Origin of the sequence: Emcibacter nanhaiensis (assembly GCF_006385175.1) — a bacterium.
In the GTDB taxonomy this organism is placed as follows: domain Bacteria; phylum Pseudomonadota; class Alphaproteobacteria; order Sphingomonadales; family Emcibacteraceae; genus Emcibacter; species Emcibacter nanhaiensis.
This window is the reverse complement of sequence record NZ_VFIY01000015.1, coordinates 60,172-175,514: the sequence shown is the minus strand read 5'-3', so window position 1 is coordinate 175,514 and position 115,343 is coordinate 60,172. Positions and strand designations below refer to the sequence as shown.

100 protein-coding genes (2 of these 100 only partly in view) are annotated in these 115,343 nt (G+C 57.8%); 34 read left to right on the top strand and 66 right to left on the bottom strand.

The genetic code is table 11. The annotated features are described in order from the left end of the window. Positions 1-462: the 5' portion of a MarR family winged helix-turn-helix transcriptional regulator gene (locus FIV46_RS12745; RefSeq protein ID WP_139941313.1), read on the bottom strand. It extends 6 nt beyond the left edge of the window; only the first 462 of its 468 coding nucleotides appear in the window; the start codon lies at positions 460-462; its stop codon lies off the left edge, out of view. A 253-nt stretch (positions 463-715) separates the two neighbouring features. On the opposite strand from FIV46_RS12745, the gene FIV46_RS12740 reads away from it, so the two are divergent. Continuing rightward, positions 716-1,504, top strand: a complete 789-nt coding sequence (locus FIV46_RS12740; RefSeq protein WP_181163231.1) for a cyclase family protein — start codon at positions 716-718, stop codon at positions 1,502-1,504. A gap of 74 nt (positions 1,505-1,578) precedes the next feature. Here FIV46_RS12740 and FIV46_RS12735 read toward each other — a convergent pair whose 3' ends face one another. From FIV46_RS12735 to FIV46_RS12700, 8 genes are all read right to left on the bottom strand, one after another. Next, positions 1,579-3,453, bottom strand: a complete 1,875-nt coding sequence (locus tag FIV46_RS12735; protein WP_219846113.1) for a methyl-accepting chemotaxis protein — start codon at positions 3,451-3,453, stop codon at positions 1,579-1,581. A gap of 161 nt (positions 3,454-3,614) precedes the next feature. Then, positions 3,615-4,346 carry a ZIP family metal transporter gene (locus FIV46_RS12730; protein WP_139941312.1) on the bottom strand — a complete coding sequence of 244 codons (732 nt, stop codon included), beginning with the start codon at positions 4,344-4,346 and terminating at the stop codon, positions 3,615-3,617. Then, a complete protein-coding gene (locus FIV46_RS12725) occupies positions 4,346-4,915 on the bottom strand; it encodes a hypothetical protein (protein WP_139941311.1) in 570 nt (189 codons plus the stop codon). Before FIV46_RS12725 ends, FIV46_RS12730 begins: the two co-directional genes overlap by 1 nt. 28 nt (positions 4,916-4,943) lie before the next feature. Further along, entirely contained in the window at positions 4,944-5,327 is a 384-nt protein-coding gene (locus tag FIV46_RS12720; protein ID WP_139941310.1) for a hypothetical protein, read from the bottom strand. Between the two features lie 133 nt (positions 5,328-5,460). Beyond that, complete coding sequence (asnB, locus tag FIV46_RS12715) at positions 5,461-7,473, bottom strand: asparagine synthase (glutamine-hydrolyzing) (RefSeq protein ID WP_139941309.1); 2,013 nt, start codon at positions 7,471-7,473, stop codon at positions 5,461-5,463. Between the two features lie 62 nt (positions 7,474-7,535). Beyond that, positions 7,536-8,627, bottom strand: a complete 1,092-nt coding sequence (locus FIV46_RS12710; protein ID WP_139941308.1) for an aspartate/ornithine carbamoyltransferase family protein — start codon at positions 8,625-8,627, stop codon at positions 7,536-7,538. Between the two features lie 109 nt (positions 8,628-8,736). After that, positions 8,737-10,182, bottom strand: coding sequence for a sodium:solute symporter family protein (locus FIV46_RS12705; protein WP_219846112.1), 1,446 nt, complete (start codon positions 10,180-10,182; stop codon positions 8,737-8,739). After that, positions 10,182-10,412, bottom strand: a complete 231-nt coding sequence (locus tag FIV46_RS12700) for a hypothetical protein (protein ID WP_139941307.1) — start codon at positions 10,410-10,412, stop codon at positions 10,182-10,184. The genes FIV46_RS12705 and FIV46_RS12700 overlap by 1 nt, the downstream gene beginning before the upstream one ends. Before the next feature lie 409 nt (positions 10,413-10,821). On the opposite strand from FIV46_RS12700, the gene FIV46_RS12695 reads away from it, so the two are divergent. Continuing rightward, a complete protein-coding gene (locus FIV46_RS12695) occupies positions 10,822-12,054 on the top strand; it encodes a Zn-dependent hydrolase (RefSeq protein WP_139941306.1) in 1,233 nt (410 codons plus the stop codon). A 65-nt stretch (positions 12,055-12,119) separates the two neighbouring features. Continuing rightward, positions 12,120-12,596 carry a MarR family winged helix-turn-helix transcriptional regulator gene (locus tag FIV46_RS12690; RefSeq protein ID WP_139941305.1) on the top strand — a complete coding sequence of 159 codons (477 nt, stop codon included), beginning with the start codon at positions 12,120-12,122 and terminating at the stop codon, positions 12,594-12,596. Here the strand turns inward: FIV46_RS12690 and FIV46_RS12685 are convergent. Next, on the bottom strand, positions 12,593-15,298 hold the full coding sequence (locus FIV46_RS12685; RefSeq protein ID WP_139941304.1) for a bifunctional acetate--CoA ligase family protein/GNAT family N-acetyltransferase: 2,706 nt from the start codon (positions 15,296-15,298) through the stop codon (positions 12,593-12,595). The two genes, FIV46_RS12690 and FIV46_RS12685, sit on opposite strands and share 4 nt — an antisense overlap. A gap of 307 nt (positions 15,299-15,605) precedes the next feature. Here FIV46_RS12685 and FIV46_RS12680 point away from each other — a divergent pair, with 307 nt between their 5' ends. Beyond that, on the top strand, positions 15,606-17,438 hold the full coding sequence (locus tag FIV46_RS12680) for a PHA/PHB synthase family protein (RefSeq protein ID WP_139941303.1): 1,833 nt from the start codon (positions 15,606-15,608) through the stop codon (positions 17,436-17,438). Between the two features lie 60 nt (positions 17,439-17,498). On the opposite strand, the gene FIV46_RS12675 is transcribed toward FIV46_RS12680, so the two are convergent. The 3 genes from FIV46_RS12675 to FIV46_RS12665 all read right to left on the bottom strand — a co-directional run bounded on the left by FIV46_RS12675 (position 17,499) and on the right by FIV46_RS12665 (position 21,257). After that, positions 17,499-18,815, bottom strand: coding sequence for an MFS transporter (locus tag FIV46_RS12675; RefSeq protein WP_139941302.1), 1,317 nt, complete (start codon positions 18,813-18,815; stop codon positions 17,499-17,501). Between the two features lie 118 nt (positions 18,816-18,933). After that, entirely contained in the window at positions 18,934-20,421 is a 1,488-nt protein-coding gene (locus FIV46_RS12670) for an AMP-binding protein (protein ID WP_139941301.1), read from the bottom strand. Between the two features lie 11 nt (positions 20,422-20,432). Continuing rightward, positions 20,433-21,257 (bottom strand): p-hydroxycinnamoyl CoA hydratase/lyase, encoded by an 825-nt coding sequence (locus FIV46_RS12665; protein ID WP_379954911.1) that lies wholly within the window; start codon positions 21,255-21,257, stop codon positions 20,433-20,435. Between the two features lie 288 nt (positions 21,258-21,545). On the opposite strand from FIV46_RS12665, the gene FIV46_RS12660 reads away from it, so the two are divergent. The 4 genes from FIV46_RS12660 to FIV46_RS12645 all read left to right on the top strand — a co-directional run bounded on the left by FIV46_RS12660 (position 21,546) and on the right by FIV46_RS12645 (position 27,405). Further along, the gene (locus tag FIV46_RS12660; protein WP_181163229.1) at positions 21,546-21,962 is read left to right on the top strand and encodes a MarR family winged helix-turn-helix transcriptional regulator; all 417 of its coding nucleotides are present in this window, start codon (positions 21,546-21,548) and stop codon (positions 21,960-21,962) included. 249 nt (positions 21,963-22,211) lie between these two features. Then, positions 22,212-23,660 (top strand): aldehyde dehydrogenase, encoded by a 1,449-nt coding sequence (locus FIV46_RS12655; RefSeq protein WP_139941298.1) that lies wholly within the window; start codon positions 22,212-22,214, stop codon positions 23,658-23,660. Positions 23,661-24,107: 447 nt separating this feature from the next. Continuing rightward, complete coding sequence (locus tag FIV46_RS12650) at positions 24,108-26,417, top strand: TonB-dependent receptor (RefSeq protein ID WP_139941297.1); 2,310 nt, start codon at positions 24,108-24,110, stop codon at positions 26,415-26,417. Between the two features lie 145 nt (positions 26,418-26,562). After that, positions 26,563-27,405, top strand: coding sequence for a PhzF family phenazine biosynthesis protein (locus tag FIV46_RS12645; protein ID WP_139941296.1), 843 nt, complete (start codon positions 26,563-26,565; stop codon positions 27,403-27,405). 7 nt (positions 27,406-27,412) lie between these two features. Here FIV46_RS12645 and FIV46_RS12640 read toward each other — a convergent pair whose 3' ends face one another. The 4 genes from FIV46_RS12640 to FIV46_RS12625 all read right to left on the bottom strand — a co-directional run bounded on the left by FIV46_RS12640 (position 27,413) and on the right by FIV46_RS12625 (position 32,966). Next, positions 27,413-28,639 (bottom strand): efflux RND transporter periplasmic adaptor subunit, encoded by a 1,227-nt coding sequence (locus FIV46_RS12640; RefSeq protein ID WP_139941295.1) that lies wholly within the window; start codon positions 28,637-28,639, stop codon positions 27,413-27,415. Next, positions 28,639-31,005: an ABC transporter permease gene (locus FIV46_RS12635; protein ID WP_139941294.1), complete on the bottom strand. Its 2,367-nt coding sequence runs from the start codon at positions 31,003-31,005 to the stop codon at positions 28,639-28,641. The genes FIV46_RS12640 and FIV46_RS12635 overlap by 1 nt, the downstream gene beginning before the upstream one ends. Then, positions 31,005-31,733, bottom strand: coding sequence for an ABC transporter ATP-binding protein (locus FIV46_RS12630; protein ID WP_139941293.1), 729 nt, complete (start codon positions 31,731-31,733; stop codon positions 31,005-31,007). The genes FIV46_RS12635 and FIV46_RS12630 overlap by 1 nt, the downstream gene beginning before the upstream one ends. Before the next feature lie 123 nt (positions 31,734-31,856). Next, positions 31,857-32,966: an LLM class flavin-dependent oxidoreductase gene (locus FIV46_RS12625; RefSeq protein WP_139941292.1), complete on the bottom strand. Its 1,110-nt coding sequence runs from the start codon at positions 32,964-32,966 to the stop codon at positions 31,857-31,859. Positions 32,967-33,222: 256 nt separating this feature from the next. On the opposite strand from FIV46_RS12625, the gene FIV46_RS12620 reads away from it, so the two are divergent. From FIV46_RS12620 to FIV46_RS12610, 3 genes are all read left to right on the top strand, one after another. Further along, a complete protein-coding gene (locus FIV46_RS12620; protein ID WP_181163228.1) occupies positions 33,223-33,816 on the top strand; it encodes a winged helix DNA-binding protein in 594 nt (197 codons plus the stop codon). A 65-nt stretch (positions 33,817-33,881) separates the two neighbouring features. Then, entirely contained in the window at positions 33,882-34,448 is a 567-nt protein-coding gene (locus tag FIV46_RS12615; RefSeq protein WP_139941290.1) for a gluconate 2-dehydrogenase subunit 3 family protein, read from the top strand. Next, a complete protein-coding gene (locus FIV46_RS12610) occupies positions 34,445-36,028 on the top strand; it encodes a GMC family oxidoreductase (protein WP_139941289.1) in 1,584 nt (527 codons plus the stop codon). Before FIV46_RS12615 ends, FIV46_RS12610 begins: the two co-directional genes overlap by 4 nt. 74 nt (positions 36,029-36,102) lie before the next feature. Here the strand turns inward: FIV46_RS12610 and FIV46_RS12605 are convergent, their stop codons facing one another. The 10 genes from FIV46_RS12605 to FIV46_RS12560 all read right to left on the bottom strand — a co-directional run bounded on the left by FIV46_RS12605 (position 36,103) and on the right by FIV46_RS12560 (position 46,630). Further along, positions 36,103-38,475 carry a TonB-dependent receptor gene (locus FIV46_RS12605; protein ID WP_139941288.1) on the bottom strand — a complete coding sequence of 791 codons (2,373 nt, stop codon included), beginning with the start codon at positions 38,473-38,475 and terminating at the stop codon, positions 36,103-36,105. Positions 38,476-38,775: 300 nt separating this feature from the next. Beyond that, entirely contained in the window at positions 38,776-39,768 is a 993-nt protein-coding gene (locus FIV46_RS12600) for an aldo/keto reductase (protein WP_139941287.1), read from the bottom strand. A gap of 9 nt (positions 39,769-39,777) precedes the next feature. After that, complete coding sequence (locus FIV46_RS12595) at positions 39,778-40,728, bottom strand: Gfo/Idh/MocA family oxidoreductase (RefSeq protein WP_139941286.1); 951 nt, start codon at positions 40,726-40,728, stop codon at positions 39,778-39,780. 51 nt (positions 40,729-40,779) lie between these two features. Next, positions 40,780-41,625 (bottom strand): class III extradiol dioxygenase subunit beta, encoded by an 846-nt coding sequence (locus tag FIV46_RS12590; RefSeq protein ID WP_139941285.1) that lies wholly within the window; start codon positions 41,623-41,625, stop codon positions 40,780-40,782. Beyond that, positions 41,625-42,014: a protocatechuate 4,5-dioxygenase subunit alpha gene (ligA, locus tag FIV46_RS12585; protein ID WP_139941284.1), complete on the bottom strand. Its 390-nt coding sequence runs from the start codon at positions 42,012-42,014 to the stop codon at positions 41,625-41,627. Before ligA (FIV46_RS12585) ends, FIV46_RS12590 begins: the two co-directional genes overlap by 1 nt. Positions 42,015-42,016: 2 nt before the next feature. Then, on the bottom strand, positions 42,017-42,913 hold the full coding sequence (locus FIV46_RS12580; RefSeq protein WP_139941283.1) for an amidohydrolase family protein: 897 nt from the start codon (positions 42,911-42,913) through the stop codon (positions 42,017-42,019). Beyond that, on the bottom strand, positions 42,910-43,932 hold the full coding sequence (locus FIV46_RS12575) for an amidohydrolase family protein (RefSeq protein WP_181163242.1): 1,023 nt from the start codon (positions 43,930-43,932) through the stop codon (positions 42,910-42,912). The genes FIV46_RS12580 and FIV46_RS12575 overlap by 4 nt, the downstream gene beginning before the upstream one ends. Positions 43,933-43,947: 15 nt before the next feature. Continuing rightward, positions 43,948-44,826 carry a DUF1932 domain-containing protein gene (locus FIV46_RS12570; protein WP_139941281.1) on the bottom strand — a complete coding sequence of 293 codons (879 nt, stop codon included), beginning with the start codon at positions 44,824-44,826 and terminating at the stop codon, positions 43,948-43,950. Then, entirely contained in the window at positions 44,823-45,917 is a 1,095-nt protein-coding gene (locus FIV46_RS12565; protein WP_139941280.1) for a 4-oxalomesaconate tautomerase, read from the bottom strand. The genes FIV46_RS12570 and FIV46_RS12565 overlap by 4 nt, the downstream gene beginning before the upstream one ends. 5 nt (positions 45,918-45,922) lie before the next feature. Further along, entirely contained in the window at positions 45,923-46,630 is a 708-nt protein-coding gene (locus tag FIV46_RS12560; protein ID WP_139941279.1) for a 4-carboxy-4-hydroxy-2-oxoadipate aldolase/oxaloacetate decarboxylase, read from the bottom strand. Positions 46,631-46,777: 147 nt separating this feature from the next. Here FIV46_RS12560 and FIV46_RS12555 point away from each other — a divergent pair, with 147 nt between their 5' ends. Continuing rightward, positions 46,778-48,058, top strand: a complete 1,281-nt coding sequence (locus tag FIV46_RS12555; protein ID WP_139941278.1) for a LysR family transcriptional regulator — start codon at positions 46,778-46,780, stop codon at positions 48,056-48,058. A gap of 43 nt (positions 48,059-48,101) precedes the next feature. On the opposite strand, the gene pobA is transcribed toward FIV46_RS12555, so the two are convergent. Further along, entirely contained in the window at positions 48,102-49,277 is a 1,176-nt protein-coding gene (gene pobA / locus FIV46_RS12550) for a 4-hydroxybenzoate 3-monooxygenase (RefSeq protein WP_139941277.1), read from the bottom strand. A gap of 124 nt (positions 49,278-49,401) precedes the next feature. On the opposite strand from pobA, the gene FIV46_RS12545 reads away from it, so the two are divergent. Further along, a complete protein-coding gene (locus tag FIV46_RS12545; protein WP_139941276.1) occupies positions 49,402-50,319 on the top strand; it encodes a helix-turn-helix domain-containing protein in 918 nt (305 codons plus the stop codon). 7 nt (positions 50,320-50,326) lie between these two features. Here FIV46_RS12545 and FIV46_RS12540 read toward each other — a convergent pair whose 3' ends face one another. Both FIV46_RS12540 and FIV46_RS12535 read right to left on the bottom strand, forming a co-directional pair. Beyond that, a complete protein-coding gene (locus FIV46_RS12540; protein WP_139941275.1) occupies positions 50,327-50,824 on the bottom strand; it encodes a cupin domain-containing protein in 498 nt (165 codons plus the stop codon). Continuing rightward, on the bottom strand, positions 50,821-51,795 hold the full coding sequence (locus tag FIV46_RS12535) for a fumarylacetoacetate hydrolase family protein (protein ID WP_139941274.1): 975 nt from the start codon (positions 51,793-51,795) through the stop codon (positions 50,821-50,823). The genes FIV46_RS12540 and FIV46_RS12535 overlap by 4 nt, the downstream gene beginning before the upstream one ends. Positions 51,796-52,022: 227 nt before the next feature. Here FIV46_RS12535 and hisD point away from each other — a divergent pair, with 227 nt between their 5' ends. The 5 genes from hisD to FIV46_RS12510 are packed head-to-tail and all read left to right on the top strand — an operon-like array spanning position 52,023 to position 56,306. Beyond that, positions 52,023-53,336, top strand: coding sequence for a histidinol dehydrogenase (gene hisD, locus FIV46_RS12530; protein ID WP_139941273.1), 1,314 nt, complete (start codon positions 52,023-52,025; stop codon positions 53,334-53,336). After that, positions 53,336-54,103, top strand: coding sequence for an SDR family NAD(P)-dependent oxidoreductase (locus tag FIV46_RS12525; RefSeq protein ID WP_139941272.1), 768 nt, complete (start codon positions 53,336-53,338; stop codon positions 54,101-54,103). The genes hisD and FIV46_RS12525 overlap by 1 nt, the downstream gene beginning before the upstream one ends. 16 nt (positions 54,104-54,119) lie before the next feature. After that, complete coding sequence (locus FIV46_RS12520) at positions 54,120-55,271, top strand: alpha/beta hydrolase family protein (RefSeq protein ID WP_139941271.1); 1,152 nt, start codon at positions 54,120-54,122, stop codon at positions 55,269-55,271. Beyond that, entirely contained in the window at positions 55,271-55,678 is a 408-nt protein-coding gene (locus FIV46_RS12515; RefSeq protein ID WP_139941270.1) for a VOC family protein, read from the top strand. Before FIV46_RS12520 ends, FIV46_RS12515 begins: the two co-directional genes overlap by 1 nt. Before the next feature lie 4 nt (positions 55,679-55,682). Continuing rightward, positions 55,683-56,306, top strand: coding sequence for an O-methyltransferase (locus FIV46_RS12510; RefSeq protein WP_139941269.1), 624 nt, complete (start codon positions 55,683-55,685; stop codon positions 56,304-56,306). A 9-nt stretch (positions 56,307-56,315) separates the two neighbouring features. Here the strand turns inward: FIV46_RS12510 and FIV46_RS12505 are convergent, their stop codons facing one another. The 8 genes from FIV46_RS12505 to FIV46_RS12470 all read right to left on the bottom strand — a co-directional run bounded on the left by FIV46_RS12505 (position 56,316) and on the right by FIV46_RS12470 (position 64,073). Next, a complete protein-coding gene (locus FIV46_RS12505) occupies positions 56,316-57,080 on the bottom strand; it encodes an SDR family NAD(P)-dependent oxidoreductase (RefSeq protein WP_139941268.1) in 765 nt (254 codons plus the stop codon). A 21-nt stretch (positions 57,081-57,101) separates the two neighbouring features. Then, positions 57,102-58,226: an FAD-dependent oxidoreductase gene (locus tag FIV46_RS12500; RefSeq protein WP_139941267.1), complete on the bottom strand. Its 1,125-nt coding sequence runs from the start codon at positions 58,224-58,226 to the stop codon at positions 57,102-57,104. Between the two features lie 25 nt (positions 58,227-58,251). Continuing rightward, a complete protein-coding gene (locus FIV46_RS12495; protein WP_139941266.1) occupies positions 58,252-59,307 on the bottom strand; it encodes a VOC family protein in 1,056 nt (351 codons plus the stop codon). A 97-nt stretch (positions 59,308-59,404) separates the two neighbouring features. Next, positions 59,405-59,644 (bottom strand): hypothetical protein, encoded by a 240-nt coding sequence (locus FIV46_RS12490; protein WP_139941265.1) that lies wholly within the window; start codon positions 59,642-59,644, stop codon positions 59,405-59,407. After that, the gene (locus FIV46_RS12485) at positions 59,641-61,230 is read right to left on the bottom strand and encodes a phytoene desaturase family protein (protein WP_139941264.1); all 1,590 of its coding nucleotides are present in this window, start codon (positions 61,228-61,230) and stop codon (positions 59,641-59,643) included. The genes FIV46_RS12490 and FIV46_RS12485 overlap by 4 nt, the downstream gene beginning before the upstream one ends. 21 nt (positions 61,231-61,251) lie before the next feature. Further along, the gene (locus FIV46_RS12480) at positions 61,252-62,055 is read right to left on the bottom strand and encodes an SDR family NAD(P)-dependent oxidoreductase (RefSeq protein ID WP_139941263.1); all 804 of its coding nucleotides are present in this window, start codon (positions 62,053-62,055) and stop codon (positions 61,252-61,254) included. A gap of 41 nt (positions 62,056-62,096) precedes the next feature. After that, positions 62,097-63,095 (bottom strand): LysR family transcriptional regulator, encoded by a 999-nt coding sequence (locus FIV46_RS12475; protein WP_139941262.1) that lies wholly within the window; start codon positions 63,093-63,095, stop codon positions 62,097-62,099. A gap of 42 nt (positions 63,096-63,137) precedes the next feature. Beyond that, complete coding sequence (locus FIV46_RS12470; protein ID WP_139941261.1) at positions 63,138-64,073, bottom strand: NAD-dependent epimerase/dehydratase family protein; 936 nt, start codon at positions 64,071-64,073, stop codon at positions 63,138-63,140. Between the two features lie 67 nt (positions 64,074-64,140). Here FIV46_RS12470 and FIV46_RS12465 point away from each other — a divergent pair, with 67 nt between their 5' ends. Continuing rightward, positions 64,141-64,440 carry an antibiotic biosynthesis monooxygenase family protein gene (locus FIV46_RS12465; RefSeq protein ID WP_139941260.1) on the top strand — a complete coding sequence of 100 codons (300 nt, stop codon included), beginning with the start codon at positions 64,141-64,143 and terminating at the stop codon, positions 64,438-64,440. Positions 64,441-64,459: 19 nt separating this feature from the next. Then, the gene (locus FIV46_RS12460) at positions 64,460-65,470 is read left to right on the top strand and encodes a LacI family DNA-binding transcriptional regulator (RefSeq protein ID WP_139941259.1); all 1,011 of its coding nucleotides are present in this window, start codon (positions 64,460-64,462) and stop codon (positions 65,468-65,470) included. Between the two features lie 11 nt (positions 65,471-65,481). Here FIV46_RS12460 and FIV46_RS12455 read toward each other — a convergent pair whose 3' ends face one another. The 10 genes from FIV46_RS12455 to FIV46_RS12410 all read right to left on the bottom strand — a co-directional run bounded on the left by FIV46_RS12455 (position 65,482) and on the right by FIV46_RS12410 (position 78,522). After that, a complete protein-coding gene (locus tag FIV46_RS12455; RefSeq protein WP_139941258.1) occupies positions 65,482-66,873 on the bottom strand; it encodes a sulfatase family protein in 1,392 nt (463 codons plus the stop codon). A gap of 21 nt (positions 66,874-66,894) precedes the next feature. After that, positions 66,895-69,336, bottom strand: coding sequence for a TonB-dependent receptor (locus FIV46_RS12450; protein ID WP_219846111.1), 2,442 nt, complete (start codon positions 69,334-69,336; stop codon positions 66,895-66,897). 174 nt (positions 69,337-69,510) lie between these two features. Further along, entirely contained in the window at positions 69,511-70,290 is a 780-nt protein-coding gene (locus tag FIV46_RS12445) for an SDR family NAD(P)-dependent oxidoreductase (protein ID WP_139941257.1), read from the bottom strand. Continuing rightward, positions 70,287-71,504, bottom strand: coding sequence for an MFS transporter (locus tag FIV46_RS12440; protein WP_139941256.1), 1,218 nt, complete (start codon positions 71,502-71,504; stop codon positions 70,287-70,289). The genes FIV46_RS12445 and FIV46_RS12440 overlap by 4 nt, the downstream gene beginning before the upstream one ends. A gap of 235 nt (positions 71,505-71,739) precedes the next feature. Further along, positions 71,740-72,222, bottom strand: a complete 483-nt coding sequence (locus FIV46_RS12435; protein WP_181163227.1) for a flavin reductase family protein — start codon at positions 72,220-72,222, stop codon at positions 71,740-71,742. A gap of 25 nt (positions 72,223-72,247) precedes the next feature. After that, entirely contained in the window at positions 72,248-73,480 is a 1,233-nt protein-coding gene (locus tag FIV46_RS12430; RefSeq protein ID WP_139941254.1) for a styrene monooxygenase/indole monooxygenase family protein, read from the bottom strand. 38 nt (positions 73,481-73,518) lie between these two features. Next, a complete protein-coding gene (locus FIV46_RS12425; RefSeq protein WP_139941253.1) occupies positions 73,519-74,304 on the bottom strand; it encodes an SDR family oxidoreductase in 786 nt (261 codons plus the stop codon). A 123-nt stretch (positions 74,305-74,427) separates the two neighbouring features. Then, a complete protein-coding gene (locus FIV46_RS12420; RefSeq protein ID WP_181163226.1) occupies positions 74,428-75,396 on the bottom strand; it encodes an AraC family transcriptional regulator in 969 nt (322 codons plus the stop codon). A 96-nt stretch (positions 75,397-75,492) separates the two neighbouring features. Then, positions 75,493-76,113, bottom strand: coding sequence for a carboxymuconolactone decarboxylase family protein (locus FIV46_RS12415; protein ID WP_139941251.1), 621 nt, complete (start codon positions 76,111-76,113; stop codon positions 75,493-75,495). 24 nt (positions 76,114-76,137) lie between these two features. Then, on the bottom strand, positions 76,138-78,522 hold the full coding sequence (locus FIV46_RS12410; protein WP_219846110.1) for a TonB-dependent receptor: 2,385 nt from the start codon (positions 78,520-78,522) through the stop codon (positions 76,138-76,140). 275 nt (positions 78,523-78,797) lie between these two features. On the opposite strand from FIV46_RS12410, the gene FIV46_RS12405 reads away from it, so the two are divergent. Continuing rightward, the gene (locus FIV46_RS12405; RefSeq protein WP_219846109.1) at positions 78,798-80,369 is read left to right on the top strand and encodes a phytoene desaturase family protein; all 1,572 of its coding nucleotides are present in this window, start codon (positions 78,798-78,800) and stop codon (positions 80,367-80,369) included. A 36-nt stretch (positions 80,370-80,405) separates the two neighbouring features. Here FIV46_RS12405 and FIV46_RS12400 read toward each other — a convergent pair whose 3' ends face one another. From FIV46_RS12400 to FIV46_RS12385, 4 genes are all read right to left on the bottom strand, one after another. Then, positions 80,406-81,434: a LacI family DNA-binding transcriptional regulator gene (locus tag FIV46_RS12400; protein ID WP_139941249.1), complete on the bottom strand. Its 1,029-nt coding sequence runs from the start codon at positions 81,432-81,434 to the stop codon at positions 80,406-80,408. A 113-nt stretch (positions 81,435-81,547) separates the two neighbouring features. Then, positions 81,548-82,063, bottom strand: coding sequence for a MarR family winged helix-turn-helix transcriptional regulator (locus FIV46_RS12395; RefSeq protein ID WP_139941248.1), 516 nt, complete (start codon positions 82,061-82,063; stop codon positions 81,548-81,550). After that, a complete protein-coding gene (locus FIV46_RS12390) occupies positions 82,060-83,310 on the bottom strand; it encodes a cytochrome P450 (protein WP_139941247.1) in 1,251 nt (416 codons plus the stop codon). The genes FIV46_RS12395 and FIV46_RS12390 overlap by 4 nt, the downstream gene beginning before the upstream one ends. 203 nt (positions 83,311-83,513) lie before the next feature. Further along, positions 83,514-84,602, bottom strand: coding sequence for a class I SAM-dependent methyltransferase (locus FIV46_RS12385; protein WP_219846108.1), 1,089 nt, complete (start codon positions 84,600-84,602; stop codon positions 83,514-83,516). A gap of 103 nt (positions 84,603-84,705) precedes the next feature. Here FIV46_RS12385 and FIV46_RS12380 point away from each other — a divergent pair, with 103 nt between their 5' ends. Then, positions 84,706-85,746, top strand: a complete 1,041-nt coding sequence (locus FIV46_RS12380; RefSeq protein ID WP_139941246.1) for a GlxA family transcriptional regulator — start codon at positions 84,706-84,708, stop codon at positions 85,744-85,746. Here FIV46_RS12380 and FIV46_RS12375 read toward each other — a convergent pair. From FIV46_RS12375 to FIV46_RS12365, 3 genes are all read right to left on the bottom strand, one after another. After that, positions 85,743-86,840, bottom strand: coding sequence for a CaiB/BaiF CoA transferase family protein (locus tag FIV46_RS12375; protein WP_139941245.1), 1,098 nt, complete (start codon positions 86,838-86,840; stop codon positions 85,743-85,745). The genes FIV46_RS12380 and FIV46_RS12375 overlap by 4 nt on opposite strands. 14 nt (positions 86,841-86,854) lie before the next feature. Then, positions 86,855-88,252 (bottom strand): indoleacetamide hydrolase, encoded by a 1,398-nt coding sequence (gene iaaH / locus FIV46_RS12370; RefSeq protein ID WP_139941244.1) that lies wholly within the window; start codon positions 88,250-88,252, stop codon positions 86,855-86,857. 89 nt (positions 88,253-88,341) lie between these two features. Beyond that, the gene (locus tag FIV46_RS12365) at positions 88,342-90,585 is read right to left on the bottom strand and encodes a TonB-dependent receptor (protein WP_139941243.1); all 2,244 of its coding nucleotides are present in this window, start codon (positions 90,583-90,585) and stop codon (positions 88,342-88,344) included. Positions 90,586-91,114: 529 nt separating this feature from the next. Between FIV46_RS12365 and FIV46_RS12360 the strand changes: the two genes are divergently transcribed. Then, on the top strand, positions 91,115-91,702 hold the full coding sequence (locus FIV46_RS12360) for a SixA phosphatase family protein (RefSeq protein WP_139941242.1): 588 nt from the start codon (positions 91,115-91,117) through the stop codon (positions 91,700-91,702). A 45-nt stretch (positions 91,703-91,747) separates the two neighbouring features. On the opposite strand, the gene FIV46_RS12355 is transcribed toward FIV46_RS12360, so the two are convergent. The 4 genes from FIV46_RS12355 to FIV46_RS12340 form a co-directional block, all read right to left on the bottom strand. Then, a complete protein-coding gene (locus FIV46_RS12355) occupies positions 91,748-92,644 on the bottom strand; it encodes a phytanoyl-CoA dioxygenase family protein (RefSeq protein ID WP_139941241.1) in 897 nt (298 codons plus the stop codon). Further along, positions 92,628-92,828, bottom strand: coding sequence for a hypothetical protein (locus FIV46_RS12350; protein WP_139941240.1), 201 nt, complete (start codon positions 92,826-92,828; stop codon positions 92,628-92,630). Before FIV46_RS12350 ends, FIV46_RS12355 begins: the two co-directional genes overlap by 17 nt. Next, positions 92,828-93,466: an acyl-homoserine-lactone synthase gene (locus tag FIV46_RS12345; protein ID WP_139941239.1), complete on the bottom strand. Its 639-nt coding sequence runs from the start codon at positions 93,464-93,466 to the stop codon at positions 92,828-92,830. Before FIV46_RS12345 ends, FIV46_RS12350 begins: the two co-directional genes overlap by 1 nt. A 162-nt stretch (positions 93,467-93,628) precedes the next feature. Further along, positions 93,629-94,348 (bottom strand): helix-turn-helix transcriptional regulator, encoded by a 720-nt coding sequence (locus tag FIV46_RS12340; protein ID WP_139941238.1) that lies wholly within the window; start codon positions 94,346-94,348, stop codon positions 93,629-93,631. A gap of 256 nt (positions 94,349-94,604) precedes the next feature. Between FIV46_RS12340 and FIV46_RS12335 the strand changes: the two genes are divergently transcribed. Both FIV46_RS12335 and bktB read left to right on the top strand, forming a co-directional pair. Next, entirely contained in the window at positions 94,605-94,955 is a 351-nt protein-coding gene (locus tag FIV46_RS12335) for a VOC family protein (RefSeq protein WP_139941237.1), read from the top strand. A 172-nt stretch (positions 94,956-95,127) separates the two neighbouring features. Further along, positions 95,128-96,315: a beta-ketothiolase BktB gene (gene bktB / locus FIV46_RS12330; RefSeq protein ID WP_139941236.1), complete on the top strand. Its 1,188-nt coding sequence runs from the start codon at positions 95,128-95,130 to the stop codon at positions 96,313-96,315. 74 nt (positions 96,316-96,389) lie between these two features. On the opposite strand, the gene FIV46_RS12325 is transcribed toward bktB, so the two are convergent. The 3 genes from FIV46_RS12325 to desA are packed head-to-tail and all read right to left on the bottom strand — an operon-like array spanning position 96,390 to position 99,084. Then, positions 96,390-97,232: a class III extradiol dioxygenase subunit beta gene (locus FIV46_RS12325; protein ID WP_139941235.1), complete on the bottom strand. Its 843-nt coding sequence runs from the start codon at positions 97,230-97,232 to the stop codon at positions 96,390-96,392. After that, positions 97,232-97,621 carry a protocatechuate 4,5-dioxygenase subunit alpha gene (gene ligA / locus FIV46_RS12320; RefSeq protein WP_139941234.1) on the bottom strand — a complete coding sequence of 130 codons (390 nt, stop codon included), beginning with the start codon at positions 97,619-97,621 and terminating at the stop codon, positions 97,232-97,234. The genes FIV46_RS12325 and ligA (FIV46_RS12320) overlap by 1 nt, the downstream gene beginning before the upstream one ends. Before the next feature lie 59 nt (positions 97,622-97,680). Next, complete coding sequence (gene desA, locus FIV46_RS12315) at positions 97,681-99,084, bottom strand: syringate O-demethylase (protein ID WP_139941233.1); 1,404 nt, start codon at positions 99,082-99,084, stop codon at positions 97,681-97,683. A 354-nt stretch (positions 99,085-99,438) separates the two neighbouring features. On the opposite strand from desA, the gene FIV46_RS12310 reads away from it, so the two are divergent. From FIV46_RS12310 to FIV46_RS12280, 7 genes are all read left to right on the top strand, one after another. Next, on the top strand, positions 99,439-100,143 hold the full coding sequence (locus FIV46_RS12310; protein ID WP_139941232.1) for a GntR family transcriptional regulator: 705 nt from the start codon (positions 99,439-99,441) through the stop codon (positions 100,141-100,143). Positions 100,144-100,298: 155 nt separating this feature from the next. After that, positions 100,299-102,170, top strand: a complete 1,872-nt coding sequence (locus FIV46_RS12305; protein WP_139941231.1) for a feruloyl-CoA synthase — start codon at positions 100,299-100,301, stop codon at positions 102,168-102,170. Beyond that, positions 102,167-102,619: a nuclear transport factor 2 family protein gene (locus FIV46_RS12300; protein WP_139941230.1), complete on the top strand. Its 453-nt coding sequence runs from the start codon at positions 102,167-102,169 to the stop codon at positions 102,617-102,619. Before FIV46_RS12305 ends, FIV46_RS12300 begins: the two co-directional genes overlap by 4 nt. Before the next feature lie 21 nt (positions 102,620-102,640). After that, positions 102,641-103,345: an alpha/beta fold hydrolase gene (locus tag FIV46_RS12295; protein WP_139941229.1), complete on the top strand. Its 705-nt coding sequence runs from the start codon at positions 102,641-102,643 to the stop codon at positions 103,343-103,345. Positions 103,346-103,423: 78 nt separating this feature from the next. Beyond that, positions 103,424-104,737 (top strand): MFS transporter, encoded by a 1,314-nt coding sequence (locus FIV46_RS12290; RefSeq protein ID WP_139941228.1) that lies wholly within the window; start codon positions 103,424-103,426, stop codon positions 104,735-104,737. A 36-nt stretch (positions 104,738-104,773) separates the two neighbouring features. Beyond that, on the top strand, positions 104,774-105,691 hold the full coding sequence (locus FIV46_RS12285; RefSeq protein ID WP_139941227.1) for an SDR family NAD(P)-dependent oxidoreductase: 918 nt from the start codon (positions 104,774-104,776) through the stop codon (positions 105,689-105,691). A 157-nt stretch (positions 105,692-105,848) separates the two neighbouring features. Beyond that, the gene (locus tag FIV46_RS12280) at positions 105,849-107,288 is read left to right on the top strand and encodes an amidohydrolase family protein (protein WP_139941226.1); all 1,440 of its coding nucleotides are present in this window, start codon (positions 105,849-105,851) and stop codon (positions 107,286-107,288) included. A gap of 112 nt (positions 107,289-107,400) precedes the next feature. Here FIV46_RS12280 and FIV46_RS12275 read toward each other — a convergent pair whose 3' ends face one another. After that, complete coding sequence (locus FIV46_RS12275; protein WP_139941225.1) at positions 107,401-108,603, bottom strand: calcium-binding protein; 1,203 nt, start codon at positions 108,601-108,603, stop codon at positions 107,401-107,403. Between the two features lie 536 nt (positions 108,604-109,139). Here FIV46_RS12275 and FIV46_RS12270 point away from each other — a divergent pair. Then, positions 109,140-110,873, top strand: coding sequence for a SulP family inorganic anion transporter (locus FIV46_RS12270; protein ID WP_139941224.1), 1,734 nt, complete (start codon positions 109,140-109,142; stop codon positions 110,871-110,873). 64 nt (positions 110,874-110,937) lie between these two features. Here the strand turns inward: FIV46_RS12270 and FIV46_RS12265 are convergent, their stop codons facing one another. Further along, positions 110,938-111,657, bottom strand: coding sequence for a helix-turn-helix transcriptional regulator (locus FIV46_RS12265; protein WP_139941223.1), 720 nt, complete (start codon positions 111,655-111,657; stop codon positions 110,938-110,940). Positions 111,658-111,744: 87 nt separating this feature from the next. Between FIV46_RS12265 and FIV46_RS12260 the strand changes: the two genes are divergently transcribed. Then, on the top strand, positions 111,745-112,689 hold the full coding sequence (locus FIV46_RS12260; protein WP_139941222.1) for an alpha/beta fold hydrolase: 945 nt from the start codon (positions 111,745-111,747) through the stop codon (positions 112,687-112,689). A gap of 454 nt (positions 112,690-113,143) precedes the next feature. Here the strand turns inward: FIV46_RS12260 and FIV46_RS12255 are convergent, their stop codons facing one another. Continuing rightward, positions 113,144-114,334: a M20 aminoacylase family protein gene (locus FIV46_RS12255; RefSeq protein ID WP_139941221.1), complete on the bottom strand. Its 1,191-nt coding sequence runs from the start codon at positions 114,332-114,334 to the stop codon at positions 113,144-113,146. Positions 114,335-114,363: 29 nt separating this feature from the next. Beyond that, positions 114,364-115,343 carry the 3' portion of a cytosine permease gene (locus FIV46_RS12250; RefSeq protein ID WP_139941220.1) on the bottom strand. Its footprint extends 316 nt past the window's final position, so 980 of the gene's 1,296 nt are visible here — the last part of the coding sequence; its start codon lies beyond the right edge, outside the window; it ends in the stop codon at positions 114,364-114,366.

Here is a 115,343-nt window from a genome sequence, read left to right as displayed (position 1 = left end):
CACATCCTTTTCCTTGTTTGATGCAAACGGCGGCAGCTGGCTCAGCAGATCCTGCAGGGCCGTGAGGTCTGCTTCCGATAATTCCTTGAACGTCTCCCCGATCCATTTCCGGTGCTCGGCCGCCATTTTCCGGAACAGGGCCTCGCCTTCATCGGACAGGGAATAGATCACCACCCGGGCGTCATTGGCATCATTGCGCTTGAGTACCAGGCCTTCCTGGATCAGCTTGCCGATCACCTGCGTGGTGTTGCCTTCACTGACAAACAGCTGACGGGACAGCTCCCCGGCGCGCAGCCCGTTGCGGTTGCCGCGCTGAAGGGCGGACAGGATATCAAAACGCGAAATGGAGATGCCAAACTGCGTGCGCAGTTTCGAATCAATATCCTTCTTGATGGTGTTGGACGCCCTGAGCAGTGCGAGCCAGGTGCGCAGGGTTTTCATATCCCTATCCAGTTCAGTCATACCGGGGTATCCCAAAGTTAGCAGGTGTGTTACAGATAAAAGGCCACTTGATAATTATCCAGCCAACCCGTACAATCATGACATATATTTTAGTGTTAAAATAAAAATTGTCAAATCCAATTATTGGCGATATTATTGCTATATAACGAAGCTATATGATTTTGACGCTGATTACTTTATAAATAAAATAAATGGCAAATTAAATTTCCTGCCGCCCCGGGCGGCGCATACAAACCTAGGATGGGAATGAAACATGACTGACAGCAATGTAAATGCTCTTCTGATGGACGCCCTGGCCTCCGGCTCAGTTGAAGTGGTTGACCTCACCGAAACCCTGCGCCCTGAATATCCGACAATCCAGCTGCCGGAAGAATTCGGCCAGGCCTGGGGGTTCAAAAAGGAAGTGATCTCCCGCTATGATGAGAACGGCCCGGCCTGGTACTGGCACAACCTGTCCTTCAGCGAACATACCGGCACCCATTTCGACGCGCCGATTCACTGGGTCACCGGCAAGGACCTGCCCAACAATAGTGTCGACACCATGCCGCTCAAGGATTTCATCGCCCCGGTATGTGTGATTGACTGTTCAAAGGAAGTGGCCGCCGATCCGGGCTTTATCCTGACCAAGGAGTTCCTGCTCAAGTGGGAGGAAGAGAATGGCAAGATCGAAGCCGGCAGCTGGGTGTTCCTGCGCTCCGACTGGCGCAAAGTGGCCCCGGCCGGCAACTATACCAACATGCAGGAAGACGGCGCCCATTCGCCGGGACCGGACACCGAAGCCACCCTGTTCATGGTCAATGACCGCGACGTGCTTGGTTTCGGCACCGAATGCGTCGGCACCGACGCCGGCCAGGCCTTTGCCTTCGAGCCCCAGTATCCCTGTCACCATTATATGCACGGCGCCGGCAAATACGGCCTGCAGTGCATGACCAACCTGGACCTGCTGCCGGCCAAGGGCGCCCTCATCATCGCCGCCCCGCTGAAAGTGGAGGACGGTTCCGGCAGCCCGCTGCGCGTCATCGCCCTGGTGCCGAAGAAATAAAGAAACACACGCCCGATCCACAAAAAAACGCCCCGATCCGTCGGGGCGTTTTGCTTTTCCAGTCCGGTCTGTCGTCAGGCCTGCAGGCTGCGATAGAGATCGATGCCTTCCTGGGCATAACGGTTGGACACATCGATATCGCCGGACAGGTCCGTCAGGTTCTTGTTCACATCGGCAACCGCCGTCGCCGCCGTCTGCATGTTGGAGGAAATATCCCGGGTTGCCGCACCCTGTTCCTCAATAGCGTCGGCAATGCCGTTCACATTGCCCTGCAGTTCGCCGATTGCCGAACTGATGGAACCCAGCCGGTTGACCACTTCACCGGACACATTCTGCATTCGGTTGATTTCTCCGGAAATCTGCCCGATGGCATCCGTCACCTGATTGGCCAGGTTTTTCACTTCACCGGCCACCACGGCGAAGCCCTTGCCGGCCTCGCCCGCCCGGGCGGACTCAATGGTCGCATTGAGTGCCAGCAGGTTGATCTGGGAGGCAATATCCTCGATCAGCACCACGATCCGATTCATGGCTTCGGCCGCATCGCTCAGTTCCATGGTGGAACTGTTGATGGACTCTGTTTCGGTAAAAGTCTGGTCCGCCGCCTTGCGGGCATGGGCCACGCTGTCGGTAATTTCGTGAATTGAGGCATTCAACTCCTCGGCCGCCGCGGCAACCACCTGGAGCATTTGGTCCGTCTGGGTGGAGGCACTGGCCGCCGACCCGGCCTTGGCATTGGCCTCGCTGACCGTTTTCAGGATCTTGTCCAGATTTTCATCAACGATAGCGCCGACCCGCTCCCGCTCCTGCCGGGCTTTGACCATCTCGGTCACATCCGAGGCAAATTTGACAACCTTGAAAGGACGACCCTCGGGATCAAGAACTGGATTATAGGTCGCCTGCAGCCAGATGTCCCGATTACCTTTGCCGATACGTTTATATTCATCGGCCTGAAATATCCCGTTGCCAAGGTTTTCCCAGAATTTCCTGTAATCCGCACTGGTTTTGAATTCTTCGTCTACAAACATGCTGTGATGCTTGCCCTGGATTTCGTCCAAGCGATACCCAGCGGCCTTCAGGAAATTCTCGTTGGCCGTCAGAATAGTGCCATCCAGCTCAAATTCAATGACAGCCTGCGCCTTGTTGAGGGCGTCGATCTTGCCCGCGTAATCGGCATTGCGCATTTTTTGTTCTGTAATGTCATTGGCAAATTTCACCACCCGGACAGGAACGCCGTCGTCATCCATTATGGGATTATAGGTGGCCTGCAGCCAGATTTCCCGGCCCCCGTTGCCGACCCGCTTGTATTCAGCATTCTTATATTGGCCGGCCCTGAGGTCATTCCAAAGCTGCTGATAGTCAGTGCTGTTTTGTTCCTTTTCGTCAACAAACATGCTGTGCTTTTTACCGCGGATTTCCTCCAGGCTGTAGCCAATAGTATTCAGGAAATTCTCGTTGGCAGTAATAATCGTACCGTCCAGTTCAAACTCGATAATGGCCTGGGCCCGGTCAAGCGCCTTGAGCTTGCCGGCCGCATCGATATTGCCGTTCTGCAGTTCGGTAATATCCGTGGCATATTTTACCACTTTGGTCACCCGTCCGGCGGAATTCTCTACCGGCACATAGGTTGCCCGCAGCCAAAGCTCTTTTCCATGCTTGCCGACACGCCTGAAGATAGCGGACTGATGTTCTCCCTGACGCAGTTCCTGCCAGAACTGCTTGTAGTCTACGCTGTCCCGGTAAGCTGGTTGTACAAACATGCTGTGGTGCTGCCCGGTGATTTCGGAAAGACTGTACCCCGCCGAGTTCAGGAACAGTTCGTTGGCGTCCAGGATAGTCCCGTCCGGTTCAAATTCGATGATGGCCTGTGATTTTGATAACGCTTTCAGCGTATCCCCTGCCTGCTCGTCACGCACGGCGTTGCGTGCGCTCTTCACGATTTTACTAAGCACAACCGACTCCCGCTTTTTTACAAATTACTATTCATTGCGTCTTGATTATTATTTGCAGCGGATTGTCGAGCAAAAGGGTAAAATTATTATTAATTAATTGATATATAAGAATATTCATGTAGCCTATGCACGGTGGCATATAATGAAAAACAAGATTGTTGTTATCCTGCGCTCAATACTATGACAATCGCCACCAGTATGCCGGCCGCCATTGTGATAAAGCTGTACCGACCGGGCTGGGCCTCCACCCGCGGCAACAAATGGCTTGCGCCCACATAAATCAGCGCCCCGGCGGATAATGCCAGGCAATTCCCCAGCAGGACATCATCAATGCGGCTGATAAAGGGATAGGACGCCAGCATCCCCAACGGTGTCGTAATGGCCGCGGCAACAAAAGCCCAGGCGAACGCACGCCGGGGCTCAAACTCACTCTTGCGCAGCAATACATAAGTGACAATCCCCTCCGGAAATTCATGCAGGATCATGCCGATGGCGGCCAGTGTTCCGGTGAAGACACTGACTGTGAAGGTCACGCTGTAGACCATCCCGTCAATAAAGGAATGCAGGCCGATCCCCAGCATCGGGATCAGGCCAATGCCGTAGCGGGCCCGCTCCGGCCGGTCGCAGACATAGGCGGTAATAAAGCGGTTGCAGAGATGCAGGAACAGGAAACCCGCCAGCAGATAGACTGGCGCCATTTCGGTCATGCTGACTGCCCGCGGAATCAGATGCAGAAAGGACACCGAAATCAGTACGCCGGCAGCAAAGGAGGAGAAATAGATGCTGTTGCGGTTGGCCCAGTCCTCAAAACGCCGGATAACCAGCAAACCGGTCGTCGTCACACCGGCCGCCAGCATGGCAGCGATAAAAGGGTGCCAGAAAGAAACGTTCATTATCCGGCGAGGGGGATCTTGTGCATATGTACGTCATGGGCGGAATGCCGCCCCATAATTTCCCGGGCTTTTTCCGCCAGTTCCGGCGTCCTCAGGTTCACCCACAACAAAAAACCGCCATGATCGAGATGCTCCTGGATCTCGTCGGCATAATTTTTTGCCACCAGCCCGGCCAGTATCGAGCCGATGGCCGCCCCGACTGCGCCCGCTGCCGCCGCGGCAAAGATCGCCGCCAGGATGGTTCCACCGGACGCCACGGTGATCGCCGTTGCCGAGGTTGCCGCAATATAGAGCGGCGTGCCCAGCAGCGCGCCCTCGGCATCGCCAATATTTTCCAGAGGCACAAATACCTTCCGCGGCGCTTCCGGGTCATCTTCGGCTTCCTCCACCCGCTGGTAAATATGCCCCAGCTTTTCCTCGATGGCCTTGTCCCCCGCCAGAACACTCAGCTCCTGCTGCATGAACCCATGCTCCTGCAGATCGTCTATGGCGGCCTGCAGGCTCCTGACATCATTAAAAACGCCGACGGCTTCGAGGATGGTTTTACCTTGTTGTTCAGACCCGGTCATTTTGCGATCCTTTCCGGTGAAGAGATTACTATTCAGCTTTTTGTTTGAGGTGGGAGAGTGTCTTCATGACGTCTTCAAGCTTGCCTGCGGTCTCATACAGTTTTTGCGGTTCCGGTTCACCGGCAGGCGCGGTTGTCGGGCTTTCGTCTTCCAGATCCATATATTCCCTGCCGGCCAGTTCGACCCAGTTCTTCATATGCTCCACCAGTTCCGGCCCCTTGCCCTCCAGCAGCCGTTCGGCGCTGGCACTGCCGGCATAGGCGCTTTCCGCCCAGGACAGCAGCCTGACAAGTTCCGACCTGACAGACGCCTGTTCAAGCTGGGGCCTGTTCTCCGACAAAATGCCATAGAGCTCCGCCAGGAGCTGCTCGAGTTCCTGCATCATTTCTTGATTGAATCTGGTAGTCGCCATATGCCGCACCCCCTGAGCCAATGTACATGACAAACAAAACAGGATTAATTTAACAGATCATCCCTGTGGTTGTCCATGCGCATAGTTCGGAAGCTGGTCCTCACCGGCGCAACAACCCGGCGTCCTCAGCAGGTCACACCACCCAGCCCAGGTCCTGCGCCCGTTTAGCGGCCAGGGCGGGGATATCGGCGGCAATCATATTCCGGTGCAGGATCTGCACCCCCAGCATATGGTTGATCATGGCGTCCAGCTGCACCAGGCGGGCCCGCGGCGTCGTGTCTTCCTGGGCTTCGGTGATCAGGCGCTGCACCCCGGACGGGTCCAGCACACCGGCCTCCAGCACCGCCTTCTCGCTCAGGAAGTCGGCGGCGAGCTCCATCATGGCCGACCATTTATCCTTGTTGACGGTGGCGGGCGGCGCCATGAAAGCGAACTTTTCCCGCTCATAGAGAGTCTTGGGCAGCAGGCCCTTCATGGCTTCTTTAAGGACGTATTTCTCGCGCCGGCCTTTGATCCGGTGCAGCGGTGGAATCCGGGTAGCCGATTCGGCCAGGTGATGATCCAGGAAGGCCGGACGCGCTTCCATGCTGTTGGCCATGTCGACGCGGTCGCCGCCCCAGGTCAGGATCTGGCCTTCCAGCATGGTTTTGGACCAGACATATTGCGCCCGGTCCAGCGGATGGCGGCCGTCCAGCATGTTGCGGTCCAGCCGTTCGGCAATGGCCTGGCCCGGTTTATAGCCGGCCAGGTTCTCGCGCCGGTCGGCGTTGAGCACGGTCCGGGCGGTCTCCTCACAACTGAGCCACGGCTGCAGGCAGGCCGGTGTAAACCCGACCCGATCAGTCAGGTAAAGATCATTGTGCTCCTCGGCGGCCAGCATGGCGCCCTTGAACAGGGCGTTGCTCTCGCCGAGCATGGCTTCCCATTTTTTCCGTTCTGACTCATTAAGGTCATCAAGGCCGTGCATAAACAGGTCCTGGCGGAAGGAGGGATAACCGGCAAACAGTTCGTCGGAGCCCTCGCCGGTCACCACCACCTTGTAGCCCACATCGCGCACATGCCGGCTCATCAGATACTTGGCCACCGCCAGCGTGTTGTAAATGGTCCGTTCCGTATGCCAGATGGTCTTTTCAAAATGACCGTAAAGATGGCTGCCGTCGAGCCGCAGGATGTCCTGGTCGGCGCCGGTGGCCCGGGCCATTTCCCGGGCGATCGGCGTCTCGTCATAATCCGTATCGGTAAAGCCGATGGTGAAGGCCTTGACCGGATCCTGGCGCATGGCGGCAGACAGGCCAATAATGGAACAGCTGTCCACCCCGCCGGACAGGTAACAGCCCACCGGCACGTCCGCCTCGAGACGCAGGCGCACTGCTTCGGTCAGGCCCTCGCGGACGGTCTCGATGCTTTGTTCCTCACTCTTGTCACCGGCATGATAACCGGCTTCCGGAAATTCGAAGTCCCAATAGGGGCGATCCTCCACGACACAGCTGCTGCCCTGCCGCCGGAAGGTAACCACATGGCCGGGCTTGACCTGGTGAATGCCGTCATAGGCCGTCGTCCCCGGCACCATCACCTGCATCAATTGGTGCAGAACGCCTTCGTTATTGAAACTGCGCGACACCTCGGGATGGGCCATCACCACCTTGACCTCCGAGCCGAACACAACCCCGTCATCGCTGGCATGGTAGTAAAGCGGCTTGATGCCGAACCGGTCCCGCACCAGATGCAGGGCGTCTTCCCGGACATCATACAGGGCGAAGGCGAATTCGCCGCGCAGCCGCCGCAAGGTTTCCTCCAGCCCGAAACGCGGATAAAGATGCAGGATGATTTCGCTGTCGCTCTTGGTGGCGAACCGCGCTCCGCGGCTGGTCAGATCGGTACGGATGCGCTGGTAGTCGTAAAATTCACCGTTATGGGCCAGCAGCAATGTGTCGTCCGCGTTGCGAAAGGGCTGGCGCGCCCGGTTTTCATTCAGGTCGATGATGCTGAGACGGGCATGGGAAAAGCCCGCGCCCCGGCCGTCCATAACTTCCACCCCGAAGCCGTCCGGGCCGCGATGGTACTGGATAGCCGCCATATTGGCCAGAATCTGGGGGTCAACGGGACGTTGCTTGTCGAGATAAAATACTCCGGCGATGCCGCACATGATAAATTCTGCTCTCTCGGTTTCAGGTTAAATCAGATATCTGTTTGGGTGCTGGAACGTGATCAGAGCACATCCATCACCATTTCGGTCCGCTGCACCATGCAGGTCAGCAACGCCATGCGCATGAAAACGGCGCCCCGGGCCTGGGCGAAGTACCAGTTATGGGGCGTATCATCGAGCGAAGTGCAGAGCTCGTCGCCCCGCGCCAGCGGATGCAGGATGATCGCGGACGGTTTGAGCGGGGACTTGCTGTTCAGCTTCAGGTTATTGCCCATGACCTCGAAGTCATCCTTCACCCAGGCAATGGCGTTGATATAGACCACATCCAGCTCGGGCAGTTCCGCCGCCAGGTCGGTGCTTTCGCGCAGCTTGAGACCATCCTTCATCAACCTTTCCCGCTGCTGCGGGCTGTAAAGTTCCTTGTCCTGCCCGTCATGGATCACCACCACCTCGTCGATCATGCCGGGGAAGCGGGACAGCAGTTTCAGCAGGCTGCGCACCGTGCGCATGCGCCGGGGCACGCCGATGATGCCGATTTTGATCCGGTCTTCCGGCTTCTCCTCCAGCAGGGCGGGGCGCCATTTCAGGATGGTGTACAGATCGGACATGGCCTGGGTCGGATGCTCGTCGGTGCCGTTACCGGCATTGATGATCGGGATGCGCAGGCTGCGCATCATCTGCATCACGGAATCCTCGTTGCTGTCCCTGAGCACCACGCAGTCGCCGTAGTTGTTGAACATCTCGGCCACGTCGGACAGGCTTTCCCCCTTGGCGATCCCGGTCGTGGTACGGTCGGTGATGGACATGATATCGCCGCCAAGGCGATGCCAGGCACTCTCGAAACTGAGCCTTGTCCGCGTCGACGGTTCGTAAAAAGCGCTGATCAGCAGCTTGCCGGACAGCGGCTTGATCGGGGTCAGGAACCGGTCCGGGTTGGCTTCATATTTTGCCGCCAGCCGGAACAGCTGCAATAACTGGTCGCGGTCAAACTGGGCGGCGGACGCCACATGACGGTTGGCCAGGGCCTGAAGATGCTCATGTTCTTCGGTAATGGCCCGGAGCAAATCCCTCGGATGAGCGTCGCCATAAATATCCGGGCGTTCCCGATCGAAAGCGGCCGCCCCTTCGGTGATGGCCTTTTCTGCATTTACCATAAGGACTTCTCCCGTATATCACGTAGAACCAGATAGACAAGAACGACCGGAGCCACACAGGTCAGTGCCAATGCAGGCAATACCAGCGCCTCCAGCCCAATGACGGAAATCATTTTATCTCTCCATTTTTAATATCGCCGTTCTCCCTCAGGAGGGCCCAGTCAAAGGCCCGCCGGCCGGTAAAGGCAAACAGCATGACGATCATGGATACGGCAGCGGAAACAAGCGCCGCCACATAGAAACCAATGGCAAAATACGCGTAGAGCCCGCTGGCAGTACCAAGTACCATGGCCAGGGTAGCCAGAAGTCCGCTGCCCTTGCGATACAGCAGACCGATAGTGATCGGCCAGATGGTGCTGGCGACAAAGGCGCCGGTAAAATGCAGCAGGGAGCCCAGCGTCGCCAGTCGCGGCAGGCTCAGCGCCCAGGTAAACAGGCCAAGCCCGAGGATAATCCAGACCGCCGCCTTGCGCAGTTCGGCATCCGTGGCCGCCCGGCGGAAATGGCCCTTGTAAATATCTTTGACAATCAGGTCACTGGTGGCGGCCAGCACGCTGTCCAGGCTGGAGGCCAGGGCGGCAAAAACCACCACAAACACCAGGATCGCCCCCATCAGGCCGAACATTTTTCCGGCCACCAGCGGCGCCACCATATCAGGCGACGGCACATTGATGCCGAGTGCCGGTGCCGCCAGAGCGATGAAGCCTGCGACAATCGGTATCGGCAACCAGAAAAACCCGGCCAGCAGGTAGGCCCGAAAGCCGACGCCGGGGGCAAACGCAAAGGCCCGCGACCACCAGACATTGGAATGGAAAATCTCCCCGACCCCGAAGAACAGATTGTTGAACAGGAACATGATCGACGCCGGCAGCAGCAGGTTGAGGAGCTCCGGCCGTTCCTCCTGCAAACGGCTGTGAATGACTTCAAAACCCACTTCATGAATCACCAGGATACCCAGCAGGACAATGCCCACGAGGATCAGCAACGTCTGCACGAAGTCGGTACCGATCACCGCCCTGAGACCGCCAAACACGGTATAGAGAGTGCAGATCGCCACAATCACCGTCATACCGTAAAAATAGGGAATGCCGCTCAGGGCATTAATCAGTAACCCGCCGGCCATACCGAGGCTGATCAGCCAACCGAGACTGTAGAACAGGGAAATGAGCAGAAACACCCGCCAGGCCATATTGCCATAGCGCAGACGGATAAAATCACCGCTGGTATAGCCCTGGGGCATCATTTCCCGAATGCGCCGGGCCAGCGGCGCAAACAACAACAGGCCCACCGCCCCCAGCGAATAGCCGGCCATGCCCCAGATCCCCAGCTGATAGGCCAGCTGCGGGGCGGTCATGGTGGTGTTGCTGGTCACCCAAGTCGCCATGGCTGTCGCCACCGCAAAGCCCATGCCGACCTTGCGCCCGGCCAGCATATAATCTTCCAGGCTGTCATTTTTCCGTCCCAGCCACCAACCGAGCCACACCCACAACAGGGAGAAACCACCAATTATAAGCCAGGCGATGGACGCCGGCATGACAGCATCGGCATTCATCATCAGATATGGCTCCGCCCGCTTGTAACTGAAGAAATATGATCCGTATTACGGCTGCCGCGCAGCAGCAGCACCAGCAGGATGATAAAAATGACGGCCCCGGCCCCGAAGAAAGCCATTGCCTGACCGAGCGGGTGGTGACGAACCTCAAAAGTCAGCACATCTTCCGCTACGGCCGGGGAATTTGCAGACAGCAGACGCACCTGGTAGCTGCCATCGGAAAGCCCGGTCAATGTCGTCGCCCGGTCACCCCCCTGATAGAGAGTGCGCCAGCCGTGTTCAGATTTTAATTCGAGTTGAAAGGAAGAACCCTTTGCCTCCGGCCAGGCCAGAGTGACATAGCCTGCGGTAAGTCCATCATCTGCAATGTGGAGGGATCCGGCAGAAAGTGTGGAAACCGATGCCAGATAAACAACTGCTATAGTTATAACACGAAGAATCATAAAAGATTAGATGCGCCGTCGCTAACGACCAATTTCTCCTGATTTTTGCGGCAATCTCTGCATCTCGGCGGACCGGAGGCCCGATTTCATGACCACATCATAAGGATATATTATTTGAATTCAAATATTTTGTTCTGAAATATCCTGTGCCATAATTCAATGTGTAATTTTCCGCAAAATACCACAGGACGTTATAAAAATGCCGAATGTCTCCGTTGAACGTATCGAAAAGGACCTGCTTGCCCTGTCCAGATTCGGATTCAACGAACAGGACCGCGGCGTCTACCGCCAGGGCTTCAGCGACGCTGACATGGAAGCGCGGCGCTGGCTGATGGAAACCTTCACATCCATGGACATGAAAACCCATATGGACGGTGCCGGCAATGTGTTCGGGCGGATGGGACCGGACAACAAGCCCTGTGTCATGATCGGCTCCCACCTGGATTCCGTGCCCGCCGGCGGCATTTTTGACGGCGCCCTCGGCGTGGTGGCGGGCCTGGAATGTATTCGCACCATCAGGGAAAACGACATCCATCTCGACTATCCCATCGAGATCGTCGCCACCAGCGAGGAAGAGGGCCGGTTCGGCGGCATGTTGGGTGCCCAGGCCATCTCGGGCAAGGTTACTCTTGACTGGCTGGAACGCGCACAGGACTCCAGTGGCGAACTGCTCAAGGACGCCATGGCCCGTCACGGCTTTGACTATCATGAGGTCATGCATGCCCGTCGTTCGCCGGACGAGCTCCGGGCCTTTCTCGAACTGCATGTGGAGCAGGGCCCGGTGCTGGAAAGCAAACGCACCTCGATCGGCATTGTCGAGGGGATTTCCGGCGTCTTCAAATGGATGGTGCGGCTGATCGGCAAGGCGGACCATGCCGGCACCGCCCCCATGGACATGCGCAGCGACGCCTTCCTCGGGCTGGCCGATTTCACCCACGAGATCCAGCGCATCATTGACGAGGAAGGCACAGAAAAGTCAAGAATCACCATCGGGTTTGTCGAACTGAAGCCGGGCTTTCCCCATACTGTCCCGGGGGAGGTGGATTTCACCATCGTCGGGCGCGACCTTGATCCTGGCGTCATGAAAGCACTGGCCCAGGCCTGTCGCCGGGTCCTGTCTTCAATCGCCCGCAAGCACGGCCTGATGTTTGAATACGAACAAATGAGCTGGCTCGAGCCCAGCTACTGCAACAGCAAGGTCGTCGACATCATCAAGCAGCGGGCGGAAGGTCGTGGCTACAGTCACATGCTGATGCCGTCCGGGGCCGGTCACGATGCCCAGTTTTTGGCCGAAATTACCGACACCGGCATGATTTTCGTGCCCAGCGTCAATGGCGTCAGCCATGCCCCTGATGAATGGACCCACTGGGATGATGTGGAACGCGGCGCCAACCTTCTTCTCGATAGTATTGTGGTCTTGGCTACAGACTAGAAGATTGCCTGTCACTGCTTTTATCGCTAGATTTGTCGCCTCAATTTGTAGACAACAAGCGACCAATGACCGATTACGACGACATCCTGATATCCATCCGGCGCATCATCCGGGCCATTGACCTGCAATCCAAACAGCTGGTCAAAACCTCGGGTCTGACTGCACCGCAGCTTGTCGTGATGCAGGCCCTGCGCAAGGAGGGCAAAATGCCGCCCAGCGCCATCGCCCGCCAGGTCGCCCTGAGCCAGGCTACCATTACCTCGATCCTGGACCGGCTGGAAAAAGCGGGCCTGGCCCGGCGCACCCGCAGCGACGAAGACCGGCGCATTGTCCATGCCTGCCTGACCGAGGAAGGACTCAGGCGACTGGAAGAAGCGCCGGAGCTTCTGCAGTCCGGTTTTTTGCGCCAGTACCGCAAGCTGGAAAACTGGGAACGCCAGATGCTGGTCAGCTCCCTGCAGCGGGTCGCCGCCATGATGGACGCCGAAGAACTTGACGCCTCCCCCATCCTCGAAGTCGGAGAACTGCGGGAAGAAGACTAGGGCTTCTTGACCGGCAGAGACAGGGTGACAAGCTTCAGGCTGGCATCGGTCGGCTCCTGATGGATCTCGAAACCGAGTTCCCGGCACATTTGCAGCATGGTGTGGTTTTCAATGGCCACCTGTCCCCAAAGCTCCTCGATTTTTTCCGCCTCCGCATAGTGAATCAGCCGCTGCATCAGCGCCCAGCCCAGGCCGTGCCCTTTCATGTCAGTGCGGGTGATAACGGCATATTCAGCCCTTACATTGTCCGGGTCGGCGGCCAGGCGGGATATGCCCAGCATTTCGTCGGAATCCGGGTCAATGGCAATGAAGGCCATGGCGCGGGCATAGTCGATCTGGGTCAGGCGGGCGATAAATTCATGCTGCAGCTTGCGCAACGGCACAAACAGGCGCAGCCGGATATCCTCGGGATCGGTTTTCTCCATGAAGACATCATAATATTTTTCATCCTCGGGCCGAATCGGCCGAATCAGGATGCTCCGCCCTTCCGGCAAGGTTTCCCTTTGTTCCCACTCAGAGGGATAGGGGCGGATAGCAAGCCGGGGATTGAGTTTTCCTTCCGGCGCCGCCTCACCACCGCCGGCAACAATACGCGCATCGAGGGCGATCACCCCGGCCTCATCCGCCAGCAGGGGATTGATATCCAGTTCGGTGATCTCCGGCAGCTCCGCTACCATCTGCGATATCCGCACCAGGGCCAGTTCAATGGCGGACAGATGCGCCGCCGGCCGGTCCCGATAACCCTTGAGCAGCTTGAATACACGGGTCTCTTCCATCAGGTCGCGGGCGAGCTTCAGGTCCAGCGGCGGCAACGCCATAGCCGTATCCCGGATCACCTCCACCGCCGTACCCCCGGCCCCGAACATGATGATCGGCCCGAACGTGGCATCTTCACTGACCCCGATGATCAGCTCATGGGCGCCAGGCCGCCGGATCATGGGTTGCACCGTAAAGCCCTCGATGTTGGCCTCCGGCAGCGCCGCGCCAATGGCCGCCAGCATCTCTTCCGCCGCCTGCCGTGCCGTCGCCGCGTCAGACAGCCCGAGTTTGACGCCGCCCATGTCCGATTTGTGGGATATATCAACCGACAATATCTTGACCGCCACGTCTTTGCAGCCCCGGGCCAGGAACTGCTGTGCCGCTTTTTCAACCTCTTGCGGATGTGCGGCAATGACAGTTTCCACCGTGGGAATGCCATACGCCTTGAGCACCGCCTTGGCCTCCGGTTCCGTCAGCAGGGTCCGGCCGGAACCGGTTGCCGCGGCAATGACTTTGCGCGCCTCGGCAGCATCCGTGTGAAATCCTTCCGGCAGGCTCGGCGGCGTCTGCATCAGCGCCCGCTGGTCCCTGGCATGGCGGGTCAGGTAGCTGAACCCGCGCACTGCATCCTCCGGGGTATGGAAGGTGGGATAACCTTCCGCCGCAAAAAGGGCCCGGGACTCCTGGGCAGCGCCGTCGCCCAGCCAGGCGGTCAGCACCGCTTTGGGATGGATGAATTTGCGATTGTTGCGGTCGATACTCCTGAGGGTGGCTTTCGCGGCTTCGGTACTGGACGCCAGCGCCGTCGGACAGTTGATCACCATCACCGCATCGACACAGGGATCCTCGAGCACAATTTCCATGGCCTGCTCATAGCGTTCGGGGCCGGCGTCGCCGATAATGTCAACCGGGTTGCCCTTGGACCAGTTGTCCGGCAGGGCCTGGTCGAGCCGGGCAAGGGTTTCTTCCGACAGGTCGGCCAGGGTGCCGCCAAAATCAATCAGACGGTCCACCGCCAGCACCCCGGCGCCGCCGCCGTTGGTGATGATGGCCAGCCGGTCACCGTGTACCGCTTTCAGGTGGCTGAGGATTTCTGCGGCATCGAACAGATCCTCCAGGTCGGTCACCCGCAGGATTCCCGCCCGTCGAAAGGCGGCATTATAGACCGCATCGGATCCGGCCAGCGCGCCGGTATGGGAATGGGCCGCCTTGGCGGCCTCCGCGTGGCGACCGGACTTGATCACAATCACCGGCTTGACCCGTGCGGCCGACCGGGCCGCGGACATGAACTTGCGGGCATCGGTCACCTGCTCCAGATACATCAGGATGGCCCGGGTATGGGTATCCGCCGCCAGATAATCCAGCATGTCGCCCAGGTCCACATCGACCATGTCGCCCATCGATACCATGGCGGAGAAGCCCTTGCCGGCATCCCGCGACCAGTCGAGAATGGCACTGATGATGGCACCGGACTGGGACAACAGGGCGAGTTCACCATTCAGCGGCATGCCATGGGCAAAGCTGGCATTGAGACCGGTACCGGGCACCAAGAGCCCGAAACAGTTGGGGCCGATGATTCTCAGGTCATGGCGTTTCGCCGCCTCCACCAGCTCATCGGTCAACCCCTCCTGGCGGAACCCGGCGGTAATCACCACCGCCGCCCGGGTCCCCTTTTCCCCGAGATCACGAATAATGTCCGGCACATATCGCGGCGGCACGGCAATGACCGCCAGGTCCGGAATGCCGGGCAGGCTCGCGGTATCCCTGTAACAGGGAACACCGGCAATCTCCGAATGGCTGGGATTGACCAGCCAGACCGTGCCCTTGAAATCGGCATAGAGGTTATTCATTACTGTCCGGCCGATGGAGCCCTTCCGGTCGCTGGCGCCGTAAAGGGCCACGGACGAGGGCGAAAAGAGTTTTTCAATATTTCGTATGGTCATTGGTCGGTTGCCGCCTTGCCATTTTGCCTTGCACAATAGTTTACGAGTCTACACGAAAATACGCCCATATTATAGCTGCTATAAAAACTTCACAATTGACCAATATCATTTCCCCGCAGGCAGAACAGGTTCATTATCGCCGTATAACCTTGATATTTCAGCACTGTGCGGTGAGAATCGCAGGCTTGAAACTGCTTGGCGGGACTGGCCTGATCGGCATAAACTATTTCTGTTGCACTGCAGCAAAATATGCTATAATCCGTCTCGAATTTTTAATTTTGGTCCGCTATTGGAAATGAGCTACGCCATGACAGGGAAATCCCTTGTTACAAAAGAAGACACCGAACTGCCTGCTGTCATCCAGTCGCAGGAGTCAGCACAGCTTCTGACCCGCCCCTCTGGCCAGGAACGGGAACCGGAGCACCCGCTGGCCGATGCCTTCGATCGCACCGTCCATGCTGCGGTCGCCCGATCCACTGCCGGCCTGTCGCCGATGGCATTGACAAACGCCTGGATGGACTGGGCCGTTCACCTCGCCTTTTCCCCCGGCAAACAGGCGGAGCTGGTCAACAAGGCCGCCCGCAAGACGGCCCGCCTCGCCACTCATGCCGCAAAATGCGCCTTGAGCGAGGGAGATCACAAGCCCTGCATTGAACCCCTGCCGCAGGACAAGCGTTTTTCGGATGAGGCCTGGCACAAATGGCCCTATAACCTGATGTATCAATCCTTCCTGCTGAACCAGCAGTGGTGGCACAATGCGACCACCGGTGTACGCGGCGTCACCCGGCAGCATGAAAATGTCCTTGAATTTGCCAGCCGCCAGTTGCTGGATATCTTTTCGCCATCCAATTTCCTCTGGACCAATCCCGAAGTCATTGAAAAAACCTGGCAGGAAAAAGGCATGAACCTGGTTCACGGGTTCCAGAATTATCTGGAAGACCTGATCGACATGACCGACGGCAAAATGAACAAGCCCAGCAAATACAAAGTCGGCCAGGATGTCGCCGTTACCCCGGGCAACGTGGTGTTCCGCAACCGGCTGATTGAGCTGATTCAGTATAAGCCGGCCACGGACAAGGTGCGGCCGGAGCCGATCCTGATCGCACCGGCCTGGATCATGAAATATTACATTCTCGACCTCAGCCCCCATAACTCGCTGGTCAAATACCTGACCGAACAGGGCTACACCGTCTTCATGGTTTCCTGGAAGAACCCGGACGAAAACGACCGCAACCTCGGGATGGATGATTATCGCCAGTTGGGGATAATGGCGGCACTGGACGCCATTTCCGCCATCCTGCCTGAACGCAAGGTTCATGCGGTCGGCTACTGCCTGGGCGGCACCCTGCTGTCCATCGCCGCCGCCGCCATGGCCCGGGATGGCGATGACCGGATTGGCTCCATGACCCTGCTCGCGGCCCAGACCGATTTTACCGAGGCCGGTGAACTGACCCTGTTCATCAATGAGAGCGAACTGACCTTCCTCGAAGACATGATGTGGGAAAAGGGTTATCTGGATACCAACCAGATGGCCGGCGCGTTCCAGATCCTGCGCTCCAACGACCTGGTCTGGTCGCGCATGGTGCACGATTACCTGATAGGCGAACGACAGGAACTCAACGACCTGATGTCCTGGAATATGGATGCCACCCGCATGCCCTACCGCATGCACAGCGAATATCTGCGCGAGCTGTTCCTCAACAATGATTTCGCTGCCGGGCGCTACCGGGTCGGCGAAAAACCGGTGGTCCTGAGCGATATCCGGGTCCCGATCTTTGCCGTCGGCACCCAGTGGGACCATGTGGCGCCCTGGCACTCGGTCTACAAGGTGCATCAGCTGTCCGATACGGAGGTTACCTTCCTGCTGACCAGTGGCGGCCATAATGCCGGCATTGTGTCGGAAATCGGCCATCCGGGCCGTTTTTACCAGATCTCCACCAGAAGTGCGGATGACCAGTATGAAGATCCGGACAGCTGGATCCAGAATACCCCGCTCCGGGAAGGCTCTTGGTGGCCGGCCTGGGTGGCATGGCTGGACGAACGCTCCGGCGAACCCGTTCCGCCGCCGAGCATGGGCGCGACCGGCGTGGTCCTGCCGCTGATTGACAAGGCCCCCGGCCAATATGTCCTGCAGGACTAAGCAATAGAAAAAGCCGGGCCCTGGCAGCCCGGCTTGATGGATTCATCCTCGAAATTTGGGTTATTTTTCCGCCTGAACATCATCCTGCAGTTGTTTGGCAAAAATCAAGGCAACTGCGGCGATGATAGAGCCCATGGCCATAATAATGGCGACGCCGCCCCGATCCATGCCCAAAGCGAACAGGTATCCAGTCAAGGCGGGTGAAATCAAGGAACCGCCGCGGCCCATACCAATAACAAATCCGGTACCGCTGGCCCGAAGCTTGGTCGGAAAATTCTTGGCGATGAGGGCATAAAGACCGACCACACCACCAAACACAAAGCAACCCAGGATAAATCCGACAAGTTTCAACAGTTCGATCTGCGGTGTGACCTGACCAAAGGCAATCACCGCTGCAGCGGTCGCCAGCATAATTCCAATCACCAATTTTCTCATACCAAAGAAGGTAGCCACCCAGCCAAGGATGCTGCCGCCAATAATCCCGCCGATATTGACCCAAACGGAAACCGAAGTCCCCACAGCTTTGTCAAAACCAAGCTCAGTGACAATATATGGCACCCACCCCAATACGTAATAGAAGGTCGTGATATGCAGGAAGTAACTGAATGCCAAGGCAAGAGTCTTGTTGCGCTGCCCCGTGGCAAACAGTTCTTTAAAACCGGCCCGGGCCTCTTCAGCATGGGGTTCTGCAATATGATCCGCCGGCTGGTGCTTCATCCGGCGCAGGATTTTGTTGATCTTGTCAAGGGCGGCTGCACCCTTGCTGTGGCTGAGGAATTCAATGGATTCCGGAAGGAACAGCAATACCAGGGGAATGATGGCCAGGGTCACCAGACCACCAAAGACAAACACTGAATGCCAACTGTAATGCTGCAACAAAACAACAGCCACGGACCCGCCGAGCACCCCGCCGACCGGGTAGCCAATGGTCATCAGACTGACGGCAAAATCACGCCGCTTGGCATTGGAATATTCCGCCGCCATGGCGTTGATCGAGGCCAACATGGCGCCGATACCCAGGCCGGTAATTACCCGGTAGACGGACATGGTGATGATATCCATCGCCGTTGCCGACAACAGCATGCCGACCCCCATGGTGACCAGGCTGCCAAGAATGGCAGCACGCCGGCCGAACCGATCCGCGAGCGGCGCCAGGAACAGCGATCCGGCCGCCATGCCGGCGAGGCCGGTTAGCAGTACAATGCCAATTGCATCTGCGCCGAGACCCCAGTCTTCAGCGATACCCGGCGCTGCAAAGGTGATGGCAAGAACATCAAACCCGTCCAAAGCATTCAAAAAGATACAAATGCCGACCGCAAAAATCTGCAAGCCGCTCATCGGTTCGCGATCAATAATATCGCGCGGATCAGTGTTCATGCTGCTTGTCTCCCATTCCCAGTTACATCACTCGTTTTGTCGTTATTCGTTGCGCTGCTCAATTCAGATTGCAGAACCTTGCCCTATCGTTTTTGATTTTGCAAACGTTTGTGGGTCTCTACTTTTCTTTTTGCATCAGAAGTGCCCGCAATTCCTGCTTCTGCACTTTACCGGATCCGGTACGTGGCAGGGCCGGAAGGAGAGTCAGGTGTTTCGGCAGCTTGTAGCGGGCCAGCTTTGGCTCCAGCCAGGCCAGGACTGTGTCCATATCGACGGCATAGCCTTCCTTGCACACTACGGCGAGATGCCCGACTTCACCCCAGCGTTCATCGGGCACGCCGACCACCGCCGCCTCGATCACACCTTCCATGCCGGCGAAGGCGGCTTCCACTTCCGCCGGATAGACATTCTCCCCGCCGGAAATAAACATGTCCTTTTTGCGGTCGACCAGATAGTAGAACCCGTCCGCATCCCGGCACGCCACATCGCCGGTCTTGAACCAGCCATCTTCAGTAAAGGCGTCAATGGTGGCTTCCTCACGCCGCCAGTAGCCGCGGGTGACATTGTCGCCACGCAGCAGAAGTTCCCCGGCCACATCGACCGGACAGTCATTGCCCTGGGCATCTACAATACGGGCTTCTACAGACGGTGTGCCGAGACCAACCGAACCGGCCTTGGCCAGGATCCGGTCGCGTTCGATCGGCATGCCGAAGGTGGTGCCGGACTCGCTCATGCCAAATCCGTCCACCACCGAGATCCCGTCATCGACCCAGGCCCGGATATCCGCCTCGGGATGAGGCGCCCCGCCGGTAAAAATAGCGGTCATATTGCGCAGTTTTTCCGGATCATAGCCCGGCTCCTGGCGCAGGCGCGCCGCCATCTGCGGCACACCGAAATAATGGGTCACCTTCAGGTCCGGATCACCAAGACGAGCCAGGGTGCGGGCCGCATCAAATCCTTCGGAAATGATCAGCATGGCCCCGCGCATGAAAGTGGGGCGCACATTGGTGATCAGGCCGATGATATGGAACATGGGCGAGTCACACAGGAATACGCTTTCATGGGTCACCCGCCCCAGGATGGAAAAATTATAGGCCGTCTGGTCCAGGTTCTTTTCGCTCAACATCGCGCCCTTGGGCTTGCCGGAGGTGCCGGAGGTATAGAGAATGAGCGATATATTATCCCGATCGAACGGTGCATGGGGCAGAGGTTCGGCCTTGTCTATTGCCGCCGTCAGTTCAGACACCGACAGGCGCGGCACATCGGAATCGATCGCATCAAGGCAGCTGTCCCCGACCAGCAGCTTCGGGTCCGAATCCTCGATCAGGGACTCCACCTCCGCCGCACTCAGCCGCCAGTTGAGCGGCACATAGATCAGGCCCGTGCGCGCGCAGGCCAGATGCAGGATAACCAACTCCGCACAATTGTGGGCCAGAGTCACCACACGCTCGCCATGCGCCAGCGCCGGGTTGGCGCGCAGGACAGCTGCGCACTGGCCGATGGCCTGGTCCAGTGCGGCATAGTCCCATTCCCGCGCCGTATTCAGGTCGCGTATCGCTATCCTGTCAGGCTGCAGCCCCGACTGCAGGGCAACATGGTCGATCATGTTTGATCCCGTTACTTGTCTTTCTTGTAGGCGCCGAGTCCGGGTTTGTAGCTTTTCTCATCGATAAACTGACGAATGCCTTCCTTGCGACCTTCATTATCGAAAGAGTTGGCCGCTTCCTGCATCCGCACGAGATATTCCTCGGCATCGTCATAGGACATGTCACCGACACGGCGTACCGCATCTTTGGCATATTTCAGGGCGACCGGATTTTTCTCCAGCAGGATATTGGCCACTTCGCGGGTCCTCTCTTCCAGTTTTTCCAGCGGCACGCTCTCGTTCACCAGGCGCATTGCCGCGGCCTGCTTGCCGTCGATCAGTTCGCCGGTCAGGGTCAGCCACATGGCGTCACGCATCGGCAGCAGGTCGACCACAACCTTGGTCACGCCGCCGCCGGGCAGGATACCCCAGTTGATTTCAGACAGGCCGTATTTTGCTTCATCGGCAGAGATGGCCAGGTCACAGGCAAACAGCGGACCGAACCCGCCGCCAAAACACCAGCCGTTGACCATGGCGATGGTCGGTTTCTGGTAGCGGCGCAGACGACGGAACCAGCCGTAGCTTTCGCTCTGGGATTTGCGGACACCCTTCAGCCCCAGGGCTTCGGTTTCACGGAAATATTCCTTGAGGTCCATACCGGCGGACCAGGCGGTTCCTTCACCGCTCAGCACCAGCACGCCCACATCATCGCGGAATTCCAGCTCATCGAGCACTTCCATCATGCGACGGTTCAGGGTGGGGCTCATACAGTTACGCTTTTCCGGGCGGTTGAATTTTACCCAGGCAATCCCGTCTTCGACCTTAAAGGCTACTACATCAGTGGCTTCGCTCATCATTCATGTCCTTGTTGATTATAATCACAACCGGCTTTGAGCGCGCACAACGATTCTTTCGGTCTCAATCATGACCTCCCCCGATGTGCCGCCCCGAGCCATTTTTATTGTCACCATCCACGCAAACCATGCCTGCCTCGGGGAATCCCCGGCGGCCCGGACATGTGTTGCACTTCAAGAATGCTATATTACATAGCTATACATAATAACATTAGGATTGTCATTTACAACAAAAATTTGCATATTCTCGACATGAGTAATAAACATAAAGAAAAAACCAAGCGTATAACCATGACTGTTTCCAATCCACTTGAAAAACTTCTGGGCTATCATTTGCGCCGGGCCTCCGCTGCCATGTTATCACAGCTGGGCGAGGGATTCAGCGAACTTGACCTTAAGGTTACTGAAACATCGGTTCTTGTCATGGTCGAGGCCAATCCCGGCATGAAACAGAGCGATATCGGCCGGGCGCTGGGCATCAAAAGCGCGAATATGGCGCCGCTCGTCGCCGTCCTCAATGACCGGGGCTTCATCAACAAAAAGCCGCTGGACGGCAGGTCCCAGGGCCTTCACCTGTCTGAAGAAGGTAAAAAGGTCGTGCGCAAGATCTGGGAACATATTGACGTCAACGAGAAATGGCTGATGCGAAACCTGGATGACAGCAGCTCGGAGTCGCTCAGAAAAACCCTGGAAAAAATCTGGCAGTAACGGTCAAAGCGTCCGAAACTCTCTGGTACTTACGCCCCCAGGCACCATCCGCTCTATTTATTATTATTCTGATTTGTTTTTTAAGCCTATATAATATAATAAGAAATATAGAGGTGTCTAAAATAATAGTCTGCAACAGTCGTCAGTGGAGGTTCCCTCACGGGGAATTGACGCTGCGATATTATGTTGTTATGACGATAATTGTTATATGATATAGCGATCAACCCGCAAATCAGAGGCTTTAAGACAATGGACGCACAACTTCTTATCAACGCACAATTTGTTCCTGCGGCCGACGGCCGTACTTATGAACGCTGCAACCCCGTCACCGGCGAGGTCGCCTCCCGGGCACCGGCCGCCGGCAGCGCCGACATCAAGGCCGCCGTGGAGGCCGCCCAGGCCGCCCTGCCCGAATGGTCGGGCCTCGGCCCCAACGCCCGCCGGGCCGCCCTGATGAAAGCCTCCCAGGCGATTCTGGACCTGGGCGATGAATTCGTCGAGGCCATGAAAGGCGAAATCGGCGCTACCGAAGGCTGGGCCCGCTTCAACGTGATGCTGGCTTCGCAGATGTTCATGGAAGCCGCCGCCCTGACCACCCAGGTTCAGGGCCAGATCATCCCCTCCGACAAACCAGGCTGCATGGCCATGGCAGTACGCAAGCCGGCCGGCGTGATCCTCGGCATCGCCCCGTGGAATGCCCCGGTGATCCTCGGTGTACGCGCTGTCGCCACACCGCTGGCCTGCGGCAATACGGCCATCCTCAAGGCCTCGGAAGTCTGTCCGGTCACCCATATGCTGATCGGCAAAGCGCTGAATTCCGCCGGCCTGCCGGCTGGTGCAGTGAACGTGATTACCAACGCGCCGGAAGACGCCGGCGAGGTGGTCGGCGAGCTGATCGACCATAAATATGTGCGCCGGGTCAACTTTACCGGTTCCTCCCATGTGGGCCGGATCATCGCCGAACGCGCCGCCCGCACCTTCACGCCGGTGCTTCTGGAGCTGGGCGGCAAAGCCCCGCTTGTCGTCCTCGAGGACGCCGACCTGGATGAGGCCGTCAAGGCCATTGCCTTCGGCGCCTATATGAACCAGGGCCAGATCTGCATGTCCACGGAACGCGTGGTGGTCGAGGACAGCGTGGCCGACGCGCTGGTGGAAAAACTGACCGCCAAGGCCGCCACCCTGGTGGCCGGTGATCCGCGGGAAGGAAATACACCGCTCGGCGCGCTGGTCGACCGCAAGTCCGTTGATCATGTGCTCGGACTCGTCAATGACGCCGGCGGCAAAGGCGCCGATGTTACCGTCGGCGGCACCGCCGACGGGGTACAAATGTCCGCCACCGTGGTCGACAAGGTGACCAAGGACATGCGGATTTACACAGAGGAATCTTTCGGTCCGGTCGTCGCCGTCATCCGGGTCAGGGATGCGGAGGAAGCCGTCACAGTGGCCAATGACAGTGAATATGGCCTGTCCGCCGCCGTGTTCAGCAAGGATATCGTCAAGGCCCTGAAAATCGCCGAACGGATCGACAGCGGCATCTGCCACATCAACGGCGCCACCGTCCATGACGAAGCGCAGATGCCGTTCGGCGGCACTAAGTCCAGTGGCTACGGCCGCTTTGGCGGCCAGGCCGGCATCAACGAGTTTACCGACCTGCGCTGGATTACCCTGGAAACAGAACCGGGCCATTTCCCGATCTAGCCCTGGTATTCATTTTATCAGGAAAGGCATGTTCCGGCCCCGGAGCGTGCCTTTTTTATATCGGCAGTTCCAATCGTCCCCGGGAATGGGCGCCGCCGCCAGCAGGTTTGGTCAGACAAAACGAAGGTCATCAAAAATGAATTAATTCTTGAGCCTACAAATAATCTGCGGTAAAACCCTCGGGAGGGACTGGATACTGGATACATTGGAAATACAAAGCAGGCATTGCCCGCAGAAAAAGCCTATAATATCCCGTCATTCCCCAGGCAATCTCCGCGCAAGAAATTAATTCATATTTAGCTAATAACATAGTTTGTTAGAAACATTCTAAAAATATGAATTGCCTTATGCAATCGGTTGCTTTAATATGAGCATTGATTAATGCATATAAGGTTAATAATCAATCAGCATTAATCTTTCTGAGACTAAAATACATGGGAGAAACAAATGATAATTGGGCGACAATTATTAAAATCACTCTATTACACCACCGCCGCTTCACTGACATTGACCGCTCTTACCGCCTCGCAGGCTACTGCGCAGGACGAAGAAGCCGCATTTGTCCTTGAAGAAATCACCGTGACGGCCCGCAAGGTTGAAGAAAACCTGCAGGACACCCCGGTGGCCATCTCCGCCTTCACCGGTGAAGGCCTCGAACGGCGTCAGATTTTCAGCACCGACGACCTGGACAATGTGACGCCGAACCTGCAGTTCAGCAACAACGCACCGCTGGCCGGGAACAACAACTCATCCCAGGTCTTTATCCGCGGCATCGGCCAGACCGATCCGACCTCCACGGTTGACCCGGGTGTCGGCATCTATATTGACGATGTCTACATGGGCCAGTCTGTCGGCGGCACCATGGATTTCCGTGACATCGCCGGCGTGCAGGTCCTGCGCGGCCCGCAGGGCACCCTGTTCGGCCGCAACACCATCGGTGGCGCCATCCTGCTTACCACCAAGGAGCCGGGTGAAGAATTCGGCGGCACCTTCAAAGGCGGTGTCGGTTCCGATAATCTCCGTGAACTGAATCTTGCCCTCGACATTCCCCTTGGCGACAAGGTGAAATCCCGCTTTACCTATGGCACGCGGATCCAGGACGGTTATGTAATCCGGGTTTCCGACGGTACCGACCTTGGCGACAAGAACTCCTATACCGCCACCGGCAAGATTGTTTTCACGCCGAGCGACGATTTCGAGATCAAACTGCAGTTCGATTACACCAAGGCTGACGAAAACGGTTCGCCACTGGTCTTTGCCGAAGCCAATGAGAATGCCGTCTTTATGCGCGCCGCCAGTGCCGCTGCCGGCTGCCCCGGCTATGTCGACTGGACGTCCGGTCCGGTTCCGATGATCGACGATGACCGTTGCGCCAACGACTTCCAGAACAAGGGGCCGTTTGCCAACAATGGTACCAACCCGCTGAAAAGCATCCTGGAAAACTGGGGTTCATCCCTGCATCTGACCTATGATGTGAGCGAAAGCCTGACCCTGAAATCCATCACCTCCTACCGGGAACTGAACTGGGAAGGCGTTCGTGATGCGGACAATACCCCGCTGCCGATCCTGCATACCAGCTACGTCAGCGATGGCGAACAGTTCAGCCAGGAACTGCAGGCGCTTTATACCGCCGACAAGCTGACCGGTGTCGCCGGCCTCTATTACTATGAAGAAAAGATCGACGACGACGTGTGGGTGACGCTGTCACCGCCGCCGTTCCCGACCGGTGTTGGGGACAGCGACGACAATATCACCGACAACAGCAACTGGGCGGCCTTTACCCAGTGGAGCTATGACATCACGGATCAGCTGACCGTGACACTGGGGGCCCGTTACACCTCAGAGACCAAAGCCTCCACACCGGACCAGTACGGCGAACCCAATCCGGCTGACAAATATCTTCCTGTCATGAAATACTCTCAGGACTTTGACGCCTTCACGGTCAATGCCAACCTCAGTTATCGCGTAAACGAAAATGTGATGACTTACCTGAGCTATTCCGAAGGCTTCAAGTCCGGTGGCTGGAACAGCCACTTCAACACCAACTTCGATGACACACCGGAACATCTGGCGCTGCTGGAACAGGTGCATCCGTTTGATGAAGAAACCGCCAAAAACTATGAAATCGGTTTCAAGGCTGACCTGCTGGACAACACCCTGCGTGTCAACGGTGCGGTCTTCTCCACCGACTACACAGACCTGCAGCTGGTCTATCGTGTGATCGTGGCGCCCTTCATCACCAATGCCGGTAAAGCCTCCAACGACGGTGCCGAGCTGGAGCTGACCTGGCTGCCGGCCGACAATCTGGTGATCGATGCCGGTGTGGGTTATCTGGACGCCACCATTGACGAAGTGGTTACCTTCCCGCAGCCGGAAATCAGCGGCAGTATTGCGGCGGGTAATCGTCTGCCCTTCGCGCCAAAATGGCAGGCCAACTTCGGCATTGGCTATACCTTCGATCCCGACGGGTCAGACCTGACCTGGACTCCGCGGGTAGACCTCAATTATCAAAGCAAGACCTACTTTGATGCCATCAACACCGAGGAAATCGCCCAGGACGGTCGCACCATTGTTAACGCCTCCATCATTCTGGAGCCGTCAGATGAAACCTGGAAGTTCGTCTTTGGCGTCAACAACCTGACCGACAAGCTGTATCCGATCGCCGGGAACTCCTCCCTCGGCACCAGCTCCGGTTATGCGGAGATTGCCTACGCCCGCAAACGGGAATGGTTCGCCAACTTCGAATATAACTTCTAAACTCTTTTGGACCTCGGGGCTGTCGTGACGGACAGCCCTGCTTCTCCTGAAACCGCCTCGCAAGAGGCGGTTTTTTTTGACTTTTTCACAGGCTGCTTGCCAGAAAAGATGCCAGTGCTATAGTGCGCAAAACAGGGGGATAATCATGACACTTGAACTTTTCCGAAAAGCAGCTTTTACCGATGGCCAAAACGGCGGCAATAATGCCGGGGTCGCCATCTGTTCAGCATTGCCACCCGAAGAGGAAATGCAGCAGATTGCCGCCGACGTTGGCTATTCAGAAACCGCTTTCGCCGAGAAGAGAGACGACGGCAGCTGGCGGGTACGCTATTTTACTCCGGAAATGGAAATCAACTTCTGCGGCCACGCGACCATCGCCTTGGGCGCCGTCTTTGGCGAGCTGTTCGGCCCGGCGACCTATCCCCTGATTCTCAATGACCGGGAAATCACCGTTGCCGCCAACGAAGACGGGTCCGCCACACTGGTTTCACCGGGCACATCTTCGCAGGCACTGGAAGAAAATTTGAAAACGCAGATCATGACGGCCTTCTCCCTGACAGACAGCGACCTGGACCCGGCCATCCCGCCGGCCCTGGTCAATGCGGGCAACAACCATGTGCTGCTGCCGGTCAACAGCCGGGAGTGTGTGGCTCAAATGTCCTATCCGTTCGAGGAAATGCGCTCCCTTCAGCAGAAGGAAGGAATCCCCACCATTATCCTGCTGTGGCGGGAAAATGAACAAACCCTGCATATGCGCAACGCCTTTGCCTACGGCGGGTTGGTGGAAGATCCGGCCACGGGGTCTGCCGCGGCGGCGGTTGCCGGTTATTTCCGGAAAGCGGGTCTTATGGACTTTGGCCATGGTCCGGCCCGGCTCGTCTTTCACCAGGGAGACGACATGGGCATCCCCTGCCGCCTGATTGCCGACATTCCAGAAGAACCGGGTTCCGGCATCTCGCTCACCGGCACGGTAAGGTCCATCGACTGAGGTAATCTTAGAGCTTCCGTTCCTTAACCCGCACATCGTCGGCGATAGCGTTGCCAGGGTGGACAATGACGCGCTCGCCCTCTTTAACGCCATCCAGAATTTCGGCCTGGAGATCGTTCTTGCGGCCTACCTTAACCGGGCGCAATTCCGCCCGGCCGTCGGCAAAGACAAACACCGACCACTTTTCATTGTCCCGGAACAGAGCGCTCACCGGGACGGTCAGGACATTTTCCGCCCGGTCCACGATCACCCCGACTTCCACCCGGAAAGCATCCCCGAGGCTTTGCCATTTTTCCGGCGGGTCAACAAAATCAAGAATCACATTGACCCGCTGCTCCTCCACGCCGAGAGCAGAGATCTTGGTAAAGCCGCTGGGTTCCACCAGCCGGACCCGGGCGTTGATTTCCTCCACACCGCCCCAGCGCCGGATCAGCGCCCTGTCGCCGGGCCGGACCTTGACCGCATCCCGGGACAACATATCGACTACAATCTCAAGGTTGGTGGGATCGCCGATTTCCGCAAGCGCGGTTCCCATGGCGATGACTCCCTCACTTTTGTGCATGATGCGCAACACCTTGCCGTCCACCGGCGCATGCACACAGACCTGGCAAAGATGATCGTGGGAATCCTTTTCAGCAGCGTCTTCCACCTGCCCCGGCTGCACAAGCCGGGCCCGGGCGGCCGCCAGCTGGCTTTCCGCCACCTGCAGGTCGGCTTCCGATGCCCTGAGCTCCGCCTGGCGCATTTTCAGCTGCAGCTCCGCCTCTTCCAGCCGGGCGATCGAAACGTTGCCGTTTTTGAATAATTCTTCGTTGCGGCGGTATTCCGCCTCGGCAAAGTTGAGTTCGGCACGGGCCCGGTCCACCTGGGTGGACGCCTGCCATTTTACCGCCTCGGCCCCCTGTACATCGGCCCTGGCCTGGGTTTCACTGCGTTTGTCGAGAAAAGTGGGATCGGCCGGCGTCATATTGGCAATCACCGTTTCCCCGGCGCGAACCATATCGCCCGGTTCGCTCTCGATCCGCATCATGCGGCCGTCAATCGGCGCGGATACCGTATAAATATCGCGGATCCGGGTCTTGCCCTCTGCCTCGAGAACGATCTCGACATCCCCGCGCCGGACCGTTTCCAGGTCAACCTCTTCCGCCTCCGGAATGAAGGCATAGACCAGCAGCGCCAGGAACAGCAGCCCAAGAGCGTATTTCGCGATAGTTTTGATATTTTTCAGCGACATTATTCAACCCCCTTCTGGGCACTGACCAAATCTATACTCTCCACCTGTCGCCAGACAAGGTAAAAGGACAACAGGGAGCTGACGATCACCACCACCACTGCAAGACCATAGGTATCCCGGTCGATCACCGCCGGAATCCGGTAAAGCTCCGTATCCATCAATACTGCCATGGCCTGGACCAGCAGATACCCCATCACCAGCCCGGCCGGAATCGCCATCAGCACAATGGCCGCCATCTCCCCGAACAGGATGTAGGCCACTTCCCCCTTGGTCAGGCCAAGCACCCGGAGCGACGCCAGTTCCCGGCCCCGTTCGGACAGAGCAATCCGGGCCGTGTTATAGATGATGCCAAAGGCAATCAGGCCGGCAAACAGGATGTTGATGGTCGCCATGATCAGGATATTTTCCCCCATGGTTTCGCGGAAAATATCCCGCGCCTTGCGCAATATGGTCATGCCGGCGATCGATGGAATATCCTTGATCTGCTGATAGAGCGGACCATTCCACAGCGGGTCCACCAGCAGGGCCGCTCCGGTAATCACTGTCCCCTCCTGCAAGGCCCGGTTCAGCTGATCCATGTCCATAAAGGCATTGAGACCGATAAATTCCTCGACAATCGCGGTCACAGGAATTTCCAGCACCGGCCGACGCCCTTCCAGAACCTCGACCGTGAGCATATCCCCGGCCCCGACCCCCAGCATCTCGGCCAGCTTGGAGGACAGGGCAATTCCCCGGTCGGGAATCGGCACCGCTTTCAGGTTCTGGCCGAGAATACGGTGCAGGTCCGGATCGGGCCTGAGCCCGGTGATGGCGGTTCTTTTGCTGTAATGGCCGGATTTGAGGAACACGGCCACATCCCGCATGGGCTCCACCTTCAGCACGCCGGGCATCAGGCGGATTTCCTCAAGAGCGGTAATGCTGCGCGGCTCGACAAAGCCGAGACTGACATCTTCCCGCTGGGCCATATCGAAATGCACCTCCATCAGATAGTTGATGGAATCCTCGGCGAAAAACGCATAGATCAGGATGGCGATGGACAGACCGATGCCGAAAGTCGACATCAACGTCCTGACCGGCCGGCGCTCCAGCTGGCGCAGAACGATGCGGGACAGATGAGAAAATAGTCGCTCCAGCCCCAGCCGTTTCAAAATGGTTTCCCGGAACTGCACCGGCGAAGCCGGGCGCATGGCTTCCGCCGGCGGCAGCACTGCCGCCTGCCGGATTGCCCACAACGTCCCTGTCACCGCCGCCGCGGCACTCAGGGCCGTGGCGAAAATCATCACATCCGGCGAGAAGGCAAAGCGCAGGATGGGGAAATGGAAAAAGCGGGTATACATCTGGGTTACCCCGGTGCCGAACCAGATGCCGACGCCGATCCCGACCAGCGCCCCGAAGAACACAATCAGCAACACCATTTTCAGGTAGTGCAGGGCGATTTCCAGATTGCTGTAGCCCACCGCCTTGAGCATGCCGATCTGCTCCCGCTGGGTCGCCACCTGCCGGGTCATCACCACATTGACCAGAAAGGCCGCCACCGACAGGAACACCATCGGCACGAAATAGCCCATGATCTTCAGCTGCTCCAGCTCGTTGGACACGAACCAGTTGGACAGCTGATCCTCGCGACCATAGGAAATCAGGCCACCGTAGCGTTCTAGGATTACATCCAGGGCCTGCTTGATATCTTCCACATTTGCCCCGCGCTCGACACGCAGGGACACATCATTGAAGGCGCCGTCCATGTCCACCGCCGCTTCCAGCGCCCGGCGGTTCATCCAGAACACCCCGAACCGCTTGTCATCGGGGAACAGCTGGCCCGGTCCCAGCGAATAGACATATTCCGGCGACAGCACCACGCCGACGATTTTCAGAGACCGCTTATGGCCGTTGACCACCATGTCAACGCGATCGCCGAGCGTGAAGCCGTGGGCGTTGGCAAAGGCTTCGCTGCACAGGATGGCATCGTCCTCGTCCGGCAGCAGCAACCGCCCGCTGCGCAGATAGAGATTGTTCAGCAGCGGCGTGCGCCCGTCCGGCAGGGACAGCAGCTTGCCGGTGGCCGGCTCCTCCATCCCCGCCACCTGCACCGTCACCCCGAAGATGACCCGGGTTTCCACCGCCGATACACCGGGAATGTCGGAAATCTGTTTCTTGACCGCTTCCGGCGCCCGTTTCAGCTGGGCGAAAACATCGGCGAAGCGGTAATGGTCGTAATAGATATTCCGGCTCAATGCCAGTGAATCCATGACACCGAAAGACAGGACATACATGGAAATGCCGCAGGCCATGACCAGGATAATGGCCAGCACCTGGCCCTTGATGTTCCAAAGGTCGCGGACAAATTTCCTGTTCAGTGCCCCGAACATTACCAGCTGATCTCCTCGGGACTGATGGGGTTGTCGTTTCTTTTCACATCCACCACCTGCCCATCGCCGAAATAGATCACCCGGTCCGCCATGTTGGCGATGGAGGCATTATGGGTGATGATGACGGTGGTGGTGCCATATTTCTTGTTCACATCCTGCAGCGCCCTGAGCACCACGATGCCGGTGGCGCTGTCCAGCGCTCCGGTCGGCTCGTCACACAGCAACACTTCGGGCCGTTTGGCCAAGGCCCGGGCAATGGCCACCCGCTGCTGCTCGCCGCCGGACAGTTGCGAGGGGAAATGACTGGCCCGGTCCCCCAGGTTGACCGCCTCCAGCGCCTCCATGGGCGGCAGGGGATTTGTTGAAATATCGGTAACCAGGGCCACATTCTCCAGCGCCGTCAAGCTCGGCACCAGATTGTAGGCCTGGAACACAAACCCCACATTATGGCGCCGGAACAGGGTCAGTTCCTTTTCCGTATACTGGGACAGTCGATCATTGCGGAAATAGACTTCGCCGGAGGTGGGCGTATCGAGACCGCCGATGATATTCAGAAAGGTGGATTTGCCGCTGCCGGACGGGCCGAGCAGCACGACCATGTCGCCTTTGGGAATTTCCAGGGTCACCCCCCGGAGCGCCTTGATCACCGTCTCACCGGAAATATAATGTTTGGTGAGGTCAATAGTCCGAAACGTCAGATGATCCCCAAGTCCGTTATTGTCCGTCATATGCCCCGCCAACCATGAAACCAGAACCGAATAGAGGCACTATACCGCAATAAGATCCAAACATAAACAGAAGGCCGGGATTAGTGACAATCCCGGCCTACCTGTTTGTTTTACCTGGAAAACCTAGTTTCCAACCGGCACCCGGATGCCCCGTTCTTCAAGAATGGGCAGGACCGTTTCCGCAAAATAGGGCAGCTCGTCCGCATAATTGACAAAAGCCAGGGTGGTGCCGGCAAATCCGGCGTCATAGAGGTCGATCAGCCCCTGGGCCACCACTTCCGGCGTGCCCACCAGCGGCACCCCGCCATGGCCACCAGCAAACCGGTTGCGCAACATCTGCAGCGCGTCCGGCGGGAAGGACTGGGCATGCTGGAACATCAGGTTGATGATATTGTCCACCGCTTCCCAATCCGCATTATCACGGGCGTAATATTGGTGAAATTCATCGGCTTCCTTCTGGGTCGGGCGGCACACCACATAGGAGAAGGTCAGCATATCCACGTCGCGGCCATTGCCCGCCGCCTGTTTTTTCAGGTCGATGATTTCCTGTTTGGAAGTATCAAGTTCGATCATGGAGGTGAACAGGAAATCGGCGTTCCTGGTGGCAAATTCCCGGCCTTCCCTGGAACCAGCGGCGTTAAAGATCGGTACCGTGCCGCGCACCGGTTGCGGATCGCCATAGGTGTTCTTGAGCTTGAAATATTCCCCGTCCCAGTCAAAGGGCTCCGGATGGGTCCACAGCTTGGAGACGATATCGAACCATTCCTGGCCATAGCGATAACGGGTTTCATGATCCTCGGGCAGGTCGAGGCCGAAGGCATCATATTCCGGCTTGTTCCAGCCGCACACCACATTGAGGCCGGCGCGGCCGCCGGACATCTGGTCAATGGTGGCGATCTGTTTGGCGACAACGCCCGGATGATTGAAAGCGGTATGGATGGTGGCGAAGATATTGATGTTTTCCGTCTTGGCCAGAAGGCCCGCCGCCCAGGTCATGGTTTCCAGCACACTGCCGTGAAAATTGGTGGCGCCGCCATAGCCGACCCAGCGGGCGATCGGCAACAGGAAATCAAGTCCCACCCGGTCAGCGGTCTGGGCCATCCGGATGTTGTTTTCCCAGTTGTTGACCCAGCGTTCGGGAATTTTCGTCACCGCCATCCCGCCGGAGCAGTTGGCGGAAAAGAGTCCTAGTCTGAATTTGTTCCTCGTAAAGAGGGAATTTTGATTGGGCATGGTTCAAACCTCCTGATTTTGTTGCGGAAATCAATAAAAAGCACGTTTTTCACTTGTCCCGATTCCCTAATTAATGTATTTTACATATTAAATTTAATTGTAAAATACAAATAAAATTAATTTTTAAAACGCAAATAATGGAAGGAGACTGTTTTATCTGATTTCGGTGTTTTCAAATTAGTTTTGTCCCCCTAAACTGTGCCGAACCACGCAGATGCAGCGATGGGCAAGACAACACTTTATTCAGAGGCCTCATATGTCAGACAAAAAGAATCCGGAAAAAAGCGGCAAAACCAGTGATGCGGAATTTGCAGATGCCGGCCTGGACCGGCGCTGGCACCTGGCGACAACGCCCAGGGAAATTGCCCTGACGGAACTGGAATATTCCCTGTTTCGGTCCTTTGAAGCTTTTTCCAAATGGCAGGTTGAAGGCATGGCCGTGGCTTCCGGCAGAAATCTGAGTGCCAGTGACGGCGCGATCCTGAATGTGATTGCCATGCGGGATCGCCCGAAGGGGATTACCGAGATTGGCCGGCTGCTGAACAGGGATGATGTGACCAACGTGCAGTACACCATCCGCAAACTGATCCAGGAAGGGCTGATTGAGAAGACAACGAAAGACAATCGCCGCAAAGGGGTGAATTACACCACAACCCCGAAGGGCCTGGAAGTGATCCAGCGCTATGTGGCGCTGCGCAAGAGCCTGCTGATCAAGCTGACTGAACCCATTCAGGGCATGAACGCCCATCTGGAAAACGGCAGTCATATCCTTGATCTGATGACCGGCATCTACGAACAGGCCGCGCGGGTGGCGGCAACGCACCGCAATCCGGTCGAGGATGAGGAATAAAAAGGGGACGGGAGAACTGAAAAGAAACATCCTGTCCCGAAGGGTAAACCATAAAGAGGGACAGTATGTCTATAAACAGAAGAACATTCCATAAAGGGGCAGCATCAGGGCTCCTCGCATTCATGATCGGCGGCCAGACCGTCCTGCTTTCCCCGGCCGAAGCCCGGGCCAAAAGGATTGCCCTGAACCTGCTGAGCGCACAAGAGGCAGAAACACTTTCCATCATCGGCGAAGCCATCGTGCCCGGCGCCGCAGAAGCCGGCCTCAGTCACTATATTGATCATCAACTGTCCGGCGACCTGGAACAAAGCCTGCTGATCATCCGCTACCTCGGCGTGCTCCCGCCGTTCGATGGCTTTTATCGCTCCTCCCTCGCCGCATTGAGAAAAAGTGCAACCGCAATGTTTGGCAAGGCACTGTCCGACCTCTCGGCAGAGGAACTGGAACAGTTCGTCTCCGTTTTCTCCGGACAGAATCCGGAAGGCTGGACCAATGCCCCGCCGGCCCCGTTCTTTTATTTCGTCCTGCGTTCCGACGCCATTGATGTCACCTACGGCACCCGCGAGGGTTTTGACCGCCTGGATATTCCCTATCTGGCCCATATCGAACCCGGGGAAAGGAGCTGGACATGAGCAAGCCCCACAACCAGGAAAAAGTCGATGTGGTGATTGTCGGATCAGGCGCCGCCGGCAGCCTGATGGCCGCCAAGCTGGCCGAAGCCGGCAAGAAGGTGGTGATCCTGGAAGCCGGTCCGGAACGCAAACTCACCGACCTGGTCAGTTCCGGCCTTAACGCCCGCCGCCTGAAATGGGCCGGCTCCCCGGTGGAACAAAGCGGCAGCCATACGGTCGGCAACGGCTTCAACAGCGGCTTCGGCACCGGCGGGGCGGCCCTGCATCACTATGCCGTCTGGCCGCGCTTCCACGCTGAAGACTTCGACATGCAGAGCCGCTACGGCAAGGGTCTCGACTGGCCCGTTTCCTATGACGAGCTCCGACCCTGGTACGACCGGATCCAGACGGAAGTCGGGATCTCCGGTGATGCGGAACAGGAAGTCTGGCGTCCCGCCGGGGACCCCTACCCCATGGGGCCGGTGCCGACCTTCGGTCAGGGTGAAGTGATCGCCCGCGGTTTTGACAAGCTGGGACGCAAAACCGCCCCCCTGCCACTCGCCATCAATACGGAAAATTACCATGGCCGCGAAGCCTGTATCTGGGATGGCTGGTGCGACGCCGGCTGCCCGATCCGGGCGCTGGCCAATCCCCAGACCGTCTACCTGCCCCGGGCCTTTGCCAAGGGGGCGGAAATCCGCCACCGGGCCACGGTCTTCCATATCGACACCGATACAAAAGGCGGCAAGGCCACCGGCGTTTCCTATTACGACGAACAGGGTCAGGAAAATTTCCAGCCCGCCGAGCTGGTGGTGCTGGCCGCCTTCGCGGTGCAGACCCCGCGCCTGATGCTGATGTCCACATCCGACAAACACCCCCACGGCATCGCCAACAAAAACGACATGGTCGGACGCTACCTGATGAGCCATGCCGCCGGGCTGGTGTTCGGCCTGTTCGACGAGGAAACCCAATGTTACCTCGGCGCCACCGGCGGCCAATTGGTCAACCAGGACAATTACGACCATAAGGACAAACGCGGCCAGGGCTTCGGCAGTTACCAGTGGATGATCGCCCAGGCCACCAAGCCCAACGACCTCTTGGGCTATGGCGGCAGCAACCCGGCCCTGTTCGGCAACAAACTGACCGACTTTATGAAAAAGGCCACCCGCGGCTTTGCCACCATGACCGCCTGTGTCGAGGATCTTCCGGTGGCGGAAAACCGGGTCACCCTGTCTTCCTCAAAGGACGGGCACGGCCTGCCGCGGGCCCATGCCCATCACGACATGCACCCGGACTCCATCGCCCTGTGGAAAGACAGCCAGGTCGATGGCACCAGGGTGTTTGAAGCGGCCGGCGCGGGGGAGATCTGGACCAATAACCCGCCGGGTGCCATGCATATCATGGGCGGCACCATCATGGGCGAGGACAGCGCCACCTCGGTCACCAACAGTTTCGGCCAGACCCATGAGGTTCCCAACCTGGTCATCGCCGGACCGGGCCTGTTCCCGACCAGCGGCGGGGTCAACCCGACCTTCACGGTTCATGCGGTGACCCTGCGCTCTGCCGACCATATCATCCGCAACTGGTCGAGCCTGACCTGACCAAAAAAAGGCCCGGGCTGAAAACCCGGGCCATCCATTACAGTATAGACAGTGAGATCGTTTGATCAAACGGATCAGAATTTCCGTTTGACGGAGAGATACCATTCGCGCGGCCGGGCATAGACGCCCTCGATCACGCCGTCGGTGGAGTTGTCACCGGCATAGAGATAAGTCTCATCGGTCAGGTTCTTGACCCCGATATTGACGTTCCATTTGTCTTCGGCGTCCTTGAACATGATGACCGCATTGAACAGGGACAGATCACCCTGGATCAGCTCCGGTGTATTCTTGGCGTCATTGGCCACTTCGGAGGTAAAGGCATAGTCAACCCGCGGTGTCACGGACCAGTCATCGGTCAGGTTGATGGTATAGCCGACACCCACGTTGATGGACCATTCCGGCGTGTTGACAAACAGGCTGTCCAGGGTCAGGCCGGCGGCAATCGCCCCGGGGGTCAGTTCCTGGTACTGGGCATCCAGGTAACCGAGGCCGGCTTCAATGATCCAGTGCTCGTCCGGCACCGCGATCAGCTCCAGTTCGGCGCCCTTGATCTCTGCGGCCGCCGCATTGTCGGTGATGATACCGATATCATCGACAGTACCGCCCGGGATCTGGGCTACGATATTGACCTGCATGTCGGTGTAGTCGGTATAGAAGAAGGCGCCGTTCAGGCGAACACGGTTGTCGGCGAAGGTAGACTTGAAGCCGAGCTCATAGGCCTTGACCTTTTCCGGACGGGCCGTGGGCACGTAGTCCCGTGGCGGGAACACACGCTGGGTAAAGGTGCCGCCCTTATAGCCTTCAGAATAGGAGGCATAGGTCATGAAGTCCTCGGTCCAGCGGTAAGCCAGGTTGGCGTGGACATCAAACACTTCTGCATTCTGTTCCTCGGTCACGCCAATGGGCAGGACCGGTACGCCGGCCGGAATGCCGAGGCCGTTGTCCTGGGCCACGGTGGAATCGGGGGAGAAGGACTTGTCTTCATCGGTATAGCGGGCGCCAAGGGTCAGGCTGAGCTGGTCGGTGAAGTCATAGGTGGCCTGGCCGAAGATGGCCTTGGAGGTATTGTCGATGGAACCGCCGCTGTCAAACACCGCTCCCGGCAGTTCCACGATATCAATATGGTTGCCGGATTCTTCAAAGTAGTAAAGGCCGACGATCCAGTTCAGGCGTCCTTCCATGTTGTTGCCGAGGAGCTGGAATTCCTGGGTGAACTGGTCCTGGGTGAATTCATTGACCGTCTGCAGGATCAGCAGCGGGGAATGGTCCACATCACGGGCCCAGAAGCCTTCCACTTCACGATAGGAGGTAATGGATTTGAGGGTCAGGCTTTCATTGATGTCATAATCCACATCCAGCGACACGCCCCACAGGTCCAGATCGGACTTCGGCTCCATGGGCCGGCCGAGAATGGTATTCATCAGTTCGTTCTGGGTGGTGTGCTGGCTGTAGGTCTCGAACGGGCCGGCAATCCACTGGGCGTTCCAGCAGGTGGGATCGCTCAGCCGCGCCGGGTCATTCATGTCGGCACAAACGGCGCTCGGCACCGGCAGGCCGTGATAGTCGGTCCGCAGCGGGATCACATTGTTGGTCACCATCGGGAAGAACTGTGTTTCGTCCACCCCGATCAAGACGTTGGCGGCCGGGGCCTCCCGTTCGCGGGTACCGTCCACGGCGATATTGATTTCCAGCTTGTCGGACGCGAGCCAGCGGAACGCGGCACGGCCGGCCCAGGCATCCTCATCGCCAAGGTCCGGTCCGCCCGGCAGCAGGTTTTTCACATAACCGTTACGCTTTTTGCGGGAGCCGGCGAAGTTGGCAAAGAAGGTCTCGGACAGCGGCACATTGATGCCGAACCGAAGGTCGGTGCGGTCATAGCTGCCGATCGTGGCTTCCGCATAGCCTTCCAGCTCTTCGTGCGGTTTCTTGGTAGTGATGGAAATGGCGCCGCCGATCGTATTGCGGCCGAACAGGGTGCCCTGCGGGCCTTTCAGCACTTCGACCCGCTCCACATCGAGCAGGTCCATCACGCCACCCACAGAGCGGGCAATATAGACGCCGTCCACATACAGGCCCACGCCCGGGTCGGTCGGCAGGGCCCAATCGATCTGGCCCACGCCGCGGATATAAATGGCGGCGGCGGAACTGGTCGCGGCAATGGCGGCCGTATTGTCAAACACCAGGTTGGGCGTAAATTCGCCGACCTGGGAAATGTCGGAGATGCCGCGGGCTTCAAGACCGCCCTCGGAAAAGGCGGTAATGGAAATCGGTGTATCCTGCAGGTTTTCTTCGCGCTTACGGGCGGTGACCGTAATTTCCTCGAGCATCATATCACCGGCGCTCTGCTGCTCCTGAGCCATCCCCGTCTGCGGCAACGCAGTCAGCGCCAATGCGCAAAGGGCCACCCCGCCAGAGGCTGACCGAATGTATTTCCTGGCATCATACATTTTGGATTCCTTCCCTGTTAGATAAATGTCGTATGCATTGAGTTTTATATGTATTTTTATCGTTAAATTAAACTTTAAAATGATTTTAAAAATTGTCAATGAAATTCTTTATATCCACAGAAAGTGAGGCACAGCCTTGCTTTCTGTGTAACGGCGCAAAGTCACCGAAACGACAAATTCACAGCTATGGGGAAATTACTTCAGGGTTAAAGGAAGCTGCCGGAGGGGAGTAAAAAGAAAAAAATCCGGGACCCGAGGTCCCGGATGACAAAGGCCCACGGATTAAGATACAAAGCCGGATCAGGCGGCAAACTCCTCGGTATCGATTTCCGCCTGCGTCGGGGCGGGATAACGGGGGCCGCTGATGGTCTCCCGGTTGATCAGTTTTTCCAGCCGCTCGATGATATCCTGGGACAGTTCGACCTCGCTGGCCGCCACATCATCCCGGAGGTGAGCAAGCGAGGTCGTGCCCGGAATTACATGGATGTAGGGCCGCTTGGCCAGCAGCCAGCCCAGGGCCAGCTGGGCGCCGGTGCAGCCCGCCTCTTTGGCCAGGGCCCGATATTCGGTCAGAAGTTCCGCATTGTTCGAGAAGTGCGGTTCCTGGAACCGGGGCATGTTGCGCCGGATATCTTTTTCGGCAAAATTGGCCGGATCCAGATCGGTATCGGTCAGGAAGCCGCGCGCCAGCGGAGAGAAGGCGACAAAAGCCGCTCCCAGTTCCTCACAGGCGTCCAGCACCTCGATCTCCGCATTGCGGGTCCAGAGCGAATATTCGGTCTGCACCGCAGCGATCGGATGCACCGCATGGGCCTTGCGCAGGGTGTTCGCAGAGACTTCCGACAGGCCGATGGCGCAGACCTTGCCTTCCTCGACCATGCGGGACAATTCGCCGATACTGTCCTCAATGGGGACCTTCTTGTCCCAGCGGTGCAGGTAATAAAGGTCAATGACCTCGGTCTGCAACCGACGCAGGGAGTCTTCCAGGGTCTTACGCATGGTTTCGGGACGGCCGTCGATGACGCGCATGCCGTCGACGCCCTGCATGCCGCATTTGCTGGCCAGCATGATCTGGTCGCGGATCGGTTTCAGGGTCGGGCCGACCAGCTCCTCATTGCGACCGAACCCGTAAAGCGCGGCAGAATCAAAATGCGTGATGCCAAGGTCAAATGCTTCCAGAAGAAGTTTTTTTCCCAGTTCCGGGCTTGGCGGCACCCCGTAGGCATGACTGAGATTCATGCATCCGAGACCGACTTCCCCGACATTGAAATCACCGATTCTGCGCGTTTTCATGATACCCTCTTACTGTTGTGCGTTCAGCTTCTGCTCGAGCTCATACAGGGTCTCGTAACAGGGAAGCACTTTACCCACACTGGAGTTCGGCTCCCGGCCCTCACGGATCGCGGCAATAAACTCGCGGTCCTGGAGCTCGATACCGTTCATGGACACGTCCACGTTGGACACATCGATGGGCTCTTCCTTGCCGGTGACCAGATCATCGTAACGGGCGATATAGGTGCCATTGTCACAGATATAACGGAAGAAGGTGCCCAGCGGCCCGTCGTTGTTAAAGGACAGGGACAGGGTGCAGATCTTGCCATTTTCCGTTTTCAGCTGGATGGACATATCCATGGCGATGCCCAGTTCCGGATGGATCGGCCCCTCGACGGCGTTGGCCACCACCACTTTTTCACCGGTCTGATACTGGAACAGGTCGACGGTATGGGCGGCATGGTGCCACAGCAGATGGTCGGTCCAGGACCGGGGTTCGCCCTTGGCGTTCATGTTCTTGCGGCGGAAGAAATAGGTCTGCACATCCATCTGCTGGATGGCCAGTTCACCGGCCACAATCTTGTTATGCACATATTGATGCGACGGATTGAAACGGCGGGTATGACCAACCATACACACCAGTCCGGTTTCCTGCTGCACCTTCATGACGGCCTGGGCGTCTTCCCAATTGTCCGCCAGCGGAATTTCCACCTGGACATGCTTGCCGGCCTTCATGCACTGGATCGCCTGGTCGGCATGCATCTGGGTCGGAGTACAGAGAATGACTGCATCCACGCCCGGCTGCTCAAGAGCTTCCGCCAGGTCGGTGGTGGCATGGGGAATGCCGTAGTCGTCGGCCACTTTCTGGGTCGGCTCCAGCCGGCGGCCGACAATGGAAACAACTTCCGCGCCGTCGATATTCTTCAGGCCGTCCAGATGCTTCAGGCCGAAAGCGCCGGCGCCTGCGAGTACGATTTTCATTTCAAACCTCTTTCCTGTTCAGTTGAATTTGGTTGTCTTGAGTAATTCTGATTAGTCAAACTGGCTTTCCAGCACAATATGTCCCACCGCCGTATTGGAGGCCGGCACATGATAATGCTTGTGCAGCTCCTTGACCTTGTCGGTGAGCGCCCCGCGCATGATCAGCCACATCACCAGTTCAATGCCTTCGGAACCGGCTTCGCGGATATATTCCACATGGGGAATCTCGGTGAGCTCCTCCGGCTTGTCTGCCAGGCGGTTGAGGAAGCTGAGGTCCCATTCCTTGTTGATCAGGCCGGCGCGCGGACCCTGGAGCTGGTGGCTCATGCCGCCGGTGCCCCAGATCTGCACGTTCAGATCCTCGTCAAAGCTTTCCACCGCATTGCGGATCGCCTTGCCCAGGTTATAGCAACGCTTGCCGTTCGGCACCGGATAGACCACCACATTGACCGCCAGCGGGATCACCTTGCACGGCCATTCCTCGGGCTGGCCGAACATCAGCGACAGCGGCACGGTCAGGCCGTGGTCCACATCCATTTCATTGACGATGGTGAGGTCGAAATCCTGCTGGATCACGGACTGGGCGATATGCCAGGCCAGGTCCGGGGCGCCGATCACATCCGGCACCGGGCGCGGGCCAAAGCCCTCGTCAGCCGGCTTGAAGCGCTCGCCGGTGCCGATGGCAAAGGTCGGGATCATCTTCAGATCGAAGGCGGACGCATGGTCGTTATAGACCAGAATGACCACATCGGGCTTTTCCTGCTCTTCCCATTTCTTGGTGAACTCATAGCCGTCAAACAGCGGCTTCCAGTACTCATCCTGGGTATTGCCCGTATCGATCGCACGACCGATCAGGGGGACGTGTGAACTTCCGACACCTGCTGTAATGCGTGCCATTATTTCTTCTCCTCTTTGTAACGATTTCCTTCCGGACTGCGGCCGCCATGCAACATCATGTCAGCATATTCCTCCTGGGTCATGCCGGTCATGGTCGCCGCCGCATACTGGAAGCTGAGACCGTCAGTGGAAAAAATCTTGGCCAGGAAATAGATATTGCCGCCAAGGGCAAGCGCCCGGTTATAGTCGCGGTCGAGAACCGCCTGTTTCTGTTCCTCGGTCATGGGCCATTCATCAAGATAGGCCCGCTCGTCAGCCTTGAACCGGTCGCGGTTCTCAGCTTTCATCAGGGACATGCAGAACTGGTTCAGGTGATAGCCTTTGCGGGCCTGGTCTGAATCAAAAATCGTGGTCCCCGGAACGTCTTCATAGGGTTTATCAAGTGCCATGGTTACATCTCCTCAGGCCAGTAAAGTCGCATGGGGTTGTCGACCAGCAGCTTCTGCTGCAGCTCTTCAGTCGGGGCAATATGCGGAATCACATCCACAAGCCATGCATCATCGGGCATATGTGTTTTCAGGTTCGGATGGGGCCAGTCGGTGCCCCACAGGACGCGGTCCGGGAATTCCTCCACCACGCGGCGGGCAAAGGGCACCACATCGCTGTAATGCGGCGGGCCTTCCACAGACAGCCGTTCCGGGCAGGACACCTTGGACCAGAAATTCTCGTTCTCGCGCATCAGCTTCAAAAACAGCTCGAATTCGGGCCCGTCCACCGGCTTGGTGACATCGGGGCGTCCCATATGGTCCACCACCACCGTGGTCGGCAGGGAGGCGAAAAAGTCATAGAGTTCCAGCAGCTCCTGGGCCTCGAAATAAATGACAATGTGCCAGCCCAGCGGCTTGATGCGCTCGGCAATTTCCATCAGCGGTTCCCGCGGCAGGGCATCGACCAGGCGCTTTACGAAATTGAAGCGTACCCCCATCACTCCGGCTTCCTTCAGCGCCAGCAGTTCCTCGTCGGTAACGGAAGGCTTGACTGAGGCCACGCCTTTAGCCTTGCCGCCGGAATGGGCGATGGCATCCACCAGGGCCCGGTTGTCGGCGCCGTGGCAGGTCGCCTGCACGATCACATTGCGGGAGAAGCCGAGATGGTCGCGCAGGGCAAACAGCTGGTCCTTGGAGGCATCGCAAGGGGTATATTTCCGCTCCGGCGCGAAGGGGAATTCGTCACCCGGCCCGAACACATGGCAATGGGCGTCGACCGCCCCCGGCGGCGGGGTAAACTTCGGCTTGGTCGGATTCTGGAACCAGTCCAGCCAGCCCGGCGTCTTCTCAAATTTACTCATTTGCCTCTCTTTTTCAGCAGCGCATCGAGACGCGGGTAAACCCGGCGGGCATTGCCCTCGAATACCTTGTAGCGGTCTTCATCGCTGAGATTCAGGTTGTCCAGATACCGTTTGGTATCGTCGAAATAGTTACCGGTCTGCGGATCGATGCCGCGCACGGCGCCGACCATTTCAGAGCCGAACATGATGTTGTCGATATCGATCACGTCGAACAGCAGGTCGATGCCCGGCTGGTGATAGACGCAGGTATCGAAATAGATGTTTTTCATCACATGTTCGTCCAGCGGCGGCTGTTTCAGCATGTCGGCCAGGCCCCGGTAGCGACCCCAGTGATAGGGCACGGCGCCGCCGCCATGCGGAATGACGAATTTCAGGTCCGGGAAGTCCTTGAACAGGTTACCCTGCAGGAACTGCATGAAGGCGTTGGTGTCGGCGGCAATATAATAGGACCCGGTGGCGTGGAAGGTGGGGTTGCAGGACCCGGACACATGGACCATGGCCGGCACGCCCAGTTCCACCATTTTCTCATACATGGGGTACCAGTAACGGTCGGTCAGCGGCGGCGCCGTCCAGTGGCCGCCGGACGGGTCCGGATTCAGGTTGCAGCCGACGAAATCCAGCTCGGTGACACAACGCTCCAACTCGGCAATACAGTTGTCCAGCGGTGCGCCCGGGAACTGCGGCAGCTGGCACACGCCGATGAAGGTATCGGGGAACAGCTGGGTCACCCGGTGGATCAGATTGTTACAGGCGATGGACCAGTCCCTGGAAATCTCCGGATCGCCCACATGGGGCTCCATCCGGCTGGCCCGCGGGCTGAACAGGGTGAGGTCGGCGCCGCGCTCCTTGACCAGTTTCAGCTGGTTGGCTTCAATACCCTCACGGATTTCATCATCGCTCATCTCCGGCTGCAGCGGCTTGGGCAGGCGGGAATCCTTAAAGGCGGCCAACTGGGCCTCGCGATAGTCGAGATGGGCCTGGGGCACAATGGTCTGGTGACCGTGGCAATCAATAATCAGCATGGCAGTTTCTCCTCACTGCAAATCTATTTTCATTATGGCGTCAAGCATGTCCGCCAGGTCTTCTTCCTTGAGGGCGTCCTTCCTGAGGGCCGCCCAGTCATGTCTTTCGGCGCTTGCCGTACTCATCAGCGGAACAATGCCCGCCTCCTCAACTGTGCGCGCCACTTCGCGCATTTCCTCTGCCCGGCGCTTGCCGTGCTCCAGCGACCGGGAAATCATATAGCGGGACAGTTTCTGCCAGTCCGGGCCCGGGAACAGGTCATTGAGCGACGTCACCACCGTGTCCTCGACCCCGTAATGCCGGGCCGACAACAGGGATTCGGTGAGGATCGCCTCGACCCCCTTGACCACGACGCTGCGGCACATTTTTGCCGCCGACGCCTTGCCGTATTCGTCGGAAAACAGCCGCATGCCGGCAAAGCCCAGGTCCCGGGCCAGCGGCTCGAACAGGGCCGCATGGGGACCGCCGAGCAGGATACTGGTGGCAATCCGCTTGGGACCGATCGGCGACATCACCGCCGCCTCCACATACTTTCCCCCGGCGTCATTGATCAGTTTCGCCGCTTCCCGCTTCATGCCGGGTGACGCGCTGTTCATATCCACATACCAGGTGCCGGGTTCAATTCCCGCCGCCACCGACCGGGCGGCATTGACGGTTTCCGCCGCCGTGACCGCAGAGATCACCAGGTCCGCACCCAGCACGGCATCCACGGCACTCATGCCGCCGGTGACAGCGAACTGTTTCAGGCCGCAGCTCGGAATGCTGTCAGCGTCATCAAACTTAATGTCCCAGGCGCTGAGGGTGACACCGCCCGCCTCCAGCAGGTCCTCGGCCAGGGTCTGGCCCACTTCGCCGAAGCCGAGCAGGCAGATTTTATCAATCTCGCTCATTGTCCGCTCCACACCTTACCCGGAATATAGACCTCGCCGCGCATCAGCTTGCGGGCGGTGCGCAACAGGGCGGAGCGTTTGACGTCCACTTGGCCGTCATTGACCTCCACATCCATATCGACAGTGAAAAATCCGGTCGGATGCTCCACCTCGAGCCGCTGCGCCCCGTCAGACGACGCCGGCAGTTCGGCAATCCCGTCCGCCACGGAGCCCGGCAAAACACAGCCGGTGGCGACGCTGACCGCGCCCAACACGCCGATGGCTTCGTGGACCCGGTGCGGAATGAAGCTGCGGGTAGAGACCACGCCGCCATTTTGCGGCGGGGAAATCAGGGTCATCTTCGGCACCGTCTTGGATTTCACATCACCCAGGTTCATTTTCGGGCCGATCTCGAGCCGGATGCTTTCGATCCGCTCCTTCAGTTCCGCATTGGCTTCCAGCTCTTCCGGCCGTTCCAAACCGCTGAGGCCGAAATCAGACGCTTTGAGCAACACCACCGGCATGCCGTTGTCAATGCAGGTCAGTTCGACTCCCTGCACCTCGTCGACGATATTGCCGGTCGGCAACAGCGCGCCACAGGAGGAGCCGGCCACATCGAGGAAATCCATCGGGATCGCCGCCGCCGTCCCCGGCACACCGTCAATACGGGCAGTCCCTTCATATTCCACCTGGCCACCGGGCGTTGGCACATGAGCCACCGCGATACTGCCGGTATTGACCATGTGAATGCGCACCGGTGTGGTACCGTCCTGCGCGTCTACAAATCCGTTTTCAATGGCCCAGGGACCGACCCCGGCGAGGATATTGCCGCAGTTCTGGCTGTCGCTCACTTCCGCCTTGTCGACCACCACCTGCAGGAACAGATAGTCCACATCGGCATCCTCGCGCGCCGAAGCGGAGATCACCGCCACCTTGCTGGTCAGCGGATGGGCGCCGCCCACCCCGTCAATCTGGCGCACGTCGGGAGATCCCATCGCGGCGAGCAATACCCGGTTGCGGGTTTCCTCGTCAGCGGGCAGGTCTTTCCTGTCGAAATAAAGGCCCTTCGATGTCCCGCCGCGCATCAAAGTGGCCGGAATAGCGGTCAGCATCGGACTTATCCTCGCTCTTTGAGATAGTCTTCCTGGTCGATATATTTCAGACCCTTTTCTTCCAGGCGCGGGCGCATGTTGTAAATGTCGAGCCCCAGCACGCCGGCCGCCAGTTTCTCGCGCTTTTCCTCTTCATTGGCTTCACGCTTGCGGGATTTCTCCAGCACATCAGCCGCTTCAGCGCGCTCGACCACAACAACGCCGTCATCGTCGGCAATGATCAGGTCGCCCGGATTGATATGGGCGCCGGCACAGACCACCGGCACATTGACGCTGCCGAGTGTTTCCTTGACCGTACCCTGGGAGAAAATGCATTTGGACCACACCGGGAAGCCCATCTCTTCAAGGTCCTTGGTATCGCGCACCCCGGCATCGATCACCAGACCCAGCACGCCGCGCGCCTTGAGGCTGGTGGCCAGCAGGTCGCCGAAATAGCCGGCGTCGGAAAAGGACGTCGGCGCCAACACCAGGATGTCGCCCGGCTGGCACTGTTCCACCGCCACATGGATCATCCAGTTGTCGCACGGCGGCGCACTGATGGTTACCGCCGTACCGGCGATATAGGCGCCCCGGTAAATGGGATTGATATTCGGCGCCAGCAGCCCCTTGCGGCCCTGTGCCTCATGCACGGTGGCGACACCGTATTTTCCTTTCTGGAAGGCCTCAACAACCGATTTCTCGGTGCGTTTGATGTTTGTGACAACGACTCCCATAGAACCCTCTATCTATAAAATATGATTGGAATGGCCGGAGTCTCTCACCTCCGGTCACGGATAGCCAATAGATAATTGTATTTATCCATAAAAAAATGCTAAAGGTATGTGTATCTGACGAGTTTTGATGAGCAAAATAAAGACGGAATGAAAGAGTTACCGAAAAAGCCGGCGAAATCGATTCCAAACCTGCGCCATATAAGGGCCTTCGGATTCCTGGCGGAAGGAAAAACCCTGACGGCAACGGCAGACGAGATCGGTTTGTCGCAACCTGCCGTAACCCAAGGTTTAAGTAATCTGGAGAAATATTTCGATGCCGACCTCTGCCTTCGCCAAAGGAACGGAACCTTTCTCACCGACAGTGGCGAAATTCTGAAAAAACGCGTGCGACGAGTCTTCGAACTACTGTCCGAAGCGATCAGTGAACTGCCGGGGCTTGACCGCAAGGAGCGGGTCCGGGTAGAGCGCACCATAACCTCCTCCCAGCTTCAGGCGCTGATCGCCATTACCGAATACAGCAGCTTCTCCGCCGGCGCCCGCGCCACCGGCATTGCCGTGCCCACCATCCACCGGGCGGCCCGGGACCTGGAACGTGTGGTTGGCCAGACATTTTTTGAACAGACCAGCTTCGGGGTGCGCCCGACCAAGATCGCCGCCCGCTTTGCCGGGAAGGTACAACTTGCCTTCTCGGAACTGGACCAGGCCCGCTCGGAAATTGCCACCCTGCAGGGCACCGGCACCGGAAATATCACCGTCGGTGCCATGCCGCTGGCCCGCAGCCATCTTGCCCCCCAAGCCATCAGCCTGTTTTGCCGGGAGAACCGGGGCTATCGGGTCTCCATTGTGGAGGGACCGTTCGAAACCCTGCTGCATGACCTGAAACGCGGTGCTATCGATTTCCTGATCGGGGCCGCCCGCCGGGATCTGACCGCACAGGGCGTGGTCCAGACTCACCTGTTCGACGACCCGCTGTCGCTACTGATGCGCCCGGAACACCCCCTGGCCCAGGTCCCGGACCTGACCGTCGACCAGCTGAGGAAATATCCCTGGGTCGCCCCGCGCATTGATTCCCCGCTCCGCCAGCATTTCGACGCCATGTTCGAGGAGGAGGGCCTCAATCCGCCCGACGACATTGTGGAATGCAACAGCTTGAGTGCCTCCCGGGTGATGCTGATGGATGATGACCGGCTGATGCTGCTGTCCGATGCCCAGGCAAGGTACGAGTTGCAGACCGGGCTTCTGTTGTCGCGGCACCTGGCCAACCGGGAGGAAACCGAGCGTCCGATCATGCTGTTTACCCGCGAGGACTGGCATCCCACCTTTGCCCAGCAAAAACTGGTGGACATCATCCGCCGCCTGGCCCTGGAAGAACCGCAAAAAGAAACGCGGCCCCCGGGGGGAGGGTCCCGGGAACCGCAGTCTACTTAAGGGAGGCTGGCTTAAGGGAGTAAGCCTTACTCATAGGCCCTACTTACTCATAAGGAAGACCAACATAGTTTTCCGCCAGTGACGTCATCGCCGCCTGGGAGCCGAACAGATAATCAAGTTCCGCATCCTGCATGCGGCTGCCGAAGCCGCCGGTCTCCGGGAAGTTGTGCAAAAGCGACGTCATCCACCAGGAGAAACGCTCCGCCATCCACACCCGGCGCAGCGCCTTGCCGGCATAGGCATCAAGACCGGCCATGCTGCCGTTCTTGTAGAAATCGATCAGACCGCGGGACAGGAAATAGATATCAGAAGCCGCCAGGTTCAGGCCCTTGGCGCCGGTCGGCGGCACGATATGGGCCGCATCCCCGGCCAGGAACAACCGGCCGTGGCGCATGGTTTCACAAACAAAACTGCGCAACGGGGCAATGCTCTTTTCAATGGATGGGCCGGTTTCCAGAGTGTCAGCGACATTCTCCGGCAGGCGGCGTTTGAGCTCGTCCCAGAAACGATCATCAGACCAGTCCTCGACCTTGTCGTCGAGCGAACACTGGATATAGTGGCGGCTCAGTTTTTCATGGCGCATGCTGCACAGGGCGAAACCGCGTTCGTGCCGGGTATAGATCAATTCGTCGGAGGCCGGTCTGGTCTCGGACATGATGCCGAGCCAGCCGAAGGGGTAAACCTTCTCGAATGTCTTCAGCAGGTTGGCCGGGATGGACTTGCGGCTGGCGCCGTGATAGCCGTCGCAGCCGGCGACAAAATCACAGGTCAGGGTATAGTCCCGGCCGTCCTTTTTATAGTGGATGACAGGATTGTCGGTTTCCGCCCCTTCAACACCGGTAACTTCCGCTTCCTCGATGATGGTGCCGCCGGCCGCCTTGCGGGCCTCGATCAGGTCGCGGGTGATTTCGGTCTGGCCGTAAACCATCACGCCGGTGCCGCCGGTCAGGCCCTTGAGGTCAACCCTATGGGTCGCGCCACGGAAGGCGATTTCGAACCCGTCATGGGGAAAGCCTTCCTTGTCCATCCGCTGATGAACCTCGGCCTCATGGAGAAGGTCCACACAGCCCTGTTCCAGCACACCGGCGCGAATCCGGGTCAACACATAGTCCAGGGTCTTGCGTTCCAGGACCACGCTCTCGATGCCCTGCAGATGCAGGAGCTGGGACAAAATAAGGCCGGAAGGACCGGCGCCGATAATTCCAACCTGAGTTTTCATGCTTATGCCTTCCCTGATATGCAGATGCGGGGAGTGCACCTTACTGGGTGCCCGCTGTTTCATTGAACGATCCATATAATAGGCAATACCAGCCATCGCTGGAATGGACAGGGATGACTAAAAATTGTATATATCGAACATGATCAGCAACAGCGAGACCGAGATGGAGACGATCCCCAATTTTGTCCTCTACGGGGAACAGAGGCAGGACCTGTTCCCGGACTATCTGCATATAGAGTCGATCCGGGCCCGCAGTCTCAGTTATGGCTGGAAGTTCCGTCCCCACCGGCATCATAATCTGCACCAGTTGTTTTTGATTGAAAAAGGCGGGGGACGCGCCGTCATGGAAGAAATGCAACATCCCCTGCTGGACGGCACCCTGATCGTGATGCCGCCCATGGCGGTGCATGGTTTTGAATTTTTGCCTGATACCGAAGGCTGGGTGCTGACCATTCCCACGCCCTATGTAGACCGGATCCTGGAGGAAGAACCCCGTCTGCCCGACTATCTGGCGGAAACCCGGCTGATCCAGCTGCCAAACCGGGAAACGGCAAACAGTTTTGCCAGTATTTTCAAAACCATTGCCGGCGAGCATGCCGCCAGCACCCCGGCCCGGCGGCTGGTGCTGCGCAGCCTCGTTACCCTGCTGGTGGCGGAAATTTTCCGGCTCAATCCTGACAGCGCAGAGCAAAAGCGGGACGCCGCCAGCCAGAAACAGCTGCTGCTGCGCAGGTTCCAGACCTTGATCGAGGAAAATTTTCGCCAGCGCTGGCCGGTCAGCCGCTATGCGGACGAACTGGGTATCACCGCCACCCACCTGAGCCGAATCTGCCGGCAGTTGTTAGAGGTGCCGGCGTCGGAGCTGACCACAGAACGTGGCCTGCTCGAAGCCAAAAGACTGTTGATCTATACCTCTCTCAGTATCGCCGAAATCGGCTATGACCTGGGGTTTGCCGACCCCGCCCATTTCTCCAAATTCTTCCGGGAAAATACCGGGCAGAAACCGTCAGACTTCCGCCAGGCCTTCACCCGGCGCGCCTGACCGGACGTCAGGGGTGAACCTCGGGCAGTTCCTCACCACCCACTTTGGCCGCTGAGGCCTCAATCAGGATAAAAGCGATGCGGCAGGTTTCCGTCTGGCTGGGGTTACGCCACAGATGCATGGTGCCGCGCTGGACAATGATATCGCCGGGGCCGAGGCGTTTGACTTCGCCGCTGTCCAGTTCCAGCTCCACCTCGCCGGACAGGACAATGCCATAGTCCACGGAATTGGTCCGGTGCATGGGCGATTCCTCACCCGGGAACATATCCACGGTGCGAATGACCGAGCCGCCGGTCAGCGTCGTGCCCGCCTCGCGTTCGCGGCCGTCGGTCTCGTCATTATTGTCGGCCGGCACCGTCGCCGTGGTCCAGATCAGAGCCATGGCGGCGTCGCCGCTGGGCACCACAATAGGGTCGAAATTATCGTCACCACGAAAGATGGCCTTGCCGTCTGCATTATGACCGGTGACGACCCGGCGCACGGATCCTTTGGTTTCCTTTGTCATGCCTTGATCACCTTCTGCTCCAGGACGCCGAAGGGCGCGTCATCATCTTTGGTCACAGCCGCCATGCGCACAGTATCGCCGAATTTCATGAAATCGGTCCTGGGCTCGCCCTCATCGACGATTTCGATGCCACGGCGCTCGGCAATGCAGGAGGAGCCCACTTCCCGGAAGTTGGCATTGGACACGGTACCGGAACCGATCACCGTACCGGCACAGAGGGTGCGGCTGTAGGCGGCATGGGCGACCAGTTCATGGAAACCGAAGTCCATGGCATCGCCGTTGGCCTTGCCGAACCGCTTATCGTTCCAGTCCACCGCCAGGTCCAGGGTGATGCGGCCGTTTTTCCAATAGTCGCTCAGCTCATCAGGCGTAATGGCGAAGGGTGCCATACCACACGGCGGCTTGGCCTGGATCCAGCCGAAGCCGGTTTTCATTTCCCGCCCCGCAAGCGCCCGCAACGACCAGTCGTTAATCTGCACCAGTAATTTGATATGCCCCATGCAGTCTTCCGGGGACCTCCCCGCCGGCACTTCGTCGACAATCATGCCGAACTCGCCCTCGAAATCGATGCCGTCGCTTTCCCGGAGGAAGGGCACCTCCTCCCGCGGTCCGTAGAAGGTGTTGGACACACCCTGGTACATCAGCGGATGGCCGCCGGAATCCACCTCAACCCCGATCACCTGGTCCATCAGTTCACCATGGCTGGGATAGGCAGAGCCATCGAGCCACTGCCAGGCCCGCGGCAGGGGGGCGGCAAGGCGCTTGACATCCAGCACCTCCTGGCCGTCTGCCGAGCCCTGTTCCACCCGGGCGGAAAGTTCCTGGAGCCGGCCTTCAGCCTCTGCCCAGTTTTCAATCGCGTCCTGCAGCGTTGCTGCAATGCCTTTGGCCGGTGCAAAGGTAGTGCCGCCGCGGGAGACCACAACCAATGTGCCGTCCCGGCCGCCGTCAGCCAATGTTGCCAGTTTCATTACTCATTCCCTTGTATTTATGCATAAATTTGACAGCCTATTTAGGACCATTATACCCCCGCTAGTCAAAAGCATCAGATGGATTTCACCTATCCATGTTTTGAATTTGATCTCCCTGGTGGCTGGCCGTAGTTTGGAGCCATGATCTTATCAATTTTGGAACGGCAGGGCCACCGCCAGGAATCGCGTGTGCTGCCGCTTTACCAGTAACAGAAGGAGCAGCCAGCATGGCACAATGGCTTAAACGGGGTGCAACGGTAGAAGTTCGGGCCGAAACCGACCGCAAGGTGCGGGACGTTGTCGAGAGTACCCTTGCCGATATTGAAAAGCGCGGTGACGAAGCCGTCCGCGAACTGTCCGTCAAATTCGATTACTGGGACCGGGACAGCTACCTGCTGACCAAGCAGGAAATCCAGGACTGCATCGATACCCTTTCCGAACAGGACCTGAAGGACATCGAATTCGCCCAGACCCAGGTACGCAACTTCGCCCAGATCCAGAAAGAGGCACTGAAGGATGTGGAGGTGGAAACCCTGCCCGGCGTGATCCTCGGCCACAAGAATATTCCGGTCAATGCCGCCGGCTGTTACGTGCCGGGCGGCAAATACCCGCTGCTCGCCTCGGCCCATATGTCCGTGCTGACCGCCAAGGTGGCCGGCGTGCCGCGCATTGTCACCTGCGCCCCGCCGTTCCAGGGCAAACCGGCCCCGGCCATTGTCGCCGCCCAGGCCTTGGCCGGCGCCGATGAAATCTATGCCCTCGGTGGCATCCAGGCGGTAGGCGCCATGGCGCTCGGCACCCAGACCATCGATCCGGTGGATATGCTGGTCGGTCCGGGCAACGCCTTTGTCGCCGAAGCCAAGCGGCAGTTGTTCGGACGGGTCGGCATCGACCTGTTTGCCGGCCCCACCGAAACCCTGGTGATTGCCGACGACAGCGTCGACGGCGAACTGTGCGCCACCGACCTCCTCGGCCAGGTGGAGCATGGTCCGGACAGCCCGGGTGTGCTGCTGACCACGTCTGAAGCGCTGGCGCGCGAGACCATGAAAGAGATCGACCGCCTGCTCGAAGTGCTGCCGACCGCAGCCATCGCCCGCCAGGCCTGGGAGACGTTCGGGGAAGTCATCGTTGCCGACTCTGATGAGGAAATGGTACAAATTGCGGACGAGATTGCTTCGGAGCATGTACAGGTGATGACCAGAGACCCCGATTATTTCCTCAATAACATGACCAACTATGGCGCCCTGTTCCTGGGCCCGCGCACCAATGTGAGCTACGGCGACAAGGTGATCGGCACCAACCATACCCTGCCCACCAAAAAAGCGGCCCGCTACACCGGCGGCCTGTGGGTCGGCAAATTCATCAAGACCTGCACCTACCAGAAGGTGGTCACGGACGAGGCCTCGGCCATGGTCGGGGAATATTGCTCCCGGCTCTGCGCCCTGGAAGGCTTTGCCGGTCATGGCGAGCAGGCCAACATCCGCGTGCGCCGCTATGGTGGCCGCAATGTACCCTATGCCGGAAAGGCAGAAGCAAGCTGATGGCGGATTTGCCCAAAAATCCGGGCTTTCGCCTGGACGGCAAACGGGCGCTGGTCACCGGCGCCAGCAAGGGAATCGGATTTGCCGCAGCGGTGGCGCTGGCTGACGCCGGAGCCGCTGTCACTTTGGTGGCCCGCTCCGCAGCGGAAACCGGGGACGCCGCGGCAGCCATCTGCGAGGCCGGCAATGCGGCCGAAGCCGCTGTGCTCGATGTTTCCGACCTGGACGCGGTAAAATGGTTTTTTGACCACCGTCCCGCCTTTCATATCCTGGTCAACAATGTGGGCACCAACCGGCCCAAGCCGATGACAGAGGTCAGCGAAGAGGATTATGACGCGGTCCTCGACCTTAATGTCAAAAGCGCCTTCTTTGTCGCCCAGGGGGCGGTCCGGCGCATGATCGATGAACAGATTTCAGGGTCGCTGATCCATATGGGCTCGCAGATGGGTCATGTGGGCGGGCCGAACCGTTCGCTCTATTGCGCCTCCAAATGGGCGCTCGAGGGCATGAACAAATCATTCGCGCTTGATCTCGCGAAATACAATATCCGGTCCAACACCATCGCCCCGACATTCATTGAAACCCCGCTCACCAAACCCTTTTTCGAAGACGCCGCCTTCAAGGCCAGCGTGCTGGAAAAGATCAAGCTCGGCCGCATCGGCCAGGTGGAAGACCTGATGGGCGCGGTTGTGTTCCTGGCGTCAGAGGCGTCGGCCCTGATGACCGGCAGCAGCCTGGTGGTGGACGGCGGCTGGACCGCAGACTAAACAAGAAGGAACAAGTATGTTTGAACCATTTCCCGGAAACTATGTCTGGAACCTGCAGGTAAACCTGGCGCTGGTGTGCGGCGGCAATCACGGCGAGATTGACCTCGCCTGCCGCCCGATCAAGGAAGCGGCGGCCAACGGCGAAGATGCCGGCACCGCCCTGCTGTTTGACAGCTGGATCGCGGTCGCCGACCAGCTGACCAAAAATGCCGAGGAAGACGAGAAAGCCGGCTACCTGTTGTCCGCCGGCACCAAATACGGCCGGGCCTCCGGTTATTATCTCTCTGCCGAGCGCATGCAGTCCCGGGACTATGCCCCGCGCTGGGAAGCTTATGACAAAGGCCTTGAGCTGTACCGCAAGCATGTGGCCCTGCGCGGCCTGCATATCGACTTTGTGGAAATCCCTTACGAGGACAGTTCCTTCCCGGCCATTTTTGTCCACGACGGCAGCGGCATCAAGCGTCCGGCGCTGGTGTCCTGCAACGGCCTGGACAGCATGAAAGAGCAGGTCAATATGGCCGGCCACGGCGCCTCCAACCTGGAACGCGGCATTAATACCCTGTTCGTCGACCAGCCCGGTACCGGCGAAGCGCTCAGGAAACGCGGCCTTCCTGCCCGCCATGACAGCGAAGCCTGGGCCACCCCGGCCTTTGACTATCTCGCCAGCCGTCCCGATGTGGATGAGAAAAAGATCGGTATGTTCGGCCTGTCGCTCGGCGGCTATTATGCGCCGCGCGCCGCCGCCAACGAGCCCCGCTTCGCCCTGTGCGCGGTGATGGGCGCCAACCACCTGTGGGGCGACCTGCAGCGTCGTCGTCTGGAGCGGGAAGGCGAAAATCCGGTGCCCCATTACTGGGACCATGTAATGTGGGTCTGGGGCAAGGACAGCCTCGAGGAGTTCATGGCCTATATGCCCAATGTAACGCTGGACGGCGAGATCGAGAAAATGAAAATGCCGTTCCTGGTCACCCATGGCGCCGGTGACCGGCAGATCCCGGTGTCAGACGCCCATCGCTGCTATGACGAGGCGGTCAACAGCGCCAAGCGGCACCTGCGCATTTTTACCGAACAGGACTTCGAGATCGAGCATTGCGGCGCCGACAACGGCACGGTGATGCGCGACTATATCGCCGACTGGTGCGCCGAAACCTTCGCGGAACTGGATTGATGACCAAAACCCCCGACTTCACCTTCCACCACGGCGGGGTCAGTGTGCCCGACCTGGACGCGGCCATCGACTGGTACGGCCGTGTGCTGGGCTTCGAGCTCGAGCGAAAATTTGACATCGAAGCCGCCAACGCCAGGGCGGCCATGATCAAGCGCGGCCCGCTGCGCTTTGAACTGTTCGAGGTCGAAGGCGCCAACCCCCTGCCCGAGGACCGGCGCCATCCGCCCAGCGACCTGAAAACCCACGGCAACAAGCATGTGGCCTTTAAGGTTGACGACATGGACGAGTTCCTCGCTATCGTCGAAGCCAAAGGGGCGGACGTGGCCTTTGTGGTGCGCGAAGACTTCGGCAAGGGCTGCTTCCTGCGCGACTGCGCCGGCAACCTGATTGAATTTGTTGAGGATTGAGACCATGGCCAGTGAAGCAGTGAAATCGGTTCTGGCGGAATATAACGCCCGCCTGGAAATCGAAGAAGAACTGATGGCCGCCTTTCCGCCCGGCTCCAGGAATGCGCCGGAACGGGACAGTTTGCTGCTGGCCGTAGGTGAGGAAACAGGGCGGTTCCTACAGGATCTCGCCATTGGTTGCGGTTCGAAGAACATCCTCGAAATCGGCACCAGCTATGGCTATTCCACCCTGTTCCTGGCCAGCGCGGCCAAAGCCACCGGCGGCAGGGTCACCACCCTGGAACTGTCCGAGGAAAAGCAGAATTACGCCCGGGAAATGCTGCAGAAGGCGGAACTGGATGACTATGTGGAATGGCTCACCGGGGACGCGCTCGACCTGATTGCAGGGCTCAAGGGACCCTTTGATTTCGTGCTGCTCGATATCTGGAAGGAACTTTATGTCCCCTCTCTGGAGCTGTTTTATCCCAAACTGAGCGCCGAAGGCATCATTGTCGCGGACAATATCCTCTATCCGGAAGCGCACCGACGCGATGCGCAGCAATATCGTCACGCTGTAGAGTCAAAAGAAGGGTTGAATTCGGTTCTTCTGCCGATCGGCAGCGGCATCCTGGTCAGCACACGCCTTTAATATTGATCCCTAATTTCCGTCTGTAATCACGGTGCCGCCGTCGACGACAAGATTGTGGCCGGTGATGAAGCTGGCCTTGTCGGAAGCCAGGAACAGGGCGGCGTTGGCGATCTCCTGCGGTTGCCCCACACGCCGGAGCGGCGTCATCCGCATGCGCCGTTCGGCCGCTTCCGGGTTTGACAGGATATTCTTTTCCCAGCCGGTGGCGATCAGGCCGGGGGAAATGCTGTTGACCCGGACATTGTCCGGACCGAAGCCCACAGCCAGATCCCGGGCCAATTGGGCGACGGCGGCCTTGGTCAGGCTGTAAACTCCGATCGACTTGTTGCCCCTGAGGCCGGACAGGCTGGAGGTTAGCACCACGCTGCCGCCGCCATTTTCCGCCATGTGGGGGACGATATGATCGCAGAGGATCCGGCTATGATGCAGGTTGATGGCGAAGACTTTTTCCACCTCGTCCTCATAGCCCTCCTCACCGCGTCGTTTGGAGCCGGTGATCCCGGCGTTGCAGAACAGGCAGTCGATTTTGCCGTCCACCGCCAGTGCCTTTTTTGCAAAATCGGGCAGTCCACGGCTATCGGACAAGTCAAACAGCAATGACGTCGCCCTATGACCGTCAGCATTGAGACGGCCCGCCACTTCGTCACACAGGGCTGCATCCTCGCTGTTGATCAGCACATGAGCGCCCTCGGCCGCCAGGGCTTCCGCCATAGCCAGGCCGATGCCGGTTGTGCTTCCCGTGACCAAGGCCGTTTTTCCGGTGAAATCCTTCATCTGCCTCTCTTTTGGTTCGGCCTAGATCGGTGCCGAGACCACTTCCAGCATCTTCTTCATCAAGGCCGCCGCATTGGCGTCCGGTGTCGGATGCTGCTCCCATTCGCCGATCTGGATCGAGCTTTCCCAGATGAAGCGGGTCCGTTCCAGCCGGCGATCCATATAATGGCGCAGCATGGGTTCCATTTCCTGTTCCGTCGCCGCCAGCTCGGCCAGCACCACCGCATCCTCGATGGCCTGGGCCGCCCCTTGGCCAAGATGCGGCGTACCGGCATGGGCAGCGTCCCCCATCAGGACAATGCGGCCGCGGTACCAGGGATCGGGCACAAAACAGACCTCCAGCGGCCGGTAGACCACCAGCTCCGGATCGGTAATCTGTTTCGCCAGTTCCGGAATGCGGCCGCCGTAGGGCTCAAGCCGTTTTTTGAATTCATCGGCCAGCGTTTCTGTTGGGAAGAACGGGTTGCCCGGCTCGGCGCCGACATAGAGAATATAAATCGTATCTTCGGTCAGCGGCACGTAGCCCGCCTTGCCGCCGGGAATGCCGTCCATCATCACCGAATGGGTCACGTCCTTGGGCCGAGGCAGGTTGTAGCGCCACACCCCCTGGCCGGTAAATTTCGGCGCCGGCAGGTCCGGGAACAGGAACTTGCGCACACTGGAATAGGCGCCGTCGGCCCCGATCACCATATCATAATCGCCCTCGCTGCCGTCAGTAAAGGTGACATGAACATGATCGCCCTGATCATCGAGCTTTTCAAAGGTCACGCCAAAGTGCATGTTGGCCCCAGTCTCGCGGGTGGCCTTGATCAGCACGTCATGCAGGGCCGGACGGGCCATACCCAGGTCGGTGGGATAGTCCTCGCCGGCCAGTTTCGGGCCATACTCGCGGACGATGGTATTGCCTTCGGGATCCTGCATTTCGAAGCCGCTGTAGGGGAAGCCGACGGCCACCGCCTCGTCAGCAACGCCGAGCTCCTTCAGGGCGCGGACCACATTGGCCTGCACAATAATGCCGACATGATAAACTTTGGATGTTTCACTGATCTCCACCAGATCAACCTCGATCCCCTTGCGGCGGAAACCGATGGCGGCGCACAGCCCGCCAATCCCGCCGCCAATGATAAGAACCTTGCGGATTGCCATAAGGGCCTCCCTTTAAATTATACTGTTAAATTGCGTGTTCGTCGTCGTCCGTCAGACCGGCCAGATCCTTGTCCAGATCCTTTTTGTTGGCCTTGCGGTAGGGCTCGAACGAACTTTCGTCTGCGTCAAACGTCATGTCCCAGGGGATGTCGTCACCGCGGAAAATCGGCGGCGCATTGTGGGACCATAAGAGCGACCCGAACTTGAAGTCCCAGGCCCGGGGCACCCAGTTGTCATCCAGATAGTCGGTGTCGGCATGATATTCCGCCTCGCCGCCACAGGGATTATCGATGTAATAATAAATGGCAGAGGAAATACGGTGCCGGGAAATACCGCCGGAACTGTTCATGGAAGTGTTCTTCCAGCCCTTCTTGTCCATGATGTTGGCGCCCAGCATTACTTCATCGATATCCTCGAGACCGAAAGCGATATGCATGAAACCGAAATGATCCGGCGCGACAGGCAGGTCCGTGTTGACCCAGAAAATGCTGTGATGTTCATAGGTGCCGTCAGCCCGGGCGAAAATGCCTACGCCCTTGGAATGATCCGTATAGCGGAAGCCCAGCTTGTCCCGGTAAAATTCATAGGACGACACATAGTCGTCCGAGAAAAACACCACATGGTTGATGGTCTTGGGGATTGCCTTGTGGCGCCATTTACGATGCTGGTTGAGCCGCTGGATGCAGCCCGGCGCATTGACCGCATCGGGCTGGGAAAGCACATCGCGTTTGTTCCAGACCCTAAGCCCGATCGGTTGCCCGTCGGGACAGACGCAATGGGCGGTGCCGTCCGCATCCCGGGTCACTTCCAGGTCCTCGGCCAGACCCGCGACCAGTTTTTCCAGGTTTTCTTCGCTGTCAACGCCCCAGATGGTTTCCTTGACGCCATTGCCCTCGAACGGCTGCGGCAGGCGCGCGTCGCCATTCCGGCGCACGATCACCCGCGATCCGCTGGCCACTTCAAAAATGCTTTCCGTCTCATCGCGGGAGACTGGCACAAGACCGAAGTCCTCCCAGAACCTGGTGCAGGTTTCGAGGTCGTCCACGCCGAAGATAACGCTTTCTACACCTAATATGCTCATCAAATCATTCCTTTGTCTTTGTCCAAAGTATGACCCGCGAACGGAAGGGATAGAAGTCGTTTTTATCGAGGCCAGCTATCGACGGGACGGAACCACCTCAGTCCTCCTTCTTGCCCGGTCGGAACAGGAAGGTCAGCAGGAAGATCACAAGCTGGAAAGACAGCATTTTCAGCGCCGCCCTTGCCTGGTCCGGGCTGATGCGGGCCTTCATGGGCATGGCGCCGAAGATCTTGCCGGTGATCACCAGGTCGTTGCCATCCTGCTCCAGCTTGCGGACCGTCATCAGTTCCTTGTTCTGGCCGTCATAGATCTTCATCACATTCTTTTTATTACTCATTGCACGTCTCCGCCCAGAACCTTGTCATAATCAATATCCATGTCGTCCATCATCTGGATCGCCGTGGCGCGACCGGCGCCGAATACCCCGCCGCCGGGATGCATGAAGGGGCCGACCAGATAGAGGCCCTCCACCCCGGGCACGGTGAAGTGACCCAGGTCCGGGGTCGGGCGGTGACCGACCGACTGATACATGAAGGGGGCGCAGCCATGCACGTCGCCCTTGAGGAAGCTCGCCGGGCTGTCGCGTTCGTGATCCAGCGGCGAGCGCACCAGCCGGGCCAGGATATTGTCGTCAGTGAGGTTGCTGTAGAACTTGCGATAATAGGCGAGGCTGCCGTCTGCCACCTCTTCCTTGACCTCGTCCCAACGCGCGTGGCCGCCGTCATAAAGCTCATAGGGGGCGAAGGTCACGCCGTAAAAGACCCCGGCGCCGGCCGGGGCCCTGGTCGGGTCATTGACCGTATTGTCGCCGCCGGCGATCAGGCGGCGGTCCGGGATATAACCGCGGCGCAGCTTGTCATAATCCAGCAGCATCTCGTGCATGCTGTCGGTGGACATCAGTTCTGTCATCACCGCACCCTCTGCCTCGGGCGCATAGAGCCTGGCCCGTTCCTTGAGCGCCATATGGGTGAGGCAGATGGAGAAGGTGGAAGGTGTGACATTTTCCGCCCGCTTCAGCACCGGTTCCGGCACCCCGTCGACGAACTTGCGCAGCACATGGGGATGAATGGCGCCAATGACACCGTCTTTCGCCATAAAGGTTTCGCCGTCCACCAGCTCGACCCCGGCGGCCTTGCCGGAAGAGGTCAGCACCTTGCCGACCTCGGCATTGCAACGGACCTCGCCGCCGTAATGTTCGATACAGCGGATCAGCGCCTCGGTCAGCTTGCCGCTGCCGCCGACCGGTTGCGACACGCCGTAGGTATGGATAATGCCCGGCATCAGGAAAGCGCCCATGCCGGTGCCCAGCTCATCGGGCATCTGCAGGTTTTCCGTGACCAGCCGCACAATATGAATTTTCAGCAGGTCGCTTTCAAAATACATGTCGGCCACATCAAGGGCGCTGCGCGACATGATGTCGAGTAGGAAGCGGCCTTCATCGCTCTGGTCCATCATGGCGACAAAGGCGCCCATCGGAAACGGCGGCGCATACAGGCCGGCCATGAACATGGGCAGCACCTGCTGGCTCATATGCACGAATTTGCGGTAAGCTTCCGCATCCTTCTCGGAAAATTTGGCAATGCCTTCGCAGGTCTTGTCCAGGTCCTTGTAGGACAGGATCACCCGGCCGTCGTCGAAAATGGTGGCATGGGGCAGCTCGGGATAGTTATATTCCAGGCCGAATTTGCTCAGCAGGCCCAGTTCATCCTCCCGCAGCATGGGATTGCCCTGGATCATGATATGCACGTTGCTGTGTTCGTCATGATGGTAGCCCGGCAGGGTCAGTTCCCGGGTCGATACCCCGCCGCCGGCATGGGGCTTGCGCTCCAGTACCAGAACCTTTTTTCCGGCCTTGGCCATATAGGCCGCCGCGGTCAGGCCATTGTGGCCGCCGCCGAGGGCGACGATATCATAGTCACTCATTCTCTCACTCCCGTAAATTCTCTAATTGTCGCCAAGCGCCATGAAACCGGCAATGCCCGGCACATGACTGGCGAGACCGCCGTCAGCGACGATCACTTGTCCGGTAATATTGCGCGCCGCGTCAGAGGCGAGGAACGCCGCCACTTCGGCGATATCTTCCGGTTCGCCCAGTTGGTCGCGCAGGGTTTCATCCTCCACCAGCTTGCGGATATGCGGGGGGAAGGCCTCCTTGAGGGCCGGGGTCATGGTCATGCCCGGCGCCACCGCATTGGCGCGCACACCCTTGCGGCCATGGGATGCCGCCACCGAGCGGGTCATCTGGATGATCGCCGCCTTGGAGGCACTATAGGCCGCCTGGATCACATGTCCCTGCAGGGCCAGGTTGGACACCGTATTGATCACACAGCCCTTGCTCTGCACCAGATGCGGCAGGGCCTCCCGGGTGGCAATCATGCTGCCGCGGCAATTGACGGTGAAGGCCATGTCCCAGATGCGGGTCTGCATATGCTCCACATCCCCGTCGGCTTCAGCGATGTCCGGCCCGAGCGCCGCCGCATTATTATGCAGGATATCGAGCCGGCCGAAATGGCTGACGGCTTTCTCCACCATGGCTTTGATCGACTCTTCAGACGCCAGGTCAAGCTCCACCGGCCAGCAGTTTTCGCCAAGCCGACCGGCCAATTGCTGCGCCCGGTCAAAAGCAATGTCGGCCAACACCACCGACGCGCCGCGCGCCAGCATCAGTTCCGCAGTCGCCGCGCCAATTCCGCCGGCGGCGCCGGTGATTATGGCCACCTTGCCGGCCAGCAGGCCACGATTTTCCATGATCTACTCCTTGTTCAGATTATCTATAGAGACTGTTGAGGCTAGCCGAATACTCCCGGACGAACCCCGCCGCCCGCTCCCCTCTGTTTACGATCCCCGCCCCAGTCGATGCCGTCATGCACCACGCCGGACGGCGCCTTTTCCTTTGCGATATCCCGCAGATGGTCCACCATCCATTCGATCGCGGGATCATTGCAGCTGGCGCTGCTCCACTGCACAGAAAGCCTGACCGACGGGATTTCAATCGGTACTGGCATCACTTTCAGCGGCAGCACCCGGGCCAGCCTGCGCGCCAGGCGCCGATGCATGGTGGCGATGCGGTTCGAGCCGATGACAAACCCGGCCACGGAAATAAAGGACGGCGCTGCGATCTGTTCCTTGCGGATCAGCGACTGGTCATTGAGGTAATGTTCCACATGGGAAGGGGCACGCGACTTTCCGAACCGCACCACCACATGTTCCATGTCGAAGAACATCTCCCTGGTCAGCGGTTGCTTAAGCGCCGGGTTATCATCCCAACCGACAACCACATAATCATCTTCAAACAAAAATTCACTGGGGTGCTCCGAGGAAATAGCGCTGTCGATAGTGATCAGCAAATCCATCTGGCCCCGCTCCAGCTTTTCGGTCAGATTGTCAGTCAGAGGCAGGATTTCAAACTGCATGTGCGGCGCTTCCTCAGACAGCTTCTGCACTGCTGCCGAAAGCAATACCTCAGTGGCATAGTCGGAGGCGGCGATGGCAATGGACCGGTCGGAGGTCGCGGGATCAAACGGCGGCGCAATGGCGATGGTTGTGCGGATTTTCTCCAGCACGGCCCTGACCGGTTCGATCAGCTCTTCGCCCCGGGGGGTCAGCACCATCTGGCGCCCTTTAAGCACCAGCAGGTCATCTTCAAAATATTCCCTGAGCCGCCCCAATGCACTGCTGGTCGCGGACTGGCTCAGACAAATCCTGTCCGCCGCCTGCGAAACACTTTTTTCCGCCAGCAAGGCATCCAGCGCCACCAGCAAATTCAGATCCAGTCTTTGAAAACGCATTTGATTTCTCCCAGATTAAAACACCAGCTACCGCTGTTACGGTCAGCTCGCCTTGATAACCCCAATGGCTCTTTCCACCATCGCATCAACTTCCTTGTCATGACAAAAACCGCCCCGGTCTGCCGCTGCCGTTGTCAGCGGCGGATGGGTGCCGAAGGCTGCTTCAAGCGCCCCGTCCGGCTTATAACTGACCAGTGATGTACTCTGCGCAGTTGCCCGCGCCACCGACTCCACAAGTTCTTCCATTGTGATATTGAGCGCCGGCAGGGTCATGGCCCGCGACGCCGGCAGCAGCCCCGGATCGACCTCCAGTCCATGCACAATATTCTGCGCGCACTGGCTCACCGACATCATCCACATGGTCGCCTGCGCAGAGACCGGGCAGATGAAATCCTCGCCCGCCAGGAAAGCGTGGAACAGATTGCTCATGAAGGCGGATTTGAGCCCCGACGGCCCCTTGGGCCGGGCGACAATGCCCGGCAGGCGCAAACTCATGCCTTCGACCTCGCCGCGCCGGGACATGGTGCCCACCGCGGTTTCAATCATCGCCTTGTGCGCGCCGTAAACCAGCTTTGGCAACAACGGCGTCGAATCATCCACACCCTGCGCTGGCAAGGGGGCGCCGTAGACGGCAATGGTGCTGGCAAAAACCACCCGCGGCTTGCCGCCGCCGGCCTTCGCTTTGTCCAGCAGATCCAGTGAGGCATCAATATTGACCCGTCGGGACAGGCCCGGATCCTGTTCCGCCGCCCCGCCCGGGACCGAGGCCAGATGAACAAGGCCCTCTATATCCCGATCAAATGCTTTATCCAGAGTGTGCGGGTCGCACAGGTCACCGGCGACCAGCACCAGACCGTCCTGCTCTTCAAAAGCGGACAGGTTGCTGTCCATGGCGACCACTTTGCGACCTGATTCGAGCAATCTGGCGACCACCTGTCGCCCCACAAATCCCCCGGCTCCCGTAACGATTATTGTCATGCTTGATTTAACCTCCGAAGCGACTTATACTCCATTTTGCATTCGAATGCAATACGGGAGGCAAAATATGATTCAGGAAATTGCACAGATCAAAATCGACCCGGCCAGAGCGGCGGATTTCGAGGCCGCGGTGGCAAATTCAGCGCCGGTTTTCAAGGCCGCCAAGGGATGCCGCGGCATGAAGCTGGAGAAGGTGATCGAGGATCCTGCCTGTTACCGCCTGCTGGTGACCTGGGAGACGGTCGAGGACCATATGGTGCATTTCCGGGACTCGGACGGTTTCCGGACCTGGCGGGCGAACGCCGGGCCTTTTTTTGTTGACCCGCCCGTTGTGGTGCATAGTGTGCTGGTGGAAAATTATTTCTAGGATTGGAGCAAAGCAACAAGTGGCCGGAACACGTCCCAAGAAAGCCATAACCGCCTATGATGTGGCAGATCACGCCGGCGTTTCCCAATCGGCCGTGTCGCGCACCTTTACGCCCGGGGCCAGCATATCGGCCAAGACCAAGGCAAAGGTTCTGGCGTCGGCCAAGGCACTGGGTTACCGGCCCAACTTCATCGCCAAGTCCCTGATCACCCGCAAGTCCGGGATTACCGGCGTCGCCCTGGGCTATGCGGATAATCCTTTCTACCCGGCCTTGATGGAGGAATTGATGAAACGGCTGTCCCGGCAGGGGCGCCGCTTCCTGTTGTTTAACGGCGACCCGCAACGGGATTCCGATCCGGAACTGGAGGAAATCCTGCGCTATCAGGTAGACGCCCTGATCCTGATGTCCTCTACCCTGTCCTCCCACCTGGCGGCCGATTGCAAGGACGCCGGGATTCCGGTTGTGCTGATCAACCGCCGGACAGAAGACGGCAGCACCTCCAGCGTGACCGGAGACAATTTTGTCGGCGCCCGGAAAATCGCCGAATTCCTGATGGCTGGTGGTCACCAGCGACCGGCCTTCCTCGCCGGCGCGGAAAACAGTTCCACCAACCGGGAGCGGGAAGAGGGTTTCCGCGCCGGTCTTTCCGCCGCCGGTGGTACGGCGCCACTCCGCGCCTGTGGCAACTATCAGCTGGAAGGCGCCCGGCAGGCCACTCGCGAACTGCTGGCTAGCCCGGACCGGCCGGACGCCATTTTCTGCGCCAACGATCACATGGCCATCGGCGCCCTGGAAGTGGCGCGCTATGAATTCGGCCTTGATGTGGGGCGGGAGATTTCCATTGTCGGCTTCGATGATGTGGATATGGCCGCCTGGCCCAGTTTCGATCTTACCACCTATTCCCAGCCGGTTAACGAAATGGCCGAAGCCGCCATGGAACTGATCGACCTGGAGGAAAAAGCAGAGCCGGTCCACCGGCGCATTCCGGGTGAGTTGATTATCCGCAAAAGCGCCAGAAATCCAAAATAAGTGTCAAAAAGCTAATAGCGGTCTGAGTAGGACCGATGCACGTCTTCAGAAAAACTACTGTCCGGATAGGGCAGCATGCCCTTGTTCCATTTGGCATGCAGGGCCTTGAGTTCGGCGAATTTTTCCGGATGCCTGTGCTTCAGCTCGGCCCGTTCGCGGGGATCGCGGACCACATTGAACAGATGCTCCTGGTCCGCCATCTTGAGATATTTCCACTCGCCCTGGCGCACGGCGGCCTGCTCGTTGGCCTTGAAACGCCAAAAGAGGGTCCGTTCCCGAGGTTTTTCCTCGCCCAGCAACACCGGCAACAGATCCATACCGTCAAAACTATAGTTCGCCGGGGTGCCGCCGGCCGCCTTGAGCAGGGTCGGGGCAAAATCCATCGATGTCATCACTTGGTCCGACAATGAACCCGGCTTGATCCGCGCCGGCCAGCGTATGGTCAACGGCACCCGGATGCCGCCTTCCAGCAGTTCGCCCTTGACCCCGACAAAGGGCCAGGTATCGGAAAAACGCTCGCCGCCGTTATCGCTGGTAAAAATGACGATGGTATTGTCGGCAATATTCAGTTCGTCCAGTGTGGCAAGCACCCGGCCGATGTTTGAATCCATGCTGCGGACCATTTCCGCATAGGTTTCCAGCGTGCCGCCGTCCATATGAAAAATGGATTTGAGCTTGCCGGACACTTCCTCGTCATGGGGTCCTTCCCACGGCCAGTGCGGCGCGTTGAAATGAAGGCTGATGAAAAAAGGAGTTTTGCCGCCGGACTTGCGAATGATATCGATGGTCTCGTCGGCAAAAAGTTTCGTCAGATAGCCCTGCCGTTCAACCGGCTCATTGTCCAGGTAAAGACCATCGCCCGGCGCGTCCCTGTCGAATTCGACCCGGTGGCGGAAATAGTCCGCGGCCCCCTTCTGGATGCCGAAGAAATGATCATAACCATGCTGCAGAGGGCCATGCCACGGGGTGTCGCCAAGATGCCACTTCCCCACCAGCGCCGTATGATAGCCCTGTTTTTTCAGCACCGAGGCAATGGTCGGCTGCTCCAGCGGCAGGCCGATATCCTCAGGCGCATCGCGGCCCACCGGTTCCTCCAGGCCAATGACAAAGCGCTGCTGGTAGCAGCCGGTGGCCAGTGCGGTCCGGGTCGGTGAACAGATGCTGGAATTGGCATATCCCTGCGTTAGCATCAGGCCGTCGCGGGCCAGTTTGTCAATATTGGGGGTGCCGATATGGCGCTGGCCGTATACGCCGACATCGGCATAGCCGATATCATCCGCCATGATGAAAATAATGTTGGGTGGTGCGTCGGCTTTGCCGGATTTGGCGAAGGAGGTAGAGGAAAGGACACCGGCGGCTGCGGCAGCGGCAATAAATTCTCGCCTTGTCGCTTTGACAGCCATCGGTGTCCTCCCCAAATCAGATCAGAAGTTGGCGCTCAGGCGTACTCCATAGGTCATCGGCGCGCCGAAGACGGTCACAGCCTGGCCGGTCGGCGCCGCCTGGGTTGTGGCGCGATGGCGCGTGTCCTCGATGTTGTGGATATAGGCCGTCACGGACCATTTTCCGTCAACCGGTTCAAAAGTCAGGTCGGCACTCGTCACGAAATGGGCCTCGATGAACTCATGCTCAATCTGTTCGAACCCGCCCCACTGATCATCCCGCCAGCGCGTGTCGACCGATGCAATCAGGTTATAGTCACCGATCGGGAATGTCTGCTCGATGCCCAGGTTGATGGACCATTTCGGAGAATAGATCGCCTGGTTGCCGGAACAGTCAAAGTCCTTGATCTCTGCCCCATCCGCGATTTCGCCGGTATAGGTGTAGGGACAATTGATATTGTCGCGGGGCGATGCGGTGAAGAAATGAAGATCATCATAGGTGGCATCAAGGTACTGGACCTTGGCGTTGATGATTGTGTTTTCTGTCGCCGCCCAGATCAGGTCGATGTCAGCCCCTTTGCTGGTGGCCTGCCCCACGTTGTCGGTCAGACTGACCAGAGCGCTGTTGGAAATGGTGAAATAGGTGATCTGCTGATCCTTGTAGTCCCACCAGAAAAGTTCCGCATTGAGCTGCAGGCGCCCGTCAAGAAACCGGTTCTTGGACCCGATGGTCCAGGCGTCGATATATTCAGGCTCATAGGTTGGAATGCCCTCCGCCAGCTGGAAACCGCCGGAACGGTACCCGGTTTCAAAGCTCGCATAAAGCATGGAATCATCGGACACATCCCATTCCATGGCCGCGCGCCAGGTCACCTTGGTATTGTTGTAGGTATCGTTCACCGGTTCATAGGTTTTCAGGATCGTCCCCGCCCCGTTCAGCAACGGAAGCACTTGGACAGACCCCGGCGTATAGGTAATCGCCGGATCAACCCAGCCGTTGGCATGCAGCCAGTCGAAAGCCTGCTGCGGATTATCCAGGGTCGGATAATGCGGCATATTGCCGGCGCAGGTGGCGAAAGAGGCCGGCGGCACAACATTGCTCGGCGGCAGACCGCCGCAGAAGGTAATGAAGTTTTCGATCAGGCCGTCAAAGTCTTTCTTGTCGTCGGTATAGCGAATACCGCCGATCACCCGGAAAGTATCGGTAACGTCATAGGTCAACTGACCGAAAGCCGCCCATGCCGTGGTTTCCTGCAGATATTCCTGCAACGGCAGCACAAATTCCTGGTTAAAGGTATTATTGCCTTCCACTTCTTCATTGAAAAAGTAACCGCCGACAATATAGTTCAGCGGGCCTTCACTGTCGCTGGTGAAGCGGGCCTCGACGCTATACTGTTCGTCACGCTCCTGAATCCAGCCGCTGTTAAAGGAAGGAAGCCCCCACTTGCTGTCCTGGTCCACCCGGCGCCATGCGGGGATAATGGTAAAGGTCCCCCCGTCGATGGTGTAATTGATTTCCGCATTTACGCCATAATATTTATTGTCCTGATACCAGTCGTCCTGAATATCGTTGAAAAAGTCAAAAGCCGGCGCGCCAAGCAAAGTATTGCGATAGGCATTGCCCGCCTCGGTATTCATACCCTCGTCAATATCCAGGCCTGACGGCACCAGCGTGTAGCCGCCCTCCCCATCGGAGGAATAGTTGCCCTCATACGTGGACCCCGGGCCGACACCGCCGATTTTGGTATAGTCCGCGCCAATGCGGACACTCAGGTTGTCATTGGGCTGGAACAGCAGCTGGGCGCGGAACCCATGGGTATCCTCATCCGAAGTGCCATCCTTGTTAAACCCGTCGCGCTTGGAATAGTTACCAGCCACACGGAGCGCCACGGTATCGCTGAGCGGGGCGTTGATCGCACCCTGCATCTGGAAAGCATCATAGTTTCCGTAGCCCGCGGTCAGGAAGCCGTTCATTTCATCCAGGCTAGGTTTGACCGGCAGAATATTGATGGCGCCGCCGGTCGCATTTCGTCCGTAAAGCGTCCCCTGCGGACCTTTCAGAACCTCGACACGTTCCAGATCAAAAAAAACGGACCCTGCCGCTGCGGAAGCGCGCCCCATATAAACGCCGTCGTAACTGACGGCAACGGCCGGATCAATATAGCTGGACGTGGTCCGGTTGCCAACACCGCGAATAAAGATGGCAGAGGTTGCCCCGCCACCGTCAGCAATCGTCAGAGCCGGCACGGATTTGTTCAGATCCTTGGCGTTGGCGATCCCTTTCTTCAGAAGCTTCGCGCCATTCACCGCATCCACGGAGATGGACGCCTCTTGCAGGCTTTCCGCCTTGCGCTGGGCGGTAATCACGATCTCCTCAATAGCAAATGTATTTTCGCCCTCTGCCTGTTCCTCGGCATAGCCGGCCTGGGTCAGCACCGCCATCGACACACCGGTCAGAGCCATTAACTTGAGTGTTTTTTTCATAAAAGTCCTCCCAATGACTTTAAAATTTTTAAAACGTTCAGAGCCTGCCGGCTGGTTTCCCTGGGGTTGAACCGGCAGGCCTCTCCCGCAAGTAAGGTAGCAAGCCGGCCCCCACAGGTCATACGGATTGTGTGGATTCGTCCTATTCACAGGATCGAAGAAAGCCTCTCGGCCCTATAGAGCCGTCGCCCCGCCGTCCACGGAAAGGTCCGCCGCCGTGACAAATGTAGACTCATCAGACGCCAGGAACGTGGCGGCCCAGCCGATGTCCTCCGGTTGTCCCAAGCGCTTGACCATGTTGTGCGCCAACACATTGTCGATAAAACCCGGTTGATCCAGCACCGGACTGGTGGCGGCCGTAACAATCATGCCCGGTGAGATCGAGTTGGCGCGAATGCCGTGCGGCGCCCCTTCGGCGGCAAGTTGCCGGGTCATGGCCAGAACGCCGCCCTTGCCGGCACAGTGCGCCAGGGCGGGCGATCCTTCCAGCGTCAGATAGGCGTTTGCGGACGCCAGATTGATGATGGAGGCACCTTCCTTTTTCATATGAGGCCAGGCCGCCTTACAGGCCAGAAACACCAGGTCCAGTTCGCCCCTGAGGGTGAATTGCCAGTCGTCCAGGGTCATTTCCTCGATCGGCTTGAACACCGCCATGGCCGCCGCATTGAGCAGGATATGAATCGCCCCGTGCCGTTCCCCGACCCCGTCCATCAGGGCGTAAACATCCTTTTCCCGGGTCAGGTCGCAGGGCGCCACCACCTCGATGGACGAGCCGTTTTCCTGCGCTTCCGCCGCTGTCGCCTGGGCCGCTGCCGCGTCGATATCGCAACCGATCACCGTCGCACCGTGGCGGGCGAACATCAACGCACAGCCCTTGCCGATTCCGGCGCCGATCCCGGTGACCACCGCCACTTTTCCGTAAAGCCGGGGCTTGTCCTGAGTGTGTTCTGTCATGCTATTTCCTTTGCAGTGGCCTGCCGCTTGCTATTGATCAACATGACCATGGCACACACCGCCGCGACCAGACCGCCAACCCCAAGATATTGAAAAGAGGGCAGCAATCCGCCAACCCTGAGCGAAATGAATGTCACCACGATAGGGCTCAGGAACTGGCCCAGCGCGAAAGCCGACTGCCAGATACCTGCGCCGCGGGCCCGCACCTCAAAAGCCAGCTGGCTCACCGCCCAGACCAGCAGGGTCGGCAGGATCATACCGGCGCCGATCTGGTTCAGGCCGCAGCCGACCAGGAACCAGGTGGAGTTCTCCGCCCGGGACATCATGAAAAAGCCGACACCGAGAATGAAAAATTCCATGAACAGCAATCCCCCCACCGGCAACTTGTTAATGCGGCTGTAGACGAATGTGCCGAAGGGCACGCCCAAACTGGCCACGGAGGTGAGAAAGCCGATTCTTGCACTGTCGCTCAGGCCGTGCGCCACCAGTCCCGGGGCGGCCTGGATCTGCACCGTATAAAAGAGCACCGAGGCGAAGATGGTCACCATGATGATCCCACCCATTTTCAGCCAGGGGAAAGAAGCCCAGCTCATGCTGTGAGCTGCGTGCTCCTTGCCACCTTCCTCAGTCCTTTGTTCCGGCTCCCAGGTAAAGATCAGCACCGCGATCAGCATGACGAAGGAGGACGTATAGACCCAGAAGGGCATGCGCCAGCCGAAAGTGCCGAGCAGGCCGCCGATATTGAAAAACAGCAGCGCCGACAGTGATGCGGTTGCCGTCTGCGCCGCCAGCCATTTGTTGCGCACCTCGCCACGGTAATAGTCGGCGATCAGGGTGGTGGTCAGGGTCATGATCAGCGCTTCCGTGATCCCCACGACAACACGAGACATCAGGATCAGCTTGATATCGTTAAGGAAGATCGGGAGCGGTCCCACAACACCGTATAAGGCAAGCGACCAGAGCAACAGCCGCCGACGGCCGAAATAGTCACCGAAAATGCCGGCTATGGGCGAAAATATTGCCACACACAGCGCCGGCAGAGTCAAAATCACCGGCACCAGATAGTCGGCATTGGGAACGTCTTTGAATTCCGCCTGCAATTGCGGCAGAATCGGCGCCAACAGCACGATGGCCATGGTGGAAAGTGTAATCGGAACAAGCAAAGACAGGCCCGTGGCCATACCCGGCTGTCGTTGGTCAACTGATGCATTCATGTGCAAAAATTCTCCCTATACGCCCCGACTACTCCCATTGCCGACAGCATACCATATTGTTGCCGCCCGGGAAGCGTCCGGGCAGGTAGTTTCCACCTTGCGAGCTGGAGGGCCGGGAATCAATCTCTTTTGCTGGATATCAGCTATCCAGCAGGTGCATCTATTTTCCAAAAACGAAAAAAAGGGAGTCTGCCGAAACAGACCCCCGAGCCAGGTACAGTGAAAAAAGGAAGGTTTATGCGGCGCCGGTATAGGCGCCGTTCAGGTAGATGAGCGGCGAGACATCCTCAGCATAGAAAATATCCCGCACCTCACCGATGATGATGGCATGGGTGCCAAAGTGGCAGGTCTGCCGCTTGTCGAGGAAAAAATTGGCCTGCGCCCCTTCAAGCCAGGGCATTCCTTCACGATCGCGCCAGCTGCCGTTGCCAAACAGATTTTCCTCTGACGCCGGGCGGCTGAATTTATCCGAGATATCCTCCTGGCTGCGATCGAGCAGGTTGATACAAAAGCGGTCCCGGTCCACGATCATGTCATAGAAGCGGGAACCCTTGTGAATGCAGACCAGCAGGGACAGGGGGTCGAAACTGACCGAGACCACGGAACTGACGGTGGCGCCCGCCATCTCCTCGCCGTTGGCCGCCGTGACAATGGAAACACTGGCCGCCATGCGTCGCATGGCCTGGCGGAAAGCATCCCCTCTCTGCAGTTCTGTCATGGAACCCTCCTGCATTTTCCAGCCCTCAGGCAGTTTTCTTCAGGCTCGCCAGATAATCGTTGGCGGCGGCCTCTTCCATAAACCAGGGATAAAAATCGCGCGGATCATTGAACCCGTCGACAATCTTGGTCGCCAGTTCCGGACTGACCTGGGCGGCGCCGAACAGGTTCAGGACATGTTCCGGCGGCGGCAGCAGCATGGCGTTGGTCCAGTTGACCACATATTCGGCGTAATCCCAGAAGGTGTTGAAGGTATCGTTCATCCAGGCGGCGTCAAAGGCGCGGTCCTCCTGGGCGAGAATGGCGTCGAAGATGACCTTGGCACATTTGGTGGCGTTGTTGGAGCCCTGGCCGGTGATCGGATCATTGAGGCACACGGCATCGGCCATCCCCATCACGATCGCCCCGGACGGCAGCCTGCCGACCGGTTTGCGGATGGTCGGCGGGAAGCGACCCGCCAGGATGCCGTTGTCATCGGTCAGTTCGATAGCGCCGCACCGCTCGGCTTCCCAGGGCAGGAATTTGTCCAGAATGCCCTTGCTCACTTCCAGATGCTGTTCCGGGCTCTCGACGTCCCGCCAGCAGTCCATTTCGCCGCCGGGGATGCCCTCGAACACCATAATCTCGCAGGGGCCGGAAGTGGTCAGAGCCGGGAAGACGAAATATTCCCCGACGCCGGGAATAATATTGAAACAAACGGCGCTGAACTCGTCGCGCGGCACCATATTCTTCACATAGGTCAGGCCCAGCGCGCGCATGGGTTTATCGAAGGTGCTTTTTTCCGCATCCCGCTCGAACATCCTGCCGATGTCGCCCTTGCCGGACGCTACCAGCACCAGATCCGCGGCTGCCGCATAATCTTCCAGGCCCTCGAGGCTCACATCCTCGATGATCAGCTTGCCGCCGATCTTTTCGAACTCGTCCATCCAGGCCGGCATCTTGACCCGCTGGTCGACGGAATTGGCATAGCCGGTCTCGAGCCGCGCCGCCCAGTCGATGGCTTTGTTGCCGTCAGGGCCGGCCACGGAAACGCTGATACCGTCGATATGCGGACAGGTATTTTCCCAGAAATTGAGGCCCAGTTCTCGCTCAATATCCAGCGACATATTAAACATGGCTTGGCTGGACAGAACCTTGCCCTTGCGCACTTCATCCCCGGTCCGGTTGGTGACGATAGTGACGTCATAGCCTTTTTTCTTCAGGCCGATCCCCAGGAGAAGGCCGGACTGGCCGGCGCCAATGATGGTAATTTTTCTCATAATCTACTCACCTATATCTTGAAACTCAATTTGCCGGTTCAGTTTGCGAGCGCCGCCAGGGCGTCGGTCTGCTGTTCCGGACCAAGGGCGGTATAACCGCCGTCCACCGGCAGGTCGGCGCCGGTGATAAAACTGGCCTGGTCGGAACAGAGGAACAGGACCGCGTCGGCCACCTCTTCCGGATTGCCGATGCGGCCCGGCATATGAAACGGCGCCGCCGCCTTGTCCACCAGGGCCCGATCCCCGCCGACGATGCCGGAGATAATCGAAGACCAGGTCCAGCCCGGGGAAACCGTATTGACGCGAATGCCGTCCTCGGACAGAAGCAGGGCCTCGTTGCGGGTCAGCTGGTGAATGGCGCCCTTGCTCATGGGATAGAGACAACGGCCCGGCTGGGCCACCTTGGCGCTGATGGAACCGAAGTTGACCACGGCGCCCTTGTTCTTTTTCAGATGCTCGCGGGCGAACTGCACCAGCATGAAGCCGCCGGCCACATTGACATTGAGGGCGTTGAGGAACTGTTCCCTCGTGCTGCTCATGCCTTCATCTTCATAGGTCGCCGCCGCATTGACGATAAAATCGAGCCGGCCGAATTTTTCGACCGCAAAATCCACACAGGCCTTCAGATCTTCGTCGGAGGTTACATCTGTTTTCAGGAATAAAGACCCTGCCCCGATATCCTGTGCGGCGGCCCGGCCGCCTTCTTCATTGATATCCGCCATGACCGCCTTGGCGCCGGCCTCCACAAAGGCCTTGGCCACCGCTGCGCCGATCATGGTGGCGCCGCCGGTAATGATTGCGACTTTGTCAGCTAGTCCCTTCATTTCAGAATCCCTTTTTTGAGTTGTACAGGGAAAGACTAGGCAGATTGGCGGGACGGGGCTATTCGCACACCGAAACAGTTATGCGATTAGTGAATCTATCAGCGGGGAATGTGCAGAAAGTGACTATTTGCGCAGGGTATCGGACGGGGATTCGCCATAGACCTTTTTATAGGCGGCGGCAAAGCGGCCAAGCTGGGTAAAGCCCCATTTGGTGGCGATCTGGGTGACGCTTTTACTCTGCAGCGGATTGAGCAGTTCCTCGCGCACCTTTTCCAGCCGGGTCTGCAGGATAAATTTCATCGGCGTGGTGCCGCGGAAACTCTTGAAGCCGTTATAGATGGAGCGGGAACTGACGCCGGAGACGTCCACCAGATCGTCGATGGAAATATTTTCCTTCAGGTTGGCCAGGATATAGTCCTCGACCTGTTTGACATGCTTTGGCGCCGCGGTGGATTCCTGGGCCCTGAGCTGGTCAATATAATTGTGATTAAAGGAAAACAGCAAACTGGTCAGCAGGTTTCGTTCCAGGTCTTCCAGCAGAAAATGGGACCGCCAGGGATCCATGTCATTGTCCAGCTCCTGCACCAGGCTCCAGACCTGGCGCCACCAGCTGCCGGCATGGGGATTGTCCGCGTTCCTCACTTCGTGGTGGAACAGGATCGGCCGGTCGATAGGATGCATCAGCAGCCGCGACAGGCGTTCCTCCATGGCCTCGCGCTTGACCTGGACCATCAGCTTCTTGCATTCCCGGTTCCAGCGCATCCGCGTATATTCCGACGGATTTATGGCCGAGGCGATGCCGCCGGAGGTGATGAATTCATCCTTGTTGGTGCAGATGGTCGCCGCCCCTTCCAGCGGCAGCTGGAACAGGAAGAAATCCTTGAGATAGCCTGGCTCCACCTCCACATCGGCGCCATATTCCATGTAGTTGAGGGACACCCGGGACAGTTGCGCCCGATTGTGGCAGGCGTCAATATCGCCGGCTTTTTCCGGCAGCAGTTTGTGATCACAATAGACGCGGCTGACAATCTCGCGCGCCTCGTCAGCCTCACGGGAATTGAACAGACAGAATTTCTCAAGCGGCTTTTTCATGTGATCCATCCCTTAAGCCTTAAACTAATATAGCCGATTTTCCCTCATTCCGCGACTCTTTTAGGTTTCAAGCAAATATTACGTCAAATCCACAGGCTATTTTCGGACCCCCCGCGTATTATCGCCCTCCTGCTCCCCTTCCTTCAGGGTCCAGTCGAAGCCGACCTGGCGCCACATATCGCGATAGTCATAATCGGTCCTGAGCGCCAGATTGAGCCGGTTGTAGGAGGCGAAATCACTGACCAGGTTCACCAGCTGCACAATCCCCTTGTCGGTCAGGCCGACCTGGCGCAGCCCGTCGATTTCCGCGTCGGTGATGTCATGCATTTCCTTGTTCACCCGGAGGGCGAAGCTGACGATGGTCTTGAGGCGATCGTCAAGGATCACCTCAACCCCGTTTGCCAGGAAACTTTTGGTATAGTCCTCGTCGGTCTCCATGCCGTAGTTCATGATGGTGCAGAAGGCCGCCGTGCAATAGGAACAGCTGTTGGCTTTGGAGACGGCAATACCCACGTGCTGGATTTCCTCCAGGGACAGTTCGCCCATCTGCCACAATACTTTAGTGGCGCCGAGCTTGGCCTTGAAAAATTCCGGGAAATTCATCTCGATCAGGAAATGGTTGGGCACCTCGCCCTCCATTTCCGTGACCCAGTCGCAAATCCCCTGGATTTCCGGATCGTCACTGCCTCTGGGATCTATCAGGTCAACACGTGCCATTGCCGTCTTCCTTTCCCCCCAAGATCAGAAGTTGACGCGCCCGGTGACGTACCATTCCCGGCCCCGGTCATAGAGGCCTTCATAGGACTGGAACGCATCGCCGAGAATGCCGGTATGCAGATATTTTTCGTCAGTGATATTCTTCACACCAACGACGAGGGCATATGTCTCCTCCGCATTGCGCCAGGTGATGTTGGCGTTGAGCAGGTGATAGCCGCCCTGATGGATCTGCGGTGTATTGAAAGCGTCATTGTCAAACTCCGACCGGTAGGACCAATCCACCCGGGGAGTGAGGGAGCCGCTGTCGCCAAGATCAATTTCCTTGGAGACCGCCGCGCTCAGCGACCAGTCGGACACCCGCTCCAGACGATTATTTGCATCCACCAGTGTTTCGGTGAAATCTATTTCGTCATAGCCCGCATCCAGGTAACCGAGCCCGGCTTCCACGAACCAGCCGTCGGCCGGAGTCATCTGCAGTTCAAGCTCGACCCCCTTGATGGTGGCGGCGCCGGCGTTCTTGGTGATCGGCGCCACGCTGGTGAACACCTGGACCTGCATATCGGTATAGTCGGTCCAGAAGGCGGCACCATTGAGGCGCATACGGCCGTCAAGCCCGCTGTATTTGAAGCCCACTTCATAGACCTTGACGAATTCCGGATCGAAGGTTGGGATCAGGTCGATATCGGGCGTACCGGCCGGGGCGGTAAAGGGCGGCACCACCGGCGGGAACACCCGCTGGGAGAAGCCTCCGGATTTGAAGCCCTCTGAGTAGGACGCATAAACCATCAGGTCGTCGGTGGCATCCCAGGACAGGTTCAGATAGGGGTCGACCTCGTCATAGCTGAGCTCTTTTTCCAGATATGGCAGGACCCGTGTCCCGGCGGCCAGGAACGGCGCCTCGACATCGGCCAGTCCGGTACCCACCAGATCGGCGAAATAGTTTTCATGGACAATCTGGTCCGGGGTGAACTTTTTGGTTTCGTCAGTATAACGAATTCCCGCAGTCAGGTGAATCCGATCGGTAATATCATAGGTACCCTGGGCAAAAGCGGCCAGGCTCTGGTTGTCATAGGCGCCGCCGGAACGGAACCGGGACACGGTAAAGTCCAGTTCGTTGCGATTGTCGCCGCTTTCCTTGAAGTAATAGAGGCCGACAATCCAGTTCAGCCGGTCTTCAAAGGCGGTGCCGAGCAGCTGGAATTCCTGGGTAAACTGTTCCTGGGTCAGGAAATCCTGGAACTGGGAAATACGGAACGGTGAATGGTCGCCGTCACGGGAAAATTCCGCATCCAGATCACGATAGGCAGTGATGGATTTCAGGGTCACATCGTCACTGAGCGCCCAGTCGATATTCAGGTTGGCCGCCCAGAAATCGGTGTCGGAATAGGCCGGGGCCGTGCCGGAGCTGCGCTCTTCCCCATCATAGACATAGCGGTCGTCATAACAGCCGTCGACCGCCAGGTTCAGGGTGGATCCCGGATAGGCGCAGGGAGCCATCGGTCCGCCGGCCGCCAGGTTGGCGAGGATGTTATGCAGGGTCGCCATCGGGGGTGGCGGCGCCAGGCTCAGCGGGTTCGGGCCCTCATAATTGATGCCGATCAGGGTCAGGGCCGGACCGTTTTCCCGGTCGCGGCTGCCCTCGATGGAGAAGCTGATTTCCAGGTCGTCGCTGGCTTCCAGCAGGAAGGACGCGCGGCCGGACAGGGTATCGTCATCGCCCAGGTCAATGCCGTCGTCGCGCATCACATAGCCATCCTGGCTCAGGTAGGCGACGGAATAGCTGCTGAAGAAATTATCGCTAAGCGGCACATTGAGCGAACCCTTCAGGTCGATCCGGTCATCTGTGCCGTAGGTGGCGGACAGCTTGCCTTCAAATTCGTCATGCGGCTTTTTGGTGGTGATGCTGATGGCGCCGCCGATGGTGTTGCGGCCGAACAGGGTGCCCTGCGGGCCTTTCAGCACCTCGACCCGTTCCACATCGATCAGGTCGAGGATGCCGCCGACGGAACGGGCGATATAGACGCCGTCCACATACAGGCCCACGCCCGGATCAACCGTCGGCAGGAATTCCTTCTGGCCGACGCCACGGATGTAGATGGCGGCGGAGTTGCTGGCACCGCCGAAGCTGGGATTGTTCTGGAAGCTGAGGTTGGGGGTGAACTGGGCGATTTCGCCCACGTCCGTCACGCCGCGGTACTCGAGGCTGTCGCCGGTAAAGGCGGAAATGGCGATAGGCGCGCTCTGCAGCCCTTCCTCCCTTTTCCGGGCCGTCACGGTGATTTCCTCCAGCAGCCAGGCGGTGTCATTTGAGGAGGCGGCTTCCTGAGCCGTCGCCAGATCGCCGAAAGCCAGCAGGCTGCAGGACAGGGCCAGGGCGATTTTTCTTGTTTTCATAGATGGTGTATGCATGGAACGCTCCGTTTTATTTCTTTTTCTGCCTATTTCTTATTCTGGGAACATTATTTGTGCTTTTAATATGTGCCCGCTATTCACATAGTGCAGGCACTATTTAGAAACTGCAGGAATCACCATTCGGCCTTTGCGCATTGATTTCGGTCATTGCGGGAGCGGTTTCTTCCCTTTTTTGCGCTCACGACCCAGCCCCTGCACTATGTGAATAGTCGACCAATTTCCCGCCCATAATAATGTCACCAAACAACATCACGGCAGCGGGAGAACTCGTCATGGATCAGGATTTCATTATCGTCGGCAGCGGGATCAATTCACTGGTCGCCGCCGCCCTGCTTTCGCGCAAGGGCCACAAGGTCACGGTGCTGGAGCGCAATGACTGGATCGGCGGCTGCATCCGCACTGCGGAAGTGACCCTGCCCGGCTTCCGCCATGACGTTTTTTCCGGTTTCCATCCATTATTTGTCACCTCCCCGGCTTACGGCGAACTGGCGGAGGAACTACACGCCAACGGCCTCGACTATGTCAATACTGACAAGCCGACCGCCGCGATCCTGCCCGACGGCCGCAACTTCATCCTGCAGATGGACCGGGGAAAAAATGTGGCCGCCATGGAGGCGCTGGGTGAAGGCCAGGGCACAGCCTATACCAGGTCCATGGGGGATATTGAACAGAATACCGACCTGATTTTCGGCCTGCTCGGCGCGGAACTGTGGAAATTCTCCACCCTCAAGCTGCTCGCCAAGGCCGCCTGGAACCGGGGCCTGCACGGTATGTCGTCCTTTTTCGGCCTGTCGCTCAATACCTGCCGCAACTGGCTCGAAGCCGACTTCACGTCCGATGAAATCAAGGCCTGTTTCGCGCCCTGGATCCTGCACACCGGGCTTGATCCGGACAGCCCGCTGTCCGGCCTGATGGGCAAATTGATCAGTTTCACCCTGGAAGTGGCCGGCATGCCCATTGTCAAAGGCGGCAGCGACAATCTGGTCAAGGCATTGAGTGCGATCATCGAAAGTAACGGCGGCCGTCTGCTGACCGGACAGGATGTGAAACGGATCATCGTCGAGAACGGCCGGGCCAGCGGTGTGAACTGCGCCGACGGCACCAGCTACCGGGCCGGCAAAGCCGTGATCTGCAATGTGACCCCGACCCAGCTCTATGGATATTTGCTGGACGGGGAGTATGTGCCGGAAGTGACCCGCAGCGAAGCGGCCAATTATCGCTACGGCAACGGCGACATGCAGATTCATCTCGCCCTTGATAAAATGCCGGAATGGACCGACCCGGCCCTCAATGACGTGGCCATGGTACATCTTTCCTCCGGCGTGGACAGCGTCTCCCGCTCCGTCAACCAGGCCCGGCGCGGCCTGCTGCCCGACTGCTCCACCGTGGTCGTGGCCCAGCCGACGGCGCTTGACCCCAGCCGCGCCCCGGAGGGCAAGGCGATCCTGTGGCTGCAGCTGCAGGAACTGCCCTTTCTTATCAAGGGGGATGCGGCCGGCGAGATCCCCATCCCGGCCGACGGCCTGTGGGACGAGGCGACAAAAGACGCCTATGCCGACCGGATTATCGACCGCCTGTCCGCCCATATTCCCGGCCTCAGGGACATGATCCTCGCCCGCCATATCCTCTCGCCCCGCGACCTCGCGACCCAGAATATCAACCTGGTCAACGGCGATCCCTATTCCGGCGCCTGCGGCATCGAGCAATTCATGCTGTGGCGGCCGCTGAAATCCACCAAAAACCACGAGACCCCGGTGAAGGACCTATATCATATTGGCGCCTCGACCCATCCCGGGCCGGGCCTGGCCGGCACCTCGGGATATCTGGTGGCACAGAATTTCTAGGAAACCAGTGTCATTGACCCGGCGCCGGGAAGGGCGTCAGGCGAGACGGCGGGTAGATTCGCGCAGCGTCAGCTTTGGCAGAACCTTGATCACCTGGCCCGCCTCCCCATCCACCGGCTGGCTGCCCTCCAGCATGGCCAGCAGAATCTCCGCCGCCTTCTGCCCGATCTCATATTGCGGCACCGTGACGGTGGTCAGGGCCGGTGAAATGCGGTCCATCATCGGAATGTCATTAAAGCCGGTCAGGGAAATATCTTCCGGACAGCTGAGGCCGGCTTCGCGAATGGCGTCCAGGCAGCCAAGGGCCAGAATATCACTCCCCGCCGCCACAGCCGTCAGGCCCGCATTGCCGGCCAGCAGCTTCTTCATGGCCCGGTAGCCTTCTTTGGCGGAAAACTCCTTCGCCTCGACCACATGATCCGGGTCGAGTCCCTTCGCCCGCATGCCGGCCTTGAAGCCCTGCAGCCGGGTATAACAGGTGGACACCGCCAGCGGGCCCGAGATATGGCCGATTTTGGTATGGCCGAGGCTGGTCAGATGGTCGACCGCAAGCTGCATGCCCGCCTCGTCATTGTTGATCACCGCATTCACATCCTGGCGGTCGGTCATGCGGTTGACCAGGACCAGGGGGAAGCCGTGCTTGAGGAATTCATCGACCACCGGATCCTCGCGGGTGGCCGAGGCCAGGATGCAGCCGTCAATGGCCCGCTCCCTGAGGCGCCGGTAGGCGGTCCGTTCATAATCCTCGATATTGTCGCTGCTCATGGTGACCAGGGTATAGCCGGCCTTATACAGCGCCGCTTCCAGGCCGCAGACCATGGGCGGAAAAACCGGGTTGGTGATGGTGGAAATGATCAGGCCGATGGTATGGGATTTATTGTGAACGAGGGCGGCCGCCATGCGGTTGGGAAAATATCCCATTTCGTCGGCGGCTTTGGAAATTTTTTCGATAACTTCTTCGGTAATCAAATGTTTGGTCGCGGGATTGAGAGCCCTTGAAACTGTCGAAGGATTCACCCCCACCGCTTTTGCCAAATCTTTTATTGTTACCCTTTTGCTGGCCATGATTTTACTTCAATTATTTTCTTATTATGTACGTGGTTTACGCTTTCACATTATACGAGTCGACAAAAAATACCATGTGTAAATATCCATAGGAACTATTTGTACTGCAAACATTATTCTTTTGGCCCGCCCTCCCCCGCCAACTTGTTTACATTCCCGCTAATCTTATGCAGCAGTCTCAGGAGCTCCCTGATTTCGGAATCCGACAAGCCTTCCCGCAGCGTTTCTTCCCGCCGCAGGGCCTGCTTCAGCATCCGGTCATAGAGTTTGCGGCCGCTGGCGGTAAACTTCAGGTAACGGGGTTTTCGTTTGGTCTCTTCATGGTCCTCTACATAGCCCAGCTCCTCGAGCCGGGCCAGCGACCGGCTGACCAAAGCCTTGTTAATGCCGCCAACCTGACAGATCCGGGCTGCACTGACCCCGTCCTCCAAGGCCAGCATCACCATGCAACGCCATTCCACGATGCCAACACCGAACTCTTCCCGATACCGGGCCGAGGCGCTGCTGGACAACCGGTTGGCGATGGCGACAAACTGGTAAACACAGTAATTGTCCAGCCCCAGCACCTTGCGACCGTCGATCAGTTTAACTGGTGTAATATCGTCATTCGTTTCCATGTAATTCATCATTCCCACTCCACCCACAACTCTTTTGGTCCGCGAAACTGAACGGCTTCCACCGCCTCGAAAGACTGGCCGTCGCTGAGGCGCAGGCCCGGCAGGCGGCGGGTCAGTTCCTCCAGGATCACCTTGAGTTCGAACCGCGCCAGCGCCGCCCCGAGACAAAAATGCCGCCCGTAGCCGAAGGAGACATGGGCCCGGGCATCGCTGCGGCTGATATCAAGGGTCTCGCCGTTGTCAAAAATATCCTCGTCCCGGTTGCCGGACGGCAAATAGCACAGCAGGCGTTCGCCGGCCGGGATACTGACACCGGACAGTTCCACCGGTACTTTGGTCAGGCGCCGCCAGGCCACCACCGACGGACGGAAGCGCAGGCATTCCTCCACCGCATTCCTGATCAGCGCCGGGTCGGCGACCAGCGCTTCCCAGCTTTTCCGCTGTTCCAGCAGGCTCAACACAGCATTGGCCGACATATTGGTGGTGGTTTCATGCCCGGCCAGCAGCAGACCGAACACCACATTGTTAATGTCCTCGATGGTCAGGATGCTGTCATCTCCTCCCCTTGTCGCCAGCATGTCGCTGGGCAGATCGTCCCCGGGCTGCTTGATCCTTTTCTGCACATGGGCCAGACAGTAATCCCAATAGTCCGCCATGTGGCCGGCCGCGACCAGCTGGTCCGCCACCGACGGCCGGCCGAAGGACAGGATCAGGCGACTGTCGGCCCACATTTTGATTTTCTGCACATCGCTGTCGGGAATACCCAGCAGCCGGAACAGCACCAGCGCCGGCAGCTCGTAAACCATCTGCCGCACCAGATCGGCCTTTTTATCCTGTTCGAAAGAGTCTATCGCCTCGTTGACCAGTTGGCGGATATAGGGTTCCAGCTTTTTCATGCGTGCCGGGGAGAAGGCCTGGAGCGCATTATTGCGGATCCGGGCATGGTCGTCGCGCTCGTTATTGGACAGGGTCGGCCGCGGCGAAAACCCCCGCTCCCGGAACAGCTGCCCGACTTCCGGTGCCACCGGCGCCAGCGGCTCCAGGGTGATCTCTGACGAAAAACGATCCTTGTCGCCAAGCACCGTTTTGATGTCTTGATATTTTGTCACCGCCCAGAAACCAATATCCTCCATATAGAAGACCGGGCTTTCCGCCCGCGCCCGGCGGAACGTGGCTTCCAGTTGGTCATTTGACAGATGAAAGGTATCCGACAAGGCCGACAGCGGACAGGCCGTAACTTTCGCGGCATGATTTCCCATGGCTCACCCTATATGTTTATATATCAACATAGTGCAGGATAAGCGATTTCATGTTTATATGTCAACTTATGGTCTTCATGCTTAACACGCGAAGGGCAGGAGAAGGCTCTCCTCTCCTGCACCAAAATAGCTTGTCCGGCAATCGTTCAGATCGATTTCAGAATTAATATTTGTTTCCCTCTGCCTGACTGACTGTCAGTCTTTTACCTGCGCACAACAAACCAGACATTCATCGGGTCATGGTCGAAGAGTCTTTTTTCAATGTCGCCGAAACCGGCATCGCTCAGCATATCCATTGCCGTTTCCCAGCCCCACATGGTGCCAAGGCCCTCACCGCCCTGAGCGCGGGACACCGGCGTGCAATGGGTACAGGAAATGGTATAGAGAAAAGCCGCCATGGGAAAATCATGGTTGTTCTCGACCTTGGCCGAGCCGCCGATATCCTGCATCAGATAGGTGCCGCCGGGACGCAGCGCCCGGAAAATCCGCTTGAGATAGTCGGCCGGATCCTTCTGGTCATGGACCGCATCAAAGGACGTGATCAGGTCAAACTCCCCCTCAAGATCGAGATGGGTCAGATCCTTCACCGCAAAGAAAATATTTATCAAGCCGCGGCGATCTGCTTCTGCACTGGCAAATTCCACCGCCTCCTCACACAGGTCATAGCCCCGGAAGCGGCTGTCGGGATAGCGCTCGGCCATGGCCATCAGGGCTAACCCCCGGCCGCAGCCCGCATCCATCACATCAATTCCCTGCTCCAGCCGATGCTGTGTATCCCCGGTCATGGGCAGGATGGTATCAAACAGCGCCGAGACCACGGACATGGCACTGTCTTCCGCCATCACTTCGTGGAAACAGGGATATTGTCCGTAGGGAATGCCGTCCCCGGTCCGGAAGACCTCAAGCATGGTGTCCGACATGGCGGCCATCATGGGCACATGCTGGGAAAAAACCGCCAGGTTTTCGCCGGCGCCGCCGCGACACAGCATGGCCGCGCGTTCCGGCGGCAGGGAGAAGATTTCCGACAGCGGATCATAGTCCAGGATGCCGCCCACGGTCAGGGCCCTGGCCCATTCCAGCACATAGCGCTCGGACAGGCCGGCCTGCACCGCAATGGCGGCGCTGGTGCCGCCGCCACCCAGGTCCGACATCACGTCGAACAGGCGCAGGCGATGGCCGACAAAAATCATATAGCCGATGGCGCCGTCATTCAGGATTTCACACACACGACCGGCGAATTCTTCCATTCGCGCTTCATCAAGTTCAGGCTTGAGTGCCGTCATCTCATTCATTTCATGTCCCCGTAAGAATCATCTGTTTCAGTTGCGGGGCACTTTGCATCAGTCGCCGAAGTATGGTAAGTGCGGTTTATGACAACTACAGGCTGAAAGTGACATGAATGCCTCAAAAGAACATAGTGTGACGGACACGGTTACAGTCGCTTTGCTGGCCATTCCCAACACCAGCGCTTCAGTGCTCTATTGCCTGCATGATGTTCTGGTTTCTGTTGGTGACATGTGGACACTGGTCACGGGGCAGCAAACCGATGTAGGCCGGTTTACTGTCAGCATTGTCTCCCCTGAAAGCCAAAACCTTCGGTGTTTTGGCAGTGTTCGGGTGCAACCGGACCGCTTCTTAAACGAAAATGACGACTATGATCTCATCATCATTCCCGACATCGTCATGGAACCCGGTTTTGAGCCGGGACCGGAGTGGGCCACCGCCGCTGACTGGCTGCTTAAAATGAATGACAAGGGCACAGTCATCACCACGGTTTGCACCGGCTCCGTGCTGCTGGCCGCCACCGGGCTCCTTAATGGAAAACCCTGTACGTCGCACTGGTCGACGGCAAAGGTTATCAGCAGTCGGTTCCCGGAAGTCACGGTATTGGCAGACAGAATCCTGCTGCCGGCCGACGAAGAGCACAGACTGGTCACCTCCGGCGGCTCGGCATCCTGGGAGGAACTTGTGCTGTATCTGATCAAACGCTATTTCGGCTATGAAGAGGCGGCCCGAATTTGCAAACTCTACCTCCTCAGCGACCGCGGCGACGGTCAGCTGCCGTTTACGCCGATGATTCCGCCACGCGATCACGAGGACGCGGTCATCGGTGAATGCCAGCAATGGATTGCCGATCATTATGCGGATGAAAATCCGGTCTCGCGCATGGCGAGCCGGTCGAAACTGAACGAGCGGACCTTCAAGCGCCGGTTCAAAAAGGCCACCGGCTACCGGCCGGTGGAATATGTCCAGACCCTGCGCATCGAAGAAGCGAAACAAATGCTGGAGACCACCGGCGATACGGTTGAGGATATTGCCCTGAGCGTGGGCTATGAGGATTCCGCCTTCTTCCGCCGGCTGTTCCGGCGCCTGGCCGGCATCTCGCCGTCCAAATACCGGCAGAAATTCCAGACCATCCGCCAGCTGGGCACCTAGCCCGCGCCTGACTTGATCTCGGCCAGAATTTCAGCGCGATGCTGGTCCTTTGCCGGCGTGTCCCGGTTGTCAGCTGCAGGTGTTGCACTGAAGCGGGGTGAAGCGGCGGGCATGGTCAGTCCGTCCCCCTCGACATGAGCCTTGCGCGCCAGGTTGTGGGGGTGTCGGGCCGCCTCCGCAAAATCAAGCACCGGCGCAAAACAGGCGTCGGTCCCTTCCAGCAGCTCGCACCATTCTTCCCGGGTCCGGCTTTTGAATATTGCCGCAAACCGGGCAGTATAGTCCGGCCATCTTGACGGGTCGTTCTGCGGTTCGAACTCCCCGGGATCGAGCCCGAGCTTGTCCAGCAGCAGGCTGTAAAAGCGCGGCTCAATGGCGCCAATGGAAACATATTTGCCGTCTTTGGTTTCATAGCAGCGATAATAGGGCGCGCTGCCGTCCAGCAGGTTGCTGCCCCGGTCCAGATTCCACCGGCCCTGGGCCAGCAGGCCATAGAACAGGGTCGACAGGGAGGCGGTGCCGTCGGTAATCGCCGCGTCAATGACCTGGCCCTTACCTGTATTATGGCGCGCAATAAGGGCGGACAGGATCCCCACCACCAGGAACAAAGCGCCGCCGCCATAATCGCCCACCACATTGAGCGGTGGCAGTGGCGGCCGGTCCTTTTCGCCCATGGCGCCGAGCAGGCCGGACAGGGCAACATAGTTGATGTCATGACCAGCGGCCGTGCTGAGCGGACCGTCCTGGCCCCAGCCGGTAATGCGCCCGTAAACCAGTCCGGGATTGTCCGCCATCAGCTCATCAGGTCCGAGCCCGAGCCGTTCCATGGCGCCGGGGCGCCGGCCCTCGATCAATGCGTCGGCCCCGCGGCACAACTTGCGGGCGGTTTCAAGGTCGGCGGGGTATTTGAGGTCGAGCATAATGGAGCGTTTGCCGCGCCGGGTGAAATCCTTTTCGGGATCACCCTGCAGACTGACAGCCGCCTGCTCGACAAGGATGACATCCGCGCCAAGGTCGGAAAGCAGCATGCCGCAGTAGGGGGCCGGGCCGATGGCCTCGAATTCGATGATCCTTATTCCCGACAGCGGCCCCATATCGCTCTGGTTTCCTAAAGTTTAGGGGCCGGCATCGGCTCCAGCACATCCTGGATCGCCGCCGCCAACTGCAGAAGCTTCCGGTCGCTGCCGTCCGGCCCGTCCAGTTCCATGCCGATGGGCAGGCCCGCGGACGACAGGCCGACCGGCAGGCTGATGCCCGGCAGGCCGGCGTTGCTGCCCGGATCGGTGTTGCGGATAAAGGTACCGAAGGTCGGCACCTGTTCGCCGTTCAGCTCCACCGTTTCGTCCTGGCCGATGGGCCGGGCGGTGAGCGGTGTGGTCGGGAAGATCACCGCCGCCACATCGTGCGCCTTGAAATAGTCGGCATAAGCCTTCTGCAGGGCCGGGCGATGGACCTCGATCGCGGCGCGGTAAGCCTCTTCCGGCATGGCGCCCTCGCCCAGCAGGGACAGGCTCAGACCCTTGACATCGGGGGAGCCGATCTCGGCCACCAGTTCCTCGACGGTGATTTCACAGCCCTGCTTGCACAGGTATTTTTCCAGGTCGGGCAGGAATTCATACAGCACCACCGGGAAACTGACTGCCTCGTCCAGCGGTCCCACATCGGGGATATCCGCTTCCACCAGCACCGCGCCCTTGGCCCGGAGCAGGTCGAGGGTTTTCTCGGCGGCGGTTGCCACATCCGGCTCCAGGTTTTCATAGAAATAGCCCCGCGGCACGCCAAGGCGCACGCCGTGGAGGTCCGGCAGAGCATCCAGGGATTTTTCTGCGGTAATCGCTTCATCCACCAGCATGACATCCTCGACCGTATGGGCAAAGGTGCCGATGGTATCGCGGGTGTGGGAAATGGGCACCGCCCCCTGGTTGCCGTAGCGGTCCATGGTCGGGCGGAAGCCGACCACGCCGCAGAGCGCGCCGGGAATGCGGGCAGAGCCGCCGGTATCGGTACCCAGCGCCACCGGCACAATGCCGGCCGCCACCGCCGCGGCGCTGCCGCCACTGCTGCCGCCGGGGATCATATCCGGGTTATAGGGATTGTGTACTGCCCCGAACACGCCGTTGTTGGAGGTAATGCCCATGGCCAGTTCATGCAGGTTGAGCTTGCCGGCAATAATGGCGCCCTGGTCGAGCAGTTTCTGTACCGCCGGCGCGTTGGCCGCCGGCCGGTGCCCCTTGAGCGCCGCCGTGCCACCGCTGGTGGGATAACCCTTGGTATCGATGTTGTCCTTGAGGGCGATCGGCAGGCCGCACAGCGCCCTGTTCCCGCCGGCCTTGTCCGCCCGGCGGGCATCCTCCAGGAATTGTTCAGGATCAAAAGTGATAAATACATTCAGTTTCGCCAGCTTTTCGGCGCGGGCAATAACCTGGCGGGCATAATCTTCGATGCTGAGTTCGCCGCCCCTGATCCGGCGCAGTGCTTCCGTTGCCGTTAGATCGGAAATTGTCATAAGCGTTCCTCCCTGTTTATGAACACTCCAGGATTTTGGACAAAAAAAAGTCGGGCACCGAAGTGCCCGACTGTATCATGTAAACTGGCTTAGTTGAAGCGCCAGGTAACGGAGGCGCCGTACATGGCGGGATCACCGTACACGGCAACGTCACCCGGACCCACAATATAGATGTGAGAGATATACTTCTCATCGAAGATGTTTTTACCCCAGAAGGAGATTTCCCACTGTTCATCTTCGCTGGTCCAGTCAACGTGGGCGTCAGACACGCCCCAAGCCGGCTGCATGGTGGCATCGGACACCACGTCACCACGCTGGTCACCGGTATAACGGTAGTCAATGTGGTAGGACATCTGACCGCCCCAGGATACATCGTGGCTGTAATCAGCCGCAATGTAGAAGCGGTGCTCGGGCGCACGGGTCAGAGGCTTGGTCTGAATGTCCGGTGTTGCCGGCGGTGTTGTGTAATAAGCATCAAAGTTGAACTCGGCTTCGGTGTGCATGTAGGAATAGTTACCTGAAATATACAGGTTTTCCACCGGCACCCAGGTAAATTCAGCTTCTACACCATAGATTTCAGCCGACGCGGCGTTACGGGTACGGAACACCCCAAACGGCGTAATCTGACCATCAAGCAGGGTACCAAAACGCTGATACTGCAGATCTGAATAGTCGGTATAGTAGGCCGCCAGGTTCAGACGCAATGTGCCGTCAAACAGGTCGGACTTGGAACCGATTTCATAGTTCCAGGCAATTTCCGGCTGCAGCGGAATCTGGGTCGCGGCCACGCTCTCCGGCGCCGCACCGAAGCCGCCGGACTTAAAGCCTTTGGACACAGTGGCGTAAAGCAGGACATCGTCGTTAACCTGATAGTCCAGGGTCACTTTCGGAGAGAAGTCAGACCAGGATTCGCTTGCTGCAATTCCACCAATCTTGTTGTCAATATCAGTACCAAAATCGGTAGAGATAATGAAGCCAGGGAAAACGCCATACGTTGAAGTCCAGTTCTCGATGTTCTTCTCTTCGTAGGTGTAACGAACACCGACACCCAGTTTCAGTTTCTCCGTAACGTTGTAGTTCACGTGGGCGAACGCTGCAAAACTGTCAGTAGTATTGTCTTGGCGATAAGAGCCGACAAGGTCTACAGTATCGTCAGCACTCAGGTTCGGCAGACGGTCGTCTTCATTCCGCACCAGGCGGAAAATTTCCTGGCGGTCGGTATTTTCATTCATGTAGAACAGACCGGCCACGAAGTCGGCACTGTCGTTGATGGGACCGGCAAAACGGAACTCCTGAGAATACTGTTTGGTATAATCATGAATCTCGTCAACAATATTCATAATGGGTGAACCTGTGGAGTCCATTTCCCAGTCATTGGCACTGTCGCGGTAGGCTGAGACAGAAGTCAGGGTACCGGCATCGCCGAAGTCATGTTCCACCTTCAGGCTGACGCCATTGGCGCCCTTGCGGGCGTAACCGTCCTGCGGGTTAGTGGAGTGCTTGTAATCTCCTCCCAGTGCCTGATGGGCTTCTGCAATACCCGGAACAGCAGAGCTGCGGGTCGGGATGCGGGCCATATCAGACTGATCCATTTCCATGGTGTCGGCACTCAGGGTCACTTCGGTATTCTCGCCGGTCCACAGCAACTGACCGCGTACAGATTGTACGTTTTCATCTTTCAGTTTGTTGCCAGTGTAAATATTTTCCACCCAGCCGTCACGCTGACGGGAGGAGAAGGACACTTTGGCAGCCAGGCTGTCGCTCAACGGACCGGAGACAACGCCCTGGAAGTCCTGACGGTCATAGTTACCAACCGTGGCTTTTACCTTGGCCTGGAAATCCTGGCCCGGCTTGGTGGACACCACGTTAATGGCGCCGCCGATGGCGTTCTTACCATAAAGGGTGCCCTGCGGACCACGCAGAACCTCGATACGCTCTACATCGAACAGTTCGAAGGCCATGTTGGAAATACGGCCCAGATAGACGTCATCCATGAACACGGCTACGGAGTTTTCCGTACCGGCGCCGTCATCGTTGGAAGAAATACCACGCAGGCTGACCACAGACTGACCCGGCGCGAACGGCGAGAAGGTCATGCTGGGAATACGGGTGGCAATGTCATCCTGTGTATGGATGTCGGCTTTTTCAATGGCGCTGGCGCTGAGGGCGGTAACCGCCACAGGCACCGCCTGCAGGTTTTCGGACCGACGCTGTGCGGTCACGGTAATTTCTTCCAGCATCATCATTTCTTCTTCGGCAAATGACGGTGTCGTCACGGTGGCGCCGAAAGCTAGTGCTGTAAGAGCTGTAGTCTGTAGTAAACGCTTATACATGTCTTTCTCCCTATGTGTTTGCGTTTCCAACCTCACGAAAGTTCCCGTTTTTTTACTCTCGCTCCTGTTTTTAGAACGGAGCAGTTATTCGGAGAACGACGGAACCATACACTAATGATACAACTTTTAAAATAAAATTATTTTAAATGTATCATTTTGCATATGAAAATAATACTTAACCTAAACTTCGATACTAAATTTAGTACAATGCTCAAATAATAGGGAAAACGTTTAAAAATGGTTAATGGATTCGGGCGAAACCATTACATTCAGGGTTATAAGCCACATTAGAAACTATTAATTCAACTGGTCCGGCAAAATCCATCAGCCACACACCTCCGGAAAAGAAATTTGCCGTCGAAGATCCGCCAACACTTCTGTTACAGTATTTTTATTTTTCGTGAAATAATTTGTATATGTTACCGATGAAACCAGCCGGTCAAGCCTGAACGGCTTCCGCTGGCACGCCCTGAACGTTCAATATTAAAGCTGAAATTATAGCATTTTTGTTTTACACACAATAATATAGTTGAATAATTTGTGCTACAACCCGTTCCGCGCCGCCATCAGGCGGGGGCAGAAAACTACCAGACTGGGGGGCCAACGCATCACAAGATATCTGTTTTCATTGCTGGCCTGCCTGGCGTTCACGCTGCCTTTCCGACCCGTCGCGGCCTCGGAGCAGACCATATATCTGGTCCGTCATGCAGAAAAAATATCGGATGGTTCAAACAACCCGCCGCTATCACCCCGCGGCCGGCAGCGGGCGGAATGGTATGCCGGATATTTTGCCGATAAAAACCTGTCCACCCTCTATTCAACTGATTTCAGGCGCACTTTGGAGACCGCCGGGCCTGTGGCCAGGGTTACGGGACTCAAGGTCCGGACTTATGATCCCGGCGACCTGGCGGCCCTGGCCAGGGAACTCCGGCAACTGGACGGCGCCATCCTCGTGGTCGGACACAGCAATACGACCCCCCTCCTTGCCGGTTTACTTTCCGGTCAGGCGCTTCCCCCATTGGACGAACAACACTATGACCGGATTTTCATCATCACCATAGACAATGAGGGAGCCACCCGCCTGCACATGGATCATAGCGATCCGCGCAGGGAATAGCTCCCTCATTCCCCCAAAGGTTCCCCCAAAGCTGTCTCTGCCGGGTCAGGCGACCTGCTTGCCCGCCAGAAATTCCTGAATGATCAATTCGATGTCCCTGGGCACCAGGTCAAGGGCCGGAAGGGCTTCCGGGCGACCGTCGAACAATACGTCCGGCTCCTGTCCCTCATACCAGCCCAGGTTCGGGCGGTGCACCTTGTAGCCGATCAGTTCCTGCAGTTTTTCCGGGAACTGCCGCGCCACTTCGGGCGGATAGGCAAGATACTGGTTTTCTGCCTGCCGCAGCCAGCCGAGACTGTAACTGATGGTGAGGCCGCTGCGCGGCTTGCGGGACCGGTTCGCGCCGCCACCGTGCTGGGTTGACCCCAGCCAGATCAGGACAGACCCCGGCTTCATCTCGGCCCGCACCAGTTCCTCGGCCGGCACCTCCCGCTGCACCGGTTTCAGGTGACTGCGCGGCCACACCACCGTACCGCCGTTTTCCGCTGTGAATTCATCCAGCGCCCACATGGCATTGATCATGAATTCACTACCCGGATGGGACCAGGGAAACATCTCGTCATCCCGGTGCAGGACCTGCTCCTCTTCCCCCGGTTCGATGCGAATGGCCTGGGTCAGGTTAATCTGAAACTTTTCGCAGTTGGGCCCCAGAATATCCTCCATAATCGCGAGGATCACCGGATGGGTCGCCAGTCCCTGAGAGGTCGGCGCCTTGGTGAAAAGCCGCCCCATCCTTTTGGTCTGAAATCCCCAGAACAGGCCTTCACTGTTGGGAGTCTGCCGGAACGCGGGCCGGAGTTCCTCATTGATCTGTTCGATCATCAGTTCGGGTACAAGGTCTTCAATGATGAGGAAACCGTCGTTACGCAGGCGGGCAGTATATTCCGCGACCGGGCACACCGTCCCGTCGTCCTGCAACAGGGCGTTAGTCGTCTGAAACATCTTTTGTCCCCCCCATCAGCGCAGGATACTTCAGGGCCAGCTGGGCACGCTGGCTGTTCATATCTCCCGCCAGTTGAACACAATGCTCTACCAGGATATTCCGGTCCTCCGGCGACAGTTCAAGAAGCGCGTATCCAAGACGTGCAAAGAGTTCACCCAACGGTTTTTGTTCACTTGTAGACATTACGCTACCTCCTTTTCTTTCTGTAGAATTCGAAGCATGGACTGCGGCACATTGCGACGCTGACGCAGGACCTGCAGCCCCACCGGATTGATCATGATGCTGAGGGCGATGACCTGCTCATTGCCGACGGTCTGCGGCAGGCCGAGCGGCATGGTGCCCCAGCCGGACCTCAGGATCATCGGCAGCGTATTCATATTGGCGATTACATTGATTTTGCTGATGCCGAGCATAAGTCCGGCTTCCATCATGGCGACGCTGAGTTCTGCCCCGCCACCAGCCTTGAGCCCCGACGCTTTTCCCTTGTTGGAAAGGACATAGACCCGCGAGCACTCCCAGGTATCGTCGGCCCGGGCCACCGGCCCCTCCACCAGATGGGAGAAAAGTTCCGACATCAGATGGGGACCGGTTGACGGCAGAAGACGCAAGCTGCCAATCAATTCATTATTGTCATCCTTGATGAGAAGATAAACCGTATCTTCACTGTCGAATTCATCGATTTCGAGCCGGTTTTCATAGTCCGCCATGGGAAGCTGCCAACCCATTTGCTCTTCAAAAACGTCAAAACGCTGCCGGAACATGAGCCGCAATTCATCGGAAAAATGATGGCGGTTTTCATGCGTTACCATATCAACATGCATCTTATCCTCCTGCCGTATTGTGGTGACTAGTTGTGTGCAGGAGCAATTCTGGAAAAAAAACGAAATGATGTGACCTGCCTAGGTAGGCAGGTTTTCGCCCGAATTAAAAAACAGGGGAGATTTTGTTCCACCATGGATTAAGTGGAAAGTCAGCAATACTACCTATGGGATTATGGAGCAGCTCAGAATGGCGCGCACCACCGTCTGGATTCTGGTGGAAAGATTGAATTTGCGTTTGGCGTTTTCAATATGGAAATGGACGGTGTGTTTACTGATATTGAGAATATCGGCGATGTCCGTATCGCTTTTCCCGGACGCCACCCAGTAGAGACATTCTTTTTCCCGCCCCGTCAGGTCCTTCTTTTCAAACAGCGGATTGCCGGATTCCTCTCTCAGCCGCAGAACGGCTTCATGGAAATATACGCATAACAGGTGCAGAATAAGATAGCTGTCCCGGTCGAAGTCACTTTCCTCGGAGGAGACGCTGAAAGTGGTCGGGATGAATCCGGGCACGAACAGTTGCACCGAAATCCCGTTTTTCAGCCCGCATTCCGAGGCTTCATTGAGAATATTCTTCTGGAACCTGTTGCGGACATTCATATTTTCCCAGACCACAGGAATATTCCTGTTCTGTACCGCATCAAGAACCGCATCATTCTCGTGATATTTTTTGTCCAGATACCTCGACGCCCAGCTTTCCGGTATCTTTGTAATCAGCAGCGAGCCGGGAACAGGATTGTTATAGTCCATCAACGAAATACAGGAAAAATGATTGAAGCCAAGTTTCTGGATCGCCCCGTCAAAAGCTTCTACTAATTCGTCCTCCGATGATACCCTGGAGGATCGAGACACAAAATCCTGAACGACTTCGAAATCCTGCATATCTTCTTTTTCACTATCCTTAAGCTGTTACACAGGGAACTATAACCTATACAGGAAATATTCTACCTCCAGCTGAAATCCTTGACAAGACACCCTGTTCGTTATTGGTCAGGCAAATGGCGTATGATGCCATTTCGGTCTGCTGTTCAGCGATGGCTCCTTGTTCAACTCTCTTCCTTTTTTCTGCGACTTGCTTCTGTATCTGTGGCACAATAGGCGGCCCCAAACAGAACATTACGTGGAGACATTCAGCACCATGCCTGTTCACAATACCATCAACTATATTGAATTTCCCATGACCGACCGGGACGCCACCATGGACTTTTACAGCACGGCCTTCGCCTGGTCCTTCACCAAATGGGGCGACGACTACCTGAGTTTCGAGGGCGCGGGAATCGATGGCGGCTTTAACGGTACCGGCAGCGCCAAAGTTTGCGATCCCGGGGTTTTGGCGGTGCTCTACTCCGGTGACCTGGCGCAAACCCGCCAAGCCGTCCTGGACGCCGGCGGCAAGATCCTGCAGGAGCCCTTCGAGTTTCCCGGCGGCCGGCGTTTTCATTTTCAGGACCCCAACGGCAACGAACTGGCGGTGTGGTCGGAGCAGTAAACAATGATCCGCCCCTGGTACGGCGTAAATCCCATAATCTGATAAATTCAGTAAATCACATTTCTGCCAGTTGACTGTAGGGGGGGGGTTGACTTTATGCCGGAGAAGTTCTTTATGATGTTTACCGGCCAGTAACATGTTAGGCGCCGGAAATAACCAGGAGAGAGCATTCATGTCAGAGATCAATAACGTCGTTATCTTGAGCGCCACCCGCACCGCCATCGGCAGCTTTGGTGGCAGCCTGAAAAGCCTGAACAGCGCCCAGCTCGGCACCATCGCCGCCAAAGAGGCGATCGCGCGCGCCGGTGTGGACGCGGCCACCATCCAGTCCAGCATTGTCGGCAATGTCATCCGCAACAGCCCCAAGGATTCTTACCTGTCCCGCGTGATTGGCGTGAATGCCGGCCTGCCGGTGACAAGCCATGCGGTGACCGTCAACCGGCTGTGCGGCTCCGGCCTTGAGGCCATCGTCCAGGCGGCCCAGCAGATCCAGCTCGGTGAAATTGACACCGCACTGGCCGGCGGCGCCGAAAGCATGAGCAACTCCAGCTATTCGCTCGATTCCAACCGCTGGGGCCAGCGCATGGGCAACAGCACCATCGTCGACGACCTGACCACCACCCTGCTCGATCCCTGGGATAACTACCATATGGGCATCACCGCCGAGAATGTGGCCGAGAAATACGGTATTTCCCGGGAAGACCAGGATGTCTTTTCCGCGGAGAGCCACCGCCGCGCCGCCGCCGCCATCGCGGCCGGCCACTTCAAGGAGCAGATCGTGCCGGTGGAACTGAAATCCCGCAAAGGCGTGACCCTGTTCGACACCGATGAACATGTGCGCGCCGACACCACCGCCGAAAGTCTGGCCGGCCTCAAACCCTTCTTCAAAAAAGACGGCACCGTGACCGCGGCCTCTTCCTCCGGCATCAATGACGGCGCCTCCATGGTGGTGCTGATGGATGGGGCCAAGGCCGAAGCGGAAGGCCGCAGCCCGATCGGCCGCCTGGTCGGTTTCGCCCATGCCGGGGTGGACCCGAGCCTGATGGGCGAAGGTCCGATCCCCGCGGTGCGCAGGGTTTTTGAGCGCACCGGCCTCGGCCTTGACGACATCGACGTTATCGAATCCAACGAGGCCTTTGCCGCCCAGGCTCTGGCCGTATCCCAGGAACTGGGCCTGCCGGCCGACAAGGTCAATCCCAACGGCGGCGCCGTGGCGATGGGCCACCCGGTCGGCGCCACCGGGGCGATCCTGACCACCAAGACGCTGTATGAGCTGAAACGCATCGGCGGCCGCTACGGCCTGGTCACCATGTGCATCGGCGGCGGCCAGGGCATCGCCGCCATCTTTGAGCGGCTCTGAGTGAAGCGATCATCCCGAAAAAATAAAAGCCCGGCTTCCAGGCCGGGCTTTTTTCTTTCACTCTGTCGCAGAGCCTAGTCTTCGGCTTCGAGCACGATATGGCCGATGGCGGTGTTGGAAATGGCCACATGGTAATGGCGGTGAATTTCCTTCACATGGTCGCCGAGCGCGCCGCGCATGATGAGCCACATCACCGTCTCCAGGCCCTCGGTGCCGGTCTCGCGGATATATTCCACCTTGGGGATCTCGGCCAGTTCTTCGGGATGGTCGGCGAGCTTGTCCATGAAGGCCTGGTCCCATTCCGCATTGATGATGCCGGCGCGCTTGCCCTGCAGCTGGTGGCTCATGCCGCCTGTGCCCCAGACCTGGACGTTGAGGTCCTCGTCATAACTCTGCACCGCCTTGCGGATTGCCTTGCCCAGGTTAAAGCAACGCTTGCCGCTGGCCACCGGATAAACCACCGTGTTCATGCAGATGGGGATCACCTTGCAGGGCCATTCCTCGGGCTGGCCGAACATCAGGGAGAGCGGCACGGTCAGGCCGTGGTCCACTTCCATCTCGTTGATGATGGTCAGGTCGAAATCATCCTCGATCACCGAATGGACGATGTGCCAGGCCAGGTCCGGATGACCCTTGACCACCGGCACCGGGCGGGCGCCGAAGCCCTCGTCCGCCGGTTTGAACTCCTCGCCGCACCCGACCGCAAAAGTCGGAATGATCTTGAGGTCGAAGGCCGAGGCATGGTCATTGTAAACCAGCACCACCACATCGGGCTTCTGTTCCTGTTCCCACTTCTTGGTAAATTCATAGCCGTCAAACATCGGCTTGAAATAATCTGTCTGGGTCTCGCCGGTATCAATGGCCCGACCGATCAACGGCACATGGGACGTGCCAATTCCTGCTGTAATACGCGCCATTATTCCCAGTCCTTCAAACTACGGTTTCCTTCTGCCGGGCGCCCGCCATGGGCCAGCATATCGGCATATTCCTCTTCGGTCATGTCGGTCATGGAGGCAACCGCGGTGCGCACGCTGACCCCGTCAGTGGCGCTGATCTTGACCAGGAAATAGACATTGCCGCCAAGTTCGATCAGGCGGGTAAGATCCCGGTCCATCACCGCCTGCTTCATGTCCTCGGTCAGCGGCCACTCGTCGAGATAGGCGCGCTCGTCGGCCAGGAATCGCTTGCGGTTTTCTTCCTTCATCAGCGACATGCAGAACTGGTTCAGGTGATAGCCTTTGCGACACTGGGCGGAATCGAAAACCGTGGTGCCGGGAATGTCCTTGTATGGTTTATCAAGAGCCATGGGAGGTCTCCACTAGAATGAAAGAGGCGAGACAGGGGTATGCCTCGCCTCCAAACAAGTTAGCTTTGCTTGCGCCAGCCTTCGATGTCCGCATATTGCTCGCGGGCCACGGCAGCGTAAGGCACCGGGCTCACCAGGGCGCGGATTTCGAACTGCTTGTGCGGCTCTACGGTCGGCTTGGTGGTGCCGCCGTTTTCCTCGCCCCAGACGAAGGTCAGCTGGGTGCCGGGCTTGGCATATTCGGGATTGAGCACCGCCAGGGTCAGCATCTTGCGCTCGTTGGAGCTGTAGCCCACCCAGGTGGACACGCCAACGGTTTCGCCTTTGTCATTCATCACTTTATCCATGGGATGCATGGAGTAAACGGCAGACGGGAATTCCCAGAATTTACCGCGTTCCATTTCGCCGCTGTCGAGCTGGGAGCCGATCACCTTCATGACATCGTCGCTGTGCAGCTCCAGGGTCACTTTCTGGCGATGATCATTGTCGGCCATTTTCTCCAGCGCCTCGCGGCCGATGAAGTCATGGTCGAACTTGACGAATCCGCCATAGCCCAGGTCCCAGGGAGTGAAGTAATAATCTTCGATGTTGTCGGACACGAAGCTGCCGCCGATGGAGGCTTTGGCTTCATAGTCGTTCTCGGTCAGCCATTCGCGGTAAGGCTTCATTTTCTCACCGGAATAGACAGCCGGAAGCGGGGACGGGATCCAGCCGGATTCCAAGGTGTTGGAAGAATAGGCGCGGCCGCCGACGCGGCGCAGGCCGAACTCCTTGCCGGCTTCGATGATGGCGTTCTGCACCGGTTCTTTCTCGTCCCAGGGGCCGAACAGTTCGAACCCGGGCTGACCGGCCATGCCGTGACGCAGGGCGCGGACCTGTTTGCCGGCAATATTCATGGTGCACATATGGAAGAATTTCAGGTCCGGCGGGGTTTCGCCGAGCACTTTTTCCATCAGCTTCATGGCGTTGGGGCCCTGAACCTGGAAACGGTAATTGTCGCGGCGGGATGGGTCCTTGCGGGCGGCGGTACGCTGGTCGATATGAATGCTGACGTCCCAGTCGCCGGTTTCCGCATGGAACTGGATCCAGCTCAGGGTCGGCATGCGGCCCACCAGGCTGAAGCTGTTTTCCGCCAGGTAGAACAGGATCACATCACCGATCACATAACCGTCATAGCTGCAGGGTACAAACTGCTTGGCCCGGTCGACCTGGAAATTCTTGAAGCTGTTAATGCCGAGGTAGGTCAGCAGCGCCAGGGCATCGGGACCTTCCAGAAGCATGTCCACCATATGGTAGGACTGGTCAAACAGCACGCAGGCATGCTGCCAGCCCCACTGTTCATCACGCCAGTTGGTAAATTCGGCCGGGACACCGGGATAAGCGTTGGGGCCAGCCTGTGAATTGCGCAGCATTTCGACAGAACTGGGGAACGCTTTCATATATTCTTCCAGATTTTTCACCATTTTTCCTTCTCTTTGTAATTGCTCGGGTGAGACCGGAAGCAGAACAGATCAACCATTCCCCTGGGGCCCAGACCGAAGATTTCCCTATGAACAACCTGAAATCAGGCAGCAAATAAAACTATATATTGGATACATTTTTAGTCCATATATGCAAAATATCAAGAAATATTTCACTTATTTCATCAAATGGGATACATTTTATAGGTTGGCATATTACAAAAGAGTTGGAATCAGTGGTAGAATAATAATTATTGTCCGTTTATTTTAAGAACATCCGATAACCACCGGGCCCTGCGCACGATCCGGTCCGGGGGAACAGGCGGAGAAGGGTAAATAAAAATAAAGCGAGGAAAAATGTCAAAAAAACCGATCCAGATTCTAAGGGAGATGATTCTTTCCGGCGAACTTGCCGCTGGCGAGCGCCTGACCGAAGCCGGGCTCGCCGAGCAACTGGGCATGTCCCGAACCCCGATCCGCAACGCCATTCCGGCCCTCGCGGCAGAAGGATTCCTGATCCCGGTGGGCAAGAGGGGATTTGCGGTCAAGGAATTTGACGATGAGGAGACCCTGCGCTCCATCGAATTGCGCGGCACGCTCGAGGCCCTTGCCGGCCGCACCCTGGCGCGCAACGGCGCCGCCCCGGAAGTGATAGACGAACTGGTGGACTGTCTGCAGGAAGGGGATGAAATTTTCAAAAAACGCTATGTGACCGATGATGATGAAAATGCCTACAGCGAGATGAACATCCGCCTGCACCGCACCATTGTGGAAAACTGCCAGTCGCCGATGCTGGAATCCTTCATTGACCGGCTGTACCACGTGCCGTTCATTGCCCCGTCGGCCATTGTGTTCGACCAGGTGGGCCTCGACCGGGCCTATGAGCTGATGTTCCGCGCCCACGGCCATCATCATGCCATTGTCTCCGCCATCCGGGCCCGGGACGGCGAACGGGTGGAGTTCCTGTTCAAGGAACACAGCAAGATCCAGTTCGAGAGCATGTTTTCCACCGACCGGAAAAACGCCTCGGCGAAAAAATCAGCCGAAAGCCTGGAAGAGTGAACCATAATTATTGTATCCAATAATTGACTTATTGAGGCTTTTTCGAGATAAAAACATTATTATTGTATCCATTTTAAGGATCGGATAGAGTGTCGAGTCTGTAGGGAGGGAATGAGCGATCATTCCACAGACCATGTAATTCGGGAATAGATTCAATGGCGGAAAGTAAACAGAAAGAACAGTCCTGGCGAGATGCCCCCGTGCGCGAAGTTGCCGTGTGGGAGCCGAAAATCAATGTCAGATATGCGGAAGACGGCACCATCTATATCAAGCAGGAAAAACCCCTGCCGGAAGGCCCGGCGCGGATTATGGAGCCGCTTGTCCATTTTGCCGAAACCACCCCGGACCGTTTGTTCCTTGCCGACCGCAAGGGCGGCGGCGACTGGCGCAAGCTGACCTATGGGGAGGCACTGAAAAAGGTAAGAAGCCTCGGCCAGTTCATCCTCGACCAGGGCCTGACGGCTGATCGCCCGATCCTGATTCTGTCCGGCAATGACCTGGAACATGCGCTGCTGGGCCTGGCCGCCGCCTATGTGGGCGTGCCCTATGCCCCGGTGTCCACCGCCTATTCCAATCCCAAGACCGAATATAAGCGGCTCAAGGAAATTGTCCCGCCGCTTAACCCGGGCATGATTTTTGCCGCCGAGAAGGCCCCCTATGCCGGCGCCATCGAAGCCATCGCCACCCCCGATGTCAAGCTGCTGCATGTGGACAGCAAGAATGCCGACGGCGTTGATTTCGAGGATGCCTGCAACACCCCGCCAACCGACGCCGTGGACGAGGCCTTCGCCAATGTGACCAAGGATACCATCGTCAAGTTCCTGTTCACGTCCGGCTCCACCGGCACCCCCAAGGCGGTGATCAACACCAACGGCATGGTGTCCGCCGGCCAGATGATGAACCAGGAAACCTTCCTGTTCATGAAGGAAGAACCGATTGTGGTGCTGGACTGGGCGCCCTGGAACCATACAGCGGGCGGCAACAAGGTCTTCTATATGGTCATGTTCAACGGCGGCACCCTCTATATTGATGACGGCCGTCCGACCCCGCAGGACATTCACAAGACCATCCGGAACCTGGAAGAAGTGTCCCCGACCTGGTATTTCAACCTGCCCAAAGGGTTCGAGATGCTGCTCGATCATATGAAAACCCATCCGGAATTCTGCCAGAAGTTCTACAAGAACCTGAAAATGCTCTGGTATGCCGGGGCCAAGATTTCCCAGCATACCTGGAACACCCTGGAAGAAACCGCCGTCGCTACCATCGGCAAGCGGATCCTGATCGGCAGCGGTCTCGGCGCGACCGAAACCTCGCCGCCGGCGCTGTTCTGCACCTGGGCCATGGAGGAATCCGGCAACATGGGCCTGCCGTGCAACGGTGTGGAACTGAAACTGGTGCCGATGGAAGGCAAGCTGGATGCCCGGGTGCGCGGCCCGAACATTATGCCCGGCTATTACAAAAACCCGGAAGCCACCAAAAAGGCCTTTGACGAAGAAGGCTTCTATTGTTTCGGCGACGCCCTGAAACCCTGGGACCCGGATGACTTCTCCAAGGGCTTCATGTTTGACGGCCGCACCGCCGAGAACTTCAAACTGAATACCGGCACCTGGGTCACCACCGGCATTCTGCGCGACAAGATCGTCGATCATTTTGAAGAAGCCATCAAGGACCTGGCCATCACCGGCGCCGACCGGGATTTCCTCGGCGCCCTGGTGTTCCCCAATTTCGAGGTGCTCAGGAAGATCGCCGGCAGGGCCGACGCCTCTCCCGCTGATCTCGTAGAGGACCCCACGGTCAGGAGCTATTTCCAGGACCATCTGGACAGCCTCGCCGCCAAGAACACCGGCTCCTCGACCCTGGTGAAACGCATCCTGCTGGTCGACACGCCGCCGTCCCCGGTTCATAACGAGGTCACCGACAAGGGGTCCGTGAACCAGCGGGCCGTGCTCGCCAACCGCGCCGACCTGGTGGAGGAAATCTATGCCGGGTCGCCGCGGCTTATTGAAATCAGCGGGGGAAAGAAATGACCACCGAAATGACCGGAGAAGAAAAACGGGCCATTGAGTGGTACTGCCAGCAGCTGCTCAACCGGATTACCAACCTGCTGGACCAGGGGCGCTGGCAGGAGCTGGCCGACTGCTACACCGAGGACGCGACCCTGGCCCGCCCCAGCGATCCCGACAATCCGTTCCGCGGCCGGGCGGAAATCCTCGCCTCGCTGGAGGCCCGGCCGCCGCGCACCACCTGTCACCTGCTGACCAACAGCATGTTCGAGGTGAAAAGCCCGACCGAGGTCCTGGCCTTCAGCCGGGTGCTGCTGATCTCCGGGGATGCCGGCAACGGCGGCGCCATCGAGACAGCTAATCCGCTATTGGTCGGCAGTTTTACCGACGAGCTGAAAAAAACCGGTGAGGGCTGGCAGATCCATAATCGCCAGGGCAGCATCGACATCAAATATAACCCGCAGACTTCCTGAGCCAGCGATACGGAATCGAAGATGAACGCAGACACCCCTACACTCATCCTGATCCCCGGCCTGCTGTCCGACGACATTGTCTGGGAACATGCGGCGGAAAAGCTCGGCTCCCTTGTGCCGGTGCGCATTGCCGATGTTTCCGGCGGCATTTCCATGACCAAAATGGCGCAGGAGATCCTGGATAAAAACCCGGGCCCGCTTTATGTGGCCGGTCATTCCATGGGCGCCCGCGTCGCTGTGGAGATGGCGCGGCTCGCCCCGGACCGGATCAGGAAACTGGCGCTGATTGACACCGGCGTGCATCCCCGCAAGGAAGGGGAGGAAGCCAAGAGACAAGTACTAGTGGACCTGGCCTATAACGAAGGTATGGAGGCGCTGGCCGCGCGCTGGCTGCCGCCGATGGTGCATGAAGACAGACATTCCGACAAAGACCTGATGGGGGCCCTGACGGCCATGGTACTCCGGGCGGATCCCGAGCAGCACGAACGCCAGATCAAGGCGCTGCTGGACCGCCCGGATGCTACCATAACCCTGCCCCACATCAAATGCCCGGTGCTGCTGGCGGTGGGACGCCAGGATCAGTGGAGTCCGCTCAGCCAGCATGAGGAAATGCTGACCTATCTGGACAATGCCAAACTGGTGGTGATCGAGGATGCCGGCCATTTTGCCCCGATCGAACGCCCCGAGCAGGTCACCAAAGCGCTGGAAGAGTGGATTACGACTTAACCGACAAGCGGGACGCCAGGCGGGCCCTTTTGCAGATCAATAAAATTATCAGGGAAACAACAGTAAGGGAGGCCCGGCATGAACAACGATCCGCGGGACATTATCAACCGGGAACCCATGAAGGCCCGGCAAATCCTGGTCATCGGGCTATGCGTTTTCCTCAATGCCCTCGACGGTTTTGACATCCTGGCCATTACCTTCGCGGCGCCGGGAATTATGCAGGACTGGTCCATTGGCAAAGACGTCATGGGCATTGTCTTCTCCGCCGGCCTGCTCAGCATGACCCTCGGCTCCTTTGTCCTGCCGCCGCTGGCCGACAGGATCGGCCGCCGCAAAATTACCCTGATTTGCCTCGTGATCATGAGCGGCGGGATGTTTTTATCCGCCCTGTCATCGGATATCTATCACTTGGCGTTCTGGCGCTTCATCACCGGTCTCGGCATCGGCGGCATGATCCCGACCATCAATGCAATCAGTTCTGAGTTTTCCAATGAAAAACGCCGGAACTTTTCCGTCTGCGTCATGGGCATCGGCTATGCCATCGGCGGCTTTGTCGGCGGATCGGCCGCCGCGGTGCTGCTCAGTCATTTCGCCTGGCCGTCGGTCTTCATCTTTGGCGGCTGCGCCGCCTTGCTGATCCTGCCGGTCGCCTATTTCTTCATGCCGGAATCCATCGAATTTCTGGTCACCCGGAAGGGACAGGAGGCGCTGCCGGAAGCCAATGCCATCCTGCGCACCCTGGGCCACAGCGAAGCAGAAGAAATCAGGATTTCCGAGACGCCCGCCAAGGCCGGCATCATGGAACTGTTTACCCGGGACAAGCTGCGCCTGACCCTGGCCCTGACCTTCAGCTACCTGCTCAACATCATGACCGTCTATTATATCCTGACCTGGGTTCCGTCCATCGTCACCGATCTCGGCTTTGACAAGGTCAACGGCACCCAAGTGTCGGTCTGGGTCAGCGTCGGCGGCATAATCGGCGGCGCCCTGTTCGGCTGGGTCGCCACCTTCAGGGACCTGCGCAAGATGCTCATCGCCCTGATGCTGTCGGCCGGGGTCCTGGTGATTATATTCGGCCAGGTTCCGCCAGACCTCATGCTGCTAAAAATCGTCGGCTTCCTGCTGGGCTTCTGCATCTATGGCAGCACCGTGGGTCTGTTTGCCCTCCTGGCGCGAAGCTATCCCACCACGCTCCGGGCCACCGGCACCGGCTTCGTGGTCGGCGCCGGGCGCGGCGGGTCCACCATCGGTCCCGTCATCGTCGGCTTCCTGCTGGCGGCCGGCTTTGGCATCCCGGAAGTTTCCATCATTATGGCCTCCGGCGCCATTATCGCCGGCCTGATCCTGCTGCTGCCCGTTGTCGCCAGACAATCTACGGCGCCGCAGGCCTGATTTTGACAGCCTGAGAGAGACAAACAGGAGACCGAAATGGACTATAAGGACAAAATCGCCTTCATTACCGGCGGCGCCCATGGTGCAGCGTTCGGCCAGGCGCAATATTTCGGCCGCCTCGGCTGCCGGATCTTCATCGTTGATATCCGCGGTGACGCCCTCGAGGCAGCGCTGGAAAAACTGCGCGCGGAGGGGATCGAAGCCCATGGCGCCCAGATGGACCTGATGGACCGCGAGGCCTATGCCCGTGTCGCCGATCAGGTCGAGGACATCTATGGCGGCCCGCCGGAATTGCTGTTCAATACCGCCGGCGTCTTCGCCCACGGCCCGACCGAAGCCTCCACCTACGAGGATTTCGACTGGGTGATGGGGGTCAACCTGAATGGTGTGATCAACGGCATGGTGACCTTTGTGCCGCGCATGATCAAGGCCGGACGGCCGGGCTATATTGTGTCCACGTCTTCCATGGGCGGGTTTGGCGGCCATGACGGCACCGCGCTCTACAGTGCGGCCAAGTCGGCCGTGATCAGCCTGATGGAAAGCTATCGCGAGGCACTGGCCAAATATGACATCGGGGTTTCGGTGCTGTGCCCGGCCAACATCAACACCAATATTGCGCTGTCCAGCGACACCCGCCCGGCCCATCTCGGCAAATCCGGTTATGTGGTCAACGAAGAGAGCAAACAGGCGCTCAAGGATATCTACCAGCATGGCATGGACCCGCTGGAACTGGCGGAAAATGTCCACAAGGGCATCGAGGCGAACCAGCTCTACATCCTGCCCTATCCGGAAGTGAAGGAGATGGTAGCCGCCTATTTCAATAATATCCTCAAGGCTTTCCCGCCCCTGGAAAGCGATCCCGAGGGGGCGAAAAAGCGCACCGAGGCGCTGATGGAATGGGGCCAGAAACGCAGGCATATCTTCACCCAGAAAAGCAAGGATGCCCCGGTGTAAGTGCCAGGCAGACTCTTTTGGCAAACACATGGCAGTAGGCCGGACCCGGTTGGGGCCCGGCCTTTTTATACAGAGGTACCGCTATCCATTGCTTGCCAACCTTTTTTCAAGTCATTAGTATTTTCCAAAATAATGATAACCTGCGGTATCTGTGCCCATGTTCAAACGCCTCCTCATCGCCTTCGGGCTTCTCCTCGTCATCACCGGCCTGTGGCTGACTTTTCTCATCCATGACACGCCGTCGGTGCTCGACCCCGACCCTTCTGCCCCCCGCGCGGTACTGATCGACAATGTGCGGCTCCTCTCCATGGTCCCGGGCGCCCCGCAAGCGGAAGCCGGGCGCGCCGTGCTGGTGATCGGCGACCGCATTGAAGCCGTGGGCGCTGCAGGGTCACTGACTGCGCCGGAAGACGCCCTGTTTGTCGACGGCCGGGGGCGCACCCTGATGCCGGGCCTGATTGACGCCCATGTCCATGTCTGGGATGAAGCCGAACTGGCCGGCTACCTCGCCCACGGCGTGACCGGTATCCGCAATATGGGCGGCATGCCGTTTCATCTGCCACTGGCCAAACGCCTTGCCGAGAGGGAAATCCTGGGCCCGGATTTCATCACCACCGGCCCGATCCTCAATAGTCCCGGCCCCAACCAGCAGGACAACCAGAAAATCATCATCACTGCTGCCGAGGCCAGGGCCGCGGTCCAGGACCAATATGACGCCGGCTACCGGACCCTGAAATTCTATTCCAACCTCACCCGCGAGGCCTATGAGGCGGCCGTGGAGGAAGCCCGGCGCCTCGGCATGAGCTATTGCGGCCACAGTCCGGAAGGGGTGCGGGAACGGGGCATGCCCCATGACAAGCCTTTCTCTGTTGCGTTCGAGGAAAGCCTCGGTCGCGGCTTCCAGACCATCGAGCATACCGAATCCGTCGTCTGGCACGGCCTGCGCGATGATCCGGATGAAGAAAAAATGCACCTCCTGGCGCAAAAGATAGCCGCCGCCGGGGATGTGGTCACCCCGACCCTGATCGCCCATGACAATCTGGTCCGGGTGGCAAAAACCAAAGGCGCTTACCTCAGCCGGCCCGGGGTGGACACCGTCAACCCCGCACTGCGTTTTCTGTCCAGGGGAAACTATGACTTCTGGAGCAGCGTGGATCCCGACGCCTATGAGGGCCCGCGGGGTGTTTTCTACCGCGTCGCAACCCGGATCATGCAGGAAGAGGGCGTCACCCTGGTGACCGGCAGCGACGCCGGCATCTTCGTCAATATCCCGGGCGCTGCCCTGACCCGGGAGCTGGAGCTGCTGGTCGAAGCCGGTATCGCCCCTTATGACGCGCTAATCACCGCCACCCGCAACGGCGGAGCGGCCCTCGGCTTCGCGAAAACAGGAGTCATCACCCCGGGGTGGCGCGCCAACCTGATTCTGGTCGATTCTGACCCGCTGGCAAACATCAGCGCCGTGGAAAATCCCTCTGCCGTCATGATCGGCGGCTACTGGCTCGACAAGGCGGGCCTGGAGACAATGCGCGCCGGCGCCCGCGACACTTCTCTGGTCCGCTCTTTCTGGCGCGTGGGGGAGTTCCTGCTTAGTCTTTAAAACAAAAGGGTCGGCCCCAATAAGGGACCGGCCCTTTAAATTGGTTACAGGGGCAGGATTTAAACGGAAGTTGTGATTGCAATCCTGCCCCTCTGCATTTCTCTATGGTTCTTTATCCGGCCCTGCTTTCCCAAGTCGCAGCAATGACCGAAGCCAGAGAAGCATTGTTAGGATCTTGAAGATCGATCTCGCCCCCAGTGGGCATGGTCATGCCGGCCATTGCCTGTATTAGCTGATTAACTTCGGTGTGGTCCAGGATCATGTTGGCGGTCTGAATATTTTCCACATGATAGTCGCCATTGTCGTTGCTAGCGAACCAGTCCGCCACAGTGACCTGGCTATCGCTCCCAAGATCGTCAATGACCAGATCATTGCCGGCACCGGCATCAATTGTGTCCGTGCCAGTACCGCTGTAGATCACTTCATCCTCAGCCGTAGTAATAATCACGTCATCACCGGAGGAGCCATGAATTTCATCAATGTTGAGAAGCAGTGTCGCGGATGAATCCAGAGTGGTGCTTGACCCCAAATACAGAGCATTGTAGCCCAATCCGCCATCGATCTCTTCTATACTCTCAAGGGCACTGGTGTAAATATTATCATCCAGATCGGAAGCTAGCAGTTTATCGTAACCATCGTCTCCATATATGGCGTCGGTGCCGTCTCCATCGGTGTAGAGGAACGTATCATTGTCTGCGCCTCCGTGCAGTTCATCGTTCTGACCACCACCGGTGAATGTATCATCACCAGCATTGCCATAAAGGGTATCATATCCACCGTAGCCGAATATATTATCCGCGCCGACTGCACCATAGATGATTTCATCGGACCAGGACCCGGTCAGTTCATCAATGTTGAGCAGATTGACAGTGCTCACATCCAGTGTTTCACCAGCAAGAATTGACAGTCTATTGTATCCTTGGCCACCATCGACTTCTTCAATACTGTTGAGTACTCCTACTGAAATAGTAATCGTATCGTTTTCATCTTCACCAAGAATCAAATTATTTGTCGTGGCTTCAGTCTGATCTGCTGATGTACCTCCATTCAATGTTGAGGAAAGCCCCTCCTCATCCACTTGCACAAAATGAATATCTTTCAGGTCTTCAGCTGGAATATTGAGTTGGGAAACAAGGTAATCTATTTCTGTCTGGATTGACTCTGGAAAAGCTGAATGCACATCCCGGGCTTCGATAATTTCATATATATTGTGGTTGCCATTGGCAGTTGTCCCATTAAACAGCAAATTGATCGCTTTTTTATGGGCTGCCAATTTATCTTCTGCTGAAGAATAATCACCGATTAAGCCGAACAAGTCAGACTCTTCAGTTCGCCGGGCTTGCAGACCATTGTCACCAAAATTCTGATGATAATATCGTATTTGGAACCACGCTTCTGCCCTGGCCAGATCGGCATCAGTGCGGGGCGTGGGTAAGCCGCAAAGTTCCTGGAGTTATTGGAAGGTGTGGGTCGTGGAGTGAGGGGTGCGTTGCAAGATAAAAGTAAGCGTAGCCCGATTGTGTTATGACCTCATTCCATAAGAACTTTTTGCGGGGCATAGGATAAGTTATGTGCCTCGAAAAGCATCAGCCTTCTCCACTGCACGCCTACGTACAAACCATCTTCAAAAATTTGTAGCCATCTACCTATAATTTGTTTTAAACATCACTCTCTTTGTTTTATATGCATAAACACATGCATCAAGAGATCATCAGGATTGGATACCTCACCACAGGTTCTCACCGACCGGGCCTGGCCCGGAATCTCTCCGCATAAACAATTTTCCACTCACGACGGTGCCGCCGACAGATGCCGACGAAGCCGCCGCCTTACAAAAGGCTGCCGCAGAACATGACGACGAAAGATACAAGCAGACAGTTCACCCTCTCCCCAAGCTTTGCCGAGCTGTTTACCCCCAAAATCATCACCATCCTCAAAGAGGGATATAACCTCCGGCGATTACGCGCCGACGCCGTCGCCGGACTGACGGTTGCCATCGTTGCCATCCCTCTGTCCATGGCCATCGCCATCGCTTCAGGCGCGACACCGGCACAAGGACTTTACACGGCAATCGTTGGCGGATTTCTTGTGTCCCTGCTGGGCGGAAGCCGGTTCCAGATCGGCGGCCCCGCCGGAGCCTTCATTGTCCTGGTGGCGACGACGGTCCAGGCCCATGGCATGGACGGCCTGCTGCTGGCGACCATCATGTCCGGACTGTTTCTGCTGGCGATCGGCTATCTGCGCCTGGGAACATTCATAAAGTTTATCCCCTATCCGGTTACCGTGGGTTTCACCGCAGGCATCGCCGTCATTATTTTCGTCAGTCAGATCAAAGAGCTTACGGGACTGAGACTGACTGAGGCGGAACCGGGACCAATGCTGGAAAAGCTTCCCGTGCTTTGGGAGAACCTGCCGACAGCTGAACCGATAACGCTCGGTCTTTCCCTACTCACAATCCTGACCATTATAGTCCTCAAACATTTCCGTCCCCATTGGCCTGGCTTACTGATTACGGTCACGGCAAGTGCCGCCCTCGCGGCTTTTCTGGAGTTGCCGGTGGAAACCATCGGAACTCGTTTTGGCGGCATTCCCAGCACCCTGCCGATGCCGTCCCTGCCGGAGCTCAGCCAGGAGAAACTCATGGCCGTACTTCCCAATGCTTTTGCCTTTGCTCTGCTCGGCTCCATTGAATCACTGCTTTCCGCCGTGGTCGCCGACGGCATGACCGGAAGGCGACATCGTTCCAACTGTGAGCTTGTGGCGCAGGGTGTCGCCAACATTGCCTCAGGCCTGTTCGGCGGGATCTGCGTGACGGGCACCATTGCCCGGACCGCAACAAATATTCGCGCAGGCGCCCATGGCCCTGTGGCCGGCATAATGCATGCCCTGTTCCTGTTGCTGTTTATCCTGGTCGCCGCTCCTCTGGCCAGTTATATCCCGCTGGCCAGCCTGGCGGGTGTATTGGCCATCGTTGCCTGGAATATGATCGAAAAACATGCCTTCGTCACTCTTGTCAAGGCGTCCCGGGGAGACGCGGCCGTATTGATGACGACCTTTGCCCTGACAATATTCAGAGACCTTACGGAAGCCATTGTTGTCGGTTTTGCCCTTGGCTCCGTTCTGTTTATTTACAGGATGTCAAAAACAACAGCCGTCGAAACTCATATCCCCTTTGTGGCCGAAGACAAAGCAGATGATGAGGTTGGTATACGAGAACCCTATAATCGGACTGTCGCCAGTGATCCTGCCGTCGTAATCTATCGCATCTCCGGCGCTTTCTTTTTCGGGGCAGCCGCCTCTATCGGGTCTGTTCTGGATAGGATTGGAGACAGTAACAAAGCTCTGATCATTGACTTCAGTGCTGTTCCTTTTCTGGACTCAACTGCCGCCAGCACGCTTGAAGGCCTTGCGCACAAGGTTCAGCGCCAGGGAAGCGAACTATACTTTTCCGGCACATCTTCCAGTGTCAGAAAAGACCTGGCTTCTTTTGGCCTGACACCCCCGCTTGTTCACTATGAAACATCTGTGGAGAATGCGATGGCAAAATTTCAGGCAGCAAAACTAGAGGCACAAGACAGCAATTAGTCTCGTCGCTTTTCTCCCCCTGATGCTCCCGGGCAATTCACCCGCCCCCGCAACTAATTGAATGTCAGCGAGGCAAATGTCGAACTGGGCGAACGTTATCTTCGAACGGTACATGACGTCGCCGAAATGTTGCGCCTTCGAGGTATTCCGGTTTACTGATCCTATCCATTCGAAAATGCCGGAAATCTTTGCGTGCAGGATCCCAGGCTACCAAATACCATAGTGGCGGCAAGATCAGCATAGCTTGCGGCTCGACAAGGCGGCTGGTTACGGCCCCTTTCGCATCACGGTACTGGAAACGCAGGTGCAGGCGCCGGAGAAAAGCTGTCTCGAATGCGGGTAACAGTGCAGGTTCCATCACTCCCATATCGGATATGTCTACCTGCGGAGAGAGTTGCCCGACGTAGAGGCAATCCAAAAAGCGGCGCAAACCTCGGACTTTGTCTGGCGGCAGGGCCTTCTCAATTTTGGCAAGCCCAGCGTCGGCGAGCCCCGAAAAGGGCAGACTTCCGTCCGCACGCATGGACGCAACACTGATTAGAAGTGCAAAGACCTCGTCGACCGAGAGTCGTGCTGTAGTCTGAACAGACTGCGGATCAAGTTGCAGACCGCCCCCGCGCCCAGGTTCAGAATGAATAACAAAGCCCTCTTCCCGCAATGCGTTAATGTCACGCAACACGGTGCGCCGGGATACACCAACTTCCTCCGCTAAGTCAGCGGCTGTCGAAGTGCCGTTGCGGCGAAGGCTGCGCACGATGGCGTCATGTCGGAGGCGACTATTCATTTCGAAAAGCTATCCTTCAATGGTGACAGAATTTGACACTATTACAAATTAGGTAGCCTTTGAACATATTTACAAGGAGAAAATTTAATGTTTAGCCCTGCCGAATTTCCCACGCCCACACTTGTTTCAGTCAACGGCGTGGAACTTGAAGTCTTTGAAACCGGTCAGGAAAATGCCGGAAACCCCATTGTGCTCTGTCATGGTTGGCCCGAACATGCCTTTTCCTGGCGTTATCAGATGCCTGCCCTTGCCGCAGCGGGCTATCATGTCATTGTCCCAAACCAGCGCGGTTATGGCAACTCATCCCACCCGACAGAAGTAATAGACTACGACATAGAACAGTTGTCAGGCGATCTCATCGCACTTCTGAATCACTATGGGTACGAAGATGCTACCTTTGTCGGCCATGATTGGGGGGCATTTGTCGTTTGGGGGCTGACGCTATTGCACCCGGACCGGGTAAATAAAGTCATAAACATGGCCCTGCCTTACCAAGTGCGCACCGAAAAACCGTGGATTGAGTTTCTGGAAGAATTTCTTGGAAGCGATTATTATTTCGTTCACTTCAATCGACAACCGGGCGTTGCGGACGCAGTATTAAACGAAAATACTTCCCGGTTCCTTCATAATATATTCCGCAAGAACATACCCCCTGCACCACCAGAGCCTGGTATGATGATGATCAATCTCGCCAGAGCAGAAGCACCACTTGGCGAGCCCCTGATGAGCGATAACGAGCTGGCCGTTTTTGTATCTGCATTTGAGAAAACAGGGTTTATGAGCAGCATAAACTGGTACAGGAATCTTGACCGCAATTGGCACATCTTGGCGGACGCAGACCCTATCATCCAAAAGCCTGCACTCATGATTTACGGCAACCGTGACTTGATCCCGCAGTCTGAAAATTTAAAGGAATTCGTACCCTGCGTTGACGTGCTCAGCCTCGATTGCGGCCATTGGATTCAGCAGGAGTTGCCTGAAGAAACAACCCGCGCGATCTTGAAATGGTTGGAGCGGCAGGCCGCTGCATAGACTATATGGACCGAACGCTACCATCCAAGAAGTAATCTCTTATTTCGCTGCCTTTAAATTGGTTTTGTGTTCAGGATTTACCGTTCTGGGCTTACGTCCTACGCGTTGCCTCCAACATGTTGTTTCACAACATGTTTCCGTCCGAACCGGCAGTCTCATTCACCGACCCCACCTACCAGATAAAACAAAAGGTCCCTTAACGGGGCCCTTTTGTTTTATTGGTTGCGGGGGCAGGATTTGTACGGAAGTTGTTGCCAAATCGGCTCAACAACCACCTCTTACAAATTTTCTTTAAATGCGGTTTCGGTTGTCGCCTTGACGTCCTCGACCGTGACGTCTGGGGCAAGCTCGATCGGGGTCAATGCCAGCCTGCCTGGCATGATCGAAAACGAGCGTATGAAAGGCATCCTCGATCAGTCTGTTCTGATGTTGTCGATGCTGATATTTTTTAGCGCTAGGATTCAAATAGACGGTGCGCCAAAGCCAACCAGTATTTGGCCCCCATCGTTAATATTTTATCGTTAAAATCATAGCCGGGGTTATGCAACATACAGGCAGTGGTCGCCTCCGCATCGTGCAGGCCATTACCGATAAAGATATAGCTGCCCGGAAGACGTTCCAGAAAAAAAGCAAAATCCTCCGACCCCATAACCGGGGGAAATGCTGCATTTACCCCGTGCTCGCCCACCAAGCTTTTCGCCACTTCAACGGCAATCGCCGTCGGCTCGTCATGGTTTTTCAGGACCGGGTATTGTTTGCGGTAGGAAAAACGGCATTCGGCGCCGAATGCCGCGCACAAACTGTTCGCAATGCCGGCCAATTGCTTCTCGATCCAGAAGTCCAAATCCGCATCAAAACTGCGGCACGATCCTTTGATCGTGGCGGTTGCCGGACAGACATTCAGGGCATTACCCGCGTTAAATTGGGTGATACTGACCACCGCGGGCTTCTGGGCTGACTTCATCCGGGTCAGCAGGCTTTGATAGGCCTGGACGATTTGACTACCGATAACAATCGGGTCGACCCCTTGCTCCGGCAGGGCCGCATGAGCTCCTTTGCCAATAATCTCCAATTCAAAGCAATTACAGGACGCCATATAACTGCCTTTATTGATAGCAAACTCGCCTATCGGCAACCCCGGTAAATTGTGCATACCAAAGACAGCCTGCATGGGAAAGCGCTCGAGCAGCCTTTCCTCTAACATCACACGGGCGCCACCCTCATTTTCCTCGGCCGGCTGAAAGATAAAATGCAAGGTACCGTCAAATGTCCGGCTCTCCGCAAGGATTTTAGCGGCGCCAAGCAGCATCGTGGTATGGCCATCATGCCCACAGGCATGCATTTTCCCGGCATGCCGGGAACGGTAAGAAAACGTATTCTCTTCTTGAAGAGGCAATGCATCCATATCCGCCCTGAAGCCAAAGGCTTTGTTGCCGCTGCCACAGCGCAGGGTTGCCACAACGCCCGTTTTGGCTATCCCGGTAACCACATCCAGACCGAATTCGGTTAATTTTTCAGCGACAAAAGCCGCCGTGCGATGCTCTTCAAAGGCCGTTTCAGGATGAGCGTGAAGATCCCGGCGCCAGGCGGTTAAAGTTGGCTCCAGCCCATCGAGTATAGCGTCTAACGAGAGGTTTGCGTTCATCTTTAGCACCAAAAATATGGTTTGAGGCGTTAGTCGTAGATAAGTCGTGGCTTTTTCAGCTTGCCAAACACCCAAACCAGCCCAACATAACCGAGAAAGGCAACCAGTATTGCATCCAGGGCAGCGACCGTCGTCAGGACCAATTGCGCCTGACTGCTAAAATAAGCTACCAAGCTACCTAAACACCAGGCAGCAAAACCCTCCGGCCTGAAATTTTCCAGGGACGCCAATAGCTCATCGCTATAGTTTTGCCGACGCACGATATAAAAATCCGCCAGATAAATACCGGCAACCGGGGGAATCGTGATCGCAATAACGCTCAAAAAACCGATAAAGTCACTGAGAAATGCCGACAGCGCGAGTAGCGTGCCGACAAGGCCAAGCGCTACCACCAGTTTCCACTTTGTCACTTGCCGGATGATATTGGCAAAGATCAGCGATGAAGAATAAAGGTTGTAGGCGTTGGTGGTCCAGGTGGCGAGCAGAATAAGAAAAATCCCCGGTAGACCGATTCCGGCGATCAGCACTACGGTAAGAAAATTAGTTTCCCCAAAGGCAATACTGGGAATGGCGGTAAATATCAGCACCAGCGTCGCACACAGGCCCAGGCCGATGCCCGCCGCGATAACGGCGTCTTTTACGCTTCTCGCATAACGGCACAGGTCGGGAAATAGCGTCACGCCGACAATAAATCCACCGATCCCGGCCGAAGCGCCTTGCGCCACCGTCATGCCCTGTCCGGGCGTGGCTGCTATCACCTCCAGGCCATGCATATTGATAACCCGGTAAACCAACAGCACCAGGAATACCACCATCACCGGCACCGCAAAGAGAGAGACACGGTCCAGTCCCCGGAAACCGAAAATGGCAGTCAAAATCATTAACGCCGAGGCGCCAAACAGATAAACGCGCGGGCCGACGCCTTCTACGCCCATGTCTTGCATAAGCTGTTGCATGACGTCGACAAAGACCTCGATGGTAACGCCGTACCAACCCAGCATGGCGATTG

Coding starts and splice junctions, on each gene's coding strand:
- FIV46_RS12665 (WP_379954911.1), bottom strand. CDS start 21,257: ATGATGAGCGAAGCCACTGATGTAGTAGCCTTTAAGGTCGAAGACGGG.
- FIV46_RS12600 (WP_139941287.1), bottom strand. CDS start 39,768: ATGAAAACGCGCAGAATCGGTGATTTCAATGTCGGGGAAGTCGGTCTC.
- FIV46_RS12615 (WP_139941290.1), top strand. CDS start 33,882: ATGTCTATAAACAGAAGAACATTCCATAAAGGGGCAGCATCAGGGCTC.
- FIV46_RS12500 (WP_139941267.1), bottom strand. CDS start 58,226: ATGGCAATCCGCAAGGTTCTTATCATTGGCGGCGGGATTGGCGGGCTG.
- FIV46_RS12565 (WP_139941280.1), bottom strand. CDS start 45,917: ATGCTGACCGCTATTCCGGCCACTTTGATGCGCGGCGGGACATCGAAG.
- FIV46_RS12435 (WP_181163227.1), bottom strand. CDS start 72,222: ATGACAGAACTGCAGAGAGGGGATGCTTTCCGCCAGGCCATGCGACGC.
- FIV46_RS12605 (WP_139941288.1), bottom strand. CDS start 38,475: ATGTATGATGCCAGGAAATACATTCGGTCAGCCTCTGGCGGGGTGGCC.
- FIV46_RS12450 (WP_219846111.1), bottom strand. CDS start 69,336: ATGAAAAAAACACTCAAGTTAATGGCTCTGACCGGTGTGTCGATGGCG.
- FIV46_RS12455 (WP_139941258.1), bottom strand. CDS start 66,873: ATGGCTGTCAAAGCGACAAGGCGAGAATTTATTGCCGCTGCCGCAGCC.
- asnB (WP_139941309.1), bottom strand. CDS start 7,473: ATGTGCGGCATCGCCGGAGTATTTTATCTCGACAAGCAACGTCCCGTT.
- FIV46_RS12670 (WP_139941301.1), bottom strand. CDS start 20,421: ATGATCGACCATGTTGCCCTGCAGTCGGGGCTGCAGCCTGACAGGATA.
- FIV46_RS12710 (WP_139941308.1), bottom strand. CDS start 8,627: ATGGTAAATGCAGAAAAGGCCATCACCGAAGGGGCGGCCGCTTTCGAT.
- FIV46_RS12520 (WP_139941271.1), top strand. CDS start 54,120: ATGTTTGAACCATTTCCCGGAAACTATGTCTGGAACCTGCAGGTAAAC.
- FIV46_RS12660 (WP_181163229.1), top strand. CDS start 21,546: ATGACTGTTTCCAATCCACTTGAAAAACTTCTGGGCTATCATTTGCGC.
- FIV46_RS12415 (WP_139941251.1), bottom strand. CDS start 76,113: ATGGCACGTGTTGACCTGATAGATCCCAGAGGCAGTGACGATCCGGAA.
- FIV46_RS12395 (WP_139941248.1), bottom strand. CDS start 82,063: ATGATGAATTACATGGAAACGAATGACGATATTACACCAGTTAAACTG.
- bktB (WP_139941236.1), top strand. CDS start 95,128: ATGTCAGAGATCAATAACGTCGTTATCTTGAGCGCCACCCGCACCGCC.
- FIV46_RS12645 (WP_139941296.1), top strand. CDS start 26,563: ATGACACTTGAACTTTTCCGAAAAGCAGCTTTTACCGATGGCCAAAAC.
- FIV46_RS12555 (WP_139941278.1), top strand. CDS start 46,778: ATGAAAGAGTTACCGAAAAAGCCGGCGAAATCGATTCCAAACCTGCGC.
- FIV46_RS12690 (WP_139941305.1), top strand. CDS start 12,120: ATGACCGATTACGACGACATCCTGATATCCATCCGGCGCATCATCCGG.
- FIV46_RS12380 (WP_139941246.1), top strand. CDS start 84,706: ATGAATGCCTCAAAAGAACATAGTGTGACGGACACGGTTACAGTCGCT.
- pobA (WP_139941277.1), bottom strand. CDS start 49,277: ATGAAAACTCAGGTTGGAATTATCGGCGCCGGTCCTTCCGGCCTTATT.
- FIV46_RS12695 (WP_139941306.1), top strand. CDS start 10,822: ATGCCGAATGTCTCCGTTGAACGTATCGAAAAGGACCTGCTTGCCCTG.
- FIV46_RS12720 (WP_139941310.1), bottom strand. CDS start 5,327: ATGGCGACTACCAGATTCAATCAAGAAATGATGCAGGAACTCGAGCAG.
- FIV46_RS12375 (WP_139941245.1), bottom strand. CDS start 86,840: ATGGGGCCGCTGTCGGGAATAAGGATCATCGAATTCGAGGCCATCGGC.
- FIV46_RS12730 (WP_139941312.1), bottom strand. CDS start 4,346: ATGAACGTTTCTTTCTGGCACCCTTTTATCGCTGCCATGCTGGCGGCC.
- FIV46_RS12265 (WP_139941223.1), bottom strand. CDS start 111,657: ATGAATAGTCGCCTCCGACATGACGCCATCGTGCGCAGCCTTCGCCGC.
- FIV46_RS12570 (WP_139941281.1), bottom strand. CDS start 44,826: ATGAGCGAGATTGATAAAATCTGCCTGCTCGGCTTCGGCGAAGTGGGC.
- FIV46_RS12305 (WP_139941231.1), top strand. CDS start 100,299: ATGGCGGAAAGTAAACAGAAAGAACAGTCCTGGCGAGATGCCCCCGTG.
- FIV46_RS12610 (WP_139941289.1), top strand. CDS start 34,445: ATGAGCAAGCCCCACAACCAGGAAAAAGTCGATGTGGTGATTGTCGGA.
- FIV46_RS12255 (WP_139941221.1), bottom strand. CDS start 114,334: ATGAACGCAAACCTCTCGTTAGACGCTATACTCGATGGGCTGGAGCCA.
- FIV46_RS12495 (WP_139941266.1), bottom strand. CDS start 59,307: ATGAGCATATTAGGTGTAGAAAGCGTTATCTTCGGCGTGGACGACCTC.
- FIV46_RS12505 (WP_139941268.1), bottom strand. CDS start 57,080: ATGAAGGATTTCACCGGAAAAACGGCCTTGGTCACGGGAAGCACAACC.
- FIV46_RS12410 (WP_219846110.1), bottom strand. CDS start 78,522: ATGCATACACCATCTATGAAAACAAGAAAAATCGCCCTGGCCCTGTCC.
- FIV46_RS12340 (WP_139941238.1), bottom strand. CDS start 94,348: ATGCAGGATTTCGAAGTCGTTCAGGATTTTGTGTCTCGATCCTCCAGG.
- FIV46_RS12400 (WP_139941249.1), bottom strand. CDS start 81,434: ATGGCCAGCAAAAGGGTAACAATAAAAGATTTGGCAAAAGCGGTGGGG.
- FIV46_RS12480 (WP_139941263.1), bottom strand. CDS start 62,055: ATGGAAAATCGTGGCCTGCTGGCCGGCAAGGTGGCCATAATCACCGGC.
- FIV46_RS12260 (WP_139941222.1), top strand. CDS start 111,745: ATGTTTAGCCCTGCCGAATTTCCCACGCCCACACTTGTTTCAGTCAAC.
- FIV46_RS12430 (WP_139941254.1), bottom strand. CDS start 73,480: ATGAGAAAAATTACCATCATTGGCGCCGGCCAGTCCGGCCTTCTCCTG.
- FIV46_RS12740 (WP_181163231.1), top strand. CDS start 716: ATGACTGACAGCAATGTAAATGCTCTTCTGATGGACGCCCTGGCCTCC.
- FIV46_RS12445 (WP_139941257.1), bottom strand. CDS start 70,290: ATGACAGAACACACTCAGGACAAGCCCCGGCTTTACGGAAAAGTGGCG.
- FIV46_RS12310 (WP_139941232.1), top strand. CDS start 99,439: ATGTCAAAAAAACCGATCCAGATTCTAAGGGAGATGATTCTTTCCGGC.
- FIV46_RS12510 (WP_139941269.1), top strand. CDS start 55,683: ATGGCCAGTGAAGCAGTGAAATCGGTTCTGGCGGAATATAACGCCCGC.
- ligA (WP_139941284.1), bottom strand. CDS start 42,014: ATGGCACTTGATAAACCCTATGAAGACGTTCCGGGGACCACGATTTTT.
- FIV46_RS12525 (WP_139941272.1), top strand. CDS start 53,336: ATGGCGGATTTGCCCAAAAATCCGGGCTTTCGCCTGGACGGCAAACGG.
- FIV46_RS12490 (WP_139941265.1), bottom strand. CDS start 59,644: ATGAGTAATAAAAAGAATGTGATGAAGATCTATGACGGCCAGAACAAG.
- FIV46_RS12440 (WP_139941256.1), bottom strand. CDS start 71,504: ATGAATGCATCAGTTGACCAACGACAGCCGGGTATGGCCACGGGCCTG.
- FIV46_RS12355 (WP_139941241.1), bottom strand. CDS start 92,644: ATGTTTCAGACGACTAACGCCCTGTTGCAGGACGACGGGACGGTGTGC.
- FIV46_RS12465 (WP_139941260.1), top strand. CDS start 64,141: ATGATTCAGGAAATTGCACAGATCAAAATCGACCCGGCCAGAGCGGCG.
- FIV46_RS12705 (WP_219846112.1), bottom strand. CDS start 10,182: ATGATGAATGCCGATGCTGTCATGCCGGCGTCCATCGCCTGGCTTATA.
- FIV46_RS12640 (WP_139941295.1), bottom strand. CDS start 28,639: ATGTCGCTGAAAAATATCAAAACTATCGCGAAATACGCTCTTGGGCTG.
- FIV46_RS12630 (WP_139941293.1), bottom strand. CDS start 31,733: ATGACGGACAATAACGGACTTGGGGATCATCTGACGTTTCGGACTATT.
- FIV46_RS12655 (WP_139941298.1), top strand. CDS start 22,212: ATGGACGCACAACTTCTTATCAACGCACAATTTGTTCCTGCGGCCGAC.
- FIV46_RS12280 (WP_139941226.1), top strand. CDS start 105,849: ATGTTCAAACGCCTCCTCATCGCCTTCGGGCTTCTCCTCGTCATCACC.
- FIV46_RS12390 (WP_139941247.1), bottom strand. CDS start 83,310: ATGGGAAATCATGCCGCGAAAGTTACGGCCTGTCCGCTGTCGGCCTTG.
- FIV46_RS12635 (WP_139941294.1), bottom strand. CDS start 31,005: ATGTTCGGGGCACTGAACAGGAAATTTGTCCGCGACCTTTGGAACATC.
- FIV46_RS12590 (WP_139941285.1), bottom strand. CDS start 41,625: ATGGCACGCATTACAGCAGGTGTCGGAAGTTCACACGTCCCCCTGATC.
- FIV46_RS12365 (WP_139941243.1), bottom strand. CDS start 90,585: ATGTATAAGCGTTTACTACAGACTACAGCTCTTACAGCACTAGCTTTC.
- iaaH (WP_139941244.1), bottom strand. CDS start 88,252: ATGACAATTTCCGATCTAACGGCAACGGAAGCACTGCGCCGGATCAGG.
- FIV46_RS12420 (WP_181163226.1), bottom strand. CDS start 75,396: ATGAAAAAGCCGCTTGAGAAATTCTGTCTGTTCAATTCCCGTGAGGCT.
- desA (WP_139941233.1), bottom strand. CDS start 99,084: ATGGTGAAAAATCTGGAAGAATATATGAAAGCGTTCCCCAGTTCTGTC.
- FIV46_RS12675 (WP_139941302.1), bottom strand. CDS start 18,815: ATGAACACTGATCCGCGCGATATTATTGATCGCGAACCGATGAGCGGC.
- ligA (WP_139941234.1), bottom strand. CDS start 97,621: ATGGCTCTTGATAAACCATACAAGGACATTCCCGGCACCACGGTTTTC.
- FIV46_RS12620 (WP_181163228.1), top strand. CDS start 33,223: ATGTCAGACAAAAAGAATCCGGAAAAAAGCGGCAAAACCAGTGATGCG.
- FIV46_RS12515 (WP_139941270.1), top strand. CDS start 55,271: ATGACCAAAACCCCCGACTTCACCTTCCACCACGGCGGGGTCAGTGTG.
- FIV46_RS12425 (WP_139941253.1), bottom strand. CDS start 74,304: ATGAAGGGACTAGCTGACAAAGTCGCAATCATTACCGGCGGCGCCACC.
- FIV46_RS12685 (WP_139941304.1), bottom strand. CDS start 15,298: ATGACCATACGAAATATTGAAAAACTCTTTTCGCCCTCGTCCGTGGCC.
- FIV46_RS12625 (WP_139941292.1), bottom strand. CDS start 32,966: ATGCCCAATCAAAATTCCCTCTTTACGAGGAACAAATTCAGACTAGGA.
- FIV46_RS12650 (WP_139941297.1), top strand. CDS start 24,108: ATGATAATTGGGCGACAATTATTAAAATCACTCTATTACACCACCGCC.
- FIV46_RS12335 (WP_139941237.1), top strand. CDS start 94,605: ATGCCTGTTCACAATACCATCAACTATATTGAATTTCCCATGACCGAC.
- FIV46_RS12350 (WP_139941240.1), bottom strand. CDS start 92,828: ATGTCTACAAGTGAACAAAAACCGTTGGGTGAACTCTTTGCACGTCTT.
- FIV46_RS12300 (WP_139941230.1), top strand. CDS start 102,167: ATGACCACCGAAATGACCGGAGAAGAAAAACGGGCCATTGAGTGGTAC.
- hisD (WP_139941273.1), top strand. CDS start 52,023: ATGGCACAATGGCTTAAACGGGGTGCAACGGTAGAAGTTCGGGCCGAA.
- FIV46_RS12725 (WP_139941311.1), bottom strand. CDS start 4,915: ATGACCGGGTCTGAACAACAAGGTAAAACCATCCTCGAAGCCGTCGGC.
- FIV46_RS12405 (WP_219846109.1), top strand. CDS start 78,798: ATGGATCAGGATTTCATTATCGTCGGCAGCGGGATCAATTCACTGGTC.
- FIV46_RS12325 (WP_139941235.1), bottom strand. CDS start 97,232: ATGGCGCGTATTACAGCAGGAATTGGCACGTCCCATGTGCCGTTGATC.
- FIV46_RS12475 (WP_139941262.1), bottom strand. CDS start 63,095: ATGCGTTTTCAAAGACTGGATCTGAATTTGCTGGTGGCGCTGGATGCC.
- FIV46_RS12540 (WP_139941275.1), bottom strand. CDS start 50,824: ATGACAAAGGAAACCAAAGGATCCGTGCGCCGGGTCGTCACCGGTCAT.
- FIV46_RS12290 (WP_139941228.1), top strand. CDS start 103,424: ATGAACAACGATCCGCGGGACATTATCAACCGGGAACCCATGAAGGCC.
- FIV46_RS12595 (WP_139941286.1), bottom strand. CDS start 40,728: ATGAAAATCGTACTCGCAGGCGCCGGCGCTTTCGGCCTGAAGCATCTG.
- FIV46_RS12485 (WP_139941264.1), bottom strand. CDS start 61,230: ATGAGTGACTATGATATCGTCGCCCTCGGCGGCGGCCACAATGGCCTG.
- FIV46_RS12345 (WP_139941239.1), bottom strand. CDS start 93,466: ATGCATGTTGATATGGTAACGCATGAAAACCGCCATCATTTTTCCGAT.
- FIV46_RS12580 (WP_139941283.1), bottom strand. CDS start 42,913: ATGAGTAAATTTGAGAAGACGCCGGGCTGGCTGGACTGGTTCCAGAAT.
- FIV46_RS12270 (WP_139941224.1), top strand. CDS start 109,140: ATGACGACGAAAGATACAAGCAGACAGTTCACCCTCTCCCCAAGCTTT.
- FIV46_RS12470 (WP_139941261.1), bottom strand. CDS start 64,073: ATGACAATAATCGTTACGGGAGCCGGGGGATTTGTGGGGCGACAGGTG.
- FIV46_RS12535 (WP_139941274.1), bottom strand. CDS start 51,795: ATGAAACTGGCAACATTGGCTGACGGCGGCCGGGACGGCACATTGGTT.
- FIV46_RS12680 (WP_139941303.1), top strand. CDS start 15,606: ATGACAGGGAAATCCCTTGTTACAAAAGAAGACACCGAACTGCCTGCT.
- FIV46_RS12285 (WP_139941227.1), top strand. CDS start 104,774: ATGGACTATAAGGACAAAATCGCCTTCATTACCGGCGGCGCCCATGGT.
- FIV46_RS12385 (WP_219846108.1), bottom strand. CDS start 84,602: ATGAATGAGATGACGGCACTCAAGCCTGAACTTGATGAAGCGCGAATG.
- FIV46_RS12560 (WP_139941279.1), bottom strand. CDS start 46,630: ATGGGAGTCGTTGTCACAAACATCAAACGCACCGAGAAATCGGTTGTT.
- FIV46_RS12295 (WP_139941229.1), top strand. CDS start 102,641: ATGAACGCAGACACCCCTACACTCATCCTGATCCCCGGCCTGCTGTCC.